Origin of the sequence: Prosthecobacter algae (assembly GCF_039542385.1) — a bacterium.
GTDB classification, from domain to species: domain Bacteria; phylum Verrucomicrobiota; class Verrucomicrobiia; order Verrucomicrobiales; family Verrucomicrobiaceae; genus Prosthecobacter; species Prosthecobacter algae.
In genome coordinates this window covers 1-115,343 of sequence record NZ_BAABIA010000004.1, presented here as the reverse complement: position 1 = coordinate 115,343, position 115,343 = coordinate 1, and the positions used below count along the sequence as shown (strand labels likewise).

The following is a 115,343-nucleotide window of genomic DNA, read 5'->3' as shown; positions in this document are numbered from 1 at the left end:
GCCAGCTCTCGCTGCTCAGCGGGGTGGATACAGATAACAAACCGGACCAGCAGGACCGCGAAGCCGTCACCCTTTCCACCGCCCACCAGGCCAAGGGTCTCGAGTGGCACAGCGTCTTCGCCGTCTGGATGGCCGATGGCATGTTCCCCCATGCCCGCGCCATTGAGGAAAGCGATGCTGGACTGGAGGAGGAACGCCGCCTCTTTTACGTCACCGTCACCCGCGCCAAGGATGAGCTGTATCTGACCTACCCGCTCATCAATCACCAGGCCCGCGACGGCGACATCCTCATGAAACCCAGCCGCTTCATCACCGAGCTGCCCATGGAACTCATGGAAAAATGGAATGTGCGAAGCGGGTGGTAAACACTAGAATCACTTCCCCGGCGTCTCATTCGTCACCGCGAAAGCCGAAGCCTTGATGGTCTCCAGAGGACGCACTTCAAACACCAGCCCGCAGGCCAGACAAGGATTGCCTGACATGTATTCCGCCGCCTCATCCAGGCTGTCCGCGAGGACGAACCAGTAGCCGCCGATGACCTCCTTGGCCTCGCCGTAAGGGCCGTCGGTAATGCCATGATTGCGCGACAACGTTTTGCCTCCTGTCGCCAGCCTCTGACCATGACGCATCTTACCGTCCTCAACCATCCGGTCTATCCAAGAGTAAAAATGGTCAATGGTCGTCTGGATGGTTTCCGGCGGCAGGTCTTTGTCCCATTGGCCGCGAGAGAGGACGAGATATTCGGAAGGAGAGGCATGCGAATCCATGGCCTCATTTTACCAATTCGTTCGCCCCTGTCTTGAGAATTGTTAAGCCCAGGTAAAGGGCATTGCCCGGCGGACTCGTTCATGAGAAACGAGGGGCCGCCTCATGAAAATTTCTCCCCTTTTTGTCCTCTGGACAACGTTTGCTTCCAGCCTGGCCTCCATCGCCAAAGCCGGAGACGGAGTCATTGACCTGACGAGTCTGGCCAATTACGCCAACCAGACGGTGCCAGCCTACGTCACCCGCAACAACACCCCGCAAGGCAATGCCATCACGGACAAGGGAGCCACGCTGGGGCGCGTGCTGTTTTATGACAAGCGACTGTCGCGAAATGACAGCGTCTCCTGCTCCACCTGCCATAAGCAGGCTCACGCCTTCAGCGACACAGCTACGGCCAGCACGGGCGTGAACGGTACGACGGGACGGCATTCCATGCGGCTCATCAATGCCCGCTTTGCCCAAGAGGTGCGGTTCTTTTGGGATGAGCGCGCCACCTCGCTGGAAAACCAGACCACCCAGCCGATCCGCGATCATGCTGAGATGGGATTCAGCGGGGCCAATGGAGATCCGGCTTTCTCTGAACTGCTGGTGAAGCTGGCCGCCATTGAAGAGTATCGGGTGCTTTTCACCATGACCTTTGGAGACAGCGCCATCACCGAAACTCGCGTGCAACTGGCCATCTCCCAGTTCATCCGCAGCATCCAGTCCTTTGACTCTCGTTTCGATGCAGGCCGTGTGCAGGTGGCCAACGCTAACAACGCCTTCCCAAACTACACCGCGCAGGAAAACGCGGGCAAACAGCTCTTCCTCGCCCCGCCTCCTGGAGGTGCTGGATGTGCAGGCTGCCATCGGCCCGGCGAGTTTGACATTGACCCTCTCAGCGGAAACAACGGAGTGATCACCAAGATTGGCGGTGGCACCGATTTGACGAACACCCGCTCCCCTTCCCTGCGAGACCTTGTAGGGCCAGGAGGCCAGTCCAACGGTGCCTTCATGCATGATGGCAGCCTGACATCGCTGGCCCAGGTGGTGAATCACTACAATGCCATTCCAGCCGACAATGCAGGCCTCGACAACCGTCTCCGCCGTCCTAATAATCAAACTCAAAACCTCAACCTCACCCAGCCTCAGAAAGAAAGTCTTGTGGCCTTTCTTCAAACGCTCACCGGCAGCGCCGTTTACACCGATGCCCGCTGGTCAGATCCCTTTGATGACCAAGGCAATCTCACACTCATCGTCTTCCCGCCCACCGAGATCGCCATTCAAAAAACGGGGAGCAGTACAGCAAACGTCATCTGCCAGGCCGTCCCAGGTTTGTCCTATCAGCTTCAGTCTTCGACGGATCTGGTGAATTGGAACAGCATCGTGGCCACTGTGACCGCCGACCTCAATGGCCTCTGCCAGCACAGCGTCAGCCTAACCAACTCCAAGTTCTATCGTTATGCCTATGTGGTCAATCCTTGAACGGCTTCCCGTTTCATGCGTTTGAGATCCTTTCCCATCCTGTCGAGTTCTCCGGCTTGAGCTCCGAAAAAGTGGATCTTGTGGCCGCCTTGAAAATGCAGCACGGCGGCACAACCACGGGAATTTCGCTTGGTTCTCTCATACTCATGGATGGGATAGTCGCTCACCACATAGCGGTTGAGAAAAACATGCTGCACCCGGCCACGGATCAGACGAATGCGAAAGAGAACCGTGGGTAGCACCCCCAGCGGCATGATAGTCAACAGAGCCAAAAACCCGCCAAGGGCCGTACCAGAGCGAAGATATTCCAGCCGCCCTTCAGACCACATACTGATCCCCGTGGCCACGACTACCAGCACCGTAATGATGACGCCGACGAAAGCCACCCGGTAGAGAACGTGCACCGGATTCCCGTATTCATGCACTTCATCTGTGTGAAGAGATCTCAGCCCAGTTAACTCATCAGCATCCATAAAACGAATCCTCCTGAAACCACCAGGAACATCAACCCTTATGGCGCAAGACAGAATCGTATAAACAACAAATGAAAAGGCTTTTTCATGATCAAAAGCCTCGTTAGCCGTGTTATCATGACACCTTTTTGAATCGTCACTCCCACCATGAATCCCCGCCTTCTCATCGCCCCTCTCCTGGTCATCACCTCCGCAGCTCTGGCTGCTGACCTGCCGACCATCCCTTCCAAGTCCATTGCCAATAAGAAGGAGCTGCTGTTCAGCGATGATTTCGAAGGCTCCACCCCTGACAAAGTCTGGCACAAGGTGGTTCCGACCTTTGTCGTCGAGAAAGGCACTCTGAAAGGCACCCAGACCCGCGATGTGACCATCCCGGCCGCCAATGGCAAACCTGAGATCCGAGCCCATGCCGCCGTTCACGGCCTGGAAATCCCCACCAAGGACAGTGTGGTGGAGGCCAAAATCCGTTTCGATGGGGCCACGATGATTGATGTCGAATTCGACGACCGCAAATACACCGGGGCTCACTATGGCCACCTCTGTCGTGCGCAGGTTCGGTTGAACGGCGTCACCCTCATTGACGAGCGCGACGGCGGCATGCGCAATGACATCCGCGAGATGCGCAACGACCCCAGCAAAAAAGCCGAAGTGGCCAAACTCTTGGCAGGACGTTCCGCCACCTTCCCCGCCAAACTGGAAACAGGCAAGTGGTACACCCTGGTCGTAGAAACCGTGGGAGATGAAATGCGCGTCACCCTGGATGGCAAACCCGCAGGTTTCCTCAAATCCTCCGGCATCGCCCACGCCACCAAGTCGAAGATCGAACTCGGTGTCGCAGGCAAAGACGGCTATTTCGACGACGTGAAAGTCTGGAATGCCGAAGCAGCCAAGTAGGATTTAAGCAGCCCGGCCTGCGTCGTTCACTCAGTCCACCAAAACGCGCAGGCTGGAGGCCGCCAATGCAGCCTTCACCTGTTTCAGCCCGGCCGCAGCCAAAGGCTTGAGCGAAGCCGGAGCCTTCTTTTGACCTAACATCAAGTGCTTCAAGGCAGCCAGGAAGAGCTCCCCCTGGTCCTCGATGGCGATGTCCAGGGACTCTGGGAACAGGGCATCCAGAATGGCGCAGCCATCATCGGAAGTATCCATCAACTCATCCGCCCAGCGCAGCACAGTATCCGTCGGCGTCACATTCGGGAAACGTTGGGCCACCAGGGCCAGCAGATCTGCCCGGTTGGTGACATTCATCAGCAGTGCCAGGAAGAAGCGATGCTCCGGCTCGCCAATGCTGCTGCGCATGCCTTTGATAGCATCGCGATGCACACACTCCTCCAGGGTGGCCGCCACGCCCTGGGCCAGTTCCCCATGCTTAGTTTCAAAAACTGATAGCGCAGTCCCCCACTCGCCAAGATTCGCCAAGGCCCCCATGCAATGCTGCAAGATGTAAAAGCCACGCTCGAAATCCAGGTCTGAGATCATTTCGATCACCAGGTCCGCATACTCAGGATCTTCCGTCTGCTCCAAGACATCCAGCAGTTGCTTGCGGCGCATGGTCAGGACATCGCTGAACATCGGGTCCAGGGCGACGTGAGGCGGCAGGTAGTTAAACTGGGGCCCCGTGCCCGGATCATTCTGCGTGCGCACCACCACGGTCACAGAGGGGGTATCCAGATGGAAAAGCGAATGGATGCACTGGCGACCGGAGATGATGGATACTGTGCGCCCAGTCTCCAGCAGTTCGATGTTTTTCATCCGCACCTGCCCCATCTGAAGATTCGGGGTGATGGCGTGCCTTTTTTCGAACTCATAATGCGCATGGATGCTGGAACCATGCATCACGTGAAAGGCCCCGGAAAACTCATGCTGATGAATGTCCGTCGTCCCATCCATCCAGAAAAGCAGTTGGATATAAAAGCGCGGATGCTCATACGCCACCAGCTCCGGCTGGCCAAAACCGGACTGAGTTTGCAAAGGCTGCTCGTCATCCAGCAGGAACTCCCGCATCAAGGCCGGGAGGTCCACATGTTGGGCTGGCGGCCGCTCGTCCAGGACCGCCTGCGCGATGCCAGGGAATTTCTCCAACGAGAAATTCTCCTGCTTCCAGCGCTTCAAAACCGTCTGGCCCATATCCTTGAAAAAGTCGTTCATTCCTGCACCCTTTCACCAGAGGAAAGGCCCCGACAAGAGCCATTCAAAGGCGGTAGGGCAAACATCCGCCTGCTTCGCCCTTGCACCCGCACCTCTGCGCGCTCCTTTGCACCTCCTGGAGGCGGCAGGTTGCGCACCCTTTTCCCAGCCTCATTCATGAAACCCTTCCTCACCCTCGCCCAAGCCCGCACGCCCGAGGGGGCCGAACTGACGCTGCATTCCCACGACACGGAGTTTTACATTCGCGTGAACCGCCAACCTTTGATGGGAACCAACGCTTCCGAGTCCGAGAAGGTCTTGGCCGAACTGGCCTGCAGCCGCTTGGGTCAGCACACGGCCCCCCGCGTTCTCATCGGGGGTTTGGGGCTCGGCTTCAGCCTGCGTCGCGTGCTGGAGTGCGTGGGTGCTGGTGCCCATGTGCAGGTGGCGGAGCTGCTGCCTGAAGTGGTCGCCTGGAACCGTGAATTCCTCACCACCGTCAATGGCCTGCTGCTGGATGATCCTCGTGTGGAAATCTCCGTCATGGATGTTTTCCAAATCCTCGCCCAGGCCCCCTCAGGCCATTATGATGCCATTTTGCTGGATGTGGACAATGGCCCCATCGCCATGGTCAAAGAAGGCAATGGCCGCCTCTATCAGGCCCAGGGACTGGCCACCATCTCACGGGCTTTAAAGCCTGGAGGCCGCGTCACCTTCTGGTCTGCCAGCCAGGACTCCGCCTTTGCCCGGAGGCTAGCCAAAGCAGGCTTCAAAGTCGAAATCGTGGGCTGCAAGGCTTACCCTCAAGCGAAGAAAAAGACGCACACCATTTTTGTGGGTGACCGAAGCTAGGAAACAGCCCGCCTAACCAAAAGATTCGTCATGGGCGACAAGTGACCATTGTGCATGATATTCGCGCAGCACCTTGCGTATCGCACGAATTCAAGAATTCAAGACATGACTTAATTCGTTCAATAACAACGAATTAGATCAGCGAGATACCTTGGCCAACTGCATGCAGAAGTGAGGGTGGTAATCAGCCCCAGAGGCTGCGGCAAGACCTGTCACTCATTCAGTTCGAATGAATGACCCGGCCACCGCATCCAACGAGGCTGATTCCCATGAACCCACCCTCACCATGAAACACTTTTATCTCCTCTTATGCGCCACGCTTCTAGCGGTGGCAGCGCCGGTCTCCACGGCGCGCGCTGATGTGGATGTCTCCATCGACTTCTTCTTTGATAACCTGAGTCCGCACGGCGACTGGATCTATGCCGATGATTACGGATACGTATTTCAGCCTGCTGTTTCCCAAGATCCCGGCTGGGCACCTTACTCGGATGGCTATTGGGCCTACACGGATGCCGGCTGGACCTGGATCTCGAACGAAGACTTCGGCTGGGCCACCTACCACTATGGACGCTGGATCCGCATGAGCGGGAACTGGGTCTGGGTGCCTGGTTATGAGTGGGCCCCCGCCTGGGTTTCCTGGCGCCAGGCCGATGACCACATCGGCTGGGCCCCCTTGCCCCCCGAGGCTCGCTGGTCTGTCAGCGTCGGCTTCAATCAGTGGACGGACAGCTACTACGATGTCGGCCCCTCCTATTATAACTTCGTGCCGTTCAATCTCTTTGCCCGCCGCACTTCCCTGCGTCCGGTCATCATTGATCGCGGCCGCAACTACACCTACATTGACCGCTCCGTAAACATCACCAACATCTCCTATAGGCAGAATGTGGTGAACAACATCTTTGTGGGCGGCCCGGATCCTTCCCGGTTCGACCGGGGTGAAAACCGCATCCGTCGCCTAAGCCTGCGCCGCGACGATGACCGCTTCCGCAATGATTGGCAGAACACACGCGGCGAACGGCCCCGGGGTTACGACAGCCTCTCACGCATTGAGCGGGATGAACTCATCGTCGCTGCCCCATCCATTCGCAGAGATGAGTCCCTCCGCCTCCCTTCCCGGGTGAAAGAACGCCTCGAGCGCCCTGAAATTGACCGCGGCTGGCGTGGCAGCGATACACAGGCCGTCGAGCGCCTGCGTGAGCGTCAACGCGAAGATTTTTCCAAAAACAAACCTGCCAATCTGCCTGACAAAGCGCTCGATCTGGTGACCAGCAAAGTGCCACCACCCGCCGTTGGCCGTCTGCTGAAGCCCGAAGAACGCCGTGGCCCCGGCCAGCGCCCAGCCCCAGGCAGCATCGAGGAAGATGTGCGCAAGGCCATGCCCGCCGATAAGGATGGCCAACCAGGCGACCCTCGGAAAAAGAATGGCAGGCCCGATGTGAAAGACACCCCTCCCACCGGTGCGCCAGATCGCCCCGGCATGCCTGACCGTGAAACACGTCCAGGTGAACGCCCGAGAGATGGCCGGATGCCGGGTGACCGCACCCCGGATGGCCGTGGTGAAGAAGGCCGCATGCCAGGTGCCAACCCACGCGACCTCCCTGGCCGTGGACAGCCCGAAAAACCTGAGCGTCCAGGTGCAGACAAAGATGACCGCCCAGATCGTCGCCCAGGCGTGAAGCCAGGCGAGGCCCCCCGTCCTCGGCTAGCTCCAGGTGTGGTTCCCAGCGATGAAATTCCACGTCGTGGCGGCACCCCGATGACCCCGCCAAAAACCGAAGATGCGCCCCCAGCCCCCAAGGCTGTCCCTAATGTGCCCGAACCCCGTAAAACCAGACCCGAGCTGCCGAAGGTCCGCCCTGAGTCCCCAGGAAATCGGCCTGAACGCCTCCCGGATATGCGTCCCAATATTCCCAATGCCCCTTCGGATGCCCGCCCAGTCCCCATGCCGGAGCCACGCCGCGTTCCTGAAGCCAAGCCGAAGCGCATGCCAGAACCCAGCACCCCAAAGGTGAAACCTGCGCCGATGCCCAAGCCCGAAGCCCGCCCCACCCCAGCCGTGAAACGGCCCGATGAAGCTGCGCTGCGGACAGCCCGGCCAGAACCACGGGTCACCCCCCAGGTCAAAAAGCCTGCAGCCCAGCCACGTCCTCAGGTCAAACAGGCTCCCCCAGCCCCACGCCCTGAGGTAAAAAAGGCCGCTCCAGCGCCTCGCCCCCAAGTGAAGAAAGCCCCAGCTCCGACTAAAAAGCCAGCCGCAGCGGATGCTGAAAAGAAGCGCCGTGAACGCTAATCTCTGATCGCTTCGAAGCATCCCCCAAATGCGTGCGCCCTCAACGGCGCACGCATTTTTCTTTTACGGCCTAGCAGGACGCTGCTTCCAGGCCCAGCGAAAGAGATTCCGCATATCGGCATAACGTCCATCGGCGGAGGAACTCCCTAGAACCACCCCATAAAGATGATCACCGCCACGATGCGCACTGGCCACCAGGCAGTGCCCCGCCTGGTTGGTGAGACCCGTTTTGATACCATCGTAACCCATGTCCAAGGCCAGCAAGGCATTGCTATTTTCCCAGGTCACCTGCCGGGTGGACTTAGCCCCCGTCCTCACCACGGCTTCATGATGCTGAGTGCGGACACAGGTTCGGAAGGTTTCCGAGCTCATCACCTTTACCGCCAATCGGCAGAGATCGCTTGCCGTCGTCGTCAGGTCCTTGTCCGTCCCCCCATCCCCGTAGGCGGAGCGATAGACCGTCTTCGTCATCCCGATCTGGCGGGCTACACGGTTCATCTCGGCAATGAAATTCACCCGGCTTTTCAGAGTCGGATTATCCATGCCCGCTTTCAGCATTGCCTCATCGGGTCCGGCCAGTCGTGCATTCAGATGTTCAGCCAGGGCATTGCCCGCATCATTGCCGGAAGGGAGCAGCAGGCCATAGAGACAATCCCGCACCTTCACCTTCTCCCCGGCTTTGATCCCGGCCGTGGATCCGGGTGTGCTGCTGGCGACTTTGGAGAACGTCACCCATTCCTCGAAAATCGAGGTCTCCTTTTCCGCCATCTGCAAGACCACCAGGGCGCACATCATCTTTGCCGTGCTGGCCGCCTTGCGCGGTTCACCCGCCAAGTCTCCCCATAATAGGCTACCCGTCTTGGCGTCCACGATCGCCCAGGATTTCGCAGTGACCACCGGCGGCGCACTCAGATCTTCCTCGGCAGCCGAACTGACAAGACAGGTCTGTATCATCAGGGAAGCACACGTAGAACGGAGGAAGCATTTCATAACTGCCTTCACCAACGCGCCAGAACCTCATCGGCTTGCAATGAAGCAATGGGGGCTTGGCCTATGCCCCAATCGCAAACCAGTTGAAGCCGGCGGCGTAAACCCGCGTGTTGGCCCAGGTGGAAATGACGGCTGTGAATCCAGATTCAGTAATTTGAGTGGCCAGGACGGTCAGGCGGGCACTGTCGCGCTGATCAATGTCAAAACTGGAGATTCCGAGTTGGACGACCGGCGTGGCCAAGAAGGGAGAATCAAAGACGATCTCCACACTGAAGCTGCGGGTTTGCTCCTCACCAGCTTCAATTTCCGCCAGGTTCCAGCCCTCACTGAGGACATTGAAAGTGGCAGATGAGGAAAGAATCTTCCAAGGGACAGGAGTGGAGGTCATACTTGGGGAGAGAAGAAGCAGTATTCGGGCCGGATTCCCAGCAGGGCAGACTTAAATCGGTGGTGATAAGAAACCAACCGCATCGGGTCACTTTTCTGACACACCGGTCCAAGTCAAATCACCCTCCGAACTTCTCAATCCGCAATCAGGGACTCAAGATCGCTCTCCAAAAGCCCCGCCATGAGAGGCGACTGCTCATCCAGCGCCGCCTCCACCAGACCGCGTTTTTTCGCCTGGAGAGCCAGGATTCGCTCCTCCACCGTCCCCCGGATCGCCAGACGGTAGGCGGTGACCACCCGCTGCTGACCGATACGGTGGGCACGGTCAATGGCCTGCGATTCCACCGCCGGGTTCCACCAGGGGTCCAGCAGAATGACGTGGTCTGCGGCGGTAAGGTTCAGCCCGTAGCCACCGGCCTTGAGACTGATGAGGAAGACCCGGCAGGAAGGATCCGACTGGAAAGTCTTCACCTGGGCATCGCGATCCTGACTGCCACCATCCAGATAGGCATACGAGGTTTTTTGTTCGCCCAAATAATCACGAACCAAACGTAAATATTGAACGAACTGGCTGAATATAAGAACTTTTCCACCACCATCGATGATGGATTCCAGGCGCTCCTGCAGCATGGGCCATTTCCCAGACAGATCCTCCCGGTCCAGCTTGCCTATAGTATCCCCCTGCAAGCCGGTGAGACGTAAATCACAGCAAGCCTGGCGCAGACGGAGCAGCACGGTGAACATGGTCATCTTCGCCCCGCCTTGGCCGGAACGTTTGCGTGCAGCCTTGATCTCCTCGCGACCTTCCTCAAGCAGACGCCGATAGACCTCACCCTGCGCTGGTGAAGGATCGCACCACAGTACCTGTTCGATCTTATCCGGCAGGTCCTTCAGCACCTCCCGCTTGGTGCGCCGCAGAAAATACGGGCGAATGAGTTTCTTCAGACGCTCACTCGCCGCCTGCCCAGCCGGAGTTCCCAGGGCCGTCTGGATCGGCTGATCAAACCGCTCCTTGAAGTTTTCCCGGCTGCCCAGGTAACCAGGGAGAAGGAACTGGAAGATGGACCACAGATCCCGGGTGCTGTTTTCCACCGGGGTTCCCGTCAGGGCGACGCGAGCGTGGGCCTTCAGGCTACGCAGGCATTTGGCAGCATCCGTATCGGGATTCCGAATGTAGCTGGCTTCATCCAATAAAATGAAGCCAAATTTTTGAATCTTTAATTGATCAACATCTCTAACCACCAACTGATAAGTGGTTATTATCACGTTAAAATCGTTAATATTATTCAACACGCTTTCACGCTTGCTCCCTTGGGAGATGGTCACCTTTAAATGGGGGGCAAAGCGCTCAAACTCCGCCAGCCAGTTTCCGCACAGGGATTTCGGGCAGACAATCAAAACCGGCTCCTGACGCTGCCGCTGGGATAGAAAACTGGCTACCAGCGCGATGCTCTGGACCGTTTTGCCAAGCCCCATCTCGTCCCCCAGAAGGCCGCCACGGCCCGCCTGGACCAGGGAAGTCATCCAGCGAACCCCCAAGAGCTGATAAGGGCGCAGACGCCCCCCCAGATCACCGAGGAGACCCAGAGTCTCTTTTTCCCCCGGCAGCGAGGCCGCTGTGTCTGATTCCGGCAGGAAATACCCGGCGTGAAGGGAACTGATCTTGGCTCCATCCGGGGTAATCTGGAGCGGCACATCCTTCAGGGTATCCTCAAACTCCTCCACCTCCTGGAGGTCCAGAAGGTACTTTTTGCCATTTTTCCCCTGCACACTTCGCTGGCCCGAGCGGACCAACCGCAGCACCTCCGCCCTGGGAAGGCGGAACCCATCGGGAGATTCATAGCCAAACTCCACCGCCAACCAGTCTGAACCCGCCCCGCGCTCGCCATTGGCGGGCACCTCGCGGACCTGAGGCTGGATGCGCCCCACCCCACGGGTGGCCGCCCGCCATTTATCCCCCTCAACAACCAGCACTTCGTGACGCAGACGCGGCAGGTCTGAAGCAAAAAACCGCATCACATTTTCCTGCCCCATCAGGCGAAAAACCTCGGTATCCACGGTTCCCAGTTTCATCCCGGCTGACTTGAAGCCCATAAACTGAAGCCGGGCCAAAAGCCTGGATTCAGCCTGCCTGTTGAAAACGTAAAAAGTTCCCGTTGATTCTTGATCCTGAATGGGAAAAATGCTCTCAACGGATGTTGGTACCTTCCCGGAGGTAATGCCCCAACGTCGCCCCTGATACTCGGCGGAAAGGGTCACATCGGCAGCCTGGAACGAACCGTCCAAGTGCAATTCGAACGTACAGGGCACCGGGGCCACGTGGAATTTCTCCAGGGCAGCACCGCGCATTTCAATCTGGAACACGTCGGCCAGAGCCTCCCGGTGAGCGACCAACCAGGAAAGCGGACGCATCGCCGGCAACTCCGCCAAGACCCGACTCACTTCACTTTCGGACCGTGGCAACGAAAAGAGACTCGAAGTCTCACGACAGACCCACCACCCGCCTGGGTCGGATTTAAAAAGAGGCCCCTGGCCGCCTCCCTCCAGCCTGAGATCCACCTGCCCACCCTTGGCCTCGATCAGCAGGGGCAGCCGCATGGGTTCGGCAGCCACGGCCACCCCCTTGCCACCTCCCGAGGGTTTTCCAGCAATCACCCGTGGATGACCTGACAAAAGCGGAAACATCTCCGCCAGGACCTTTGCATTGAGAGACAGGGGGGCGCTTTGAGCCTGGATTCCCTGCTCCGCCAACCAAGCCGCCAGCAGGGATTCCTCAGCCTCGCCTCCCGCCTCAAATTTCACGTAGGCTCCCAGCGGTTCACGTGCCGTTCCCAGGAGCAGCGTTTCCGGCAAAAATAAGGAGTAGCGCCCAGGGACACGCCGGGGCACACGTGCCTTTGGAGCGGCAGGAACGGGACCCGCGCTCCTGGCAGGTGGTGGCACCGCCCCTCCCGATGGACGGCCTGAGACAGGGGCTGGGCGAGCGCTGGCTGGCCGAAGATGCACCAGTGCCACAGCCAGGGAATGCTCACAGATCATGCTCCGGCGGGCTGCGGGGCAGGTGCAAAGGTTGTCCACATCGCTGCGGCCTTTGATGCGAAGTCCACAGGAAAACTTCATTTTCCCACTGCCGGCCAGACCACGCACAAGGCCGGCCTCTGCGGTCTGCAGTTCCACAAGACCGGCTTCCACGAGGCCACGCGCGGCCTTCATGGCCTGCCAGCCACCGATTTCTCCCAACCATTTCTCCGTGAATTCCATTTCTTTCTGGCGCGGGGCATGGTTCCCGTTCAATGTCGCCCGTCAAGGCAACTTATGCGGATAGTCGCGATCACCAATCAAAAGGGCGGAGTGGGTAAAACCACCACCGCCGTCAACCTGTCTGCCTGTCTCGCCCAGCGAGGCGTGCGCTGCCTGCTTATTGACCTGGACTCCCAGGGCAATGCCACCAGCGGCCTGGGCCTGGCCAAGGAAGAGGGCGGCAGCATCTATTCGGCTCTGGTCGAAGGCTCCGACCCTCACGAAGTCATCCGCAGCACCCGGCTGCCCAATCTTTCCATCATCCGCAGCCACCAGGAACTGGCGGGCTGCGAGATCGAACTCGCCCAGCGAGGCAACCACCTCACCCGCCTCCGCGAGGTGCTGGACCAGCTCCGCCAGTCGAACCATTTTGACTACGCCTTTCTGGACTGCCCCCCTTCCCTGGGCGTCCTGATGACCTCAGCCCTGGCTGCGGCCGATGAAATGCTGGTGCCGATCCAGTGTGAGTACTTCGGTCTTGAAGGCCTTTCGAGCATTGTGCAGGTGGTGCAGCAGATCCGCGACTGTGGGGTCAATCCCAACCTCCTCCTGGAAGGCATCGTCATGACGATGTACGATCAGCGTGCCAATCTGGCCAACCAGGTCGTCAACGATGTGAAGAGCTACTTTGCCGAGGTCATTTATAATACCATCATCCCTCGCACCGTGCGCCTGGGTGAGGCCCCGAGCTACGGCAAGACCATCGTCGAGTATGAAGCCAATGGACGCGGGGCCCAGGCCTACCGGGCCCTGGCGGAAGAGTTCATGGCCCGGCGAGCCAACAAGTGACGAGGTGTGGCCAGGGCCGTCACTGCAACCGCAGTGAGCTAACTCGGGATAAGTGCATCTAGTTTAACACCAACTTAGTTGTTCTAAAGAACAGTAGTTAATAAAAATATTAACTTACCTAAATATTTAGTTGGCACATAGCGTATGGAGTCTATTATCCGCTCCAATTATTATGATCCGTCCTGCCACCCCGATCATGCACTTGGCAGAGCCCTCTGCCCGCCGAGTTTCCCGGACTTCAGTGTCTGGCTTTGATTTTGCCTTTGTTCTCACGGCTGCCCTCTTTGTTCTTGTGGGCTGCTTTTTCATGCTCGATCTCGCCTCAGCCCAGAGCTCTGGCAAAGAGAGTGGAGCTTTAAAATTCCTTTCCGAAACCTCCGTCTGGCTGCCTGCTTTGGCCAAGGTGGCGGGCAAGTATGTCCTGCTGCTTCTCGGCAGTGTGCTGAACTCCGCCCTGATTGTACTGCTCGTCCAGAGCCTGCGCACCATGGACAGCAAGATCAGCCGTCTGACTCCACGTTTCTCGATGAGCGGTTTCCAGACCTCGACCCGGGTGGAAAACATCCGTGGCAAAAAAGCTCATCTTGAAAGCCAACGCTCCGGCAAGCGCCGTGAAGCTTCGGCCATCCGTGAGTCCAGCCCGTTCCTGCTTTCGCCGGTGTTTCGTTAATGGACGGTCTCTTCTGCCGACTGTCGTTTCCTGCGCTCTTCAGAGTAAAGGATCACGAAAGCAGCGAGGTAAAAGACCATCCAATGGCCTGAAAAGGCACGAACCACGGCTGCACCCACACCCAAGGGGGAATCTTTTCCCGTGGGCATCCCCATGGGCACTGTGAAGGTAAAGGTCATAAAGTTGAGGAGGGCGTAAATACATACGCTCCAGAAAACCCGTCTCAACCAAGCGGGACTGTGGGCCAACATGACCTTCCAAACATCTTTTCGAGGGCTGCCTTTGGCGACTCGGCTCCCCACAATGGCCGCAGGAATAAAGACGATAAAAACTCCACCATGCAGCATCATGACTGAGGAAGGGAATGCCTCCACCGTTCCCGTGATGGCCAGAAAGTGAGAGGTCAGACTGACGCTGAACCCCGCCAACGTCAGGACCTGAAAAGGGCGTGTCCAATGCATGAGGTTATCTCACCTCAGAACTCCCCACGAAAAACACAGCGCGCCGTCGGGGTTTCGTAGATGACGATTTCGCACAGGCCGGGAAGCTGAGGGGCCAGCTTTTTCCACAGCCAGGCAGCCATGTTTTCGATGGTCGGATTCTCCAGGCCCTCGATCTCGTTGAGGTAGGCATGATCCATGCGATCCAGCAGAGGTTTCATGGCCTTGCTGATTTCTGCGTGGTCATACACCCAGCCGATGTGCGGATCCACCTCACCTTCGACAGCGATCTCCACTTTGAAGCTATGGCCATGCATCTGGGTGCACTTATGGTTCCCAGGGAGATTAGGCAGCGTTTGAGCGGCCTCGAAGCGGAAGTCTTTGATGATGCGGCAGCGCATGAGATTGGTAGGAAAGGCAATAACCCGCTTCTGCCCGCAGGTCAATTGCCCGGCTTCGCGACTGTCTCTTTAGGGGGCATCACGGTCACCCGCAGGCGATAGACCCTACCATCCCAAGGAGTGCTGTTGGGAAACTCGGCCACACTCAGCGGACCAAAGCTGATGCCAGCCCCCAGCCCCTGGGTGGGTTGAGTGGGGAAGCCGTTGGCAAAAGGTGTGACACCCAGCACTTCGCTGCGCCCGGGGACGGCCAGGGACATCAGACCATCGGCATCAATCATGGCCCGCACATTGCAGGTCCCTTCCACCAGCCCGTCTCCCGTGATGGAGGTGACCTTGCCATCCTGGAAAATGCTCAACGTCGGCTTGCCAGCCACCAGATGCAGAGCCCACCCCATCTGGCCATTTCCCTGCGAGACCAGAGAACTGTCCGCATCCACACGGGGACTGTAATCAAAGACCGCATCCACAAAAAGACCTCGCCCCTGGATGTTGGGGGATTCTTCCGCGCTCAGTTCATCGCCGATCTGCAATTTCAGATGCGCACTGCCGTCATCGCTGGGGGTGTTGCCCACTTCTTTGGCCGGGCGGGAGGCGGACTTGAATTCCTTGGGGAAGAAAGCCGCCAGTTCCTGCTTGAGGGAGGCATGGGCGGAGTCGCCAGCCACATTGGTCCACTCATGCGGGTCGGCCTGATGGTCATAAAGTTCCTCACTGCCATCGGCATAGCGGATGTAGCGCCAGCGGTCGCTACGGGCCGCATAGCTCGCCCGGTCCCCGCCGCCCATGGTAGTGATGGCAGGACCTTCGCTCTTGCCGGAGGGATCTTTCAAAAGAGGCAGCAGGCTGTGGCCGTCCAGGTGCTCCGGTTTGGCCACCTTCACGAGATCGCAAAGGGTCGGATACAGATCCACCAGCGACACGGGCTGATCACTCACCGTGTCTTCCTTCGTCAGACCGGGCGCGTAAATGGTCAGGGGCACACGGGTTGTCTCCTCCCACAGCTTGCCTTTGTGCCACAGGTTCTTTTCCCCCAGGTACCAGCCATGGTCGGAGGTGAAGACGACGATGGTGTTTTCCGCATTGGGTCCACTGGCTAGGCCATCCAGCACACGCCCCAGCATTGCATCGCAAAAGGCGACACTGGCCAGGTAGGCACGCACGGCTTCCTTCCACTGATTGCCCTTCAGGATCTTTTCATGATGGCTGCCCGGTTTGTTATGGGATCGAGCAAACTCAGGCACATCGTCCAGGTCCCCTTCCTTCACCTCCGGCAGTTGGATGCTGTCCAGAGGGAACAGGTCAAAATACTTCTGCGGCACATACCAGGGCGAATGCGGACGATAGAGACCGACCGAAAGGAAGAAGGGCTTCTTCGCCTTCTGCTTGAGAAAATCAGCCGCCCAGGTGGTGACCGCGCCGTCATCCGTCAGCTCATCCGGCAGATCGATCTGGCCCCAGTCCCAATGCCAGATGTTCATGCCGTTGAAGTTTTGTCCGGTATGCACAGGCAGGTCAGGGATCTGTACCCCCGGCTCAGGGAAACGGGTGTCCCAGGCAGCATCTTGTTCAAAGCCACGCCGACCACCATGCCAGCCTGCCAACCGCCCCTCTGGGCCACCGTGATTGGCATGGAAGATTTTCCCGCCCGCAGCCGTGGCAAATCCCATGGCCTTAAAATGCTCTGGCAGAGTGGCTTTGCCCGCCACCTGCAAACTGCGGCGCCAGTCCTGCTCATTGCCAAAGACTCCGCTGGAGGCAGGCTGCAGGCCAGTCAGCAGGCTTGTACGGGACGGGTTGCACAGGGCATAGTTGCAGTGGGCATTGGTGAAGCGCATGCCCATTTTCGCCAGGCGATCCATGTTAGGCGTCAGGGCCTGGGGATGCCCGCCCATCCAGCCCACGTAGTCCTTGAGGTCATCCGCGATGATGAAGAGCACATTCGGCTTGCCCGCCGCGCTGCGGGTTTTCACTTTGGGGGCGGCCTGGAGGACGAGTGGCCCCAGGCAAAGGATCGATAGGAAAAATCGGACGGGGAAAATCATCTGCCCCAATGGAGCATTTCCGGCACCGCTTGCAACCTGTGCGCACAATCCTCCCTTTCGATCACGTAGGTTTGGCATGCGCCTCGTTCCCCTGCTCTGTCTGTTGTTCACCGCTACCTTTGCCGCCGGCGCACCGCCCGTCACCGTGGATGCGGCCAAATTCCCCAGCCTGCAGGCCGCTTTTGATTCCGTTCCTGCCTCCGGTGGCCTGGTGATTCTGCCCGCCGGCAAATTTGAGATCACCGAGCCCCTGCGCATTCACACGGAGGACACGCGCATCGTCGGCGCTGGGGCCGCCACCTGCATTATCAATAAAAACGAAGAGGGTAAACCTTCACTGATCCTCCGCCCGCCGACTTTGGACCAGGACAAAAAGGCCAAGCTCTGGCGTGTGCAACTGGCAGACTTCCGCATCCAGGGCCAGGAGAAAAGCGGCGACGGCATCTTTGCCGAATCCATCCAGGAGATCTACCTCAGCGGCATGTCGGTGGATCATCATGGCGGCCACGGGGTGCAGTTGCTGGACTGTTTTGAAGATCCTCGCATCAGTGCCTGCATCTTTACGTATAACAAAAAGTGTGGCGTCGAAATCATCAACTGCCATGACATCGTGGTAAATGCCAACCACTTTGAAGAAAACCAGGATGCCCTGCACTGCACCGACTCCTTTAACCTGTGCATGAACGGCAACAACGTGGACGACCACCTGAGACATGGCGTGGTGATCGAAAACACCTATGGCTCCGTCGTCAGCGGCAACATGATCGAGGAGTGCAATGGCACTGCCGTCATCCTAGACCGTGACTGCTACGGCATCACCCTCAGCGCGAATGTGATCGCCCATCATCTGGAAGGTGGCATTGATCTGCGTGATGCCCACGGCTGCGCCATCAGTGCCAACACCTTCACCATTGCCCACAAGTTCTCCGTTCGTGTCAGCGCAGACTCCGGTCGGAACACCCTTTCCGCCAACAACTTTGGCAATACCTACATTGGGGCCGGTCAGGACAAACGGCCTGCGGAAGGCAAGACACTGATGAGCATTGATGAAGGCACAGGCATCCTGCTGGAAGGCACCGAATCCTGCACACTCAGCGGCAATACCTTTGCCGGCCTGTCCACTGCCGCCATCTGGAGCACCCGCCCCTGCAAAGGCATGCTCATCACCCAAAATCTAGCAACGGACTGCGGTCGCAAACTTGCTGCCAGCAGCGCCTGGTTCGCCATCGAATCGGACAAGGCCAGCCTTGTCAAAGACAACGTGGAATCACGCTGACAGAACCCCTGGAAGCTCGGCTTAGGCACCGTCTGCCGCTCCCCGGCTCCTATCCCTCTCCACAGTGCTCTTATTTTTTGCGAATTCAAAAACCAAGATTAAATCGTTAAGCAGCCGCCATACAGACGCTGATCTCCGGTCTTTTTGCACTTCTGTTCATCCTAATACAAAATGCAGGTTGACTGAAATGCTCAACTTTCTATCTTCCGTAAGCAATATGCTGGATGTTCAACGCAATCGTGCAGCGATATTACGGGATGAAGTTCACTTCACCCGGCGTATTTTGCTCGCCCATTTGCTGATCGGCATCTCTGTGGTGGCGCTTATTTTTGGCCATGGTCTTTTCCTCTGGGCGGTTGCGACTGCGCTATGGTACATTTTGACAATTCTTCCATTGGTTGGGATGATGTCTGCCAATGGTGCCTGCCGTCACATTCTTGGACTGATGTTTATTGGCTTCAGTGTCTGCGGCGTGTTCTTCCTCACCCAGGTGGCCCCTTCCCTCAGCACGGAGCAGGACCCCTGGCTGACACGTGACATTCTGCCGTTCTGGCTGGGAATGCTGAACCTGCTGTATGCGGTCGCCGGGGTCTGCCTGATCCTGCATAAGAAGGTGCGTCGGGCCGTGACCATCGGCTTTTCACTCTGGTAAAATCCGTTTGGCAAACCAAGCCAAAAACTCACGGTTGCCATCGGTCCCCTGAATGGAGGACTCCACCAGTCCCCGCCATTCCAGCTCTGAACGGCTTTCGACAAAGGTCTGAATGCGTGTGCAGGCCTTCACGTGCAGTTCCGGCTCTCGTACAATCCCACCTTTGCCAACTTCTTCGCGGCTGAGTTCGAACTGGGGCTTCACCAGCACCAGGGCCTGACCGCCCGGCTTCAAGACGGAAAGCGCACCAGGCAGCACGAGCGTGAGTGAAATGAAGGAGACATCGGCCACAATGAAATCCACACTTTCAGGAACATCGGCGGGCACCAGATGCCGGACATTGAAGTTCTCGCGGCAGACCACGCGCGGATCGCTGCGCAGCTTCCAGACCATCTGATTGGTCCCCACATCAAAGGCATAAACCTTCACCGCCCCACGCTGGAGCAGGCAATCGGTGAAGCCTCCGGTGGAGGCCCCGACGTCCATGGCGGTTAGACCCGTGACATCTATGCCGAAATGTTCCAGGGCCCCTTCCATTTTAAAGCCACCGCGGCTGACGTAGCGAGGAGGCTCCTTGACCCGCAAGGCCGCATCCTGCCGCACCAGCCATCCTGGCTTGGTGATCAGCTCTTCCCCAAGGAAAACTTCCCCGGCCATGATGAGGCGCTTGGCCTGTTCACGCGAGGGCACGAGGCCGCGCTGGACCAGGGCAAGATCAATACGGATTCTGGCCATTAGCGTGCCACAGGGGCGATGATTTCATCTCCGGGTTCGATTTCCACCCCGGTCGGGATGGAGGCAAAGTCCAGGTCGGCCACAGCTTCGGACTCTTCGATGGCATCGGTCAGGGTGATCTTGGCGAGGATCGCATTGCCGCGACGGATCTCATATTTCTGCCCTTTGGCCAGGCTCTGTTTGGACCCTGCGTCCAAAACAACAAAACCTTGGTCCTTCACCACCGTTTTCACCCGGGCCACGGCTGGCGAGGCGATCACCTGCTTTTGCAGGGAGGTCAGCGTATTGGTGGAGATGCCCTTCGATTCAGCCTCAATGACCGTTTTTGGCACCGTCAGTCCACCGCCGGGGAGAGTGCTGGTGCCTGCCATGAGTTCCGCAGGAGGAGGGGGAGCAGCGGCGATGGTGCCTGGAGCTGGAGGGGGAGTAATGCTGGCCGCAGGGGTGGAGGGCAGAGGCACCAGGGAACCCTGGTCAGGGCTAGCCGTCTTTTCGGCACGGAGCTGTTCCTTGTCGAATTCCCGCTCCCGCTTCAGGCCTTTGATCTCCTGTTGCCCCTCCCAGGCCAGGTAGCTGGTGATGGCAAGGAGGATCAAAGTGAGGGAAAGGGCAAAGTGAGTCAGTCGCATGCCTGCATGTAAACTCGGTTTGAGAAAACCGAAAAGCGAAATCCTCGCCCCTTGCACCACAGCACATGCGTTTCACTATAAGATGCACATGACGGATATCGCACTTTTCAGGTTGCCCGGAGGACGGGCGTGGATCGGCCAAGGCCCCTTCGAATCTTTTACAGAGGCCCCAGCCGGGGGCGGGGTGTTCTATGTCAACGATTTTGACCTCTCAGACCCCAAGCCCTGGAAGAAACCCGCCCACCTCGTGGAAGTGGGTCCTGAGAGCCTGGCACAAAATGTCGGCTGGAACGGAGCCCAGCCTCCTCACATTCAATGGGCCAAGCCCGCAACGGAGTGGTTCAAGATGGCCTTTCGCCGCATCCGGAGAGAGGTGCTGGCCCGCAGGCTCGAAAAAATGGTCCCGGTGCTGACCGAACAAGGCACGATCACCGAAGGCGACCCCGTGCGGCTGCTGGAACGGGTGATGTCCGCCCCGGCCAATACCTGGGGCTATGCCTGGCTCCAGGGCAGCCAGGGCTTTTTGGGCGCATCTCCGGAACTGCTGTTCCGACTCCAGGGCGGCACGGTGGAGACCATGGCCCTGGCTGGCACGGCCAAGCCTGGCGACCAAGCCGCCTTTTTGACCGATGTGAAGGAGATCGAGGAACATGAGATCGTGGTTCGGTATCTTTCCGAGCAACTGGGGCACCTGGGCACTGTGGAACGCGAACCACGCGGGCTCTGCCAGACCACCGGCCTCCTGCATTTTCAGAGCCATCTGCGGGTGAAGCTGGAACAACCAGCAGAAGCCGCTGCCTTGGTGAAGGCGCTGCATCCCACGCCCGCCGTCGGCTGTCTGCCCCGCGAAGAACCCTGGCTGGATCGCCTGCGCGAGTATCGCAGCCAACTCAATGTCCCCGGCTTTTTCGGGGCTCCCTTTGGATTCATCGAGCCCGGCGATGCGCCCACCTGCCACATGATCGTCGCCATCCGAGGCCTGAGCTGGGCGGGAAGCGAGGCGAAACTTCCTTCGGGTTGTGGCATTGTCGGTGGCAGCGCCTTTGATCATGAATGGCGTGAATTGCGATTAAAACGTGAATCCGTTGTGACCATGCTGGGGTTGTAAAGCCGGACACCCGACTCTGCATGAACACCCACATCATCCGCTCCCTCATCACCGCCCTGGCCCGCATGGGCGTGGCCGAGGTCTGTGTGGCCGCAGGCGCACGGAATGCACCCATCATTGCCGCCCTGACGGAAAGTGAGGGCGTGAAGCTCTGGAACTTTTTTGAAGAACGCAGCGCCGCCTTTTTTGCCATTGGTCGCATCCTGGCAGACCGCGCCCCGGTGGCCGTGCTGACGACCTCCGGCACCGCCGCCGCCGAACTGCTGCCCGCTGCCATCGAGGCCCACTACCAGGGCCTGCCCCTCGTGCTGATCACCGCAGACCGACCTCGGCGTTTTCGCGGTACGGGTGCCCCGCAGGCCATTGAACAAAAGGACCTCTTTGGCCCCTATGTTTCCGCCTGCCTGGATGTGGAAGTCGGGGCCAGTCTGTCCTGGCCTACCCGCATCGGCCCCCGGCCCCTGCACATCAACATCTGCCTGGATGAGCCGCTGGATACCAATCAAAACGGCGTGGACTTCCTGGCCCATCATGGCCCCGCAGCGCCCAAGCCCCCTGCCCCGCCTTTGTTCACCGTCACCATGGAGCCCACAGCGGTGCTGGTTTCCGGCCTCACCAAGGCCGAGGCCCACCAGGCGGCCCCCGTCCTCGCCAAGCTCGGTCTCCCGGTCATGGCCGAGGCGACTTCCAATCTCTGGGGCCAATGGCCTGACCGGCCTCGTCTGGATCACCTCCTTCATGTGGCTGCGGAGTCACATCTGCGCGCTCTGGATCTGCGGCAGATCATCCGCATCGGCGGCATCCCCACCGCACGCTGGTGGCGGGATCTGGAAAACCGTCCCGAAATCCACATCACCAACATTTCTCGGCAGCCGTTTCCAGGTTTGGCCAGGCAGGAAAAAGTGCAAACCTTGCCTTGGTCCTGCCTGCCTGGACTGGCCAGATTTCAGCTCCCACCAGCCGTCCTGGCCAGCAACGCACCCGATGTCCAGGCCCGCCTGAGCGACCACCCGCTATCTGAGCCCGCCTGGATTCGCGAGCTGGCCATGCACATCCCCACCCAGGCGCAGGTCTTTCTTGGCAACAGCCTGCCGATCCGCGAATTCAATCTCGGCGTCAGTTCCGTTCAGCCTGAAATCGAGTTCTTTGCCAACCGAGGGGCCAATGGCATTGACGGCGTGGTTTCCACCTGGCTGGGCACCAGCGCCATCGTCCGTGAAAGCTGGCTGATCATTGGCGACCTCAGCGCCATGTATGATCTCGCCGCCCCCTGGATCATGCCCCAGCTTCCCGCAGGCAACCGCAAGCTCGTCGTCATCAACAACGGCGGGGGCAAGATCTTCTCCCAGGTCTCCTCGCTCCGTTCCCTTTCACGGCAGGCCAGGCACATCATCGAAAACCGCCATCGGGTGACCTTTGCCCCCTGGGCACAGATGTGGGGGCTAAACTATGTGCAGATCACTCATCCAGATCAGCTCGAAGATTTGCCGGATGGTCCCGTACTCATCGAAATCCTGCCGGATGCGGACCAGACCGATGCCCTTTATGCGGCGATGAAATAGATCGCCGCCGCATCTGTCCATTACATCCAGCCGCGCCACTGATACAGGCGCGTGCCGATCCATTCGTGAAACCAGGAGTCAAAGAGCTCCAGTGAACCTGCATAGGGCATGTGCAGCCAGTCCACCTCACCCACCCGGTGAAAGCTGCTCATGTAGTGGCAAGGAATGGGCAAGACAGGCACTCCCGCTTTTTTAAAGGTGGCCCAGGCACGCGGCATGTGGTTGGCCGAGGTCACCAACAGCACCTTTTTCCAGCCTCGCTTTTCCACCAGATCAGCCACCTTCAGAGCCTCATCACGAGTATTCGCGCAGACGCCGAGGCTGATCTGCTCAAAGCTCAGCCGGGGGTAGTTCTGTAAGTTGGCAAAGACGGCATCTGCTTCGGATACGTACTGCCCTTCATGCTCGTACCCTGCACCGCCCAAAACAAGAACCGGCGCTACACCTGAGATCGCCATCGAAAGTGCAGTGGCCAGGCGATCCGCACCCCGCATCAGATGCATGCCCGTGGGTTCCTTGAATGAAGGCTCCACACCGCCACCCAGACAGATGATGGCATCCGCTCCCGCCATTTCCTCCATCGTCGGCAACTCATGCTGAGACTCCAGCCCCGCCATCAGCCAGGAAGGCAGCGCCGTGCAGGTGACGACTGTCAAAATGACCCACGCACAAACGGGCAGCAAAGACCAGCGCCACAACCTCTTCCACAGCATCCTCAGCAGCCACGCCGTCAGTAGCAGCCACACCAGACACAAAGGCTGGAGCAGAAACAGGATCTCGCGCAGCACCGTGTTCATCAGGCTTGAGTCTGCTTTTTCACGGTGTCCCAGGCCGCATCCATTTCCGCCAAGGTCGCCTCGCCCAGCTTCTTGCCTTCAGCGGTCAGGGCGGACTCCACCTGATGAAACCGGCGAACAAACTTTTCGTTAGCCGCAGCCAGCGCAGCCTCAGATTCCACACCCAGCTTGCGCGCCAGATTGACCACGCTGAAGAGCAGGTCCCCCAGCTCCTCTTCGATGGCCGCCGTCTGGCCGGCGGAGACAGCCTCTTCCAGTTCGGCAGCCTCCTCGCGGATCTTGCCAAACACGGGTGCAACATCCGGCCAGTCAAAGCCCACAAGGGCCGCCTTCTTTTGCAGTTTCTGCGCACGCATCAGGGCTGGCAGCCCCCCGCCCACTCCATGCAGGTGACCTTCCTTTTGCGTACCCTTTTCCTGCCGCTTGATGGCATCCCACTGCGTCAGCACTGCGGCCGAATCATTCGCACTGGCATCGCCAAACACATGCGGGTGGCGGCGGATCAGTTTCTCCGTCAAGCCCGTGGCCACGGCATCCAGGTCAAAGGTGCCCGCCCCGGCGGCGATTTCCGCATGGAGCACGGGCTGCAACAGCAGATCACCCAGTTCATCGCACATCTGCGCCGGATCCCGGCTGCGGATGGCATCCACCACTTCATAGGCCTCCTCCAGCACATGCGGGATAAGCGTTTCGTGCGTCTGTTCCTGGTCCCATGGGCAGCCACCAGGGGCGCGCAGACGGTGCACAACGTAACGCAGACGGGTCATGGGATCTGGGTGATCAAGGCTCATTCCTGCACGCGATAGCCGCAAAAGCGGCGGATGAAACGTGAAAATGATTGATTCACGGACGTGTGCGCCTACCTCATGCATCGTCAGAGCCACCCCTCCCGTAACCTTTTCAACCCCCTCCTACCTATGGCCTCCGAAGCAGTCCTCAATCTGAACGAATCCAACTTCCAGACGGAAATCTCCAGCAGCACGGTCCCTGTCATTGTGGACTTCTGGGCTGAATGGTGCGGTCCTTGCCGGATGCTGACCCCCATCCTGGAACAACTGGCCGCCGAAAAAGGCGCCGCCGTGAAGGTCACCAAAGTGAACGTGGATGAAAATCCAAATCTGGCCGCCCAGTATGGCGTGCGCTCCATCCCGATGCTGCTCTTCATCAAGAATGGCGAAGTGAAGGAGACCGTCGTCGGCGTGCAGTCCAAGGATGCTCTTTCACGCAAGCTGGACGCCCTGGCTTAATCCGTTTCCAAGGTCTTTCCCAAAAGCCAGTCGCCGCAAGGTGGCTGGCTTTTTTCATGCAACGAACCCGAATAAAAAAAAGAGCGCCCCGAATGGGACGCTCTCCTTTCTTTTAAAGACTAACTTTGAGTTAGGCCAACTTACTTCACTGGGCCAAGCTCAGCCTTCAGATTGCCGATTTCGGCATCGCCTTCGACAAGGCCCAGCGCCCACTTGATGCCGCCCAGGATGTGTTCCTGATAGGTCTTGGCAATCTCAGGGGAGTTCTTGCGGTCCTTCGTGCCTTCTTTCCAGGTCGGATCCCAGACGTCTTCACGATGTCCCAAGGAGGTGTAAAACACCTTGCCCTTGCCGAACTCTTTGCACCAGGACACTGGGTAATAACCAGGGGTGCCTTCATTCGGATGACTGTTCAGACCCATGAGGGCGTGCACCTTGGCCGGATCATAGTTCTTGAAGAGGTAGATCTCGTCAAACACGCGCCAGCCCGCAGGCACGGGCTTCGTGGCCGGGTGCGCAGGATCATGCAGCACAGGCTGCACTTCCACCTGGGCCTTGTGGGTTTGGAATTCACCGCCCAGCATGTCCACATAACCGCGGAAAGGATGGTAGGTGTCTCCACCGGAATGCATGGCCACAAAGGCTTTGCCGCCTTTGATCAGTTCCACAAAACCATCCCGGTCCGGGAACTGCAGGTCACCCGTCGTATTGGCAAAGATGAAACCGTCATAACCCTTGATCTTCTCAATCGCCATGTGCTCCGCCATGTAGGCTTTCACCTTGTCATTCCAGACCGCATTGGCGGTGTTGTAGTCAGCCAGTGCCTTGCTGTAGGCTTCCTGCTTGGCCTTGAAAGCCTCATCGGTTTCATTGGGCTTCTTTTCCGGGGCCTTGCCTGGATTCTTGGGCTGCCCCTCAGGCTGGTGGACATAGTCCACAGTGAAAGCTCCGGAGGACTTGCCCAGCTCTGCCAGCACCTTTTCGGCGGTCTCGATGGAGGAATGGCGGAAGCCCGTGGTCACAGTGACGACAAGCAGCTTTTTAGGGGCATCTGCCGCGTAAGAAGTGACGGCGGCCAGCACGGCCAGGAGGGTGAAAAACGAACGACGTATCATAGAGTTGGAGTTGGATTGACAAACACACAACGTGGGCTAAGTACCAAGCCTTACCACCACGGACGCGAGGACGACCTCGCAGTTCCATTTTTCACAGCAGGGACGACCCTGGCAACACTTGTTTAAAATGGCTTGGATCTATCTTTTGCTGGCGGGGCTCACTGAAATTGCTTGGGCCATTGGTTTAAAACATACGTACGGCTGGACGCGACTGTGGCCCAGTGTCTTCACGGCCACTCTCATGATCGTCAGCTTCGGCCTGCTCTCCCAGGCGCTGAAGACCCTGCCCATCGGCACCGCCTATGCCGTCTGGACCGGCATCGGCGCGGTGGGCACCGCGATCATCGGCATCGTCTTTTTTGATGAGCCTCGCACGGCTATCCGGCTCATCTGCATCGCCCTCATCCTGGCGGGCATCATCGGGCTAAAGATGAGCTCGCCAGCCTGAGGCCGCAGCCCGCATCACCCAAGCGGCAGGCCTTGAATAAGCCTGCGCAAAAGGTCCATCGCGGCCTGGGAAGTCAGCAGCTTGAAACGGTCGCGCGAGATGGGGTAAAAAAACTTCCGCACCACCGTCTCGCGCCCTTTTGAAGCCAGCCCGACATAAACCGTACCCGCTGGCTTTTCCTCCGTGCCTCCCGTCGGCCCTGCGATGCCTGTGATGGAAATCGCGTAATCCGCCCCGGATGTGCGCAGGCATCCCTCGGCCATGGCCCGGGCCACCGGCTCGCTCACGGCACCATGCACTTGCAAAAGATCAGCCGAGACGCCGAGATGTTTCTCCTTGGCCTCATTCGCATAGGTCACAAAGCCATGACCGTAAACCTTGGAGGAGCCGCTGACATCCGTGAGCCGGCTGGAAAGGTAACCTCCCGTGCAGGACTCCGCCGTGGCTAGCCACTCTTCGCGCTCCGTCAGCAACTGGATGATGACCTCTTCCAGCACGCGGCGGTCTTCGGACAAAATATATTCGCCCAATCGCTCGCGCACAATCTGGGCCCCGGCCGCCACCGGACCGGCCAGCCCCGCCAGACGCACATCCACATCTCCCTTGCCGATGCAGTAACCCAGCTCCAGCCCAGCCAGGGCCTCGAGGTCTTTTTCCACTTTTTCCACGATCTCCGACTCGCCAATGCCTGTCAGCTTCAGATAGATGACCCGGCGGTTTTCGCCATCTGGCAGAAGCGCACGCAAGCGCGGTTCCACACAGGATTCCACCATGGGCTTAATCTCACGCGGCGGCCCAGGCAGCAGAAAAATATGGCTGTGCCACCCACGGACAGCACTCAGCTCCGCCGGGAAATACAGCCCAGGGGCCGTGCCATAGGCGTTTTCCAGCACCGTAGCGCCTACAGGAACCATGGCCTGGCGGAGGTTGGAGACGGCAGGCACCTTGTTGCGCTTGGCAAAGTAGGCGTTCAGTTGCTCCGTCACTCCGGCATCCTGGACGAGCGGTAGTCCCAGGAGCTCCGCCGTGGATTCACGGGTCACATCGTCATTGGTCGGCCCAAGACCGCCGGAAACCAGCACCACATCCGCGCGAGCAGCCGCTTCCTCAATGGCTTCGCGCACAGCCCCTCCATCCGGCACGATGGTCTGCCGGGCCACCTCGATGCCCAGGGCGGCCATTCGCTGGCCGATCCAGGCCGCATTGGTGTTGATGGTGTCACCGAGGCAGAGTTCGGTGCCGGTATTGACGAGTTCGAGGCGCATGAAGGCAGCAGATAGAGGTGGGAAGGCGTGACATCAAGGGCCGGAAAAGGTCGGTCATTTCATCATGCTTTTGCATCTTCGGGTGATCTTCGGCCTTGGTTGCATGAAGATTCCTCCAATTACGTCCTTTACAAAGTTGCAAGCGTAGCAAAAGGGCTCATTCTGCCTGACCCCCAACGCCATGACTGCCACCGTGCCCTTCCGGGCAAACTCTGACCTCCTCGACTCCCAATACACAGACTGGAAAAAAGATCCACGTTCCGTCGATGCCACATGGGCATCCTTCTTCGAAGGATTTGAGCTCGGCCTCGCTGAACTGGCTAAACGCCAGGCCAAAGGGGACAAAGGCAGCACGGGCACCTGCGAGACCCTTTCTGAAAAGACGCTGAACTTTCGCATGCGCGTGACCAACGCCCTGCTGGTCTTCCGCTCCCTCGGCCACATTGCCGCCCATGTGGACCCGCTTTCCCCTTCGGCTCCCGATTCACCCACCCTTTCCGTTGAAGGCCTCGGCTTTACCCAGGAAGACTTGAACGAAGAGGTGCAGACGCACATGTTCCGCAATGGCCAGCCCATGAAACTGCAGGCCATGCTGGAAGAATTGCGCCGCATCTATTGCGGCACCGCTGGCTACGAGTTCATGCACATCCACACGCCGGAGATTCAAAACTGGCTGCTTGAGCGCATCGAGAACCGCCCCTTTGAACCCGCTCCGGCGGCTGAATCACAGATCGACGCCCTGCGCTGGCTTCTGGAGGCAGAAACCTTTGAGCGCTTCCTTCATCGGCGCTACGTCGGCCAGAAGCGCTTCTCTGTGGAAGGTGGCGAATCCCTTCTGGTCGCTCTGGAGACGATCCTGGAAAACCTGCCCCGCCTCGGTGCTAAGGAAATCGTCATGGGCATGGCGCACCGTGGCCGCCTCAGCGTGCTGGCCAATTTCCTGCGCAAGCCGCTGGAAACCCTGTTCTACGAATTCAGCGAAAACTATGTGCCAAACATGGTCGCCGGTGATGGCGATGTGAAATACCACCTCGGTTTCGAAACCGTGCGCAAGACCCGCGACGGTCATGACATTGCCGTCATGCTGGCTCCCAACCCGAGCCACCTCGAAGCAGTGGACCCCGTGGTGGAAGGCATGGCCCGCGCCCGCCAGCGCATCCTCGGCGATACCAATGACCGTAAACAGGTCATCCCGGTTCTCGTCCACGGTGACGCCGCTTTCGCCGGCCAAGGTATCGTGACGGAAGTGCTTAACTTGTCCCAGCTTCCCGGTTACCGCACAGGCGGCACCATCCATCTCGTCGTCAACAACCAGATCGGATTCACCACCCTGCCTGCCGATGCACGCTCTACCAAGTATTGCACCGACGTGGCCAAGATGATAGACGCGCCAATCATCCACGTGAATGGCGACTGCCCACTGGAAGTGGCCCATGCCGCCAAGTTGGCCATCGAATTCCGCCAAACCTTTGGCCGTGACATCGTCATCGACATTGTTTGCTATCGTCGTTACGGCCATAACGAGACCGACGAACCTGCATTCACCCAGCCAAACATGGCGCGCTCCATCGCCGCCCACCCTTCCACCGCCGCAATCTATAAAGGCGTTCTCGCCCAGAAAGGCGTGCTGGATGAAGCTGGTGCCGCCGCCCTGCAAAAGGAACTGGAAGACGAGCTTGAAGACGGCGTGAAAACGCTCGCCGAACGCGAAGAAAAACTCGGAGACAACCCTTATGAAGGTTCCACCGCTGAACCACAGCCACCGTTCAACTTCGACCCCGTTCTGACTGGAGTCCCTGAAGCCGAACTGAAGGCCCTGGGTGAAAAGCTGCTGCAAACGCCCGAAAGCTTCCGCCTGCATCCCACCATCTCCAAGCGCTTCCTCGCCGCCCGTAAAAAGGCCGTGGATTCTGGCGAAGGATTTGACTGGGCCTACGCCGAATCTTTGGCTTTTGGTTCCCTTCTTACCGAAGGTCTGGGTGTGCGCCTTTCCGGTCAGGACGTCCGTCGCGGAACCTTCAGCCAGCGCCACTGCGTGTTTTACGATACGGAAACCCGCGAGCGCCACATCCCGCTGAACAACCTCTCCGAGGACCAGGGCCGCTTCTGCGTTTACAACAGTCTTCTTTCCGAAGCTGCCGTGCTTGGTTTCGACTACGGTTACACCCTGCTCGCCCCCAACGTCCTCATCTGCTGGGAAGCCCAGTTTGGTGACTTCGTCAACGGTGCCCAGGTCATCATCGACCAATTCATCGCCAGCGCCGAGAGCAAGTGGCAGCGACCAAGCCAGCTCACCATGCTGCTGCCTCACGGCTATGAAGGCCAGGGGCCGGAGCACTCCAGCGCCCGCCTTGAGCGCTTCCTCCAGCTTTCCGCCGGCCGTAACTGGCAGGTCTGCAACTTCACCACCCCGGCCCAGTATTTCCACGCCCTGCGTCGCCAGATGAAGCGCGGTTTCCGCAAGCCGCTCATCGTCATGACGCCGAAGAGCCTCCTGCGCCATCCGAAGTGCGTCTCCAAAATCAGCGACATGAGCGAAGGCACCGCCTTCAAGGAGATCCTTGATGACGAAAATCTCTTGGGTCCTGCCGAGCGTGTCACCCGTCTCATCCTTTGCAGCGGTAAGGTTTATTACGACCTCCTCGAATTCCGCGAAGAGAACAAGATCAAGAACGCCGCCATCATCCGCATCGAGCAGCTTTATCCCCTGCACGAAGACATGCTCAAGGAGATCGTCGCCCGTTATCCGCGTGCGCAGAAGAAGTGGGTCTGGTGTCAGGAAGAACCCCGGAACATGGGTGCCTTCACCTACATCCGCAATCGCCTCTCCGACATCTCCGGCCACCGCATCCGCTATGCCGGCCGTGAGCGCAGCTCCAGCCCAGCCGCCGGCTCCAAAGCCATCCACGTGCTTGAGCAGGACAAACTCGTCGAAGACGCCTTCTCCGTTTAATCGCAGGCCTCTGCACCCCACTCCGAACGATCCCTTCCCTTTTTAAGCTTAGCCATGCCTGACATCAAAATCCCCGCACTCGGCGAATCTGTCGCCGGAGGTCAAATCGCCAAATGGCACTTCAACAACGGTGACGCCGTGAAAGCCGGTGACATTCTGCTGACCCTGGAAACCGACAAAGTGGCTGCCGAAGTCACGGCCGAAGCCTCGGGCATCCTCACCATTGGCAATAAGGCTGGCGATGACGTGGAAGTCGGTGCCGTCGTCGGTAGCATTGCCGAAGGCGCAGCTCCTGCAGCCGCCGCAGAAGCTCCTAAACCTGCCACCCCAGCAGCCGCCCCCAAGGCTGAAGAAGCGAAGCCTGCCGCTCCCGCACCGGAGGTCAAAGCAGCCCCTGCCCCAAAAGCCGAAGCCGCCCTTGCTCCCAAGCCAGCCCCGGCTCCGGCCCCCGCCAAACCGGAAGGCCGCACCACGCGCAAGAAGATGTCGCCTCTGCGCAAGAAGATCGCCGAGCAGCTCGTCAGCGCCCAGCAGACTGCCGCCATCCTGACGACCTTCAACGAGTGCGACATGACCAACATCATGGCCATGCGTTCCAAGCTGCAGGACAGCTTTGTCAAGACCCACGGCGTCAAGCTCGGCTTCATGTCCTTCTTCGTGAAAGCCGTGGTGGAAGCCCTCAAGGCGGTTCCCTCCATCAATGTCCGCGTAGATGGCGACGAAATCATCCAGAACCATTTTTATGACATCGGTGTCGCCGTCGGCACGGAAAAAGGCCTGATTGTCCCTGTCCTGCGTGACACGGACCAGAAGTCTTTTGCGGACATCGAGAAGGACATTCTCGGCTACGCGGCCAAGGCCAAGGAAGGCAAGATCTCCATCCCAGATCTCAGCGGTGGCGTCTTCACCATCTCCAATGGTGGGGTCTATGGCTCCCTGCTCAGCACCCCTATCATCAATCCGCCTCAGAGCGCCATCCTGGGCATGCACAGCATCCAGCAGCGCCCCGTGGCCGTGGACGGCCAAGTGGTGGTTCGCCCCATGATGTATCTGGCGCTCAGCTACGACCACCGCGTCGTGGATGGCAAAGAAGCTGTGACCTTCCTGATCCGCATCAAAGACTGCATCGAGAATCCGGCCCGGATGCTCGTCGGTGCATGAAATGACACGAACTTTCACGTTCGTTGAACGCGGATCGGTGTTAGGTTCTCTAAGGCAGGGAGAGTGTCTCTCTGCTGCATCAGGGCCTGCACCCATTCATGTCCTCACTCCCCCCCATTCCTCCGCCCAACCCGCGCAGCCCTTTCGTGTGGCTGCGCAATAAGTTCCTGGCGGGCCTAGCCGTGGCATTGCCACTGCTCATCACGTTCTGGATTCTCCAAAGCGCATATCATCTTCTTCATGGCTGGAGCGTGCCCCTGGTGGATTTTATCGCGCGGTTCATCAATGAGCTGACCGGGAAGGTCATCGTTGATCCGAACTCTCCGACCTACCAGCATGTGCTGACCTTCGTGGGATTCATGATCCCCCTCATGGTGTTTTTGGCGCTCGGCGTCATGGCTACCAACGTCCTCGGTGTCCGCGTCGTCACGGCCATGGACAAGCTACTCCTCAGCGTTCCCATCGTCTCCTTCATTTACAAGTCGCTCAAGCAAGTAATCGACGGTTTCAAAGGTCTGGGCGGTCGCCAGAATTTCAAGCGGGTGGTCTATGTGGACTATCCGTCAGGCGACATGAAAATGCTCGGCTTTGTCACTGGCCAGTACCTAGATCCGCAGCAGAACAAGGTCCTCGCTGCCGTCTTCATCCCAGGTGCCCTCAGCCCCATGACGGGTCTTCTCCTGGTAGTCCCCATCGAGCAGGTGACCGATGCCCCGCTGAGCGTGGAAGATGCCATGAAGCTAATCTTCTCTGGGGGTCTCATCGTGCCATCCAGCCTTTCCGCCCCAGCCTCCAAACCGGATATCAGCCCGGCCCCGCTGCCCGTGGCCGAAGAATCGCACCAGCCCGAGGCCGAACCTGAGCTACCTATCGGCCTGCCACGCGCGGAAGATTTTGACTCTGGGGATCCGGACATTCTCAGCGACAGCGAAGTCGAGGCGGCAGAATTGGCTGGCACACATTCTAAAGGTCGGCGTATCCTCAGTGCCCTTTCTTGGCGCAAAAAGTGAGTCTTTGATCACCTGTTTCTCTCTTCAAAGCGAGTGAGCTGACAGCCCGGCAGAAAAACCACCCCCGCCACCACCGCGTTTTCCCGGTTCGCAGATTCCGAAAAACTTTTGTTTTCATGTCATTCTCCCCTGTTTTCCTGAGAACACGCCCCGACTTGAGAAAAAGCTGCGGCCACGTCTTGCACTCCCAGCATTGTCTGCCAAGGATGAGTGCTCCCAACACATGAGCGACCCCATCCGACACGAGTGCGGCATTGCCGTAGTCCGGCTGAAAAAACCCTTGGCCTACTACCAGGACAAGTATGGCACAGCCCTGTATGGACTGGAGCGTCTTTTCGGCCTCATGGCCAAGCAGCGAAACCGTGGCCAGGACGGCATCGGCATCGGCTGCTGCAAGCTCGACATGCAACCAGGTGCCCCCTACATGTTTCGCGTGCGCTCCACCAAATCGGCCGAGGCCATTGGTGAAGTCCTCGCGGACGAGATGAAGGAGTTTGGCCGCATCGCCCGCCGCGTGAATGCTGAGCGGAAGGAACGCCGCGATGAAATGGGCATCGAATACACCAAGTTTGAAGACGATCCGGAAGCCATCAAACGCGAGTTTGAGCTGGCTGGTGAAGTCAACATGGGGCATCTGCGCTACGGCACCAGCGGCGCCTTTGGCAAAGGCAGCCTGCACCCTTACATCCGCCGCAGTACCTGGCCCACCCGCAGCCTCATGGTCATGGGGAACTTCAACCTCACCAACTCCGGTGAACTGAACAAAATCATGATGAAACGGGGCCAGCACCCCGTCTTCGATACCGATACCCAGACCGTCCTCGAAGAGATCGGCTTCCAGCTTGATGAAGCCCACACCGATCTTTACCACACCATGCGGGATTCCGGCATCCCTCTGGAAGACATCACCCGACACATCAGCGAGCAGCTCGACGTGGCCCAGATTATCCGCAAATCGGCTGAACTTTGGGACGGCGGCTACACCATCGCCGGCACCATCGGCAACGGGGATTTCTTCATCATGCGGGACCCCCTCGGCATCCGCCCCTGCCACATGTATGAGGATGATGAAGTCGTCGCTTTCGCTTCCGAGCGTGTCGCTCTCATGACCGTCTTTGAAGTCGGTGAAAACGACGTCCAGGAGCTGACTCCCGGCCATGTCTGTGTCATCAAGTCCTCCGGCACCATCACCACCACCGCCTTTGCGCCGCAGGCAGCCCACCTGCGCCCCTGCTCGTTTGAGCGCATCTACTTTTCACGCAGCAACGATTCCGTCATCTACCGCCAGCGCAAAGCCCTGGGCGAGCAGATGGTGCCGCAGCTCATCGAGTCCATTGGCAATGACTGGGAACACACCGTCACCAGCTTCATCCCGAACACCGCCGAGACCGCCTACCACGGCTTCCTGGACGGCCTGCGTTACAAGCGCCGTCAGGAGGTGAAGGACGCCATCGTGGAGATGGTAAACAGCGGCACCTTTGATGAAACCAAGCTGGACGACCTCATCCTGCGCAACTGGCCCCGGTCTGAAAAGATCGCCCACAAGGACATCAAGATGCGCACCTTCATCGCGCAGGAAAGCGGGCGCGACCAGCTCGTCTCCAGCGTCTATGACATCACCTACGGAGTCGTGACTCCGAATGACAACCTCGTCGTCATTGATGACTCCATCGTCCGCGGCACCACGCTGAAAAAGAGCCTGCTGCGCATCCTCGCCCGTACCAATCCCCGCCGCATCATCGTCTGCTCCACCGCTCCGCAGATCCGTTACCCGGACTGCTACGGCATTGACATGTCGGAGCTGGGCAAATTCATCGCCTTCCAGGCCGCCATCGCGCTGCTGGATGAAAATGGCATGCGCCATGTGGTGAAGGAAACTTACGACGCCTGCAAAGCGGAAGTGAACAAGCCCAAGTCTGAAATGTGCAATGCTGTGAAGGCCATCTATGCGCCCTTCACCGATGAGCAAATCTCCGCCAAAGTGAGCGAGCTTGTCTATCCACAGCACACGACCTGGAAGGGTGACATCCATGTGATTTTCCAGTCCATCGAGGGCCTGCACAAGGCACTTGGGCCTGACTATGGCGACTGGTATTTCAGCGGCGACTACCCGACTCCTGGCGGTTTCTACACCGTGAACCGTGCCTTCATGAACTTCTTTGAAGGCAAAGGCGGCCGCAGTTACGACACCCTGCTCTGATCTTAGCCTGGTTTCTTGCCCCTGCTTTGTGCCAGGGCAAGAAACCAAAAAAGGCTGGCCTAGGGATTCACAAAATGAATCCCATGTTCGGCACTGATCTCCATGATGCGCTGCATGTCCGGCGCACCCGGCTGATTCCAGACTTCAGCACAGCGGGCAAAGAAGGTCTCAAAGCCGGAAGGTGCCGTGGTGATCACCATCTTGGAAACCGTCTCGCCCGTGTTTTTAAAGGCATGTGGGACGTTTCGAGGCATGTAAACAGCCGTCCCCGGCCCGCCCTCCGTCCATTCACCATCCTTCAAAAAGCTCATCTGACCTTCCAGGACATAAAACCACTCGTCTTCCAGGGTATGGTAATGGGGCGGTGGCCCACCACCCGGCAGCGTGATTTCCACCCATTGGGTATAGGCCCCTCCAGTCTGTTCACCCGTGAGGTGAAAGTGCGATTCCTGACCAAAGGCACGGATGACGGAGCCTTGCCCCGCCGGAACAAAAACAGGTGATGTGGACATGATGAAAGGGATGACGGTTCTTAAACGAGCACTGCCGGGCCCCGTTGTCTGGCAGTTTTTCATCCTCCCGAATTCGCACAAGCTGGTTGCCTCTCCGCACCGCCAATGCTCCCCTGTAGCCCCCGCCAATGCCAGACCTTGCCCCCGCCGAACTCCAGCGCTATGCCCGGCATCTCGCCATGCCGGAGTTTGGTCTGGCAGCGCAGAAAAAGCTGAAGGCCGCCCGTGTCTTGTGCATCGGTGCCGGCGGGCTGGGCTCCCCCATCAGCATGTATCTGGCGGCGGCCGGTGTGGGCACCCTGGGGCTGGTGGATCCGGATGTGGTGGAAGTGTCCAATCTGCAACGTCAGCTCCTTTTTGGCCAAAGCGACATTGGTCGCCCCAAGCTGGAAGCGGCACGCGACCGGCTGCTGGACATCAATCCCCACCTCGAAGTGCGGATGCACCGCGAAATGTTCACCGCGGCCAATGCCCGGGAAATCGCCGCCGACTATGACTTGCTGATCGACGGCACCGACAACTTCCCCACGCGCTACCTTTCCAACGACACCGCCGTCTGGCTGGGCAAACCCAACGTCTATGGCAGCATTCTGCGCTTTGAAGGCCAGGTGGCCGTCTTCGCCCCGCATCTGGGCGCCCCCTGCTACCGCTGCATGTCCCCCACCCCGCCCAAGCCCGGCCTGGTCCCAAGCTGTGCCGAAGGCGGTGTTCTGGGAGTCCTCCCCGGCCTCGTTGGCACCATGCAGGCCCTGGAGGCCATCAAACTCATCACCGGCATTGGGCAACCTTTGTTAGGCAAGCTGCTGCATGTGGATGCCCTCAGCCTGCGTTTCCGTACCTTCACCCTTCGGCGGGATCCAGATTGCCCGGTCTGTGGCGAAAACCCCACCATCACCGAACCCATCGATTACCAAGGCTTCTGCGGCATGACACCTCCACCCAACGTCCCCACCATCACCGTTCAGGAACTTCAGGACAAACGCAGCAGGCAGGAGGACCACTTCCTGCTGGATGTGCGCGAGCCTGACGAATACGCGGCCGCCCAGATCGAAGGATCCACCCTCATTCCCCTGGCCCAGATCACCGCGCGTGCGGCGGAAATCCCCCGCGACAAACCCGTGCTGGTTCACTGCCGTTCCGGGGTGCGCAGTGCCAAGGCCGTGGCCGCCCTGCAGGATCTGGGCTACACTCAGGTCTGGAGCGTCGCAGGCGGCATCCTCGCCTGGGCCAAGGAGATTGACCCCACCCTTCCAGCCGCCTGATCACTCTTATGGACCTTTCTTGGATCAACGATTTTCTGCCCACTTTCCGCTGCCCTCACACGCACCAGCCGCTGCGCTGGGCCTTGCCGGAGGATCTGCTGCGCCATGGCCACCCCGCTGAGGAGAAAGCCCTCGTCTGCCAGGATGGCTCGCGGCTTTATCCCATTGACCAAGGCATCCCCGTGCTGCTGCCGCAGGAAGCCGCAAAGTAAAAACTACTCCCCCGCCTTCCAGCCCGGGCCGCGAAGGATGTAGCCCAGCCGTTTCCACCAGGGCAGCGCACTCTGGCGCACATCCCTCAGCATGTCTTTCCACTCATGCAGGACAATGTTTACCGGGCCGCGATCTTCGATCCTTTTCGTTAGGCCATAGCGCACCGGCTCTTCGGGAAGCTCGGCCTGGAAGGTGCCAAAAAGCTTATCCCAAAGGATGAGACACATACCCATGTTCTTGTCCAGATAGCGGCCGTTGGAGGCATGGTGAACGCGGTGATGGCTCGGCGTCACCAGCACATGCTCCAGCCATCCCATGCTCTGGATCCGCTCCGTATGGATGAGGCTGCCGTAGATCTGCGTGGCCGCATACATGAACAGGATGTCCAGCGGCTCAAACCCCAGCCAGGCGATGGGCATAAAGTAAGCCGTCCGGTACACCGGCTGGAATACAGATGAACGGAAACCCGTCGTGAGATTAAACTCCTCCGAGGAGTGATGCGTAACATGCACCGCCCAGAACAGGCGGCAGTGGTGGTCCACAAAGTGCAACACGTAGTAGGCCAGGTCCTGGAGGAGAAAGAGCCCCAGCCAGTAAACCCAGCCTTTTTCCAGATCCATCACCCGGTGGTTCCAGCACCACAAGAGGACTGGAAGAACCAGCACCGCACGCAGCAGCAGGTCCAGGCTGCCATTGAGCGCCGCCATGTAGAAATTCGTCAGCGTCTCCCGGCGGGTATAAGCCCGGATGCCATGGAAATGCGTGACGATGATTTCCAGGAGGATGGCCCCCAGAATCACCGGCACGGTCACCAGCAGCAGCAACTGTTCACGAAACAACTCCATGATGGATTAGGATCGCCCGCCCCTTCAGGCCTGGCGAGATTTGACGTAGGCGAGGATCTTCTGGTCATCCTCACCTGCCGCCCAGACCACACGCAGGAAGTCTGCCGGATGGATGTCATGTTTGGACAAAAAGGCCCGGTCACCGCCACAGCAGAACATCGTGTCCGGGTCCATCTCACCACGCAGCTTGGCGCGGGCCTTCACAATGATACGCGGCAGCCAGACAAAGCCCTCCAGCTCGGCTGTCTTGGCAGGCAGGTCCGCCGGAGTGATGATGTGGGTGCTGGCGACTCCCTTTTGTATCGTCAGGAAGTAATCCCGGCGCACCGCCGCCACCAGCAGGGCCGTGATGGCCGTCGGCTGCTCGCCACCGGAAGTGACGTTGTCTTCCACAAAGTCAAAAAACTCGCGCTCACGATAGCCGATCGCCTTCAGGAAGTCCTGGTCCTCATCGCTGAACCAGCTCTCAAAGTCGTGGTTGCCATCATCGTACTCGTCCACGCAGGCGTCGAAAAGTTCCACGAAATAAGAGTCCCAGATGTAATGCTTCATAAGACTGCACGGATAAACACAGGAGGCCGCATGGGCACGCGAAAGTTTCAAACAAAGCTGAAGAAATGACTTCTCTAGCGGGCACGCTGAAGCCGGAAACTGATGGCAGCCAGCACAAAGGTGGCTGCGATCATCAGGGTGCTCAGGGCATTGATCACCGGCAGGTTGCGGCTGGTCTTCATCATGCTGGCCACCCGCAGCGGCAAAGTTGTGCTGCCTGGACCTGAAACGAAAAAGGTGATCACATAATCATCCATCGAAAGGGTGAAGGCCAGCAGACCACCCGCCAGAATCCCGGGCAGCAGCAGCGGCAGCAAAACCCGCCGGGCCGTCTGCCACCGATTCGCCCCCAGATCCCGGGCAGCCTCCAGAAGCGTCAGGTCAAAATCCTGCAAACGCCCCAGCACCACCATGGTCACATAGCTGACGGAAAAGGTGACATGGGCAATCCAGATGGTCAAAAAACCCGTCTCCACACCCAAAGCCACAAAAAGGGCCAGCAGAGACATGCCCAAAAGCAGGTCCGGCAGGGCCAGGGGCAGCGTCACCAAAGTCTGGTGCGCCCTTTGCAACCGCGACTGGAAACGATGCAGCACCCAGGCAGCCAGCGTGCCCAGCAGCATCGCCGCCCCACTCGCACAGAAAGCGATCTTGAGAGTCAGCCACAGGGATTCCCACACCTCGTCCGCTTCCCACAGCTTTTCATACCATTTCCAGGTGAACCCCTCCCACTCACCGCCAAACCGCGATTCATTGAAGGAATTCACCATTAGCACGGCCAGCGGAGCGTGCAGAAAGAGGAGGATGAAAACGGTGAGCAGTCGCGGGACCATGAACGTGGAAAGATTCACGCGCTGATGCCGCAGCGCAATAGCGACGCAGGGCAGGACAGCACACGGTTCATTTCGTCATAATTCTGCATAATCGCCTGTCTTGGTTGCAAAGGTTCAAGCCCCCGCTAGCGTTCAGTCTGCGAGCGCGTCTCAATTGCACCTTAGCCATGCACGCCCCTTCCACACTTTCTCAGCTCCCTGTCGGCCAATCCGGCATCATCCAGTCCATGCCCACGGGGCGGGCAGGGCTCACACGGCTCCGCGAACTGGGCCTGACCCCTGGAGCGAAGGTCACCATGGTGCGTCGCTCCCCTCTAGGCGAACCGATTGAAATCACCGTACGCGGTTCCCACTTGGCCATGCGCAATCACGAGGCCGCCGACATCTGCATCTCCCTGGCATGAGCGCTGAATTGCCCCTGCTGGCCATCGTCGGCAACCCGAACTCGGGGAAGACCACCATTTTCAACCAGCTCACCGGCCTTCGGCAAAAGGTGGGCAACTACCCAGGGGTCACCGTCGAAAAAAAGATCGGCGAGTGCTACAGCCAGCATGGTAAAAAGCTGCGCCTCATTGACCTGCCCGGTGCCTACAGCCTGAACGCCCGCAGCCCGGATGAGGCCGTGCTGCGCGACGTGCTGCTGGGCCGCCAGGCTGACACTCCCCGGCCCGACCGGGTGGTCTTCATTGCCGATGCGGCCAACCTGGAGCGGAATCTTTACCTTCTCACCCAGGTGCTGGAACTGGGGCTGCCGACCATTCTTGTGCTGAACATGATGGACATCGCCACAGCCAAGCAGTGGCGCATTGACCTGAAAAAGCTGTCGGACGAACTCGGTGTGCCGGTCGTGCCCATGCAGGCGACCACCGGCAATGGCTTTCTGGAACTGAAGTCCGCCATCAGCCGCGAAGACATCCCCCTGCCCCGCTGGCAGTCTGCGCCCCTGCCAGACGACATCCGTGCCGCCCTGCATAGCACCCGTGCAGAGCTGCTGCTGACGGGAGCGGTCAATGACAAGACCACCCTGCTTGAGCCGCTCTACCTGCTGTCCGACCACGATCCCCTGCACGCCGGCATCCGCGATGCCCACCTGGGCCAGATCCAGCGCGGGCGCGACACCCTCAGCGCCACCCACCCGGGCTGGGAAGACCAACTGGTGGCCGACCGCTACGCCAAAATTGAAACCCTGACCGCCCAGGTCCTGCAGCGCCCCGGCCAGGAACTGCCCACCATCACGCAAAAGCTGGATGCCATCCTTCTGCATCCCTGGTTAGGCGGCCTCACCATGCTGGCCTTCCTGGCCTTCCTTTTCTACCTCATCTTCGCCTTTGCTGAGATTCCCATGGGGCTCATTGATGAGGCCTTCGGTGCCTTGGGCACCTGGGTCACGGGCATCATGCCTCCGGGAGACTTGCGCGATCTCATCGTCCAAGGTGCCATCGCCGGGGTCGGCGGGGTGGTCATTTTCCTGCCACAAATTCTCATCCTCTTCTTCTTCATCGGCATCATGGAGGACACGGGCTACATGGCGCGTGTGGCCTTTATTCTCGACCGTTTGATGAGCGTGGTGGGCCTCAATGGCAAGGCCTTCCTCCCCTTCCTCAGTTCCTATGCCTGCGCCATCCCCGGCGTGATGGCCACACGAACAATTGACAGTCCCAAGGACCGCCTCATCACCATCCTCATCGCCCCGCTGGCTAGCTGCACGGCGCGCATCCCCGTGTATGTGCTGCTCATCAGCGTCTTCATGCCAGACACCGTCTCCACCTGGGCCAAGGCGGGCATCATGGTCGGCCTTTATGCCTTGGGCACCCTCGGGGCCTTCTTCTTCGCCTGGGTTTTGAACAAGGGCATCATGCGCGGGCAAAACGCCCCGATGATCTTGGAAATGCCCACCTACAAGATGCCGGCGCTGAAGTCCATCCTCCTTCTTGTGTGGCAGCGGGCCAAGGCCTTCCTGGTGCGTGCAGGCACCATCATCTTCGGCATCTCCATCTTGATCTGGGCCGCCTCCACTTACCCTAAAAACCATGAGATCAGCGATCAGGTGGGCGTCGTCGAAGAGCGCATTGCCGGACTCGAAGCACAGGGAGAAAGCGAGACCGCAGCACCGCAGCTCGAAGCCGCCAAGGCCGAACTCGCCTCGCTCAATTCCCAACACCTGGCGCAGAGTTTTGCAGGTCGCGCCGGTCATCTCATCGAGCCTGCGATCAAGCCCCTGGGTTATGATTGGAAGATCGGCATCGGCCTCATCGGCAGCTTTGCCGCCCGCGAGGTGTTTGTGAACACCATGTCCGTCGTCTATGCCGTGCAGGCCCAGGATGACGAAGACCTCACGCCGGTGCGCGACCGCATCCGCGAGGAAAAACGGGCCAATGGCACAGCGGTGTACACCCCGCTTGTGTGCATCAGCCTGCTCGTCTTTTACGTCTTTGCCATGCAGTGCGTCAGCACCATGGCCATCGTCAAACGTGAAACAGGAAGCTGGGGCTGGATGTGGTTCCAGCTCGGTTTCATGACGGGAACCGCCTACATCCTCTCCCTGGCCATCTTCCAGATCGGCACCGCGCTGGGGTATTGACGAAAAATCAACACTTCCAGACTTGGCAAGGTCTAACCAATGATATGAACGACTGGCAATCTTGGGCAGCTCCCGCCGTGGTCCTGGTGACGGCCTTGTTCTTTCTCGTTTCAGCCCTCAAAGGCCGGAAAAAAGGCGGTTGTGGTGGTTCTTGCGGCTGCTCTCACAAACCCAAATAGACAGCCTGCTAAAGACTGCCCTGCCTGGAGCCTTTCCAATGAAAGCACGCTCCGAATAAGCTCACGACGGCTTCTTATCGCAACGTTCCATCTTTGTCCGTTCAGTTAACGGACTCAGGCGATTGCAGCAGCTTTCCGGCCTCCTGCTACTGACAGAGCCGTCCAAAAGGAAGCCACAAAATGCGGCTTTGCAGGCTTCTCCTGACGGGCAGAAGCCACAAAATCAGCCACGATCTCGGCGTTCATTGGGCGAGCGACGCTGGCATTAAAAGCCTCCATAGCATTCCAACCGAGTGCAAATTCGTTCGGAGTGGCTGACAGATGAGAAGCAGAGTCGAGAGAGGTGTTCATAAAATTGAGAGAGTTTTTTGCAAGGCTGCGATCTTATCAAGGTTGGAAGGTGGTATTCTCCACTATGCTTCGCTGCATTGATTCAAAATTGACAAACGAGTCACAAAAATGAGAATTAAAGACCAAAAGGATGACGAGGTGTGAAGCCTGCATAGCTGCGGCCCTTGGTGCGCCAGCGGGGACCCTCGCTCACCTTGCCACCTGACGTGTCCAGACGAAGGCCGCACACCGTCATGAAAACATGGTCACCAGGTTTCACCCAAATGGTGATGAAACGACCCTCTCCAGGCTGGCCGTATTGAGAAAATCCGACGGAAGTGAGGGGGCTTTTCAGCAAGCCAGCTTTGATCAAGGCGTAGGAGGTGGAGCTGGAGCAATCATAAGCACGATCTTCCACTCGTCCGTGGCCTCCACCGCGGACATAAGGGCTGTTCTGCAGGTGATTCGCAGCATTGATAAGGTATTGGACCTGGCCAGGCAGACTGGCAGAGCAAGAAGCATATTTTCCATCGAAACGGATGAGGGATCCCGCCGCAGGAGCCGTCCGGGCCACTGGCACAGCCCGTGCCACCATCATTTGTTGCTGCTGGTGTGCATGATAGGCTGCGGCTTGCTGCTGCGCATGATAGGCAGCCCAGGCTTGCTGCTGCTGCATTTGAGCGTGGTAGGCAGCCGCCTGTTGCTGCTGCGCGTACGCTGCCTGCTGGGCCGCATAGTGACTAGCAGCATAGCCATTTTGAGCAGAAACCAAGCCGGGGAAAATAAAGGCCGCAAGGAAGAGGGAGAGAGCGGCGAAGGTGGTGGAGGCTGTTTTCATAGCAGTTTTTGCTTTTGATATGGTAATTATATCAAAAACTAGAATCACTGCAATCTCATAATCGTCATTTTCTGGAATTTCTGTAAAATGAGAGGCTTTTTGAGGCCAGGGCGGAGTTTATTATGATTTCAAATAATGATATAAACCACATTAAGCGGTTCATTATCAATATACTAGAACTCAAAAGGTTGTTTTATCACCTTCTTTATCATTTATCATAACCAAAAGATTTTTGGCGCTTGTCATCCACATTTTGGATTCTTATGGCGACTGATTGAAAAGATGAAGGCTCTAAAAAAGACGCTTTTTACCGTTTTTTCCCATTTTGACCGGCTTCAATCCGTCTGCGCCAAGCTTCCCCAAGACTTGTTTCTCATCAGTGCGTGCTGGTGGTGGGGACAGTCTGAAAGACCAGCCCCTTCCACACTACGGCCCTACGTTTTTGCGCCTCTCGGCTCAGCCTGAAGGGGAAATACCCGAATTTGCCGATGTTTGACCCTCTGCGGCTAGGCACAAAAAAGCCCCGCCTCTTGCGTGGCGGGGCAAAGATCGCAGAAATGCGAGACGGAGTCAGATCAGCTCTTGGGCTTGGGGGCTGGCGCATTTTCCGTGAAGGAAGCAATAGCCAGCAGGATGGCCGCAACGACCACACAGGAATCCGCCACATTGAACGAAGGCCAGGGATTGAAGGGCCGGAAGCCGAAGTCAAAGCGGAGGAAATCCACCACGTAACCGTGGAGGAGGCGGTCGGTCAGGTTGCCAAAGATGCCAGCGACCAGGAGAGCCACAGCGGTGCGGCTCAGAATTCCTGGAAAAGCTCCCTTCTTATACATCCAAATGATGAAGGATAAGGCTGTGAGCGAAATGGCCCCGAAGGCGTAGTTGGCATACTCAGTGCCATTAAACATGCCAAAGGCCACGCCAGTATTCGCCGTGTGATGCAGCCAGAAGATACCGGGGATGACTTCCTGCTCGGTCTCATGAAGCACAAAATGCTTCACAATCCATAGCTTCGACCACTGATCGAGGATGTACAGCGGGACGGAAAGGAGAAGCAGGAGACGGATCATGGGAAGTAAAATCGCGGGGCGTGGCTAGGCCGGACCTCTCTCATAGGCAGGCTGGCGGACTTCTCAAGCACTCAGCCTGCCTGATGAGATGATCTTGCGGCCCCCTGTCCCCCGTCCTACTCATTGGCCAAGACGTGAGCAGCCCCAATCTCCAGGACATTGCCGACCAGCTAGGCATCTCGAAGATGACCGTGTCCCGTGCGCTGAGGGGAGAACCCCATGTGCAGCCTGCCCTGCGGACCCGGATTTTGGAGACTGCGGCCACCCTGGGTTATCGGCCAGACCCTGAAATCTCCAAGCTGATGACGCACATGCGGCAAAAGCGAAGGTCGCAGGCCCCTCGCACACTGGCTTTCATCTGGGCTGAAAAGGAGCCTTCAGATCTCGGTTTCTCCTCCTGGTCACAGCAGCTCATTCTCGGGGCACAGCAGCGGGCGGAACAGCTCGGCTTTCAACTGGACGAATTTCATCTCGCCGCCAAGGGGATGACCGGGCGGCGGCTCTCGGGCATCCTGGAGGCACGGGGCATTCCAGGTTTCATCCTGTCACCGCTCATCTCCCGTAGCCGGGGCCACGTCTCCATGCGCTGGGAGAAATTCAGCAGCGTGGTCATCGGCCTGGGCTATGCCCGCCCTGCCCTGCACCGTGTGCATCACCACCACTACCTGGGTATGATGACAGCGATGCGCCACCTGAAAAAACTGGGCTACAAACGCATCGGTTATTATGGGGGCAGCGTGATCAATGAACGGATGTTCAGCGCCTGGTCCGCCAGTTTTCTGGCCCACCATCCGCTACCGCTGAAACAGGCCGAAGCCCTGCTGTGCCTGCGCCGGGAACCCAGCCGCCAGGATTTTGAGCAATGGCTGGCCAAAGTGAAACCAGATGCCGTGATCGAGGGCGGCCACAGCCTGCCCGAATGGCTGGAGGGCATTCCCCTGCCTGAGCAGCCCGGAATCGTCACCCTGGGCTGGAGGGCCGACCGGCCCCAGGTCGCCGGGATTGACCAGCAAGCAGATGTACTGGGTGCGGCAGCCGTGGATTTGCTGGTGGCCCAGGAGCAGCAAAATGAGCGCGGCCTGCCCAAATACCCGAAGATTGTGATGACCGAGGGCACCTGGCGTCCCGGAGAGACGGTGCGCAATCAGCGCGAACATTGATCAAATTCCCAGGATTCGGTATCTTATATGGGGTGCCCGCCACGCGGGGCATACCGGCTGTGTCCTCCCCTTATGAAAAATGTCTTTTGGCTGCTGATTCCGATGGGGGCTGCCCTCGCCTATTTCAGTTCGGTACCGAAAGGCCAGACCTGCTCAGATTGTGGGCCTGTCATTTCTCTTCCCTTCCTGGCCAGCGTATGGTCCGGCCGTGTCTCGATGAAGCTCCCCTACCCAGCTCCCCCTGCCCCTGAAGACTGGCGCAAACTTTCCCCGCCAGACCGCCTTGCCCACGCCCGTGACCGAGTCCAGGCTCCGCTCAATGCGGAATTGAAAAAACAGGGGCTGCGGCTGGGGAATCCCGCTTTTATCCGGGTCTTCAAAGAAAGCCGAACCCTGGAACTCTGGCTGCGATCCAAGCAAGGGTGGAAGCTTTTTCGCACCTATCCCATCGCGGCCATGTCTGGCAACCTCGGCCCCAAGCTCATCGAAGGGGACGGTCAGGCCCCCGAAGGTTTTTACAGCGTGGACAAGGCCGCCCTGAATCCCGGAAGCAACTTTCATCTCTCGTTCAACATTGGCTACCCAAACGCCTATGACCAGCATCATGGCCGTACAGGCAGCTTCATCATGGTGCATGGCAATGAAGTCAGCATCGGGTGCTTTGCGATGACCGATCCGGTGATCGAAGAGATTTACCTTGTGGTCGAGGCCGCCTTGTCTGCCGGTCAGGACAGCACGCCAGTGCATGTCTTCCCCTTCCCCCTCACCCCCGAACGTCTGGCCCAGGCAGCCAGCCATTCATCCGCCGCCTTTTGGGAGGAACTGCGCCCAGGTTATGAGGCCTTCCAACCCACGCAGCCTCTGCCCCGCATCACCGTCCAGGCCGGACGCTACGTTTTGCAGAAGTGAACGGGATCTTGATTGCCGCGCGGGAATCGGCCTGCTAGCACAGTGGTATCATGCGCGCCCTGCAGCTCTCCCAGCCCCGCCAGTTTCAATGGATCGAACTTCCCGAAACCGCGTCTCCCAGCACTGGCGAGGCCTTAGTCGCGATTCGCGCCATCGGCATCTGCGGCACTGACATCAGCGGTTATCTGGGCAAGATGCCCTTCATTGAATTCCCGCGCATCCTTGGCCATGAACTGGGGGTCGAGGTGCTGGCTGTGGGACCGGATGTTACACACTTGCAGCCCGGGGATCGCTGTTCTGTGGAGCCTTACCTCCATTGCGGGAACTGCCATGCCTGCCTTCAGGGCCGAACCAATTGTTGCGAAACGCTGGCAGTTCTGGGTGTGCATTGCGATGGCGGCATGCGGGAGAGGCTCCTACTGCCCGCCTCCAAGCTCCACCCCTGCAATACTCTAGGTTATGAACAACTGGCCTTGGTGGAGACACTGGCCATCGGCTGCCATGCGGTGAATCGGGCAGAGATCCGGCCGACGGAGGATGTACTCATCATCGGTGCCGGCCCCATCGGGCTCACGGTCCTGGAGTTCGCCCGATTGGCCACGCAGCACATCACCGTCCTGGAACTCAGCGCCGCCCGCCGCGCCTTTGTGACGCAGCATTATCCAGGTGTAAATGTGGTGGAAATGCTTCCGGATGAACCCGCCGCCCAAGTGGTCTTTGATGCGACAGGCAATCCACAATCCATGGCCCGGGCATTGCGGCTGGCCCGGTTCACTGGCCGCATTGTTTACGTCGGCATCACCAAAGAACCCGTGCTCCTGGACGATCCCCTGCTGCATCGGCGGGAGCTCACCCTGCTGGCCAGCCGCAATGCCCAGGCAGCGGATTTCCCACGCATCCTTTCATTGATCCAAGAGGGGCGTATCAACACCCAGCCCTGGATCACCCACCACACCGGATGGGAGAATTTGCCGTCCTTGCTGGAAGACCTGATTCAGCCGGGCAGCCAAGCCATCAAAGGCGTCGCCCTACTTCCTTGATCCCAAAGATGGCATCGCCAGTTTCAACTTCTCAGAAAAGTTCCTGATCAAACCGTAAGCTTTAACCGTTCTTCTCGCATGAAAGCCTTCTGCCTATTGCTTTGCCTCCTGTTGACCGCCGCCTTCAGCCAACCGGCCCAGGCTGCCGACAAACCCGTGCGGGTGAAACCCTCGAAAGTCAGCTCCGCCAAATCGCGCGAGCGGGAAAAGCTCTTCACCGAGTGGATGAAGGCGGATGCGATGGCCAAGCTCTCCGATGCCAAGCGAGAAACTGGGGAGCAGATGATCTATTACGAGTATCACGAAGGCAAGGAGGCCTACCGGGCCATTTTCTCCAAGGCCATTCAGTTCAATGGCTGGTGGCGTAGCACCATCTACAGCGAGAAAGAAATGGAGGCCACGGTGAACGACTACAAGACCAAGGGCTATGCGCCTCTCTTTGTCGTTCTGGAAGGCAACTACTACAGCATGATCTTCGTGAAACCCGAGCAACTGGACGCTGCGCGAAAACTCACCCTGGAACTCGGGATCGAACCGCCCGTGGTGAAGTGAGTTTTTCTCCTCGCTTCCCACCACTTCCCGCCCATAAGCTCCCAGGTGGAAGACAAGGATTACAAGGTCAAACTGGAGATTTTCGAGGGCCCCCTCGATCTGTTGCTGTATCTCATCAAGAAGGATGAGATCGACATCTATGATGTGTCCATCGGGCGCATCACCAAACAGTACCTCGACTACATCAACACCTTCAAGATGCTGAATATCGAGGTGGCCAGCGAGTTCATCGTCATGGCCGCCAACCTGATGTACCTCAAAAGCCGCGAACTGCTGCCGCAGACCCAGCAGCCACCTGAAGAGGATGCCGATGAAGAAGACCCGCGCTGGGAACTGATCCGCCAGTTGGTCGAATACAAGAAGTTCAAGGACGTGGCCCAGTTTCTTGGAACCCAGGAAGTGAAAGCCGACGAATTTTTTGCCACAACGCCGGAGTTGCCAGACCTGACGGCCCCCGCACCCGACATCGTTGGGCAAGTGGGCATTTTCGATCTCATCCGCGCTTTTCAAAAGGTGCTGAAGCGCTTCGAAAACTCCACCGACATCCGCGAAATCGTCAGCGACCGCTACAGCGTCGCCGACAAGATTGAGCATCTGCTGGAGGCCATCCCTATGGGGGGACGAGTGCGGTTTGACTCCCTGTTCAGCACTGCCGCCAGCCGGGTGGAGGTCATCGTCACCTTCCTGGCCATGCTCGAACTCATGAAGCTGAATCACCTCATGGTGGAGCAGGAACAGATGCTGGGAGACATCGTCGTCATCAGGCCCAATCTCTAGGGGGCCTATGCTGCCAGATCACTTCTGGCAGGTCGGGCAGTAAAACGTGGAGCGGTTGCTCATCACCACCCGTTTGACGGTAGTAGCACAGGCATGGCAGGGCTGTCCCTCCCGGTCATAGACGCGGAGGGTCTGTTTGAAGTAGCCAGGCTCTCCCTTTTCATTGAGGAAATCACGCAAGGTGGTGCCCCCCATTTCAATGGAGGCCACCAGCACCTCGCGAATGGCCTGCACCAGCTTCGCCAGCCTCGGCCCGCTCACTTTGCCTGCCGCCTTCAGGGGTGAAATCCCCGCCATGAACAGTGCCTCGCAGGCATAGATATTGCCCACTCCAACAACGACATGGCTGTCCATGATGACCGCCTTCACCGGCGCACTGCGCCCACCACACTGCGTCTTCAACAGAGCGACTGTGAAATCGTCCGAAAGCGGCTCCGGCCCCAGCTCGGCTAACAAAGGATGCAACAACGGATCCCCATGAATAAACAGGGCCGCCCCGAAACGCCGTGGATCATGCAGACGAATCTGCATCCCACGGTCTGTCGTCAGCGCAAAGTGATCATGTTTCCGCCACGGAGTGTCAGGGTCCGTCACCCGCAGGCTTCCAGACATGCCCAGATGCAGCAGCAGAGTTCCTTTGGACGAGGTGAAAAGCAGGTACTTTCCCCGGCGCTGGCCAGCGGTGATGCGCTGCCCTTCCAGTTCATGCACCGTCTCCGGCACCGGCCAGCGCAGCCGGGAGTCCCGGACGATGACCTCCCGAATGCTGCGGCCAACGAGGTAAGGGGAGACGCCGCGGAGGGTGGTTTCGACTTCAGGAAGTTCGGGCATGGCAGATCTGGCGGGCAAGGTGCAAGCGATGACCGCAAATCTCAAGCAAGACCGGACAGCAGCCTCACGCCCTCAGCCATCACGGCTTGCCCAAATCCGCTGCGGTCTTGCGTGCAGCCGCTTCCCATTCAGCCTCAGGGGCAGCCCCAAAGGTGGTGACCATTTTCCACGTGCCCGTGAAACCCGCAGGCACCGTCTCATTGCTAAAGCTCTTCAGATAATACTTCCGGTAACTGCCCGGCACATTCCAGATCATGGAAATCGGCTTTCCCTGGGGCGGTGTCTCCAGCAGGCGCGACACCCCATACTGGCCGCTCTTCGGTTCATAGACGGACATCCAATCCACCGGCTCATTGATGTAAAACTTCCGCGCCAGGGCCGCATCGTCGTTCAGGACCCCAGTCATCACTTGACCCGGGTTCGCATCCCGCCCGGCGATGAAGGCCGAAACCGTCGGTGCCCAGGCATGCATGAAATGATACACCAGCTTGAGTGGCTGGGCCTCATCCGTGTGAACGGTGGTGGTCTCGTAAAGACGGTTGTCCCGGATCTCCAGAATGCAGGTGAGATCAAACTGGCGGACGCGCGACCTGCGCTCAAAACGGAACGTGCTGCCTTTCATCTCGGCGGTGGGATTGGCCACAGGCTGACCATCCAGAAAAAAGGCCAGTGACTGCAAGGGCTCCGGCTCATTTTCCAAATGCCCTGTGCCGATGAAACCGACATCTGGAAAGGAAAAGACCGTGCCATAGGCGCTGCGTTCCGTCGTCATGGCCGAGCCTCGAAAGTCAAGACGGCCAGGTGTCCACTGGGAGGCTTGACGCAGCATCACCGTCACCCCCCCGCAGGTCACTTGGATGCTGGGTAGGTCGGGGCCGAGATTGGGCTTGAAGGGCTCTTTGGCGAAAGAGCCGCCGACGATGAGTCCCAGGACGGCAGTGACAAGAAAACGCGGGGAATGAAACATGCCCCAAATGTACGTCACCGAGGGCCGCATCCCTTGCGTGCGGATGCTTTGTATTGACACCCTATTGTGACTTTCAGACGTCCTGCTTCTGCTGCTCGCCCATCGCCTGCTCCAGGGCACGCCAGCCGAGCATGGCGCATTTGACCCGCTGAGGGAACTTTTGCACCCCTTCCAGAAGGATGAGTTCGCCCAGAGCATCCTCGTCCTTCACAGGCGCATCACCCAGCACCACATGGCGGAAGTCTTCCAGCATGGAGCGGGCCTTGGCCCCTTCGGATCCTTTGATCTTCACCGTCATCATGGAGGCACTGGCCTGGCTGATGGCACAGCCCTGGCCGGTGAACTTGATGTCCTCCACCTGCCCTTCCGGGCCAAATTTCACCCACATGTCGATCTCGTCCCCGCAGGTCGGGTTGTCGCCATGGACATGCACACAGTCACCGGTGAGTTCACCGTGATTGCGGGGATTTTTGGAGTGGTCGAGGATAACCTGCTGGTACAGGTCGCGCAGTTCGTCAGAGAGGGCCATCAGGAGAAAAATTTAACCGCCTGGTGCAGGATGTCCATCATCCGGTCCACCTCGGCGCGGGTGTTGTAAAAATAGAAACTGGCACGGCTGGTGCCCGGCAGCTTGAAACGTTTCATCAGCGGCTGCGTGCAGTGATGCCCCCCACGCAGGGCCAGGCCGTACGTGTTGGCATACTCCACCAGATCATGAGGATGGGCGCAGGCCAGGGCAAAGGCGATGAGGGAAGCACGTGGCTGCTGCGGCCCCAGAATGCGGATGCCTGGCAGATCAGACATGCGCTGATAGGCATACTCGGTCAGCTCCATCCCATGTGCCTGGATGTTTTCCAGCCCCACGGCTTCCAGGTAATCAATCGCAGCGCCCAGTCCGATGACATCGGCAATGTTAGGCGTGCCTGCTTCGAACTTGGCCGGCGGGGCCTTGTAGGCAGAGGTTTCGAGCGTCACCGTCGTGATCATTTCGCCCCCCCCTTGCCAGGGCTCCATTTGCTCCAGCAATTCATACCGCCCATACAAGGCACCGATGCCCGTGGGAGCGCACATCTTGTGGCCGGAAAAAGCGTAAAAATCGCAACCGATGGCCTGCACATCCACCGGGATGTGCCCCACAGCCTGGGCTCCGTCCACCAGAGTCATCGCGCCCAGGGCACGGGCCTTGGCGCAGAGTTCGCGCACTGGATTCACCGTGCCCAGAGAATTTGAAATATGGACGCAGGCAAAGACCTTGACCTGCTCATCGAACAACGGCTCCGCCGCAACGAGATCCAGCGTGCCATCTTCCTGAACAGGGATGTGCCTTAAAACCGCACCGCTGCGCTTAGCAGCCAACTGCCAGGGCACAAGGTTGCTGTGATGCTCCATGCCTGTGAGCAGGATGACATCTCCGGGTTTCAGAAACTGCGCAGCCCAGACCTGGGCCACCAGATTGATGCCCTCCGTGGTCCCACGGGTATAAATGATTTCCTCCTCGCGGGCAGCACCGATGAAGCGGGCGATCTTTTTCCGCGTGGCTTCAAAGGCATCCGTCGCCCGCATGCTGAGTTCATGCAGCCCGCGATGGACGTTGGCATTGTCCTGCTGGTAATAGCGGACCAGGGTCTCGATGACCTGACGTGGCTTTTGGCTGCTGGCCGCATTGTCAAAGTACACCAGCGGATGCCCATGCACCTCCTGATCGAGGATGGGGAAATCTGCGCGCAAGTGAAGCAAGTCCATGGGTATGATGTGCCGTATCACCACTGATTACGTCGCGCAAGCCCGCTCAACCGCCCCTGAATCAAAGCGAGGCCTTTTCACTGCGCCGGAATGAAGTCATCAAATACGTCGCCACCCAGCCTTTGTCTTTTGCATCTCACGCTCTTTCCTTTAAGACTGGGGCGGCTTTTCCCATTCATGCGCTACCGTCTGCACGATCATCCGGCTTTTCCGGGATTGTTGTCCAAGGAAGATTTGTTTCTTCTTGTGGAACGGGGATCCCTGGCACGCGGGGATCTGTGTGAAGACACCGTGTCTGGGCGAGATCACACGGTGGGAGATGTGATCGGTGGCATGCGGGCCCCCAGGGCCAGTGCCGGGGCACGGATCGACCGCCCCATGTTTCGGGAATTCCGCGCCGATGCACCCGTTGATGAGGAAGAATTCACTGATGAAGATGACGTCACCGCCCCAGAAGAGGAGACTGAAGTCGTCACAAATGACCGCTACACCCCCGCAGGTGAACTGATCCTGCACGAGTCTCACCCATCATGGCTGGGGGCGGGCAAGGCCCTGTTTCTGGCCCTGCTACTGCTCATCACCACAGCCATGCTGATGAAGATCGAGCCCATTTATGCCCCCATCACCGGCATGGCGGCCCTGACTCTGCTGCTGGTGGTCGGCATCGCACGGGGGACCCGCACCTACCTGGTGACGGAGGAGCGCGTGGAGGTGGTCTGGGGCCTGCTGGGGCGCAGCTCCAGAGAGGTGCGTATCTGCGACATACGCAGCATTGATGTCTATGAAAGCGGCCTCAAAGGACTGCTGGGGCTGGGCACAGTGGACTTCTCCTCAGCGGCCAATGCCGGCATTGAGGTGAAGTTTAGCGACATCCGTGGGGCGCACGAGGTCAAAGAACTGGTGCGCCAACTGCAGCGGCTGACGGATACCGGAATGGACTGAGGTCCAGCCTGGACTCCCTTTTACTTGGAGCCCTGGATGCAATACAGAGCCTTCTCACTCCGCAACAGCAGGCGATCTCCGACAACCGCCGGGCTGCCGTGAAACTGCGATTCATCCCCCGTCAGCGTGTTATGGGCCAGGCGCTCAAACACAGGTTTTGCCGCCAGGACATAGGTGCCGCCCCGGCGTGAAACACAGTAGAGACGATCGCCGATGAGCACGGGAGAGGCATAAAAGGGCTTGCCCCGGCCACGACCGCCGCCGGTATCAATGACCCGTTCGCGGTAGATGTCCTGGCCCGTCTTGGCATCCATGCAGATGGCAAAACCCTGATCATTGACGACATAAAGATGGCCCTTGTGCAGCACCGGAGTCGGCACATAGGAGCTGGTCTTGCTGGTCCACAGGATGTGGGTGGCGGTGACATCCCCCTGCCCGCCCAGCTTAATGGCCGCACTGCCCTGGGTGGGATAACCGCCAAAAAGATAGGCCTTGTCGCCATCCTGGATCAGGCACGGAGAGATGTTCCCAGGCAGGCCATGGGTGGCAAACCAACGCATCTTGCCAGTGTCCGGATTCAAACCCCAGACTTCATCGGCAATCGCAAAGACGAGATCCGTCCGGCCTCCAGATTCCATGATGGAAGGGGTGCCATAGGCCAGATCAATCTTGTCTCCCTTGGCTTTCCAAAGCTGTTTGCCAGTCTTTTTGTCCAGAGCGTAGAGGGCCTGGCTCTCATCCGTGGCATTCACGATGAGCATGTCCTTGTACAAAATGGGACTGCCACCGGAACCCCAACGACGGCTTCCCGAACCAGTGCCTAGAGAGGCTTTCCAGAGCTGCTGGCCTTCCAGATCAAAGGCATAGGCCCCGCTTTTGCCAAAGAAGACATACACGTGCTCACCATCACTGACGGGGGTGTGGGTGGCATAACCATGCTCCGTGATGAACCCCTCATAGGGGTCCTCTTCCGCCGAAGAGGCGACGATGGTTTCCCAGCGTTTGCTGCCATCCGCAAGATTCAGACAAAGAAGATGCCGCTGAAGCTTTTTGGGGTCCTTGGCCTCCGGTTTGTCCCCATAGCCGCTCCAGAAAGTGACAAACACCTTGTCCCCCACCACAATGGGGCTGGATGAACCCGGACCCGGCAGGTCCTTCTTCCAGGCCAGGTTTTCCGTCTGCGACCAGGTCGTGGGCACCGCAACCTCTTCCACCACGGCCGCCCCGTTAGGACCAAGAAAACGAGGCCAATCAGCGGCTTGAAGGCTGGCGAAGGACAGGGCGGTGAGCAAAAGGGGGAGCTTCATGGGGGAGGTGAAACCGATTACGAGGGGAGAAGTTGCACAGCTCCTCTTTCTTCCACGATGCACACCCTTCGACCCCAATGCCTACAACACGGGCCTTGCCACGGACGTTGGTTTGGATAGGGTCGTTGCCATGCCTGATTTTCGATCAAATCGGCATAGTTTTTGCCCTAATCTCTCTTCTGTGAACCTCGCGCTTGTATCCGGCTTTTGCCTGTGGCTTGGCGGACTGGCGCTGCTGGCCGCCCCCACGGTCGTGCCCGGTGCCGAGCCTGACCCGAAGCGCACCATGGATCTGGCGAGGCTGAGCTTTCAGCGTAACATCCTGGAAACCAGCCTGACCCCTCTCAAAAAGCACCTTTCAGAGCTGATCCTGCTGGAAAAAAGCCGCGCAGAAACCCGCGACTACACAGGAGCGATTGAGGCACGCGATCTCCGCAAACGGCTGGAGACCGAACTTGAACGGCTCGACAAAGAACTGCTGCTTTTGCAAACCCGCGAGCAATCCATCCGCTCCAGCATGTTGCCGGACCGCATTCGCCTGTCGCTGGAGTCTGCCAAACTCTCCGGCGTGAGGCGGGATGGAGGAGCCATCACCGGCTGGGCAAAACCCGGTGCTACGGCCGAATGGAAACTGAACAACCTTCCACCTGGGGGTTACGAGGTGGTGCTGCGCTACCGTTGCACCCCCCTCGAAGGCGGCGCCCTGGCTGTGCAAGAGACCCGCTTCAGTCTGATGGCCGATGTGGAAACCACGCTGAAGGGGCCTCAGGAAAAGAATCTCGGCACGCTGAAAATCACCGATGGCACAGGCCCCCTGAAGATCACGGCACGTACCGTCCTGAAAGACAATTTGATGCAACTGCTGGCCGTCGATTTGGTGCCAGCCAGCAAGTGATGAACGCCCGGCCTTCCAGTTTTCTCTTTGGCATCCGCCTCCTGGTGGTCGTTGGCTTGTGCCTGGGAACGGCGATGGCCCAGAAACCGGACCCTGCCCCGCTGGCGGTGACACGTGCAGGTTTCCTGCGGCAGGTCATGGCAGATTCGCAGACGCTGACCGACCAGTATGAGCGTGCGCTTGCCAAAGTGGAACAGGAACTGGCCGAAGCAGCCGACTATGAAGAGGCCAGGCTGGTGCAACAGCGCCGGGCCGAACTGAAGGCCCTGTATCCCTCCAATGATGAACCTCTGGCACAGTCCCTGGCCTTTCCTTTGCTGCCAGCCCAGGCCCGTTTCATCGGCTCCGCCGAATCTCGTGGGGACCTGATCACCGGCTGGCGCACGGGTGGCAGCGGGGCAGAATGGTCGAACTTGCGGCTCTCCCCCGGCAAATACTATCTGGAACTCGAGGCAAACCTTGTCGAACTGCCATCCCTTCCCGGGACTTTCGTTCCTGGTCGTTCTCAGCCACAGGAAACGGCGGCTTTCGAATTTCTGGAGGTTTCCCTTCTCGCAGGTGCCGCCGAAAATCGGCGCTCCTTTGAGATCAAACTCAGCCACGATGACACGACGTTCGAGGCGGTGAAAATCGGCCCTGTCAACTTCACACGCAGTCCGGTGACCCTACGGCTGACCTCGGCGACGGGCTATCCGGGCAATCTGCTCCGCCTGCGCAATCTGCGGCTGTTGCCCGCTACTGTGGAAGCCCCCACCATCACCAGCCCAGCCCCGGAAGGCCCTACCCTCGATTCGTTGAAAAAATCACTCAACGAAGCTCTCACCAGCGCACAAAAGCCCATCGTGGACAGCTACTTGGAAAACATCCGGGCGCTGGCCACCAGCAATCCGGCGCTGGCAGATTCTGCGGATGCGGAAATCAAACGGCTGCTGAAGCTGATGGAGAACAGCCGAGGCCAGACAGCCGGGCCTTTGCGCATGCTGGGCAACAATGGCGGCCTCAACGGCTTTGAGGATCTGGACGGTGCCCGCTTCGTCGAGGATGCAGGCAATCAGGGGGATCGTTTCATGATTGAGCACGAAGGCCGCCGCCTCACCATTCGTCTGCTGTGGTTGCAGTGTGCTCCGCTCGACGATTCAGACAAGGAGGCGTCCAAGACCTTTGCACAGCATTTCCGGCTCGGCAGCAGCGATGTCACCCCGCTGGGACGGGCCGCCCAGGAGTTCACCGCCGGGTATCTGGAGGGCAAGGATCTGCGCGTGCTGGTGCGTCCTGGAAAAAGCAAAGACGGCACCTCCAACGCCCTCGTATTTTTGCCCGAAATCGGCCTTTATCAAAATGTACTGGTGGACCAGGGGCTCGCCGCCGTCATGCCGCCAAAGGACAGGCGAGGGATGATGGAAAACGGCTTGTTCGATTCCTTGTTAGACCGGGAAAAGACGGCACGCCGCCAAAAGCCCGCCCCAGGTGCGTGGTCACTTTCGGAGGACTCCCCCCCATGAACCTGAGGCACCTTCTTTTCAGCAGCCTTCTGGCGATCCCTGCTGCCGGGCTGGCCCAGGTGTCCCTGCCTGTCAACTCAGCCCCCGTGGCGGCGAGCAGCGAGAGCTCGCGCCTCCGGCAGATGGAAACCATCTACCAGCTTCAGTTGCGCACCAAGCACATCCCGCTGCTGAGCAAGTACATCACCGACCTGCAAAAACTCGCGGCCCAGGCGGATGATCCCAAGCCTTACCAGAGTGAGATCGAACGCATCCAGGGCATCATCACCAGCGGTGGCGTGGTGGACCTAGCCGCCGCCGTGCAGTCACTCAAGACCCCGTCTGAAATGCCCGTCACCCAGCCCATGCCAGCGCTGGTGAAAAACACGCGTGCTTTCATTGCCCTCACACCGGCCCTGGCCCGCAGCATCACGCCCACTCCCAGCGGCAGCGCCAGCCCAGATGCCGCCGCCGTCGGCGAGATCGACTGGCGCATCGAATCCCTGCCCGCAGGCACCTATGACATTGTGCTGAACTACGCCTGCCCCGTTCTCACCCAGCCCATGACCATCCAGGTCTCCCTGGCGAGTCAAAAGGCAGAGGCATCCGTAGATGCCAGCAAAATGACGGCCAGCGCCACCACCTATGGGGTGATGCGCCTGGGCCAGATCACCCTCACCACCGAGGCCAAAGGAGAGATCCTGCGCCTCAGCGCGGGAATCCGGGGCAGCAGCGAGCTGCTGGTACGACAACTGGTCATCGCCCGTGCGCGTGCGGCTGCGGTGAACTGAATCACAGATCCACCAACTGGCGCAGTCGGGTGAACAGCAGGCTGCATCGCACCGCGCTTTCCGGCACGCCGGTCAGCCTGGAGATGGCATTGCGGTAAAGCGCGATCTGGGGTCCATACCCGGCCAGCTTTTCCTGCAAGGAAGTTTCGCCGGAGACCTCATCCGTCTTGAAGTCCACCACCCAGGCCGAAACGTAACGCCCCTCAGCATCACGGTTCAAGACCACGCGGTCAAAGGTTCCGGAAATCCATTCCCCCTTCAGCACCAGGTCAAAGGAACGTTCACGCCAGACCTGAGCCAGCGGGCTTGGACGGGCAAAGGCCGCCGCACAGGCTTCCGCCTGGAGGACTCCGCGCACCATCGCCAGGGCAGCGGCCACAGGCCCTTCTGTGGCCTGAAGATCCTCAGCCGTGATCAGACCTTTCGCCAGCCAGTGTGGCTCCAATTCATCCATGGCAGGCGTCCATTCCACCTCCGCAAACAATTCATGGACAAGGGTGCCGAGACGGCGGCCCGGCTCCCGGCCTTCCCCAAAGAGAATCCTGCCTTTGACCTTGAAGCTTTCCTCACCGGAAGGAGTACGGCGACGCGGCAGAGGCTGCGTCTCCCGCAGAAGTTCCCCCAGCGGAGCATGCAGCAGCACCGGCACTGGCACGGGCTCCGGCACATAAGGATGCGCCTTGAACCAGTCCGCCTGCCCCGTTTCCCACTCGATGATTCCCGTGTTGTCTTCCTCCGCCAGAGGTCGGCTTCCATCCCGCCCCAGGGTCATGCGCAGGAGCCGGGATTCCTTGATCGCCTTGCCTGTGGCAGGCTCGGTTTCCGTGACAAAATAGAGACCGCGTTTGGCACGCGTCATCGCCACATAGAGGCGGCACAGAGACTCAAAGGCGGTGCGACGACGGCTCTCCTTCAGTTCCGCACTGAGGGTCGCATCCAATTGGCAGAACACCTTTTGCGGAGTTTCCAAGACCCAGCGCACGCCGCCCTCTTGACGGCTGACCAGCAGTTCCTCCCACATCGCCTGATCCATCGCCTTGCCGCTCAGACTAGGCAGGATGACCACATCAAACTCCAGCCCTTTGGAAGCATGCACGGTCATCACCTGGACCGCCGCCGCAGCACCGCGCGTGCGCAACAGGTACTCACGGGCAAACTCGATGAAAGCATCCAGGTCACGGCTGCCCGAGGCATCGAACTCAGCCGCAATATCCGCCATCTGCCCCAGGCGTTTGATGTGGAAGGCATCCATCTGCGGCAGCACCTGCCAGAGATGAGGCGTCCAGGCTTCCAAAAAGGCCGCAAAGCCCCTTTCAAAAACCAGGCTCTGCACCTTGGCCACCGTGAGGTGCCAGGAGTCTTCAGTCGTTTCAATCCGCGCCCACAAAGGGGTCATGCGCAGATGCTCCAGAGCCTGCTTGTCACCCGGATGGGCCGCCAGAGTCAACAGCGACAGCAAGGCCAAGTTTGGGGCATTGTCCGTGCAAGGATGCTGATCCGATTCACACACAATCTCCATGCCGGTGGTCGCGCGGAGTTCTTCCGTCATTTCGCGAGCCTCCTTGTTTGACCGCACTAAAATGGCACAGGTGAGTCCACGCTGCAGCGGCTGCACCTGTTTCAAAAGCTCTGCCGTGAGATGTGTGGTGGGGTTTTCCACATCCAGCTCAGGCGTGGGCGAAATCAGCGCTGCATGTCCCGTGAGCCGCGTCTGGGCCGCCGTGTGCGGTTCAAAGGCGAATCCTTTCAGGGCTCCATCAGGCAGCAGCTCCTCCAAAGTGACACGGTTCCCAAACACCGCATTCACCGTATCCAGCACCGGCTGGGCACTGCGGAAGGACTGGCTGAGGCGGTCCGTGTGCAGACCACGCGCACCGCTGGCCGGATAGGCCCGTAGAATGTCGTCAAAGAGGTCCGGCTCCGCCTGCCTCCAGAGATAAATCGACTGCTTGGGATCTCCCACCGAGAAAAAGCTGCGCTCCCCGCTGTCATCCTGGATCACTTCATCCACGAGGCCGCCGATGACCCTCCACTGCACACGGCTGGTGTCCTGAAACTCATCCAGCAGCCAGTGCTGGTGCCGGCCGTCCAGACGGAACCAAAGGTCCCCTTCCCCAGTGCCCCAGGGGGACTCCTGCTCGGCAGCCTTGGAGAGCAGCCGCTGCACATCGGCAAAGGAAAGACGGCCCCGGGAGCGCACCTTCTGCGCATACTCTTCAGCCAGCAGCACAATCACGGAGGCCAGCCCGCGCGTGCGTTCCGCCCGCACCAAAAATTCGCGAGCCAAAAGGGTGCGCACCAGTTTCACCAAGGCCTTGGCCGCAGCCCCTTTGACCGGAGTTTTTTTGCGCATCCACATCAGTTCCGCATCTCCCGCCAGCAGGTCCGCCCATTTTTCCTGGGCTTTCTCCAGCAGCTCTTTGGTCCGCTTGGGCAATGACATACCTGGGACCGTTTCCAAAACCGCCGCCAGCGTTTCCTCCAGCAAATCCACACCTGCATCCGATAGAGGCACAAAGGTCGAACGAACCTCGGCGATGGCATCGGCCAGCGGGGCGGCCTCAGGACGCTCCGTCCAGATCGCCCGCATGTTTCCCCAGCCACGGTAGTCAGGCGCACCGGGCACGGCTCCAGCAGACTGGCTCATGCGGCTGTCCTCCCACAGGCTCAGCCCATCGGCCAGCCAGTCTTGCAGCGTGCTGTCCACCGTCTTTTCCTCCGCTCCAAAGGTGGCCTGCTTGTACGCCTCCATCAGCACCTGCTGGGCGGCCCCATTGTCCTCTTGATAAAGCCGTTCCAGCAGTCCGTCCAGAGCCTCGCGGCGGGCTTGACGCGTCTCATCCTCATCCATCACCCTGGCCCCGGCAGGCAGGCCGAGCTCCATCGGGAAACAGGCCGCCACATTGGCAAAAAAGCTGTCCATGGTGCCCAGACGCAGACGGTGCATGCGGCGGATCACCCGGCGCAGCAGTTGGCCATAGTCCTGGGAGGCATCCACCGCTGGCTGGCTGCCTTCAAAAAAGGCGGCCGCCCGTTCTGGATGCTCGGCCATCTCCGCCAGCCTTTGCAGGATGCGGTTGAAAAACTCCCCCGCCGCCTTGCGGGTGAAGGTCATCGCTGCGATGCCCTCCGCCTCCTGCCCCAGACCTAGCAGATGCAGGTATCGGCGCACCAATTGGTACGTCTTGCCCGAGCCTGCCGAGGCACTGATGAGCAGGTGGTTCAGAGAGCTGGATTCTGCGGGCATAGGTGGCGGGATGGGCGTGGCGGACCACACGCTCCATATATGCCCCATTCTGTCAAAAACGGAAACCTTTAAGGCCGGACAAATCGGATCTCTCCCGAGACCATCTCATTCGAAGCCGCCCCTGGCAGGGCCGGAAGAAGGAAATGCCCTGCACCCACAATTCCACCCAGCTCCGCACTGGGTGCCTGCCGAAGCACCCCGCTAAATTTCACCGGACGTGGGGCCGGTTTCCCAGCCACTTCATCCTTCAGCAGAAAGCTTCCTGTAAAGGCCCCCGTCGAAGGCACCAGCGTCACCTTCCAGCCCGTGGCATTCAGCGGCGATGTCACCGGCAGCAGAATCGTCACGGCATTGTTGCTGCCCAAAGAAACCGAAGTCGGCAGGCCGATGGCACTAGTGCTGTCAATCGTGCCATGCACCACCCCCAGCGCGCTGCCAGCCAGGCCCAGGCGCTGTGCCAGGGTGACCGCAGGCGCAGCGCCTTTGGCCGCCACCGGAGGCAGCCAGGGATCTATCGTCAACTGTGTCTCCAAAGGACCGCCAACTGTGCCAAAACCGTCCCGGTAGGATGTATCCGTGGCTTTGCCTGCCTTGGCCCAGAGCAGCAGCGTGCCCGATGCCTGGGAAACATGACGACGCCCCGGCAGATCCGGCTGCGGCAGGAGATTAAATTTACCGGCCAAGTAGCTACCCGGACGCACCTTGTAAGGCAGTGCAAACAGTCGGTACCCGGCCTCCCGGTCACTTGCCAGCGTTGCCGTCAGGGTCGTACCATCGGCCAGTTTTCCAACGATCGCCAGACTGCCATTGGCATTGACCTTGGCCGTCGCATGGCCAGACCCGGCAGGCATCACCGCCCCACCCGTCGCAGGGGCCAGCCGCAGCGTATGCGCCCCCGTGTATGAAAGCGTGGCCGGCTTCACCAGCACCAGCAGTTTTTTGCCGTCGAGGGCCGAGCCCAGCGCCGCACCATCGCGGGTGGCTGAAACCGTCAGGTCCCCTTCCAGAGGCACATTCACCGTCACCTGATACATCGTGCTGCCGGACTTGCCGCTGCCCATGCCCGCCGCCGATTCCGAAGCGAAAGAAGTGGTTAGGCCACCGGTGACAGGCACCGTCTTCGCATCCACCGCAGATGTGATTTTACCCGTGAACGTCGAGTTCGAGGCCGCAATGGTCATCTCCAGCTTCGCCTTTGCATCTCCCAGTTCGTCCGTCAGCAAGGCTTCATACTGCCCGGCAAAACCCTCCACAAACAAGGTGCCTTTGACATAGATGAAACTGTAATTCGCCGATACCCCACCGCCAGGAGTGATGGGGTAGCTGCCTGCCGGGCTGGTGCCTTTGGCAGTGGTTTTGCCCACAGGGGCGACAGACATTGCGGCTTCGACTGTGTCCGCCCCCAGCAAGCCTTGATAGGCGAGTGTCAGCACCGGATTGGGCTGCGACACCAGCTTACGCTGAAAGTCAGGAATCACCGTCAGCGGAGCTTTCGTGATGATCAGCATGCCTGTTCGCGTGACACCTCCTGCAACCGCCTTGACCGGATACTTGCCCGCCTGCGTGGGGGGCGTGGCCAAAGGATCGTTGTTATACGTGACCACCGCACCCGCTGCGCCAAGCGTGGTGATGGCACGAGGCGTGCCCGTGTAAGTCTGCACCAGATTGGCCAGGGTCAGGGTGGTCGGATCCTCCTGGATGGTGATGATCCGGTCCACCGGTTTGGCCGCTTTGAAAAAGACATTGCCTTCCTGGCTCGCACGGATCTTGACCGGGCCCACGCCCCCCGTGAAAGTCAGCGTGTTGTCTCCTAACGTCGCAGGCCCCGAGAGAACTGTCAAAGTGACGGGTAGCCCCGAAGTGGAAGTGGCTTGCACAGGGATTTCCACTTGTCCCTTGAAAGCCTCAGAAGGCGAAATGAAACTAATCATCTGTGGCTGCGCCACCGGTTTAAGATCGGAAGAATGTCCTTCAATTTCAAATATATAGGTACTCTCGTCTGAATCGCTGTTGAAAATTTCCACCCTGGCTTTGCGCAAACCTGTGCCTGAAGGATTAAACCGAATCCCGAATTGACTCAAACCAGAAGGATTCACGGTCATAGAAGGTGACGATTCAATAGAAAAATCCGCTGCATGAATGCCCGAAATTTTTACTTGCTCTATATAAAGATCACCATCTCCACTGTTATTGATCGTGAAATGACGATGCAAGGGAAACCCAAGAATAGTTTCACCGAAATAAGTATGATTGATTTCATCAGGATCACTGATTCCATCCGGAATTTCATTGGCATTTCCCGTTAAATAAATTTCAGGCGCAACAGCTTGTCCCTCGATAGTAAAAAAGTACGGATTTTCATTGGCATCATCATTAGCAATATGGACTTCAGCCCTGCGCAAGCCTATCCCTGTCGGATGAAAACTGATATTGAAGGGGCAGGATGAAAAGGCCTCAATATTGTTTACAGGCTGGGTTGACACCGAAAAGTCTGCTGCGTGTAAACCAGTAATTGTAACCTTGTTTTCCCCGATAAGAGCCAAGTCTGCGTTGGCTAAATTCAAAATCGTAAACGTGCGCCCAACAGGCGCACCACCCACATTGCCCGTTTCGAATACTGTATGATCCTCCATCTTCGGTATCATGTCTTCGCTTAGGATTTCCAGAGCATTCCCCCTGACGCTAATTTCAGGTTCCGGGGGAAGCACCGCATGAGCAATTCGACCGACAGCTTTATTACCTATGCGAGTAAAGTTACCCCCCGCATATAGATCAGTATCGGTAGCTTCCAAACATAAAACTGGGTTATTAGCAGAAGTGCCGAGAGGTTGCCATTCCCTACCATTCCATCTGACAATCCTAGAGGAATTCATAGAGGAAAATTTAAAAACCCCAGCCGCATATATGTAGGGTCCTGAAGCGACTATAGAGGAAACCCCAGCTACATCAACACTGCTTTGAAGGGGATGCCATGTGTCACCATCCCATCGCGCAATACCTTTGGCTCTAACATCCCCTGCATAAACAAAAGAGCCGCACACAAAAACATCAGAAGCAGACACAGCAATATCCTGAACTGTATCATCGGTACCTACTCCTAAACTACTCCAGGAAAATCCATCCCAGCGTGCGATGTGATTGGTGGACAAAGACCCGACCTGAGTGAAAAGACCACCAACATATAAGTAATCCCCTGAAACTCCAAGGCAAGTAACTACCTCGTTAGGACTGGCTGCCAGGGCCGTCCAAGAGTTGCCATTCCATTTTGCAAGCCGAGGCACTGTCTGTTGACCTGATGCGAGAAACCCTCCACCCGCATAAATATCGCCCTTAAACTTCGCCAAACATCTCACTGCACCCCCGAGTCCTTCCCCCATGGCATGCCAACGACTGCCATCCCAACGTGCAATATTCACCGCAACAGCCCCCCCTAAAGTGGCATGCATCAAACCTCCCGCAATTACGGTATCCTCAAATGCCAGCAAGGAGTAAATGGGTCCCAGAGGTTCAGAGCCCAGCCTATTCCAAGAGCTGCCATTCCAATGAGCTACCCCGCTCACATACAGCCCACCAGCGGCTCCAAATTCCCCACCCACATACACATCTTCACCAGCAATAGCAATTGCATGTACTGATCCATTAATACCGGGCGCTAAAGCGCGCCAGACAGCCCCATCCCAGTGACCAATTCGATTCGCGATTAAATTCCCCGCAATCGTAAAATCACCAACAGCATAAACATTCCCGGAATAAACTGCCACAGCATTCACAGCTCCATCCACCCCCTCTCCCAATGGACTGAATTCCGCCCCATCCCAACGCACGATATGATTCGCTGTGATCCCTCCAGCTTGAGAGAAAATCCCTCCAATATATAAATCAGAACCGGAACTAGCCAAGCTAGTGACAGCATTATTCATTCCCTGTCCTACCCCAGCCCAGGAACCACCACTCCAGCAAGCAATATGCTTCACACTCAAGGAAGAGGAAGCTTCAAATTCACCCCCTGCAAAAACCAGGGTGCCCATCACCGCCACCGCATGAACTGCAGCATTGAATCCCTGTCCCATGGATGCCCATTCAACTCCGTTCCAGCGGGCTATATGATTGACAACATTTCCGCCTGCTAAAGTGAAATTGCCTCCAGCATACAACATCCCCCCAGAGGTGGCTAACGTCTTCACATCACCATTTGTACCACTTCCCAGCGAACTCCAGATTTCGCCGTCCCATCTGGCAATACCATTCGCATTTACGCCTCCTGCTACACTAAAGCTTCCCCCAGCATAAACATTCGAACCTGACACTACGATCGCCTGAACTATACCGTTTGTTCCTGATCCTAAACTTTTCCAAGTATTACCATCCCAGCAAGCGATACAAGAAACAGGTAAAGACCCAACTTGAGAAAAGGCACCACCTACATAAAGATTATTACCCGAAAAAGCGAGTGATCTAACTTCACCATTAAAACCAGATCCAAACGGGTACCATGAGCTCCCTCTCCAAACAGCAATATAATTGACAGCCAACTGGCCCATGTGAGTAAACGATCCACCCACATAAAGATCGCCATTTGGACCTACTGCCGTCGCAAAAACGCTTTTATCGGTACCTGGAGTTCCGTACATACCAAACCAATCTGCATCACTAAAAGTCGGATCAATCCTAACCGGATAAACGGCATCGTCATCATCCACGCTGATAATCATTTCAGAAGGTTCATTGATAGAAAAAAATGCCGACAATTCACGTCCTTCTGCATCCGTCACCTTCAATCTGCTGTAGGCTATTTCCCTTCCGCTATCCTTCACAGTCAAAACCACCCCGTCATCTATCGGCGTCAGGCGTGCACCATCCACGTTTAATGTTACAATTAGTTCACCTGCTCCTGACGGGGCCTCTGAAACAACAAAATCCTGTCTCACACCATCCACACTGACTCGATACTCTTCTGTTAATCCTGGGCGAGTGAAGGAAACCAGCTCCGCACTTACTTCAACTTTCCCATTTTGCGCCATTTTTTTTGAATTGGTTCCTCCCTTTCGACCAATGGCTGTGGCAATTACACGAAAAGGCTGACCTTTTGGATTTTCTTCATCGGTAGATTCCAGCCAAAGCCCTTCCATTGAAACTTTTCCGGCGAGTTGTTGAAACTGCGCGCTTAACTGCGCCCCGCCATCCATTCCTACAATTCTAGGGCCGTCAACTTTGTGTTGTTTTTCCACCTCTTCCCCTAATCGATTAATCGGAAACGATTTCGCATCACTCAGCCGTGGAGTATCCTTCGTCAAGCTCACATCCCTATCTGCATATACAACAGATTGTGTAAAAAAGAATACACCACACAGCATTGCAAGCAGAGGAACACCATGAATCGCTAAAATCATAAAACCGCTAATATTTTAATATAATTTCATCTTAATAAACGAAAGAAAACGACACAATTTATAAAATAATTTTAACGTAATTTACCACCAAGTTTCAGACGGGCCCAGATGTGCTCACCAGGGCTGCACCTGACAACTTCAAGACTTTTGCTTGGCGCAGGCATGCATTTCCGCTAAATCCCAGAAGGTTCCAGTTCGTTAAAATTGGACGACTACTCCTCACCTCCAACCTACCTTCCCTCAATCCCATGCCTCACGTCAGCACCAACGGAATCCAGATGTACTATGAAGAACGCGGCAGCGGCGAGCCACTGGTCTGCATCATGGGTGTCACCGCTCCCGGCGGTGTCTGGGAGGCGCACGCGGCCGAATGGTCCAAGCACTTCCGCTGCATTCTCGGCGACAATCGCGGCGTCGGCCAGACCGACAAGCCCGAGGGCCCCTACACCAGCGCCATGATGGCTGATGACTATGCAGGCCTGATGGACCAACTGGGCATCAAGCAGGCCCGCGTCGTCGGCTGCTCTCTGGGTTCCGTCATCGCCCAGCAACTGGCCCTGCGCCATCCGGAGAAAGTGAAGAGCATGATCCTCATGTGTACCTGGGCACGGCAGGACCGCTTCGGCCTCTACACCTGGCAGCACATGATGAAGTGCAAGGCCACCATGCGCCCGGAAGACTTCATGCACTACGTGCAAATGCTCATCTTCACCAAGCCGTGGTTTGATAACGACGACTGCTGGAACAACATGCAGCAGGGCCTGAAAGACGCCGCGACCAATCCGGCCCCTCAGCCCGTCCATGCCATGGAGGCCCAGGCCGCAGCCGCCATCACTCACAACACCATCGGCGAGCTGAAAAACGTCCAGTGCCCCACCCTCGTCATCGGTGGTAAGGACGATGTCTTCACGCCAAAATGGATGGGCGAAGAAGTCGCCGCCACCATCCCAGGTGCCGACCTTCATCTCTATGACAATGCCGGCCACGCCTTCCATTGGGAGTGCCTGTCCGACTTTAACCCACGCACCACCGAGTGGCTGTTGAAGCACTGAAGATGATAAATTGAGCGCGGAATCGTAACAGACAGTCTTTTAAACGTGCTATGATTCCGCTGTCAGCCGCCAGTCTCAAACGCTAGGACATCACAACTCTCTACCTCACACGATTATGGGCCTCATGGATTACCTCAAAGGACAGTTCCTGGAAATCATCCAGTGGACAGATGACTCACGCGACACGCTCTCCTGGCGTTTCCCGGACGAGGACAAGGAAATCAAACGCGGTGCCCAACTCATCGTGCGGGAGTCGCAGGTGGCCCAGTTCGTTTACCTGGGTCAGTTTGGCGATACGTTTGAGCCTGGCAAACACAGCCTCACCACGGATAACATCCCCATCCTTTCCACGCTGAAAGGCTGGAAATATGGTTTTGAGTCCCCCTTCAAGGCGGACATCTATTACGTCACTACCCGCCTTTTCACGGGTAACAAATGGGGCACCAGCAACCCCATCATGATGCGTGACCAGGACTTCGGCATCGTCCGCGTCCGCGCCTTCGGCACCTTTGACTTCAAGATTGTGGACCCCAAGGTCTTCCTCAAGGAAGTCGCCGGCTCCGACCACCATTTCCGCCTGGATGAATTCGCCGACACCATGCGCAGCCGCATCGTCAGCGTCTTCACCGATGCCCTGGCCAGCGCCAAGGTTCCCGTGCTGGACCTCGCCACCCGTTACAGCGAGCTGGGCGATGCCCTGCTGCCGATCATCAATCCGGCGACCGTCAGCAAATACGGCATCGAGATCACCACCTTCCTTCTGGAAAACGCCAGCGTGCCGCCAGAAGTCGAAGCCGCGATCGACAAGCGCAGCAGCATGAGCGCCATCGGCAACCTGAACGACTACGTGAAGTTCCAGATGGCCGAAGGCATGGCCAAAGGCGAAGGCGGAGGCCCTGCCGGGGCAGCCGCAGAAATCGCCATGGGCTTTGGCATGGCTAACCAAATGTTTGCTCAGGGTGTTTTCAATCCTAACCAGCCTCAGGCCACCCCCGCAGCCGGTGCTCCGGCCGGTGCCCCTGCTGCTGCACCGGTAGCTGATATCCTCACTCCGGCCCAGGTGGCCCAGACCCTCGGCGTGACTGAAGGCGATGTCCTCGCCAGCATCGAAGCCGGGGATCTCAAAGGCAAAAAGATCGGCACCCAGTACCGCATCACCAAGGCGGCGCTGGATGAGTTCCTTTCTCACTGATCCTGCTAGCATCCTTCCACAGGCCCGCATCTGGAAACAGGTGCGGGCCTTTTTATTGGAGCTGCTTCAGCACCTTTTCAGAGATTGCTTCCACCACTTCAGACTCCCCTGGCGGAGCCGGGAAAGGCGGCGGCTCAGGGTAGCCGGAAGTAGATGCCCTTTCAGACGTTCGACAAAGAACGTGCTCGCCATACGTGCGCCAGACGTTGCGTCCGCTGGCCACATCATACAGATGATGGCAGGCCACCAGCCTACGGAAGCTCATAGCCTGGATGGTGTAAGTTGTCGTAGAGTCACAGGTCTCCACGTTTCCCTTCTCGTCATAGGTGGTGTTGGTGTGAGTCAAAGCATCACGGTCAATCTCCTCATGGGTGTTGTTTACCGGCAGGGTGACCACCAGGAAGTAATGAATGCCCAGGGACTGGACCCTGGCCTTTTGCGCCGGGGTCAGGGCCAGTTTCAAGCTGCCAGATTTCTGCCACAGGGCACGATCCCAGACCTTCCCCACCTTCTGCTCAAAAACCTTTCCTCCGATGACGGTGCCCAGTGCGGGCGAAGCCTTGAGCAAAACCTCCAGATCTTCACCGATCATGGCTTCCTGCACTCGGTTGGGCAGATTGATGTGGCGACCCACCAGCACACCCGTGACGGCCACCGTTTTTCCTTTCAGGGCCCCCTGGACAAACGCCGGATCCCTAAAGGTGACCTCCGACTTCACCCCTGCCCCCACGCAGCTCCCCAGGCAAAGGGGCAGCAGGACAACCAGGGCATGTAGGCCGTGACAGGCACGCAGAAACAAAGGGAGGAAGTTCATAACCAAAAGTTTATCAGCCAGGACAACAACGGCATGCCTGCGCTTTCATTAGACTTAGGCAGAGGTAAAGGATCAGCCCGTCACCACCGATCAAAATGCCGGACAAAAAGGATTGTTTCCCCCCCGGGCTTTCGTTCAACTTCCCTTCATCCGTCTTATCCCATGAACACCCGCCGCCATTTCCTCACCACCCTCCTCGGCAGCAGCGCCACCGGCTTTCTCGCCGCTCAGGAGGCCAAGCTCAGTTACAAGGGTGAAAACATCCAGTGTGGCCTGGTGACCTACATGTGGGGTGCGGACTGGGATCTTCCCACCCTCATCGCCAACTGCGAACAGGCCCAGGTGCTAGGCGTGGAACTGCGCATCGAACACGCCCACAAGGTGGAACCTACCCTGACCGCACCTCAGCGAGCCGAAGTTCGCAAACGTTTCGAAGACTCTCCAGTCGAGGTGCTGGGCATGGGCACCAATGCCGAGTTTCACAGTGCCGATGCAGCCCAGGTGCAGAAGCACCTCGCCACGGCCAAAGACTACATCAAGCTCAGCCACGACATCGGCGGCAGCGGCGTGAAGGTGAAACCAAACGCCCTCCCCAAAGAGGTGCCCGTGGAAAAGACCCTGGAACAGATCGGTAAGTCCCTGGCCGAACTCGGCGATTACGCCCTGGGTTTCGGCCAGGAAATCCGCCTGGAAGTACACGGAGGTGTCTGCGACCTCGGCCATATCAAAACCATCATGGAAGTAGCCGCGCGCGACAACGTCCGCGTCTGCTGGAACTCCAATGACGAAGACCTGAAAGGCGAAGGCATCGCCGCCAACTTTGCCAAAGTACAATCCTTCCTGGGTAAGACCACCCACATCCGCGAAGTCAATGAAGGCAAGTATCCCTATGACCAACTGGCCAAACTCCTCGTTGAGGCCGACTACGAAGGCTGGATATTGCTAGAAGCCAGGACCAAGCCAGCCGATCGCGTCGCCGCCCTCGCTGAACAGAAAAAGCTGTTCATGGATCTCGTCACCGCAGCCCGGAAAGCCGCAGCCTAGCCTTTACACCCCGTCCCTCCCAGGATAAAAGCCCAGCCCATCATGTTCCTGAAATTCCTAGCCCCCCTGGCCTGTCTTGGCCTCGCCCTCAGTCTCGTCTTTGCCGCACCCGAGGCCAAGAAGCCCCGCATCCTGTTCTTCTCCAAGTCCAGCGGCTTTGAGCACAGCGTCATCTCCTGGAAAAACGGCCAGCCCAGTTACGCTGAAAAAGTGCTGCTGGAACTCGGCACCAAGCAGGGCTGGGACTTCGAGTTTTCCAAGGACGGCTCAAAGTTTGGCAAAGACTATCTGGCCCAGTTTGACGCCGTCTTTTTCTACACCACTGGCAATCTTCTCGAAGAAGGCACCGACAAGCAGCCCCCGATGACCGCCGAAGGCAAGCAGGCCCTCTTTGACTTCGTCAAATCCGGCAAAGGTTTCATCGGCACCCACTCGGCCAGCGACACCTTCCACACCAACAACGAGTCCAAAAAAGGCCCGGACCGTTACCTCAATCACGGGGAGCAGGCCGACTCCTACGTGCGCTTCCTCGGCGGCGAATTCATCAAGCACGGCGCCCAGCAGGCGGTGAAAAACACAGTGGTGAATCCCAAGTTCCCCGGCTTTGAAAAGGTAGGCCCCGAATACTCCTTCCATGAGGAGTGGTACTCTCTCAAAGACTTCTCCCCTGACATCCACGTACTCAGTGTGATGGATGCCCCGGCGATGAAAGGTGACGAATACAAACGTCCTGCCTTCCCCAGTACCTGGGCACGCAAGGAAGGCGAAGGCCGCGTGTGGTACACCGCCATGGGCCACCGTGAGGACATCTGGACCAATCCTGTCTTCCAGGACATCCTCATCGGCGGCGTGCGCTGGGCCCTCGGCCAGGTGCAGGCCGAGGTGCCGGCCAACATCAAGGAAGTGGCCCCTGGAGCCTACACAAACCCTCCTTACGTGGAGCCAAAGCCACCCGCTCCCGCCAAGCCCAAGAAGTAAGGCCGCACAGCCTTACTTGGCCCCGATCGCAATCGGCGTGGTTTCGATCTTGGATTCGATGCCGCGCAGATGAAGGTCAAAGAACTGCTTCAGCCGCTGGTCCAGCACCTCGCTGCGAAAGCCATGACCGCCATCCGTCATCTCCTGCAGGATGGAGGGCACACCGGCCTTCGTCAGCGCCGCATGAATCTCCTCCCCCTGGGCATAGGGCACTAGGGGGTCCTTCGTTCCATGGGCGGTAAAAAAGGCCGCGTCTCCTGCCGAGACATGCGTCACTGGAGAGGCCTCCTTCGCCACAGCTTCACGCTCCGGCACAGGGCCGCCCAGCAGCAGAGCCTCCGGGTAATCTTTGCCCTGGGTACGATCAATCGTGCTGGGCTGACGGACCATGGTCAGAAAATTCTCCGGCCCGAAAAAGTTAACCACGCAGGTGACCTTGCTGTCCTGGTCCAAATGCTTGCCCAGGGTCCCTTCCAGCTCCTTCACATCGCCACTGGTGCCCAGCATGGAGACCAGATGACCACCGGCAGAGGTTCCCCAAACGGCGATCTTCGTCGCATCCAGACCATGCTCAGCCGCATGCGCCTTCACCCAGCGGATGGCGGCCTTGCAATCATGAATCTGCGCAGGCCATTGAGCTTCGTTGGTTAGGCGGTAGCCCACCGAGACCCCGGCATACTCTCCTGAGGCGACATAACGCCCCACATTGCCGATGCCGCCAGCCTTGTCCCCTCCCCTCCAGCCGCCGCCGTGAATGAAAACAATGACCGGCAGCGGCTTCTCCGTTTTGCGCAGCTTGGGCAGATAAAGGTCCAGTTTCTGGCGCGGATTGTCCGTCTCGGCATAAGCGAGGTCCAGTTTCGCCTCGACTCCCGCAGGCACGGGCCGCTTGCCGGGTGCTGGCCGTGCCTGTTTTGACCGGCCCACAACGGCCTGATGCTCAGTGCGCGAGATAAATCCGTCCTTGTCCGTATCCACCCGCTCAAAATTCGGCCGCAGCCGTTCCGGCAACTCTTCCTTTCCCAGCTTGCCATCCTTGTTGGCATCGATCTGGTCAAACAACCGCTGGGTCCGGTCCGCCGTGGCGGGCGTCTCCTGAGCCAGGGCGCTGAAGGAAAGGGATGAGAGCAGCAAAAGGGTGAAGGAAGGCTTCATGGTCCTCCTTTAACCCGCCTAGCCTGCAAAAAGTTTCAAACTTACTCCGCCGGCTCCATGGAGGCCTTCATGGGCCCGGGTTCATTGGCGGCAGGAAGTTCGTCCACATACTTATGGATCTGGTCCACCCGAAATTCGGCCAGTTCCTTGTGGCAGGTCACCACGATGGCTCGACCACTTTCGTTCACCTCACAGGCGATCTGAAAGCCCTTCGAGGCATCGTATCCAAAGATCTGCATCATCATGTTCACCACATAACGATGAGTGTGTTCATCGTCGTCATGCAGGATCACATGGTACGGCGGTTCCAGATCTGGCTGGAGACTCGGCTCCGCAGGGGCCGTACGCGGCCTGCCCGGCAGAACGGGAGTCGCCGAGGCTGGGGGTGGGCCATGGAACGAACCTGTCACAACATCATCATGCACTAAATGGGCCGCTTCTCAAGCCCTGGTGGACGAAAAAGCCCGTGCCTTTGGGTCAAGGCACGGGCTGCATCTTGTTTCCTACGGATCAGTTCTTATTCACCATGAAGAGCATGGTGTCGCCACCACGATAGACTTTCAGCGTGACAACCTTGTCCGAGGTCTTGGCCATTTCATGCGCTTCGCCCACGGCGCGCACCGGGTTTCGGTTCACGCTCATGATGACATCACCTTCCTCCATGCCCATGGCCGCAGCACGGCTTTCGGCCTCCAGCTTGGTGATGATCACCCCCGTGATATTGGCGGGGATGTCATAACGTTCGCGGGTGGCTGGCGTCAGGTTTTGCACCGTCACGCCGGGGATGATCTCGGCAATGCTGGTGCCGGTGCCGCCACCGCGTAGCGAGTTGCCATTGGCCTGGGCGACGGTGTTGTCCGTCATCTCATCCAGCGTGGCCGTCACTGGCAGGCTCTTGCCATCGCGCATCACGGTCAGGTTCACGGCCGTACCCGGTTTGCGACCACTGATCACCAGACGCAGCTTGGCGCTGCTGTCCACGCGCTGGCCGTCCACATGGGTCACCACGTCTCCGGGCTCCATGCCGGCTTTCTCCGCAGGTGTGTCATTAAACACAGCGCGCACCACGGCCCCGCCCTGGTCCTTCAGGCCCAGGATCTCCGCCTTCTCACTGTCCAGATCCATCAGCTCAATGCCCAGGCGACCACGGCGGACGGAGCCATTGTCAATCAGGTCCTCCACAATGCGCATGGCCATGTTCACCGGAATCGCAAAGCCGATGCCGGCATTCATCCCTGAACGGGAAAGGATGGCCGTATTGATGCCCACCACGCGGCCCAGCGCATCCACCAGCGGACCGCCAGAGTTGCCTGGGTTAATGGAGGCATCGGTCTGGATGAAATCCTCATAACCCGCCATGCGGCCGTTGTTCACGATGTTCATGCCGCTGCGGCCCAGGGCGCTGACGATGCCCTGCGTGACGGAACGGTTCAGTTCCATCGGCGCACCTGCGGCCAGAACGATGTCGCCCACGCGCAGTTTGTCACTGTCGCCCAGCGTTGCCTGCGGCAGGTCTGTGGCGTCAATTTTGATCAGTGCCACATCGGTCAGCGGATCCGTACCCACCACCTTGGCCAGATAAGTGCGGCTGAGGCCATTGACCTCCACCACGGCTTCGATCTTGTCCGCCTCGCCCACCACATGGTTGTTCGTCATGATGTAGCCGTCGCTGGAGACGATGAAGCCTGAGCCCACGCCATTCGGGCGGAGGCGCTCATTGTCCTGCTGCTGCGGGCCACCACGGCGGCCACGCGGATTGCGCGGTTGCTGGGGTTGTTGCTCCGGATTGCCCTCCTCATCAAAGAAGCGATCAAAGAAGGGACGCAACTGCGGCGGAATGTCCTCCAGCTTGTGAGTTTCGGATTCCGCCTTGCCACCATAGGCAAAGATGGTGACCACGCTGGGGAGGATTTTCTCCACCACGTTGGCGTAGCTCATCTGCAACTGCCCGCCGGCGGGCAGCGCCGTGTCGTCTTTCAAAAGACGGGCATGGAACTCGCTGGCGGCCAGCTTGGTAGGACTTTTGAGATCGGCGACAAGGGGGCTGATGGAGAGAGTCAACAGTCCCGCAGCGGCCAGGATTTGAGTCAATCGGATGGGTGTTTTCATGGGTGGGTAAGTTTTCAAAACGCGTATCTGCGCAGTGGCTATGACGGAAACGTTGAGCGATTGTTGAAAACTATTCTACACACAAAAACGCTTGGCGGCGACGTTTAGCCGCCCCTCAGGCACCTAAATCAACCCCTCTTAGAACGCCTTGCCACGGAAGGCGATCTAAGAGGCCCTTGTGAAACAACCTCCACCTTCTGATCACCGCGCCCGCAAAATGGCCTCCGCAATCCGCATGCCATCCGCCGCAGCCGAGATGATGCCACCGGCATACCCTGCACCTTCACCTGCCGGGTAAAAATTCTTCAGCGACACACACTCATAGGTGGCCGGATCACGCGGGATGCGCACCGGCGCAGAACTGCGGGTTTCAGCCGCCGTTAAAACCGCATCTTCGAGATCAAAACCAGGCAGGCTTTTGTTGATGCGCGGCACCGCTTCTTTCAGCGTAGCGATGACGGATTCCGGCAGCACCTCGCGCAGATCTGTCCACACCACACCCGGCTCATAGGAAGGCTTCACTGTCCCCTGGCTGGTGGAGGCACGGCCTGCGAGGAAATCCCCCAGAAGCTGCGCCGGGGCATGGTAGTTGCTGCCCCCCACCTCATAGGCCCGGCGTTCGATCTGCCGCTGAAACTCGATGCCTGCCAGCGGATGCGCCTGCCCATAGTCCTGGGGCCCCACCTCCACCATGAAGCCCGCATTCGCATTCGCCTCCGCACGCGCATAGCTGCTCATGCCATTGGTCACCACCATCCCCGGCTCAGAGGTCGCCGCCACCACGAGCCCCCCGGGGCACATGCAAAAGCTGTACGCGCTCCGCTCCGTATCGCAATGCGCCACAAATTTGTAAGGGGCCGAACCCAGCCGATCATGCCCGGCCCATTTGCCAAACAGCATCTTGTCCACCAGCTTCTGCGGGTGCTCGATTCGCACGCCCACCGAGAAGGGTTTGGGGTCAAAGGGAATGCCACGCGCGTGCAGCATCGAAAAGGTGTCCCGACTGCTGTGGCCGATGGCAAAGACGATCGGGCTGCCCTCGATCACCGCCCCATCCGCCAGCACCACGGCACGCATCGCCCCTTTTTCCACCACCACATCGCTGACACGGGAGCTGAACCTCACCTCGCCTCCGAGGGAGATGATCTCCTCCCGCACATGCCGCACCACCTTGATCAGACGATCCGTGCCGATGTGCGGTCGCGCTTTGATCAAAATGTCTTCCGGCGCACCCGCAGCCACCATTTCCCTCAGCAGCCACGGAATGCGGTGCTCACGGTCGCGGATCTGCGTGTAAAGTTTGCCATCGGAAAAGGTGCCTGCGCCCCCTTCCCCATACTGCACATTGGACTCGGGATTGAAATCCCAACCACGCCGCCAAAAGCCGGTCACATCTCGCGCCCGGTCGCCTGCGGCCTTACCACGCTCCAACAGGATCGGCTTCAAACCCGCCCGTGCCAACAACAGCCCCGCAAACAGCCCACAAGGCCCCGTCCCCACAATCACTGGCCGCCCTTGACCTCCTTGACCTCCTTGACCTCCTTGACCTCCTTGACCGCCTTGACCGCCTTGACCGCCTTGACCTCCTTGACCGCCTTGACCTCCTTGACCTCCTTGACCCGCTTTGACCTCCACATACGTCTCATCCGGTGCCACGATCACCTTCGTGTCATCCTTCAGGGCTTTCAGCACCCGGGCTTCATCCGCCACCTCCACCAGCAGCGTGTAGCTGAAGTTCACATGGCCGCGCCGGGCATCAATGGCGCGCTGTTTGAGGGTAAAGGTCGCATCCTTCACCCCCAGCCGTTTCAGCAATGCCGTACGCAGGTCGGCATCGGTGTGGTCCACAGGGAGATTGAGTTGAGAAACTTGCAGCATGAGAGGCGGGAAACCCGTTCGTTCATCCTGGCCGTTGTTGCAACCAGATGACTGCCGCCCTTGCCATCCCGCCCCATCCCTTCCACACTGCCCGCCCTTGTTGACCTCACCGCCATCCTTTTTGCGTTCATTCCTCCTGCTAGCCAGCCTGGCAGCGGTCGGCATGGGTGCAGAGCCAGCCCCAAACCCTGGCGTACCGCCTCACGTGGTTCTCAAGCCCACTTTCATGAGCGGGCAAGACTCCTTTTCAGGCGGCACCGCCTTTCTCTGCCGTGTGCCCGGGGAGGAAAAGGCACTTCTTCTCACCGCTCACCATCTTTTTGGTCCCGCCTGTGGTCTGGAACGTGACTTCACTTGGCAGGAAGTGCCCCAGATTTTCGTCGCCGTGACCGGGCTGTCCATCACGGACCCCACCAAGGCCATCACCTCCACCCGCCCGGTGACCATTCCAGGCGCCCGTGGCTCCGACGACCAGGGCTATGCACAGGATGTGGCCGCCTACCGGGTGGATCTGCCCACCGTTCGCGCCACCCTGCATCTGGCCAAAACTCCGCCCGCAGTCGGAGACACCGTGTTTCTCCACGGACGGCAGCGCGGCAAGGAAACCCTCGACATGCTCCCCGCCATCGTTCAGGTCTCCACCGAGACGGAATTGGTCTATGAATTCGCGGCCAAAGATGTCGCCCTGGCCGGGACCAGCGGTGCCCCGGTGCTAAACACATCCGGCCAAGTGGTGGCCATCAATGTCGGCGGCGGAGAGCGCGATGGATCCATCCTCGGCATGGGAAATCCTGCCACTTCCATCCTCAAACTGCTGGCCAATGCCAAGTAGTCCGTGCAAGCCACCCATTTCCTGATCTATCTCCTCTCCTGAATTTTCATGCCTGACACCCCACCGACCAAAAAGATCTGGGACCGCGCCGCCTGGCGGGATGCCGCTTTTTTCCTGCGCTATCTGCGGCCGCATTTTAATGTCTTCATCCCCGCGCTCATCGCCCTGGCGACCACCGCCGTACTCTCCGTCACCTTTTTCAAGCTGACGGCTGAAGTGGTGGGCAAGGGACTCGGCGGTGCCACAGGGCCTGAATGGATGGCTGAGCTGCAGCACTCCATCTTCATTCTGGCCGCCATCGTCACAGCTCAGGCCTTTATCGCCTTCTGGCGCATCATGCTCTTTGCCAAGGCCAGTGAACGCGCCCTGGCCACCCTGCGCCGGGAAACCTTCAGCCGCATCATTCGCCTGCCCATGGGCACGCTGAATGCCCGCCGTGTCGGCGAGCTGGCCTCCCGTCTCGCCAATGACGTGGAATCCATGCGCGAGACCCTGGTGGTCGCCATCCCCATGTTCATCCGCCACAGCGTCATGCTGCTGGGCTCCCTCATCCTGGTGCTTCAGATCAGCGTCAAGCTCGCCCTGGTGATGATCGCCACCATCCCCGTGGTCATCATCATGATCGCCATCTTCGGTGCCCGCATCCGCAAGCTCACCCGCAAGGCCCAGGACGACCTCGCCAGCACCCAGGTCGTGGTAGAGGAAAGCCTGCAGAGCATCATCAGCGTCAAGGCCTTTGCCAATGAGGCGCATGAGATGGCCCGGTATAACCAAAACCTTGGCAATTTCCTCACCACCGCCATCCGCGCCGCCGCCCCCCGCGCCGCCTTTGTCGCCTTCATCATCTTTGCCTTCAGCCTCGCGCTCATCGTCGTCACCTGGGTTGCCCTGCGCATGCTCAGTGAAGGCCAGATCAGCTCCAAAGACCTCACCCAGTTCGCCGCCTTCAGCGCCGTCATCGCCTCCTCCGTCGGCCAGTTTTCGGAGCTCATCACCCAGATCCAGCGCACCCTCGGTGCCACCGACCGCGTGCGTGAGATCCTGCTGGAACCCACCGAGCCGGAAGCCCCCGATGCCCCCAAGGTCCGCTTCAAAGGCGAGATCGAGATGCAGGACATCTGCTTTGCCTACCCCACCCGGCCAGAGGCCCCCGTGCTGCGCGAGTTCTCCCTCCAGGCCAAGGCCGGCCAGCGCATCGCCCTCGTCGGCCCCAGCGGCAGCGGCAAGACCACCTCCATCTCCCTGCTCTACCGCTTTTATGAGCCCACCAGTGGCCGCATCCTTGTGGATGGCCAGCCCATCTCCGGCATGGCTTTGCCTACCTTGCGAAAAAACCTCGCCCTGGTGCCGCAGGAGGTCCTCCTCTTCGGCGGCAGCATCCGGGAAAACATCGCCTACGGCAAGCCGGACGCGACCGAGGCCGAGATCATCGAGGCCGCCAAAAAAGCCAATGCCCACCTCTTCGTCGAAAAACTCCCCGAAGGTTACGACACCCTCGTAGGTGAGCGCGGCACCCAGCTCTCCGGCGGTCAGCGCCAGCGCATCGCCATCGCCCGCGCCATCCTCGCAGACCCCGCCATTCTCATCCTGGATGAAGCCACCAGCAGCCTCGATGCCGAAAGCGAACGTCTCGTGCAGGACGCCTTGGACAAGCTCATGGAAAACCGCACCTCCATCATCATCGCCCACCGCCTTTCCACCGTGCGCCGTTGTGATCAGATCCTCGTCCTCAGTGCCGGCACCATCGTCGAGCGCGGCACGCACGAAGAGCTCGTGGCCAAAGAAGGCAGCCTTTATGGCACCCTCGCGCGTTTACAGTTGGAATAAAAACCCGATCACGCACGTCCTATCCACGTGCCGTGAACCACGCACCCCGACTTATGAAAAAGCTCATTACCCTCCTCGCTGCCGTTTTTACCCTGCCCCTGCTCGCCGCTGATTTTCCAGATGGCAGTCCGAAATTCGGCACCGACTACAAAGCCGCCCTGGAGATGGCCAAGAAGGAAAACAAACCGGTCATCCTCGTCTTCTCTGCCGCCTGGTGCGGTCCATGCCAGTCCATGAAGAAGGCCGTCTATCCCAGCAAGGAAGTCACCCCCCTGCATGACAAATTCGTCTGGGCCTATCTCGACGTGGACCAGGAAGCCAATGCCGCCCCTTCCTCCAAGTATAAGGTCGAAGGCATCCCCCACATCCAGTTCCTGAGCGCCAATGGCAAAGACCTCGGCAACCAGATCGGCGGCACCACCCCCGGCGATTTCGCCGGCACTCTGGAAAAGGTGCTCGTGAAAGCCAAGTGATCTGAACCTGCTTTAAAATTCATTCGCCCGCCTGCGTCACTCGCAGGCGGGCTTTTTTGTGCCGTTCAGCCTTCGCAATGAATGGCTACATACAGAAAGAAAGATCAAACTCGGATTCCACGATCCAGTGTGAAAACTGACTCGACCTTCGGGGGCAGCTCAGCACCACACCACCACCAGCGGGAACCGACTGACCATTATGAGAAAACACTCTCAATCCACACTTCATGCTCTCGCGGCACTCATCGCTGTCTGCTCCGCTTCTTGTGACCAGCAGACAGAGCAAACGGCAGCGGCGGCTTCATCGAAGAAGACTCCGACAATAACCAGCACGCCAGCCAACCTAAAGCCTACGGATGGCGGAGCCAAATTGCCAGAGGTCAGGACTGCCTGGAAACAAGCTGCCAGCGTGAGCATCATGTGGACCGATGGGAACCCAGAGGCGGCCAAACGTCAATTGTCCGAGTTGGTTGAACTGCATAAAGCGGTGTCCGAAACTCCCGCCTACGAGAACGCTCTCGTCTCTGCTGACTGTGAGTTGAAACTGTACAACAGCATTGTGCCCGGCCTGATCAGCGGCCATTTGTCGCCAGACGAAGCGCGATCCCTGTTGGCTTCAATCGCATCAAATCGATTTAGCAAGTCTTCACTGATCACCATGCTAAATACGAGTGCTCCTGATTCCAAACAAGCACGCGCCTTGGTCGCAGAGTTGCAGAGCGGAAAACCAGTGAATCTGATTGAGGCAAGCAATGCTCTTTTGCTAGAACAGGACGCTAACCTGCTATTGGGGCCTACTCCAGATAGACTTGGCGAATTTTTAGACAATCCCAATGCTGCCCGTGCTTTCCAATACCATGCACTGACGGCCGTATTTCTCGATGTGGCCGGTGTGATTGCTGCCTATGCTTCCGCCGGAGGTAATCTGCATGCAGACGATGCGGCGGTAGCAGCCGGTCTTCTGGAGAAAGTGCCGAAACTGATCAACGCCCCAGGATTGCTATCGAACCGCTCGATAAGCGTGAGTATCGTCGTCGATTATTTGAGTAAATGGCGCAATGGCAGCTTCGTGAAGTAATCGGCCTGCAACGTCAGGGGAGCCAACAGGCGATCGCGGATGAGGGCGATGGAGTCTTTGTAGGTGTGGCCGGGGTCCACCTGGAAGGGGCAATCGCTGGCCCACATGAGACGGTCGGTGCCGAACTAGTCGCAGAAGACCCGACCAAGCAAACACACTTTCTGGAGCCCCTAATCGACGAGTGTGAAATTTCATGATTGCCTCTTTGCGCTGGATTCCAGAGCACAGGCAACCCGCCATCATTTATTCACAGTCGAGCCCGCTATTCACAGAAAGCGCGCACCGAAAAATCCCACATCTTGTTTTAAAGATATTAAACGACCACAAGATATGGTAAAATAACCCCTTCTCACTTGCTCAAGGGTCCCCTTGTCAGGCACCTTCTCAGGTTCCATCCCTTCACCATCATGTACCTCAAAAGCCTCACCCTTCACGGCTTCAAGTCTTTCGCCGATAAGACGCACTTTGAGTTTCACAAAGGTGTCACCGGCATCGTCGGCCCTAACGGTTGCGGCAAGTCCAATGTCGTGGACGCCATCCGCTGGGTCTTGGGCGAGACTTCGGCCAAGGCCCTTCGTGGTGAGGAAATGGCGGATGTCATTTTCAATGGCACCGACAAACGCAAGCCCGTAGGCCTTGCCGAAGTGGTGCTGACCATGGCCGACTGCGAGCAGGCCCTTGGCGTGGAATACAACGAGGTGGCCATCTGCCGCCGAGTCTTCCGCGATGGCCGCAGCGAGTACCGCCTGAACAACACCGTCTGCCGTCTGAAGGACATCAACGATCTCTTCTCCGGCACCGGCATTGGCCGGCAGGCCTACTCCATCATGGCCCAGGGCCAGATTGACATGCTGCTCAGTTCGAAGCCTGAAGACCGCCGCATGGTCTTCGAAGAAGCCGCCGGCATCACCAAATTCAAAGGCCAGAAAAAGGAGGCCCTGCGCAAACTCGAATACACCGAAGCTAACTTGCTGCGCGTGGCCGATGTCATTGCCGAGGTGAAACGCCAGATGGGCACCCTCCAGCGTCAGGCCGCCAAAGCCCGCCGTTATCAGACCCTGCTGGATGACGTGCGCATGTTTGACACCCATCTCGCCCACCGGCAGTACAGCGATTACAGCGCGGAAAAAGCCGAGTCCGAAAATCATGTGCGCATGATGACCGAGCAGCTCGAGCATCTGCAAAGTCGCCTGCAGACCACCGAACTGGAAGCCACCGAAACCCGCGAGGCCTATCACTCCGTCGAGTCCCAGATCAACCAGCTCCGCCAGCAGTCGCAGGAGCTCCGCAGCCAGGTGCAGAGCGCCGAAGGCCGCATCGGGTTTAACAATGAGCGTAACGAAGAGCTGCATGGCCGCATCCGCCAGAATGAGGAGCAGATCCAGCAGGGCCAGCAGCACCTGGAACAGCAGCGCGCCGAGATGATCAGCGCCGATGAGCAGCTCATCAGCATCCGGGAAAACATCGAGACCCGGCAGATGTCGCTCAATGAGCACCTCTCCGTCCACAACTCCATCCTGCCAGACCGCAGCCGCCTGGACAGCGACCGCCGCGCCGTGCGCGAATCCATCCGCCAGTTTGAAGGCCAGATCGCCGCCGCCGATGCCCGCGCCCAGTCGCTGACCAATCAGATCTCCGCTGACCGCCAGCGCCACGAAACCCTGGCCCATGACCGCCAGGCCTCCTCGCAGGCCAAGGAGGCCAGCCAGATCGAGTTCGACAACCTGCAGAGCGAAATTCAGGACCTCGAACAAACTCGCGATGAGCTGGATGAAAAGGCCAAGAACTGCGCCCGCGACATCATCGAAAAACGCTCCCAGCGGGATGCCCTCAACGAAGAACTCACCGAGCTACAGCGCGCCGTCACCCAGCGCCGTTCCCGCATCGAAATCATCGAGCAGCTTCTGCAAAAAGGCGAAGGCCTTGCCGAAGGCACCCAGCAGGTCCTGAAGGGTCTCGACAATCCCGAAGTCTTCTCCGTGGGCGTGCGTGGCCTGCTGGCCTCCGCCATCGAGGTCGAGCCCCAGTTCATCGCCGCCATCGAGGCCGCGCTTCGCGACCACCTCCAGGCCGTGCTTCTGACTGACAGCGAGCTCGCCTCCCAGATCCTCGATCGCCTGTCTAACAAACAGCTTGGCAAGGCCGCCCTGCTGCCGCACGACTTCGCCACCATGCGGGCCGTGCCGGACCGCCAGCTCGTGCCCGAGGGCGGCATCGCCTGGGCGGTGGACAAGGTGAAGGCACGCCAGGGCGTGCAGGAGCTCACCGACCGCCTGCTCAACAACGTCCTCATCGTCGAAGACCTGCACACCGCCCTGCGCCTGAAAAAGCAGCTCCGCGATGTCGCCATCGCCACCATGAAGGGCGAATTCATCGCCGCCGATGGCATCATCCACGGCGGTGCGACCAAGGAAGAGGCCGCCTCCATGCTGCGCCGTGAAGCGGAAGTCCGCACCCTCAAGGTCGAGCTCGAAGGTTATGAATACCAGGTCCTGGAAAAGGAAGATGCCGTGGCCACGCTCCGCGCCCAGGTGGAAGACATGCAGCGTGAGGAAGTGACCCTGCGTGAGCAAAGCCAGCGCGCCCGCGAAGGCTTCTCCACGCTCACCGGCAAGCTCTCCGTCGTCCAGCGCGCCCTCCAGCAGGCCACCACCAAGCTGGAAAGCGTGGAGTGGGATCAAAACCAGATCACCAGCCGCATTCAAGCCGCCGAGGCCCAGATCGCTTGGCAGAGGGAGGAATCCTCCGTCGCACAGGAGCAGCTCGAAGGAGCCCGCATTCACGAAGGCGAACTCGAAATCGAGATGGAAGCCTTCCTTCGCCGCGAACTCGAATCCAGCGAACGCCTCAATGAACTCCGCACCGCCCTCGCTCTCGAGCAGAGCGCCCTTCAGTCCATCGAGCGCCAGAAGGCCCCCATGGCCACTCGTTTGCATGAACTGGAAGCTGCCATTCAGCGCTTCGATCTCGAGATCAACACCTGGCGCAACCGCATCGAACAAAGCCTCGCCGAAAACGCCCGCTTCGCCGAACAGGTCGAATCACAGCGCGGAGCCATTGAGGCCATTGACGAACATTTGCAGAACAAGACCGAAGAACGCGCCGCCGCTTTCGAACGTGTCACCGAGCTCGAAAACCAGCTCGTTCAACTGCGTCTGCAGACCACCGGTCTCAGCGATTCCCGCAACCGCATCGAGGTGCAGCTCACCCGCGTGGACCTGCGGCTCGAGAACCTCATCCACCAGGTGCAGGAGCGCTACTCCTTCCACATCTCCGCCTTTGAGCCCGACTACCACGCCCTGATGTACAGCATCAGCGAACAGAAAAAATCCCGTGGCCGTGGTGGTGACAAACGCAAAGGCATCTCTTTCGTGGCCAATCAGGCAGACGATGACATGCCGCCAAAAGCTGTCGCCTCCGAGGCTCCCGTGGAGGATGAAATCACGCCTCCCGAAGATGCTGAAGAAACCGTCGCCATCCCTGTTGTGGATGCCGATGAAGTGGACCTCGATGCCATTGAGATCCCTGGCGAAGAAGGCCATCCTGACTGGGACTTCGTCAACGAGGTCGTCGGTGAGCTTCGGCAGAAGCTTGAAAGCATCGGCCCGGTGAACCTGGATGCCATCCAGGAATTCGAAGAGCTGGAGGAGCGTCACAACTTCCTCGACACCCAGCACAACGACCTTGTCAATTCCAAGGAGGAACTGCTCCAGGTCATCGCCAAGATCAACGAGACCACCAAGATCATGTTCTCGGAGACTTTCGATCTCGTGCGCGGCTTCTTCCACAACAACTTCCGCGAGCTCTTCGGCCCCACGGCCAAGGCCGACCTCATGCTCACCGACGACACCGATCCGCTGGAGTCCGGCATCGAGATTATTGCCAAGCCGCCTGGCAAGAAGCTGCAGACCATCTCCCTGCTCTCGGGCGGCGAACGCAGCATGACCGCCGTGGCCCTGCTCTTCTCCATCTATCAGGTCAAACCAAGCCCCTTCTGCGTGCTGGACGAGCTTGATGCCCCGCTGGACGAATCGAACATCTCCCGCTTCCTCAAGATGCTGGACAACTTCATTGATAACTCCCAGTTCATCATCGTGACGCATAACAAGCGCACCATGAGCCGGGCCGATGTCATCTATGGCGTGTCCATGCAGGAGTTCGGCATCAGCAAGCCGATCGGCGTGCGCATGACCACCGAGGACACGCGGCCCAGCAAGCAGGAGGAACTGCGCCTGGAGGCCGAAGTCGCCGCCGACGAGGGACATCATGAGGAGCTTGTTTTAGAAGCGCCGCAAGAACGCGCTGAGACTGAATCGACTGATGAACCCACGCTAGCCTCCTAATCACCACTTCGCCGATGATTCATCCATCAAGTGAGACTGCGAATAGGCTTTGGATGAATGGTGAATGGATTAATGCAGACTTCAGCTTGATCCACGACTTCTGTCACGACACTCCAACACCTCTCCCCGAACCGTTCGATGAACAGACAAGGGAGGAGTGGCTGGCTTTGCTGAGCTTCAGTGACGAAGGAGGCAGCGCATGGTCTCACAGTTTCATCCGTTCCTTGCTTCAAATCAGGACCTGCGTTTGCCTGTCTTTTGAAGCAATGCTCGGTGTAAAACGTTTGGATTCTCCTGATCTCCCACCCTTCAGCATCCAAGACTTCCAAAGCATTCTCAAATGTCTGGATCAGATGATATCGCTGGCCAGGAGATCATATCTCTGCTGCTGGGCGTTCCAACCTAGTGGGATCGAATTGGTCTATAGCCAGTTTCTGGATTTACCCTTTTCGGACTTGCCTCATCTCAGCCGAGAAAAAAGCCTGATGGACGACGACTCCCGCCGCCTAACCAAAATTGCTAACAGGTCCGAAGCTGGCTTCAACAAGTGGCTCAAGAGCAAGGTATCTTAGATCACTGCTTGTAAATCACCACCACGCTGGTTGTCGGGCCGGAGGGGGCGGAGTCGTGGCCGAAGCCGACGGTCTGCAGGTTGGCCGCCTCCACGCCTGCCTCGATGAGCACCTGCCGCACGGCCTGGGCACGCCGTTCAGACAAAGCACGGGCATAGTCCTCAGGCAGATCGGGCGGGGTATAACCAACGATGAGGTAACGTGGCTTCTCCTGTTTCCAGTCAGCCGCCATCTTCAGCAGCAGCTTTTTGTGGGCACCATTGAGAGCATAGCTCGTTCCGTTGAATTCCAGGGCCGGGCAGGCCGGCTTCAGGGAAGCCGCCAGGGGACTGACGAAGCCTTCACGCGATCCCAGGGCGAAAACGATGTCCGTCTCCTTCTCGTTGAAGGGTGAGGTCACCGTGCCACAACTGCACAGCATCACAGACAGAAGAAAACTGGGCAGGAAAACTCTCATCGCATCCAGCGGGGTTCGGAAATGGTTCCGTATTGGGTCAGCACAGCGCGGCGTTGGGAGGTGCGCAGATCATGCACGTAAAGCGTCCCATGCTGGGAGTAGCAGAGATAGCGTCCGTTCGGACTCCATGAGGGATGCTGCGCTCCCTCGGCCTGGATGACCTTGGCCGTCCCCTGCGGATATTCCTTCACCACCACGGCGGTGTCTTTGCCGATCCGAGTGGTGAACGCTACCATCCGGCCATTCGGTGAAAACTCGGGGTCGGCACAGAAAGAGTAGCCTGCACGCCACAGGAACAGACGCGCCTCGGCGTTGTCCTTTTCAGGCACCTCGGCCACATACAGCTTCGGCCCCTTGCCCCGGTCATCGGCAAAGATCACCTGCCGCCCATCGGGATGCCAGGAGGGGCTGCTGGGAGCGCCCACGGTATCGCTGATGCAGCCCGCCGTGTTGGTGCCCAGGTCCGTGACAAAGATCTCGGGGTTGCCCAGAAAGCTCATCACCAGGGCCAGCTTTTGCCCATCGGGAGAGAAAGCTGCGCCAAAGCTGCTGCCCGGCGTATCGGTCACCGTGCGTTCCCAGCCCAGCCCCAGATCCATGATCAGGACCACGGGAAATCCGGACTTGTAGGAAGTGTAGGCGATGCCGCCGCCATCCGGCGACAGCGATGGCGAGACCGCCCCATGCGCATGATGGGTGACCTGCTGCACTTCCTTCCCCTGCACATCGCAGATGTAGATTTGTTTAGTCCCTGTGCGGTCGCTTACGAAGACCAGCCGACTCGTCGCCAGCCCCGGTCTGCCCGTCGCGGCCAGGATCACATCATCGGCCAGAGCGCGCAGGTTTTCATCCAGCCCAGGGGCCGCATAGGTGCGCTCAAACATCAGCTTCCCGTCTGCACGGGTCAGCTTGCCGGAAACCCGCCCGCCTACCGAGGACCCCGAAAGGGTGAACTCCGCTTCCATCTCGGTGATTTGGAATTCCCGCGACTGGGTCAGTTCATCCACCAGGGACTTCTTCGCGCTGGCACCTGTGCCGCCGGAAAACTCGCCCACGCTCAGCTTCCTTTGCGGCAGCTTGGCCTGTGCCTTTTTGTGGGCGGAAGGGAGCTTGAGCCATGCGGGCAACGTCACAGCCTGCGCCGCCGGCTGAAGCAGCAGGAGCGTGACAACAAGGAGGTTTCGCAGGCCGGTCATTTACTCAATATGGAAATTAACTTCCACAGTGTAGCGGTCTTTTGGGAAACTTGAAGGAAGAGACTCCGAAATCTTTTTCAGCTTCCGCCCGGCGTCCTTGACTGAATCATCCAGAACTCCAGACCCCGATTTTTTGGTCATGTGGGCTTCCAGAACGGATCCATCCTTGCCGATCACAAACCTCAGTCGCGCATCGCGCTGGAGCAGGGGCACCTGCTGCACGGATGGGGGCGTCCAGCCTTGGCTCAGGGCCTGTTCCAGGGCTTTCAGCACCGGGTCCATGTTCGCTCCGCCTGTCGCTTCCTTTTCAGCTTCCGCCTGCTTGGCCTGGGTCAGGATCTCCATCATCGTGATGGGCGGGCGGCTGGGCTTCACCTGGGGCACCGCGTTGGCATCCACCTCCAGCACCGGAGAAAGGGTGATGATCTTGCTGGTCGGCCGCACCGCCGCCGTTTCCGGGCGAGGGACGGATGGCAGAGGCGTCTCCGCCAGGGTGCCGGGGATGTTTTTGGCAGGCAGCGGGGCCGCTGCTGTTTTCACGGGCTTAGTGGCCGGGGCTTTCGCTGGCTCCGGGGGGGCCGCAGGCAGGCCAGGGGCGGTCACCCGCTGATAATCTGAGGGGGCAAACCAGTAACGTCCGTCATTGGCCGTCGCGCCTTGGTTAGGATCAAACCGCGCTGGCTTCCACAAGGGCAGCAAAGCCCAGGCCGCCAGGCCGATCACCCCATGCCCTAGCACCACGGCGATCATCACCGCCCAAACAGGTTCCAGAGGCGCATGGGAGGTCTTCTCAGGCATGGGCTCAGATCAGGGTTTGCCTCCATCCACCACTTCCACCGCCGTCTGCTTCACTCCCGCACGGTGCATTTCCTCCATCAGCCGCGCCAGGGGCCCAGCGGCAAAATTCGCCGGCATCCGCACCAGCACCCCGCTCTCGGGTTTCGATTCCAAAAGCTTCTTCAGCGAAGGCAGCAATTGCGCTCCGGTCACCACCTGACCATCCAGGCGGATGCTTTGATCCGGCTGGATACGCAGCTCGATCTTCGCCGCAGGCGTGGGGTTGGGCAGCACTTGCGTGGTCTCCACCACCACCTTCTCCGGCGCTTTCACACGGCGCAGGAAAGGCACCGCTACGACAAAGGCCAGCAGCAAGATCAGGACAAGATCCAGCAGCGCCGCCAGGCTCACCTGGCTGACATGCACGGGCAGATCACGCTGAGAGGCACGTTTCATGCAGTGGCCAATTTGCCGTCAGGGGCCAGGGACTGGTTGGGGGGATTGCTAAAGCCGGGCATCGTCGGGGTGCCCATCGAGCCCAGGCTGGGAAGCGATTCATCGGGGCTGCGATGGTCAACAAACTGCCGGTCCAGCACGCCGCTCAGTTCATTGGCAAAGTTGTCCAGGCGCACGATCAGGTGACGGATTTTGGAAACGAGAAAGTTGTACGAGATCAGGCTAGGCACCGTGACAAAGAGCGCCAGCAGCGTGGTCAGCAGCGCCGAACACACGCCTGGGGCCAGCTCGGCCATGCCCGCCTCCCCTTCCGTCTGCGCCAGCACGGCAAACACATCCAGCATGCCCCAGACTGTCCCGAACAGTCCCAGAAAAGGTGCTGCTGCCAGCACGGTGGCGATCAGGCCCAGCTTCGCCTCCACATGTGTGGCCGAGGTGACGACCGCGCGCTCCATCGCATTCTGCACCGCCCCCATCTGGGAGGAGGTGATGCGACCAGCGCCCTGCAAGCGGCTGTTAAAGGTGCGGCCTGGCTCCTCCTCACCCACCAAGTAAAAGGCCAGCTCCCGGCACGCCTCATGATAGACATGGTACATGGGGGACAGGGCGATGCGCTCGCGGATCAGGTAAAGCGCCAGCGGATGCGCGCTTTCGCGGAACTTGCCCATGAACACATTGTTCGCCGCCGTGGCCCGGCTGAGGAGATGCCACTTGGCCACCAGCACCGTCCAACTGATCATGGACATCACGGCCAAAAGCCCGGCAATGACCAGGCTGGGGAGAGAGAGGTTTTCCAGCCCGAACTGAAGGCCGGACACCGCAGCGAGAGGGGGCAAATGCATCGGGAACAAAGTTGTGTAGTTAAACGATCTTGAAAGTCTGGCGTCAACATAAGATTCAAGCCTGATGAAGACCGCCAGGGTCGGGGACTGAGAAGGTGACCGGACTCCCTTTCATCGGGGCAGCGACTCGTCTCGGACTTGGGGCGCGACACTTCTTTAACCGCTCACCCCCGTGATCACCTTCGAGAATGGACCTCCGCGAGACGCCTCAGTCCGCCCATAAGATCTCATCCGTCGCGAGACTTGTGCCTGCGTTCCAGGATGCAGGGCTGCCGAAAAGCGCATCATGGTTTTTATGGCGATGCGAGAGACTCTAACAATGGAAGCTCAGTAGCCGGATGGGGATGAATTTCATTTTCTCCCCATTTGGGGATTTTAAGGCGTTATCCGTTGATATTCAGTGATTTAGGATGGGGATTTCTTGGGGATGCATTTCCCCATGTGGGGAAGATTGGGGATTTGTGGGGATGACTGATTGATAGAAACCATCATGGATAAAGGGGCCTTGGAAGGGGTGTTTTTGGACGGCAGGCATCGAAGTGCGATGTTGTGTTTGATATTATCTAATGATATTCTCAAATGTGGGATTTGCAATGGATTCATGGATGGAGGCTGACCGCGACAGGCTGGGTTTCGGCTCGCCCACCCTTTGTCCTCAAACTTTTTCCCTACCTCGTCGGTGCGGCCACAGGCACGGGAGCGGGTGCGCCGGAGGCAGGGAGCGGGGTCGGGCTCATGTTCGTCGTCGTTCCCATGGAGGTAGACGGGCGCGCATCCATCGCCTGGGCCGCTTTGCCAAATCGCAGCACGTAGCCCAGCAGTGCTTTCATGCGCCCGGTCTGCGTGAAGCGACCCGTCACCCGCCACTTTTCCGAGAGATCGTAGGTCGCCTGCACACTGTCGCTGCTGCGATCTGCCCCGGAGGGATTGAAGGTCATGTTCAGGCGCGGTGGCTCCTCGCGCACCACCTTCTTCTTATTGAAGGTCTTGCGATAAAACTCGCTCAGAAACAAGAAGGCCGCCCGGGTGGCCGCTTCGGAGGCCAGCTCGCTGGCCGATCCGTTCAGCGTTGTCCCCGTGGCCAGCAGCGTCACAATGTCCGGCTCACTCATCGGCGGGGTGCTGGTGAACCGTGTCTTCGGATTCGTCGAGTCCCCGTAGATGTAGAGGGTGATTTCGCTGCTGCCGATTCGCGACTCGCCCCGGATGTCCAAATCCGGATCAAAAGGATGCGCAGGGCGCAGCGTGATCACCCCCTTGGTGATCTTCACCATGCTGAAGGGCAGCTTCAGCAGCAGGCGATCAATCGTCGCGCCCCCCGTCAGTTGCGGTGCATCGCCACGACCGCTCAGCAGCACATCGGCGGAGACGGCACCATTGGCTAGGTTGCCTGAAACCAGCAGCGGATCCCGCGTGCGCACCTTCAGGTCAAAGGTCCAGTCCTTCAACATGGGCGGCAATGTCAGCTTCGCCTCACTGCGACCGGTATCGGGCGGTACTGGCGGCACATCGGCGGGCAGCTTCAGCACCGGCAGCAGGTCGATCTCTTTGAAAACACGCCCGCGCACCGCCTCCACCACGCCCGCCACCCGGGCCTGCTGCAAAGTGCCCTGGCAGGTGATGTCCGCATTCGCCCGGACAGAGGTCGTGGGATCGCGAAAGGCCAGGGCCTCGCGCGCCTGGATGTTCAGGTCCAGCGCCGGGTTTGCCCCGTCGGTTACATCCACCGTTCCGTTCAGCTTCACGCGCCCTCCCGCCAGCACCGCAGAGATGTCCTCCAGCGTGATCTTGCGGTCATTCGCCACGATGCGCACCTTCACATCGCGCACGGAGGGCAGGTCTGGCTTCGCCCACACCACCTCCTTCACATCCACATCCACCTCGCCCTTCACCACAGGTTTGCCCACCGTGCCCGTCACCTGGACATCAATCTTGGCCCGCGCTGGGATGCTGCGGATCATGTCCGGTGCATACTCCCGCAGAAAGCTCAGGTCCGTCTCCGGCAGCTTCACGTTGAACTTCAGCGGCGTCTCATTCAGCAGCTTCGGGGACTTCGCCAGCGCCGCCACATCCAGCGGCAGGTCGCCCTCCACCGTCAGCGGTTGCAGGGGGGGCTGGGTCACCGTCGTCAGCGTCTTTACGCGCTTGTTTTCCAGCACCGTTTCAGAGCGCAGCGTCGCCGGGCGAAAAGCCTTCGGTCCCTTCGGCACGCTTACATCCTTCAACTCAAAAAAGATGCGCCCCTGCGCAGACTCCGGCCGACCATTCACCTGGATGTCCGCATTCAGAATACCCGCCGGGATGTCCTGGATGCCTGCCGCCGCCAGGATCTCGTGAAAGCGCAGGTCCTTAGCCGTGATCGCCACCTTCACCGGCTGCCCGTTCACCACCTCCGGCTTCATCACGTCAAAGGGCGCGCTCACGGTGCCATCCAGCAGCAGCGTCTTGTTTTGCCACACTTTTAGTTCGGCCAGTTGCGCCTGCTTCTCATCCACCGTGCCTTTCACCATCAGCCGCCAGGGGCCCAGCGTTGCCTCCAGCTTTTGCAGGTTGGCCTTCGTGCCTTCAAAGGTCGTCTCCAGGGCAGCGGTCACTGCCTGCGGCATCGTTGCCGTGCGCACCGTTGTGGCATCCATCTTCACCGTTCCCTGGCACAGCCACGGCTTGATCTGCCCCGTCGCCTGAAGTTTGCCCGCGATGGCACCGCTCTCCATCGCTGGTGCGCCAAAGCTCTTTAGCAGAGCGTTCAGCGCCGTCAGTTCCGGCATCGCCACGTCTCCCTGCGCAGTGAAGGCAAACGGAGGCTGGATGTCCATGCCGCCCGTCAGGCTCACCGCATTTTTCGCGTCCAACTGCACCTTCGCCAACTCCACCAGGGCACGGCCCTTTTCCACCCGCGTCTGCAGCGCCACCTGCTGCACCTGGCCCTCGCCATAGGCCGCCTCATCCAGCTTCAGCGACAGGTCCGCCACCAGCCCGTTGTAATTCTTAGCGCTCAGATCCTGCACATTAAAGTTTGCCTGGCCCACGCTTTCCACCCGGCCCTTCACCGCCTTCTCCGGCGGCGGCAGCCCCGTGGTCTTCATCAGCCCGGCGGGATCGGCCACCTTCACCGTCCAGTTCGCCTGCACCGGCATCGCATCTTGCATCAGCATGGTCGCCGTCAGCGCCACCGTGTTGCCCACGCCCAATTCCAGCGGCGGTAGTTCAAATCGGGCCTGCTTACCATCTAGAGAAAACAGGCTGCGCAGCTTGGGCAGCTTGTAGGTTTCAAACGACAGCGTTTCGCCGGTCAGTTCGCCATTCGCCTTCAGCGGAGTCGCCCCCTTTCCCTCCGCCGTGACATTCAGCGCCAGCGCCCCCTTCAGCGGCGGTGGCTGGTCCAGAAAGGCCGTCACCTGCGGCAGCACGCCCTTCACCTGCGCCGTCCAGGGCGTCGCCATCAGATCCTTCAGGTCCTGCGGCAGCAGCGCCTGCGCCGTGACATCCAGTTGGTTAGACCCACGTGTCACCTTCACGCCCTGCACTTCCGCACGGCCATCCTTCACCGTCGCTGCCACCGAGATCGCATCCACCGTGGCCCCGGCGGTACGTAGATTCGCGAGGGCCAGTCCCACATCGACCTTCAGCTCTGACGGCGTGGCCGGATCTCCCGCCACTGTCAGGTCCAGCGTGCCCTTTTCGAAAAACACCTCCTTCGGTAGGCCCAGCGTCTGCAACTCCTCAGACCTCAGGTCCCGGCCCAGCACCTTCGCCTGCACCTGCATCGGCGCCTTCAGTAGACCCGCCGCCTTGGCATTCACCTCAAACCGGGCCGCGCCCAGTTTTGCCAGCAGCACCACCAGGGCGGAGTTGTCCGCCTCCCACAGGCCATGCACATCCAGTTCCAGCCGCTCCAGGACCACCTGCTTGGGCAGCGTCAGGTTCTTCACCATCAGCTTGCGCGTTTCCCACTCCACATCGGCCCGCAGGTTTTCCAGATGCACATTCCCCGGCTCCTGGCGGAATTCGTGGCACTCAAACACGCCCGGCATCCCCTCCCCCATTTGCAGCGTCAGTCCGCGCAGGATCAGCTTACGCCCATCCGCCAGCGTCACTGTCGCATTGATGTTCTTGATGTCCACCGTGCGCGGCCAGACTATGGGTGGCATCTCGCCAGACTTCTGGTTAGGCGGCGGCGTTTCCTTCGGCTTGCTGGCGGGCAGGCGGCGCAGGTCCGCCTCGGCCTCCACGTCATGCAGGGTGATCCGCTTCACCGAGTTCTCATAGTCGCCCCGGGCCAGCGCGCGCCAGTCATACTCTGCCGCCAGCTCCCCCACCATCGCTTTGGGCAGCCAGTGCTCCGGGCCACCGCCGGTCTCCACATCCGTAATCCTCAGGTCACCCCACAGCGATCCGTCCACCGCCCAGCTCAGCGGCAAGTCCAGCTTTTGCGCTGCCTTCGGTCCCACCCAGCGGATGGCCGTCAGCAGCAGGGGACGATGAAACACTGCCAGCCCGACGAGCAGCAGCAGGAAAACGAGCAAGAGGCGACGGCACCATTTCCAAAAACGGCGGCGTGGAGGCGGTGACGGGGGCGACTGCGACACCCCTAGTCATCGCCGTTGAAACGCCCGCCTGCAATCAGCATCCGCCTCAAAAAATCGGCATGCATCCTCCCAGGCGCAGGTCCAAAAACCCCGCCTCATCCGATGCCGCATCCTGGATGGCCACCGCCACCTGGAGTGCGCGCCTTCACATCCCGGCAGCCGCCTTGGCCTGCGCCTGGCTCTCTGCTGAAAGGCGGCTCAAGGGAAAGGTAAAGTCCTGCTGGGTCGCCGCCATCCGCAGCGTGATTTGATCCCCCACCAACTTCACAAAGCTGGCCTGGATGGCTTTGCCATCGCTGCTCGTCCACGCCAATGGCGCAGCCGCCGGAGCTGCCGGGGCCGCACTCGTGAGATTCGCCCCTTCCTTGATCCAGGTTTCCAGCAACGCCACCTCAGCAGCGGTCAGGCGGTTTTTGCCTTTTGGCGGCATCACATCCTCATCATCGTTGGGCAGCTTGCAAATACGCAGCATGTCACTCGCGGCTGGATTTCCGGGGATGATGTACTGGCCTGGGCCGATGGTGGCCTTCAGCTTCGCTTCTGTATCCAGGGCCACATCGCCCTTCTCCTTCCCCTTCTCTTCACTGTGACACTCGTAGCATTTCGCGGCCAAGATCGGCTTGATCTGGCGGACATAGTCTACACTCAGGGCAGAGACTGTGGAGGCGACGAGGGCAACGGCGGTTGGGAGAGCTTTGTTCATGGATGAAGACTCCGGAACAACGGGCTCCGTCATCGCATTGTTAGAGGCCATGTCGGAAGAATTTTCAGCCACCATTGACTGCAATGGCGCGGGCATTTTCACAGGTTCCTGGGTCGGTGCAGGCTCCACAGGCGGCGTGGCCATCGCAGGCTCCGCCATCATCGGCGCGGGCACCGCTTCCGCTGCCGCCACCTCTGCCGTAGGTTCACCCATCGGCTTTTGATAGTGATCTTTCCACACCAGCCAGCCCAGACCACCCAGGGCCACCAGGCAGGCCAGTCCCCAGCCCAGCGTGCCCAGCCAGGCCGGACTGCTATTGTTTGCCGTCACTGGTGGGCTCACCGGGGTGGGATAGCGGCGCGGACCTGCCGTGGGTGGGTTCACCGGGGCCACCGCCTTTTTCTGAGCAGATGCCGTCGCCGCGGCCAGCAGCGCCGCCCGCACATCGCTGGCTTTTTGGTAGCGCCGTGCCGGGTCATGCATCAGGCATTTGGAAAGCACGCCCGCAAACCCTTCCGGCAGCCCCAGCCCGGCGGAGGTCCCCGCAGCACGCGGCGTCTTGCCCGTGAGAATCTCATGGATCACCACGCCCAGCGAATAAATGTCCGCCCGATGATCCACGGGCGCTCCCGCGATGAACCGCTCCGGCGCGGTGTAATCCGGCGTGCCGTATTCCGAAACATCTGCCGGGGCCTGCGCCAGCAGATCCCGCGCCAGGCCAAAGTCCACTACCTTCACCAGCCAGTCCGGCGTGATGAGGATGTTCGCCGGCTTGATGTCGCGGTGGATCACCCCATGCTCATGCGCATACTGCAGCGCCTCGCATAGCTGCGCGATGACCGCCCGCGCGCGCTCCGGGGTGATCTCCCCCGCCCGCGTCCGCCAGTGCAGATCCGCTCCATCCACATACTCCATCGCCAGGTACAGGTGCCCCTCCGTCGTCTGGCCAAAGTCAAACACCGCCACAATGTGCGGATGCGACATCCGCGCCATCGCCCGGGCCTCGGTATTGAACCGCTCCGAATCTTCCGCATTCAGTGCCGCCGAGGCGGGCAGTACCTTCAGCGCTACCCATCGGTCTAGGTGCGGCTGCCGCGCGAGATACACCGCGCCCATGCCGCCGATGCCGATGACCTGATGCATCTCATACTGGGGCAGCAGCGCCGCCAGTTCCTCCAGCGTCGGAAAGCCCGGCTCTGCGCCCGCAGCCTCCTCAGGGGAGAGTTCGGGAAAGTCATCGGGGGAGGAGTCGGACATGGCTACGGCTTTAACGATTTCTAAAAGCTAACTTTATGCCCAATCACGCATAAAAAATGAAACTATTCAGCAAATTGCACGACTGAAAAAAGTCATCATCTCACTGGTCACCCCTTCGCCCTTCCCCTATCATGCTCACCGCATGGACGAACAGGCCGCTCGACTCACCCACTGGCAGCAGTTGGCAAAACGCACCGCCCGCAAGGTGAACCTCGGCTGGTGGCTGGCCAGCCTCACCCCGCTGCTCATCGCCGCCGGGGTGCTCGCCTTCATCGCCATCCTCACCCTGCGCAGCCAGGGGCAGGATCTCGCCCGCACTGCCCCCTGGCTGGCTCTGCTGCTGCCCCTCGCCCTCCTGGTCGCCTATTTCCAGGCCCGCCCCCGCTTCCTCACCCCTGCCCAGGCTCTCGTGCGGCTAGAGTCCCGCCTGCACCTGCACACCGCCCTCAGCGTCGCCCAGGCCGGGCACGGCCCGTGGCCCGCGATTCCCGCCACCCAGGCCGATGGCTGGCAGTGGCGCTGGTCTCACGTCGCCGCCCCCTGGCTCAGCAGCTTCGCCTGCATCGCCCTCGCCCTCTGGCTGCCCCTCTCCTCGGAAGTCACCGCCACCCCACCTACTGTGCAGCCCCAGGCCTGGCAGCAGATGGACGAATGGCTGCAAAAGCTGGAGGAGGAGAAGCTCATCACCCCTGAGGAAAAGGATGAGCAAGCCGCCAAGATCGCCGCCCTGCGGGAGCAGCCGCCCGAAAAATGGTTCAGCCACGACAGCCTGCATGCCAGCGACACCCTGAAGGAGCAACTCCAGCATGACATGGCCCAGATGGCCCAAAACCTGAAGACTGCCGAACGCAGCCTCAACGCCCTGCAAAACTACGCCGACAAGCTCTCCCAGGCAGGCAAAGACCAACTCCTCAAAGACCTCGACGAAGCCCTGAAAGGTCTGCAATCCAGCCCCCTGGAACTGAACCCCGACCTCCTCAAGGAGCTGGCCCAGATTGATCCGAAAAGCATCCCTTCGATGTCCAAGGACCAGCTCGACCAACTCCGCGAAGCCTTGAAAAAAGGTGCCGGTGAATGCCAGGGCATGTGCAAAAACCCCGGCTTCCTCGGCGATGGTGAAGGCGAAGACGACCAGCTCGCCGACATGCTGAGCCGCCAGGGCCAGACACCCGGCGACAACCCTGGCGAAGGCGACATCAGTCGTGGCCCTGGCACTGCCCCGCTGACCCTCTCCGACGAAGAAAACAACTTCGGCACCGACAAGAATGAAGCTGTCTCCAACAGCGATCTCTCCCGTGCCCAGCTCAGCACCATGCTCAGCCTGCAAGACGGCAAGCACGAGGTGGATAAAACCTACCAGGGCCCCACTGCCGCCGGCAGCGCCAAAAGCCCCGGCCAGGGTGGCGAACAAGTCTGGCGGGAGACCCTCACCCCCGAAGAAAAAGCCGTGCTCAAGCGCGTCTTCAAATAAGCCGCTTCAGACTGCGCCAGTCCTCTGGCGCTCTCGAAAACTAACCCGCCTCCGAGCGGCCCAGACCTAGGCCCCATACGACCTCTAGGTCCGATCTCTTCCGAGCGTCCCAAAAGCCCCCAAGGAGCGGGACTTCGCAAGTCCCGTTTCTTGGGAGTCTTCCGGCCTACCACTCCGCTCCCGCTAGCTCTGCTGGTGTCTAGCCTTCAGGCGATCTTGGAAAAGGTCCGGCAGGTCATTGGATCGCCTAAAGGCTAAACACCAACAGACCGAACAAACCCGCCCCCTTGCCACACATCTTGTTAATCCTGCCATCTTGTTAATCCTGTCAAAATCGGGGACCCGCTGCTCCTGCGCCCCCACCCATTAAACCAGAGTCGCCAGGTGCCCGACGCAGATCTGCGACCAGCTTTCCAGGCTGTCCTTCTGCTCGATCAGTTCCGCCAGCGAAACAAAGCGCAGGTCCTGGATCGCCTCCTCATTCGAGCGCACATCGTCGCTGCTGAGCTCAAACACATGCACCACGCCCAGGTGCACGCTGCCCACCTCGCTCGAGTCATCATTGATCAGCCCGATCACCCGCTGCGTGTGCGTGCCGCCCATTTGCAGTTCTTCGGCGATCTCGCGCTCGATGCTGTTGAAATACATTGCCTCACCCATCTGGTCCTGCGCCTGGTCCACCGGATTGATGTGGCCGCCGATGCCGATGCTGCGCTTGGCCACCAGACGCTTTTCGCCGGAGCTGCCGCCACGGGTGTAGCTCAGGTAGCGGTCACCATGCTTGAAGACGGAGTAAGGGATGAGCTGCTTGTGGGTCGGGTCCGCCTCTGCCGCCGGGCGCTCCATGAAAAAATTCGCGCCCGGGGCCAGCATCGCGTTCAGGTAACGCTCCACCTCCGGCTGGAAACCTTGAAAGCTGCCGAGGGAATCAAAAAGAGCGCGGGGGATGACGAGGACGTGTTCCATGAGAGCGGCGAGTGTGCCGCTGCCGCGCGCCGGGTCAATCATCAATCCACCTCCCGGCTTTTTCTCCTTGAGGCCTGCGGCCCGGCCTGAAATAAACAGGCATGCGCCTTCCACGCTTCGTTTATTTCCTCCCCGCCCTCATCGCTGCTGCCTGGCTGGGCTGGTGGCTCTTTGGCACTCCGGAGGAAAAGCAGATGCTCGCCGCCCAGGCACAGTTTCTTTCCGCCGTGGAGGACCGCGACTGGAAGGAGGTGAAGTCCATGCTGGCCACCACCTACACCGATGCCATGGGCCACACACGCGATACTGCGGTGGAAAATGGGGAGCAGGTGCTCAGCCAGTTCATCAGCCTCACCCTCCAGACCCGCATCCTCCAAAGTCAGGCACAGGATAGCCAGGGGCAGGCCTCCGTCTCCATCCGCTTGGATGGCCAGGGTCTTGGCTTTGGTCCCGCGATCATGGCCCACGTGAATGAAATGAAGGAGCCCTGGCACTTTCAGTGGCACAAGGAAGGCCTCTGGCCCTGGACCTGGAAGATCCTCCGTATCCATAACGCGGATATCCACCCCATCTCCCTCCCCTGAGACCGCGCGACAAAAAAGCCCGGAGGCGCAGGGCCGTCCGGGCTTTTCAAAGAAACGTCGACGTTACAGGCTTCAGTCCCCGGCCAGCAGGCGCTCCCACAGCAGGTCGTTCATCAGCACCTTCGTCACAAAGTCGCGGCTGCTGGTGGCCACTGCGGGCGGGTTATCAGCCAGCAGCGGGATGTCGATTTTAAACTGCGCCCCGCGCTCCCCATTGTTCTCGGCCTGGATGTTGCCGCCGTGGTGATACACCAGGAAGAACACAGCCATGAGATTCAGGCCGAAGTCGGGTGCATCCTCCAGACGGATGGCGAAGGGATCAAACACAGAGCGCAGCGCCCCCTGGGGCAGGCCCGGGCCGTCATCCTGAAGGGTGAACTGGATGGAGACTGGACGGTCGGCAAAGCGTTGAGCCTTGGCCGACAGCGCGATGCGGGACCCCGCAGGCAGCACGTCGATCTCGTCCTGAATCAGAAGCTGGAACATGCGCTCAAAACGCGCGCGCTCGGTCGAGATCGCTGGCAGTCCATCGGCGATTTCCAGATCCAGCCGGATGTTTTTGGCCTGGAGTCCGGCCTGAAGCCCAGCCACCACCGTCTGGATGCTTTCCGCCACATTCAGCGGGGCCTCGGCCTTGATTGTGTCCGCCAGGCTCGCGCCATCCAGTTCCCCGATCAGTTCCGAAATGCGGCCCGCCTGCTTCAGCACCTGCGAGTGAAAGTCACGCCAGAAGGAAGGGTCCTGCAACCGGTCCATGTCCACGCTTTCCTGGCGCAGCTTCAGCGGCGTCAGGTTCAGGAAAGTCTGCACCGCCTCCAGCGGGTTGCGCAGGTTCTGGCACAGTCCACTGGCCAGCACTCCCAGGCTGATCACGCGGTCTGTGATGACCATGTTTTGCAGCACGCTCAGCTTCTCGCGCAGCAGGTCGTCCCGCTCCCGCTGCAGCAGGAAAAATTCCATCGCCCGGCGCAGTGTGTTGCGCATGTCTTCCACCTGCAAAGGCTTGGACACATAGCGGAAGACATTGCCCAGGTTCACCGCATCCACCGTCACGCCAAAGTCGGCAAAGGCAGTGATCATCATGCGGACGATCTTCGGACGGATCTGCCGGGCACGCTCCAAAAGCTGCACGCCTTTCTGCCCGGGCATGCGCTGGTCCGTCAACAGAACGCCGATTTCATCCCCGCGCGACTCGATCAGCTTGAGGCCTTCATTGGCATTCGTGGCGGTCAAGATTCGGAACTCGCCACCGAAGGTTTTCTCAAAGTACTTCAGCGCCATTTCTTCATCGTCCACGTAAAGGACTGCGTAGCGTTTATAATCGTAGAGGTTTTGCATGAGGGAGTCTATTAGACGCGGCTGCGTCAGGCTTCGAGTATGGGAGCGGTCACGGGAAATTCCAAAACAAATTCACAGAACTCACCAAGGACGCTTTCAAGGAGGATCCGCCCCCCGTGTTCAGCCATAATCTGGTGGCAAATGGACAGGCCCAGGCCCATACCCGCGCCAACATCCTTAGTCGTAAAGAAAGGATCAAAGATATTATTCCGGTTTTCCTCCGGGATGCCGGGGCCGTTATCACGGATGTGCAGCGCCGCCATCGTGCCATTTTGGGTGGCCCAGATGGACAGGCAGCGCTCCTGCCCTTCCGGGTAGGTCTTCTCTGACATCGCATCCATGGAGTTCTGAATGAGATTGATGAGCACCTGGATGAACTGGTTCTGGTCTCCCACCGCTTCCACATACTGCGGCAGGTCCAGCTTCACCTCCACGCCGTCCTTGATCGCGTGGGAGAAGAATCGCAGCGTCGTTTCCACGGCTTGGCTCAGGTTAAAATTACCGGCCACTTGATGCGTCGTCCTGGAGAAGCCGCGCAGATCGCTGATGATGCGGGCCACTCGGTCCACCCCGTTTTCGATGTCGCCCAGCGTCTCCACAAAGTCAGGCCGATCCGCCTCCGTCAGCTTGCCCGCCGTGTCACGCAGCACAAAGAGCGCCTGCTTCGCATAGTTGAGCGGATTGTTGATCTCATGGATCAGGCCCGCGCTCAACCTGCCCAGGGAGGCAAGCTTCTCATTGCGCACCAGCATCGCCTCCGTCTCCTTCACCTGCTCCAGTGCTGCCTCCAGCCGCTGCTTCTGCACCTGTAGCTCACGCTGGAAGAGGTGCGAATCCGTCAGGTTCTTCAGCCGCACGGAAAGCTCCGTGAGGGAAAACGGCTTGCCCAGAAAGTCACTCGCCCCCGCCATCAGGCAGTCGATCTTCGTCTTCTCATCCGCACGCGCCGTCAGCAGCACTACCGGGATGCCTCGGGTGGAGGTGCGCTCGCGCAGCTCCCGGCACACCTGCAGGCCGTCCTTCTCCGGCATCATCATGTCAGAAAGAATGATGTCCGGCAGGAACTGTGCCGCCTTTTCCACTGCCTGGTGCCCATCCACCGCCTCAATGACCTCAAACGTCTCCGAAAGCTGCGAGCGAAGGAAGCGCAGCATGTCAGGCTCATCGTCCGCGATCAACAGCTTCGGCTTCTTGCTCCGCCGCCCTACCCCCAGCTCCATCGGCCGCAGCGTCGCCTGCAGCGAGGTCATCGCCGGGAACATTTCCGCACGCCGGTACAGCTCGCTGATCCACTCCTTCTGCGCCACAGGCTCCATGTCTGGGATCTCGTCCTCAGCCGTCGTCTCTGCCACTTCCTCCGCCTGCTGGAATGGCAGGATCACCGACATGGAGGTGCCCTTCCCGCGCTCGCTCTGCACGGCCACGCTGCCACCATGCGCCTCGGCGATTTCCTTCACCAGCGAAAGGCCGATGCCCATGCCCTGGAATTTGCGCTGCGAGGAGGTGTCCGCCTGCCAGAAGCGGTTGAAAATGTTCGGCACATCGGCCGCCGCGATGCCCACCCCGGAGTCCTTCACCTCCAGCCGGAACCAGGAGCCTGCCCGCGTGGCGTTCAACTGCACCGTGCCGCCTGCCGGGGTGAACTTCAAGGCGTTGAACAGCAAGTTCAGGCAGATGCGCTCCAGCTTCTCCGCATCCGCCATCACCCGGCCCATGCCACTCTCGCAGTCCACCTGGAGATTGATGCGCTTGTCCTTAGCCACACCCGCCACCGCCTTGCCCAGCCCGCGCACAAAATCCTCCAGCGCCACCGGGGCGCTGCGGATCTGGATCGTGCCTGACTCCAGCCGCACCAGGTCCAGCAAGTCATTGATCAGCTTCAGCAGGCGCATCGCATTGCTCTGCATGGTCGCCAGCAGATCGGACTTCTGCTCCTCGCTCAGGTGGTTTCGCTGGTTGATCAGGGACTCGATGGGCGCGATGAGCAGCGTCAGCGGCGTACGCAGCTCATGGCTCACGTTGGCAAAGAAGCGGCTCTTCGCATCATCCAGCTCGCGCAGCTTCGTATTGCTTTCCTCCAGCATCGCATTGGCATCCAGCAGCTCCGTGCTCTTTTCATTGAGGCGGCGGCGCAGGATGAATTCGTTAAAACGGATGCCCGTGTAAAGCCAGGTGCCCACCACCACCATCACCGCCGTCAAAAACAGGAAAAAGCCGTTGTTGTACAGGATCTTTTCATGCCCCGCTAGGTTGTTGTTCAGGCACACCACACCGTAGGAAATCAGCGTCAGCGTCACCACAATGATGCTGTCCCGGGTCGTCCACCTCATCATCAGCGCCGCACCGACCATGATCAGGTTCATCCCCGCGTAATAAGGAGAGTTCGCCCCGCCCAACTGATAAATCATCCAGGCGATGGAAAGGATGGGCGGCATCGCCACCAGCAGCCCCAGCACCCGCACCGACTTCACCGTTTGGGCAAAGCCCAGCGCCACCCACAGCCCCAGCAGGCACACACTGCTGAGCAGACGCGCAGGCAGAAACTGCAGCATGTGCTCAAAGTCATAGACCAGCAGGTCCAGGCTGGCCCCTGACGGCATGAAAATGGCCGTCAGCACGCAGCAGACACGAAAATTTCGCCGCCGGATCTGCACCTCATCCGCCTCAAAGGCCTCCCAGAGCTGGGGCTGGTCGATGGAGGTCTTGTCAGGCATTCTTCGGCTTGCGTACCTCCATGAAAATATTTACCCCCGTCTCATCTTCGCGGATGACGGTCGCCCCCGCCGGCGCACGGCTGGGTGCCAGACTCAGGAACTGCTCATCATTGCGATAGACCAAGTGCCAGTCCATCACACACTCCATCCAGTAGCGCGAGGGATTTCGCGAGTGCACGTTCGTGGCGATCAGCAGCCCGCCCGGAGCCACCATGTCATAAAAGATCTCCAGCAGGCGACGACAGACGCGGTCTGAAAGGTAGTCGAAAAGGCCCGCGCAATAAACCACGTCATATCCGGCGCCACCGCCCTGCGGCCTCCCGGCCTCCTTCATCATCTGGTGCACGGATTTCTTCACAAACTGCAGGGCCATCCGCCGGTCATAGTCCTGGCACAGGTGCTGTAGGGTACCCTGCGTGTGTTCCAGCGTCTCATCATTGAAGTCCACCAGGGTAAAGTCCGCTTCATGGCTCAGCTCATCGGTCGAGATAAAGCGCTGCACCTCCTGCGCCGGGCCACAGCCGAGGTTAAAGAAACGAGCCTTTCTCCCTTCAGGCAGCACCCGTTCCGTCTCATCATGCAGTTGCTTCGTCAGGTAGGTGATCCGGTTCCGGTGCGCCACCACCGTGGGAGATTCCAGAAAGACGCGGTTGATCAACTTCGCAAAGACTGAGCTGCCCTCATACGGTGACCGCAGCATCATGCTCACCATTTCATAGTCCCCCGCATAACCCAGGGGTTTTTGATACGTGCGGTAGGTGAAGGGGGAGCACAGCACGATGGGGTGCAACTGCCTCTTGATGTAGCCACGGTGCACGGGCAGCAGCTCCTGAGGCACCTCCGCCGCCGCTTCCTCGAACTTCAAAAACAGCGGCCACAGCGCTGGCAGCACCAGCTTTTCCACCTCTTGAATGGCATACAACTCGGACTCCAGGCGGTCCCCGGTCGGCAGGGAACGCACACACAGCTCCACCTGCTCCAGCCAGCGACGCAGATCCGTGAGCACCGTCAGAATATCAATCACGACGATCTTGAAATTCGGGCTCACCTGGAAAATCCGGCTCGTATCCCGCAGCAGGGTCGCCAGCTCCTCCCCCAGGCCCAGCCGCTGCTGCAGCGGGGCGAAGATATCTGGGTCCATCCACCCTTCCTCATCCAGCGAGGCCTCCAGGATGAGCATGATGCCGGTGTTCACCAGATTCGTCACCACCGCGCGGCCCGAATACAGCATCCGGTCATTCACCGTCACCCGAAAATCCATCAGCACCTCCGAGAGCTGCAAAATGCTATAGGGATTGTAAACTTCAAACACCGCCAGGTGGCGGGTCAGCCTGTGCACCGTCCCCCTTACCTCCGCCCCCTGGCTGTTCCGGCACACAATGATGCTGAGATTTTCAGCGTTCAGCCCTGGGGAGCCAGGAATCAGGTCTGCGGAGTCTGCGGGCATCTTTCAGAAGAAGAAGGGGATTGGACTCCGAGATCAAAAATACCTCAAAGCACAGCCCCCTGTTTGCAGACAACCTTCACGGCGGTCAACAAGATAATTCAAGATCTGAAATGCAGTATATAGAGTCCTAATTTATCGACTTACTACACATTGTAAACACATGTGATTCACGAGCGACACCGACCAGCTCGTGACTCGAAAAAATCATCTGACTGACATTTCAAGATTTTTCATATGAAAGCCCTGCCAAAAATCATCAAAAATTCGAAAAAACACCCTGTTAGGCTGACCTCCTTTTCCAGCTTCATTCCTAGCTATCAGGCCAGTTGCCGCCCGCGAAATCAAGAATTCACCCTGCACTTCAAGCTTCATTTTATCTCCGCTTACTTCCTCCAATCTAAGTCACCAGTTACTCGCTTCACCCTCAGCTACTAACTTGAAAAAGTCCTCTCTCCGAAAGCAAGCTAGTGAGTTCAAACGGAGAAAAAACGCTACCAAAAATACCACCGCCAAGGCTCCCCCATGGGAAAAAAAGTTTTTGTCTGACAGGGCATCCATAAATCACCGCCACGCATTTCCGAAAATGTAAGATGTCTGGCATTCATATCATGGAAGGGGTTTAAAATTCCAGACCGAACTGGCTTTCTAGCCAGGTTTCGGGCCACTCCAAAAAAGCGAAATTCGGCCTCTTCATGCAAATGCCTGATGCCCGCCTTGAAGAGCGGGCGTAAAATGGCATGATGTCTGTGATGATGGAGAATTCCCCGGAAGTCGTGATTGTAGGTGCCGGACCTGCTGGCTGCACCCTCGCCGCCCTGCTGGCCCAGCGCGGCATTGCCTGCGTTGTCTTCGATGATGACAAACGCCCCAGCCTCCTCGTCGGCGAATCCCTCATACCCGGTGTCGTCCCCGTTTTTCGTCAGCTCGGCATTGAGGAGCGCGTGGCCGCTATGTCCACCCGCAAGCCCGGAGCCTCCTTCTTCGTCACCGATGACGGCCCGCGCATCCACTTCAGCTTCAAAAATGTGGAGGGCCACCTGCCCCCCTACTCCTACAACACCCCGCGCCCCGAACTGGACAACCTCCTGCGCGTGCGGGCTGAGGAACTCGGTGCCCGTTTTGTCCATGCCCGGGCCACCCTGGAACCCAGCGTGGAAAACGGCCAGCCCACCCTGCGCCTGAGTGCAGACAGCCTGGCAAAAGCGGGCCTGCCGCCCGATGCCAAACCCCTGCTGGTAGATGCCTCCGGCCGCGCCCGCACCTTCGCCCGCAGCATGAACATCCCCGCCGTCCGAGGCGAGCGGGACGACATCGCCTACTTCGCCCACTTTGAAGACTTCGACCATGACGAAGTGGAGCCCGGCCAGGTCATCATCTCCGTCCTCCGCGCTGGGTGGAGCTGGCGCATCCCCCTGCCCGGCCGCCTTTCCGTGGGTATCGTGGTGAATAAAGCCCACGCCCCCACCCTGGGAGCCACCGCCGAAGAACGCCTGGAAAACGCCATCCGGCAGGAGCCCATCCTCGCCGCCAAAGGCAGCCGTGCCCGCCGGGTCTCCCCGGTGATGACTTACACCAACTACCAGCTCCTCTCCCAACAGGGCCACGGCCCCGGCTGGGTGCTGCTGGGGGATGCCTACGGCTTTGTGGATCCCATGCTCTCCCCCGGCCTCTTCATGTCGCTAGAGGGCGCGCGCCAACTCGACGAATGCGTCTTTTCCAAAGGCACGCAAATCCTCCACAATCCCGCCGCCCTCGCCCGCGCCCTGGATCGTTACAGCCGCCGCATTGTGGAGTGGCACCAGGCGTGGACGGACCTCGTGCGCTACTTTTACGATGGCCGCATTTTCCAGATCCATCTTGCGGGCAAGAACCTGGCCATGAAGCCATCCCCCTTTAACATCGCTAGCGTCATGGAGCGGCACTCCACCTTCCACATCGCCAGCATGGCCTCAGGGGGCTACACCCGCAGCGGCTACAGTCGCAGCCTTATGAAGATGCTGTCCAAATACCTCGTCTGGCAGGTGCCCGCAGCAGAAAACTTTGCCGTGCGCAACGCCTGGCACCCACCCCTCCGCGCCGCGGCCTGAGGGAGGCCGAACACAACTAATGCGCGTGTGATTGATCCCTTGAAGTCAGATCTCATGGGCCTCTTGGAGAAAGCGACATGAGAGGAGCGCGGAGACTCTTCTCCGCTTTTAAAACCCTTGCGGCGCAGCCGCCAAACCGAATCTCTTTGGAGATAGGATGTCTATTAGATTTTGTCCTTTCGTTGAGAATCTTGGCGGCTGCGCCGCTGAATCATGAAGGCGGAGAAGAGTCTCCGCGCTCCACTTTATCCACTTCCAGCCCGCCAACAAAAAACGGATCTTCCTCGCGGAAGATCCGTCCATAAATTGACTGTCTTTTCGGCGCTTACTTCTCCGTGATTTTGAGGCCGCGCATCCACACCTTGTCGTGGTGGTCGGTCAGCATGATGCGGCCCTTGCCGGGGGCAAAGCCTTCTTTGGACTTGAACTTGCTGCCTGCGATCATCGTCTTCCACGCATCCGTGGTGGTATCTGCCGCGCAGACCAGCTTGCCATTCAGCCAATGCTCGATCTTGCCGTCCTGCACCACCACGCGGCTGCTGTTCCACTGGCCGGGGGGATTCAGCGGCTTGTCCGCCGCCGGGGCCTTGATGTCATAGATGGAGGCCGTGGTGTGGCTGCCACCTTTAAGGCCATCGGGATGCTTCGCATCGTCGATCATCTGATACTCAATGCCCAGCCACTCTTTACCACCGACCTTCGTCACCCAATATTTGATGCCGTTGTTGCCGCCTTCTTCCACCTTCCATTCCCACTCCAGCGCAAAGTTCGTGTATTCCTTTTCGGACAACAGATTGCCTCCCTTTTCACCATTCAGGTGCAGTTCTCCATCCACCACCACCCAGCCAGCACCTGGCTTGGCACCATCAGGTCCGGTCCATCCGGCGAGGGACTTTCCATCGAATAAAGAAACAGCATCTGCTGCGATGACGCGGCAGGCACCCAGAACCAGAAACACAAAGAGAGAAGCTTTCATGAAGAGTCAGAATAAACAGTCCGCAGCCGCTGGCAAGCATTGTGCAAGCCGTAGCTACCTGCCCTCAAACGTAAAATTTCACCTGCTCTGTTCAAGAGTCTGGCTTACATAGAAAAAACATGGCTAACGAGGAGCAGTCAGGCAAATCCCCCACCCCACCGTGGGAAGCGAAAAAAGTTCCGTCCAAGCGTGGCTTGTTCCGCAAGATCGTTCTTTGGTCTGTGGGCTTCGGCGTGCTCGGACTCGTCATCTACGGCCTACGCCCCCGCCCCACGCCGGTAGAGCTGGCCGAGGTGAAGCGCGGCCCCCTCACCGTGCATGTGATGGAGGAGGGCAAGACCCGCATCCGCAACCGCTACATCGTGGCCGCCCCCGTCACCGGCAGCATGCGCCGTGTGCCCCTGAAAGCTGGCGATGAAGTCAAGGCCGGCGAAACCGTGCTCACCCTCATCGAGCCCGGCATCGCACCGCTCATTGATGCCCGCACCAAGGCCCAGGCCGATGCCCGCATCGCCTCCACCCAGGCGGCGCTCCAGCAGGCCTCCGAAGGCCTGGAAATGACTCGCACCGCTGCGCGCTTTGCCCAGGCCAACTGGGACCGCGTGAAGTCCAATGCCACCGAAGGCAGCATCTCCATCACCGACCGCGACAACATCCAGCGCGAGGCCGAGATGCGCAGCCGCGAGGTCCGCTCCCAAGAGTTCGCCCTGAAGGTGGCCGAGTATGAGCTCACCCAGGCCAAGGCCGCCCTGCTACAGATGACCAGCCCCGGCGGCGACAGCACGCCCGTGGAATTGCGCGCCCCCGTCAGCGGTCGTGTGCTGCGAGTGGAGCAAGAGAGCGCCATGATCATCGCCGCCGGTGCCCCGATCCTGGAGATCGGCGACGTGGCCGACCTGGAAGTCGAGGCCGAAATCCTCTCCCGCGATGCCGTGCTCATACGCCCAGGTGCCCCGGCCAGCATCGAACAGTGGGGTGGTGACGCCCCGCTGAAGGCCACCGTCCGCCGCGTTGAGCCAGCAGCCTTCACCAAAGTCTCCGCCCTGGGCGTAGAGGAGCAGCGCGTCATCGTCCTCTGCGACCTCGATCCCGCCGGGCTCAAAGGCACCCCGCTGGGCGACCGCTTCCGCGTGGAAGTACGCGTGGCCGTCTGGCATGAGGACGACGTCCTGCAGGTGCCTAGCGGGGCCCTCTTCCGCGAAGGCTCCGTGTGGCGCACTTTTGTTTTTGATCAGGACAAGGCCCGCGTCACCACGGTGGAAACCGGTCGCAGCGATGGCAAATGGACCCAGGTGATCCAGGGCCTCAAAGCTGGTGACCGTGTGCTGATGCACCCGCCTGATTCCGTGAAGGACGGCACTGAAGTGGTGGCCCGCCACTAGGCTGATTTTCAGGCAGTCTCGTAGCCGCCTGGGCACCTGCCGGAAAGTCCTCCCGAGCTTCAGCTCGTACACGTCACGTTCGGTCATTGGCTCTTGCAGAACTCTCCGCCCACCCGCGTGCTAAAGCACGAGAGTACTTTGGCTGCCGCCTGCCGGAAAGTACTCCAGAGCTTCAGCTCGCACCCGTCTTGTTCAGTCATTCGACCTCGCAGAACCCTCGGCCCACACGCGTGCTAAAGCACTAGAGTACTTTGGATGCGCACGAACTTCCCGCCCCCCCTCCCCTGACTCACCCCAGCCCATACTGGCGGGCAAAGGCCTGCTGCACGGCCAGTGTCACCGGTCCAGGGGCCTTGAGGCTGCGGCCATTCAGTCCCGCGATCGGATGCACATCCCGCGTGGATGAGGTGAGAAAGGCCTCCTCGCACTCCTCCAGCACCACAGCAGGCAGGTCCTCCTCCAGGCACACGATGCCCTCCTTCACACAGGCCTCCAGGACAAGCTGGCGGGTAATGCCCGCGAGGCAGCCGGAGGACAGCGGCGGCGTCAGCAGCCGCCCCTCCAGCACCACAAACACATTGGACCCCGTCCCTTCGCAAAGTTGGTTAGACTCGTTCACCACCAGCGCCTCCCCGCAGCCACGTTCCTTCGCATACATGAGGGCGCGCACGTTCTCACCATAGGAGACACTTTTCACCCCAGCCAGCGCCCCGCGTGAATTCCGCGTCCAGGGGGCCAGTTGCACGTTCTCCGTGGGCGGCCAGGGTTTCAGCGGCGTGGCCACTACCAGCACCGTGCCGCGCCCGGCTCCGCGATCAGAGCCCAGCGGCCCGTCCCCACTGGTCAGCGTCACCCGCACCCGCGCATCCACCAGCCCGTTCGCAGCCATCACTTCCCGCATGCTTTCTTCGAAGACTTCTTCCGAGATACAATGAAGTCCGGTGACGTCGCAGGACCGCTGTAACCGCGCATAGTGCTCCCGTGCGGCAAAGGGCCTGCCCCCGCGTGCCACCAGGGTTTCAAACACACCATCTCCCACCAGCAGACCGTGATCCAGCGGTGAGAGCCGGGCTTCTTCAAGAGACTGAAGGCGGCCATTGAGCCAGATAAACTGAGAGGGATTCATGTGCTGAACTTTAGCAGCAAAACCAGGCATTCAAGCCTTGAACGCAGACTTGTTCGCGCGGATGAAAAGAATGATTTCACAGGTCTTGTGAGTCTTTTGTGCATTCATTTGCACCCTCGATCTAACTTTCTACCTCCCCCCACCGTTACTGATTCAACATGCTGCGCCTCATCACCGTACAGGGAAAGCAGATCGAGCCCTACCTGGATGCTCTTGGGGCCCTTCGCATCACCGTCTTCAGGGACTACCCGTACCTTTATGATGGCAGCCTGGATTATGAACGCGACTACCTGAAGGTGTATCTGGAGGCAGAGCGCAGCCTCGCCGTGCTCGCCATTCATGGCGATGCCGTGGTGGGCGCAACCACCTGCATGCCCATGGCCGATGAAGGCCCCGAATTTCAGGAGGCCTTTGTCAAAGCAGGACATGACATCTCACGCATCTGCTACCTTGGGGAATCTATCCTTCTCCCCCAATATCGTGGACGCGGACTGGGTAGGCAGTTCTTCAAGCATCGTGAAAACCACGCCCGGTCACTTAGCCTGGGGCTCACCACGTTCTGTGCGGTGGATCGCCCGCAAGACCATCCTTTGCGCCCTCAAGACTACCGCCCGCTGGATGATTTCTGGATCTCCCAGGGTTACCAAAAGCAGCCCGGCATGCAGGCCACCTTTCATTGGAAGGAAGTGCATGAGGCTGCCGAGTCCGCTAAAACATTGACCTTCTGGACCAAAGAACTGAAGTAGCGCAGCCCAGCCTTTGGCGTTTCATTGGCGGCTCACTCCTTCATCGGCCTCATGATCCTCGACCTCCTCACCTTTGACCCCGGTCATCCCTGCGACAGCCCCGCCGCCTTTGCCGATGAAGTGGTGCGTGTGGTGCGGCAGTCCTGGGACAGCGGGGCCGATCTGGTACTGCTCCCCGAGTTCACCTGGATGGGGCTGGAGGCCTTGATGCCGCAGCAACCTGGAGACCCCAGCCACTACCACACCCTGTCGCGGCTTTTTTGGCACACGCTTGTGCCCAGCCTCCGCCAGCGGCTGGATGTGCCAGGCAAGGCCGCCGTGCTGGGCACCGCCCCCTTTGCCGATCCGGATACCCATCGCATCTTCAATCGCGCCCCCATCCTCTGCCAGGGTCAGCTCAGCCATCAGGACAAGCTGCACCTCACCCCTTGGGAGAGCGTCTTCAGCCCCGGTGGCATCCTTTACCTGTGGGAGTTTCAGGGCTTCCGCATCGCCGTCGTCATCTGCCTGGACATCGAGATTCCCGAGATCTCCGCCCGCCTGCGGGGCGATGGCGTGGACCTCATCCTCTGCCCCAGCGCCACTGAAAGCATCCTCGGCGTGGAGCGCGTGGACCGCTGTGCCTCCGCCCGCGCCATCGAGCTGGGCTGCCATGTCGCCGTCTGCCATCTCACCGGCAAGGCCCAGTCCGAACTGATCGATGAAAACATCGGTCGTCTCGCCCTTTACTCCCCTTCCCAGGCCGTCTTTCGCCACGCACCCCGCTGGACAGAGACCGAGGTGTTCACGCAAGGTCAGCATCAGCTCCGCGTGACTTTGGAAAAAAGACCGCTGGAAATCATGCGCCGAATGCACATGGAGACAAATCCTTCACATCTTGGCAAAGATTTGGCTGGTCATTTCACCATCCATCAGGTCGAATCCTGAATCACCCAACCAACACATTACTATTATGAGCATCGTCAGTGAGTTCAAAGAGTTCGTCATGCGCGGCAGCATCGTGGATCTCGCCGTCGGCGTGGTCATCGGCGGCGCCTTCGGCAAGCTGGTGGATGGCGTCGTCAAAGGCGTCATCGGCCCCGTCGTTGAAATGGTCAAAGGCAATGACGCCTTGCCATCCTTTATTCAGGGGGTGTGGGACCTGGGCAATGGCATCCTGAACTTTTTGCTCTTGGCCGCCGTCGTTTTCTTTATCTTTGTGAAGCCGATCAACAAGATCCGCGCCCTACGCGCCAAGCCTGCCGAACCCGCCGCCCCGCCGCCAGTCCCGGAAGATGTGCAGTTGCTCAAGGAGATCCGCGATCTCCTCAAGGCGCGCTGATGCTGCGGCTTTGTTTCGTTGTTTAGGACTCGCCACATCCTCACCCACCGGTGCGGCTGGGGCCTGTGTTTATTCTTAATTGCACGCCGCGTGCCTATCCACATTTACTCAGAGGACACCTCTGTCGGCAAAATTGACCAGATCTGTGGCGATATTTGGAACCTTCCTGAACAGCTACATACCTTGGAGAAGTGGCTCGCCGCGTCCCAGCCCAAACTTCAGCCCGGCAAGTATGTGGCCGACATTGGATTCATGATTCGCCGTGGTGCGACTGGAGGAGGTGCTACCATCGCGCCCGAAATGATGCGGTCCATGGCTGACTTGGGCATGTCTTTGTATTTATCTGAATATCCAGGTGAGGCCGAGGTCGCCTGCGAGGATTAAACAGGTCGGCGATTCAGCCCACGGCGGTAGCCCTGGCTAGAGGATAGACGGCTCCAAGGAGGAGCGCTGCGGGCTGCAAAATCATGGGAGAAGTACAAGGACCTGCGGGAGACACGACTTGGTCCCGCGTTTCTCCCAAGCGCGTCCCTGGAGGAAGTGAAGAAGGCTTCCTCCCCAGAGATTGTGCCCTGGTTCATTCATTGGGCTTCCTTATTTTTAGATTTTCACCTAAGCTAAAAACTTGTTCAACAATGGGACTGACCGCTCGCCTTCGCCATTTTATGCAGCTCAAATACCATTATTCTGAGCATCGTTAAAAAAGCCGCTTGCCAGGGCACCCACGAATTTGTCACACTTGGGATCTTCAGATGACCACCACATCTGCCACCACCCTTTGCAGCGGCGTCTTTTTCGTCGTGCTGGGCTGGCTCGTCTGCTTGCAGGCAGTCCAGCCAGGGGGGAGCATCGGCAGCACTCAAGGACCCGTGCCGCCCAGCAAGCCCGCCGCTGAAACCAGCCCCACAAACGCGGCGGCGCCCGGCCAAATCCCGGCCACACCCGGTCTCACCGCGCCCTCAGCCCAGTCGAACCCCAGCCCGGCCACCGCCCTCAAAAACACGGCCCCGCTTTACCGCAGCCAGGCCCCCGCCGTCGTCACTCGTCCCTCGGCCAACCCAGCAGATGCCCCCACTGCCACCCCCACCGCAGCGCTGGCTCCCACCGCGAAGCCGCCCCTCCCCCAAAGCCCGCCTGCCGCCCAGACCAGCCCGCCCCGCGCCAGCAGCCTGCCCCTCATCACCATCGCCGAAGCCAAGGCCCGCATGTTTCGCCGCGATGTCACAGACCCCGTGCGGGTGCGCGGCACCGTCACCTTTACCAATCACCGCCTCGGCATCGCCTACGTGCAGGACAGCTCCGGCGGCATCGGGTACGATCCCCGCAGCCGACCCGCCATCCATCTGCCTGCGCCGGGGGATACCGTGGAGGTGGAAGGCTACCTCACCCGCCGCCAGGGCCTGGCCATGATCTTGGGCAGCCGCGCCACCTTTGGCCCGCCTAGGATTACCCTCATCCCGGAGGAAAAGAGCACCTTCCCCGCCCTGCCCTTTGACCTGGACGATGCCGCCCAGCTCCGGCTGGATGGCCACCTCGCCCGCGTCTCCGGCGTCATCCGCCGCATCTCCGTACCCCCGCTGGATGGCGCGCCCATGCTGGTGGAAATCAGCACGCCCAGCGGCTACGCCATCGCCCGCCTGCCCTGGCGGGAGCCGCAGGCCGTGTTGGATAAATGGTTAGACTGCCCCGTCACTCTCACCGCCGTGCTCGTCTGCCGGGCAGATCCGCCCCTGCTGCCGGAGGATGCCAGCGCCCTCCTCCTTGTCGCTCATCGGAATCGCTGGTCACCCCAGCCGCGTGCGCTGGAGGAGGCCTTCAACAGCCCGCCCATCACCGCCCTCAGCGCCATCCAGGCCACCCCACGCACGAATGCCCGCCAGCGCATCCACCTCCACGGCACCGTCACCGCCGCCCGGCCCCGTTCCTGGGTCTGCCTGCGCACGGAGGATGGCAGCATCGAGGTCACCACCCGCCAGCTCGCCACCTTCCTCCCCGGCCAGCGTCTGGCCATCGCCGGGTGGCCGCAGAATGTGGAGGGCCGCCTCACCCTGCAGGATGGCATCTGCCGCCCGCTGGGCCATGCCGGCCCGCCCGCCCCCATCCATCTGGAGCAGGGCTTCTTCCACCCCCGCATGCAGCGGGAGCTCGTCTCCCTCACCGGCATCCTCCACACCCACACCCTGCCCGGCGGCCTGCCCCGCTACACCCTCGCCCTGCCCAGCGGCGTGCACTGCCACCTCATCTGGCAGACTTTTCTGAGCCCCCCCCAGATGCACCACCTGCAGGAAGGCAGCACCGTGCAGCTCACCGGCATCTGCCACATCGACAGTCCCAGCGGCGATACCGCCACCGGCGCAGACGATGCCGCCCCCACCCTCTCCGTCATCCCCCGCAGCCTCACCGATCTCGCCCTCATCCAGGGCCCCTCCTGGTGGACGCCCGCCCGCCTCACCCTCGCCGTCTGGGTCCTCACCGCCCTCGCCGGACTCGCCCTCCCCGGTGCCCTCATCTTCCGCTGGCAGCTCTGGCGCCAGGCCCGCCACATCCGCGAGATCGAAAGCCACGCCGCCGCCGAGGAAGAGCGCCTGCGCATCGCCCGCGAATTTCACGACAGCCTCCAGCAGCAGCTCAGCAGCGCCGCCCTGCATCTGGAGACCCTCAAAGGTGCCGTCCATGCCGCCCCAGACATGCTCCCCCGGCTCATCGACGACACCACCGCCATGCTCCGTCACTGCCAGGTGGAGGCCCGCCACACCATCTGGGACCTCCGCAGCGAGACCACCCTCGCCACCGGCCTGCCCGCCGCATTGCAAAATTGGTTAGAAAACCGTGTCCAGCCCGGCACCTCCACCCGAATTCACTTCACCCAGGAAGGGCCCGATGCCCCCCTGCCCGAAGGCGTCTCCCTCCAGCTCATGCGCATCGTTCAGGAGGCCGTGCACAATTCCCTCACCCACGCCTCCGCCCGCACCATCCGCGTCCACCTCAGCACCATCGCCACCCCGCCCCAGGTCAGGCCCGCCCGCCTCACCAGCCGCCTCCGTCTCAGCCGGGCCACCTCCCAGATCCCCGTCCGCAGCGCCACCGGCCCCGTCTCCCTCACCCTCCATCCCTCGTCCGCCTCCCCCCCACCCTCAGCCCACCCCCCAGGCCCTACCGCCGCCCC

Annotated in this window: 98 protein-coding genes (1 of these 98 running past the window's edge); 49 read left to right on the top strand and 49 right to left on the bottom strand. The window is 59.4% G+C overall.

From position 1 onward, the window contains the following. A protein-coding gene (locus tag ABEB25_RS10445) for an ATP-dependent helicase (RefSeq protein ID WP_345736349.1) crosses the window boundary here: on the top strand, positions 1-365 show its final stretch. 1,642 nt of this gene lie to the left of the window's left edge; only the last 365 of its 2,007 coding nucleotides appear in the window; its start codon lies off the left edge, out of view; the stop codon is at positions 363-365. A 9-nt stretch (positions 366-374) separates the two neighbouring features. Here the strand turns inward: ABEB25_RS10445 and ABEB25_RS10440 are convergent, their stop codons facing one another. After that, positions 375-767, bottom strand: a complete 393-nt coding sequence (locus ABEB25_RS10440; protein ID WP_345736348.1) for a YciI family protein — start codon at positions 765-767, stop codon at positions 375-377. 103 nt (positions 768-870) lie between these two features. Between ABEB25_RS10440 and ABEB25_RS10435 the strand changes: the two genes are divergently transcribed. Further along, positions 871-2,229 carry a cytochrome-c peroxidase gene (locus tag ABEB25_RS10435; protein WP_345736347.1) on the top strand — a complete coding sequence of 453 codons (1,359 nt, stop codon included), beginning with the start codon at positions 871-873 and terminating at the stop codon, positions 2,227-2,229. On the opposite strand, the gene ABEB25_RS10430 is transcribed toward ABEB25_RS10435, so the two are convergent. Continuing rightward, positions 2,211-2,702: a hypothetical protein gene (locus ABEB25_RS10430; protein ID WP_345736346.1), complete on the bottom strand. Its 492-nt coding sequence runs from the start codon at positions 2,700-2,702 to the stop codon at positions 2,211-2,213. The genes ABEB25_RS10435 and ABEB25_RS10430 overlap by 19 nt on opposite strands. Positions 2,703-2,849: 147 nt before the next feature. Here ABEB25_RS10430 and ABEB25_RS10425 point away from each other — a divergent pair, with 147 nt between their 5' ends. Beyond that, entirely contained in the window at positions 2,850-3,596 is a 747-nt protein-coding gene (locus ABEB25_RS10425) for a hypothetical protein (protein WP_345736345.1), read from the top strand. A gap of 30 nt (positions 3,597-3,626) precedes the next feature. Here ABEB25_RS10425 and ABEB25_RS10420 read toward each other — a convergent pair whose 3' ends face one another. Beyond that, a complete protein-coding gene (locus tag ABEB25_RS10420) occupies positions 3,627-4,847 on the bottom strand; it encodes a hypothetical protein (protein WP_345736344.1) in 1,221 nt (406 codons plus the stop codon). 156 nt (positions 4,848-5,003) lie between these two features. Here ABEB25_RS10420 and ABEB25_RS10415 point away from each other — a divergent pair, with 156 nt between their 5' ends. Beyond that, positions 5,004-5,678 carry a spermine/spermidine synthase domain-containing protein gene (locus ABEB25_RS10415; protein ID WP_345736343.1) on the top strand — a complete coding sequence of 225 codons (675 nt, stop codon included), beginning with the start codon at positions 5,004-5,006 and terminating at the stop codon, positions 5,676-5,678. Positions 5,679-5,907: 229 nt separating this feature from the next. Beyond that, positions 5,908-7,968 carry a DUF6600 domain-containing protein gene (locus tag ABEB25_RS10410; RefSeq protein ID WP_345736342.1) on the top strand — a complete coding sequence of 687 codons (2,061 nt, stop codon included), beginning with the start codon at positions 5,908-5,910 and terminating at the stop codon, positions 7,966-7,968. Between the two features lie 63 nt (positions 7,969-8,031). Here ABEB25_RS10410 and ABEB25_RS10405 read toward each other — a convergent pair whose 3' ends face one another. The 3 genes from ABEB25_RS10405 to ABEB25_RS10395 all read right to left on the bottom strand — a co-directional run bounded on the left by ABEB25_RS10405 (position 8,032) and on the right by ABEB25_RS10395 (position 12,606). Further along, positions 8,032-8,922, bottom strand: a complete 891-nt coding sequence (locus ABEB25_RS10405) for a D-alanyl-D-alanine carboxypeptidase family protein (protein WP_345736341.1) — start codon at positions 8,920-8,922, stop codon at positions 8,032-8,034. A 97-nt stretch (positions 8,923-9,019) separates the two neighbouring features. Further along, positions 9,020-9,346, bottom strand: a complete 327-nt coding sequence (locus ABEB25_RS10400; RefSeq protein WP_345736340.1) for an H-type lectin domain-containing protein — start codon at positions 9,344-9,346, stop codon at positions 9,020-9,022. Positions 9,347-9,480: 134 nt separating this feature from the next. Next, complete coding sequence (locus tag ABEB25_RS10395) at positions 9,481-12,606, bottom strand: DEAD/DEAH box helicase (protein WP_345736339.1); 3,126 nt, start codon at positions 12,604-12,606, stop codon at positions 9,481-9,483. 54 nt (positions 12,607-12,660) lie between these two features. On the opposite strand from ABEB25_RS10395, the gene ABEB25_RS10390 reads away from it, so the two are divergent. Beyond that, entirely contained in the window at positions 12,661-13,434 is a 774-nt protein-coding gene (locus ABEB25_RS10390; protein ID WP_345736338.1) for a ParA family protein, read from the top strand. Between the two features lie 172 nt (positions 13,435-13,606). Next, positions 13,607-14,104: a hypothetical protein gene (locus tag ABEB25_RS10385; RefSeq protein WP_345736337.1), complete on the top strand. Its 498-nt coding sequence runs from the start codon at positions 13,607-13,609 to the stop codon at positions 14,102-14,104. Here ABEB25_RS10385 and ABEB25_RS10380 read toward each other — a convergent pair. The 3 genes from ABEB25_RS10380 to ABEB25_RS10370 form a co-directional block, all read right to left on the bottom strand. After that, entirely contained in the window at positions 14,101-14,454 is a 354-nt protein-coding gene (locus tag ABEB25_RS10380) for a hypothetical protein (RefSeq protein ID WP_345736335.1), read from the bottom strand. The two genes, ABEB25_RS10385 and ABEB25_RS10380, sit on opposite strands and share 4 nt — an antisense overlap. A 125-nt stretch (positions 14,455-14,579) precedes the next feature. Next, positions 14,580-14,945 (bottom strand): 6-carboxytetrahydropterin synthase QueD, encoded by a 366-nt coding sequence (queD, locus tag ABEB25_RS10375; protein ID WP_345736334.1) that lies wholly within the window; start codon positions 14,943-14,945, stop codon positions 14,580-14,582. Between the two features lie 41 nt (positions 14,946-14,986). Next, on the bottom strand, positions 14,987-16,990 hold the full coding sequence (locus ABEB25_RS10370) for a sulfatase (protein ID WP_345736333.1): 2,004 nt from the start codon (positions 16,988-16,990) through the stop codon (positions 14,987-14,989). 76 nt (positions 16,991-17,066) lie between these two features. Between ABEB25_RS10370 and ABEB25_RS10365 the strand changes: the two genes are divergently transcribed. Beyond that, entirely contained in the window at positions 17,067-18,266 is a 1,200-nt protein-coding gene (locus ABEB25_RS10365; protein WP_345736332.1) for a right-handed parallel beta-helix repeat-containing protein, read from the top strand. A gap of 178 nt (positions 18,267-18,444) precedes the next feature. Further along, the gene (locus ABEB25_RS10360) at positions 18,445-18,918 is read left to right on the top strand and encodes a hypothetical protein (RefSeq protein WP_345736331.1); all 474 of its coding nucleotides are present in this window, start codon (positions 18,445-18,447) and stop codon (positions 18,916-18,918) included. On the opposite strand, the gene ABEB25_RS10355 is transcribed toward ABEB25_RS10360, so the two are convergent. Beyond that, positions 18,907-19,653: a TlyA family RNA methyltransferase gene (locus tag ABEB25_RS10355; protein ID WP_345736330.1), complete on the bottom strand. Its 747-nt coding sequence runs from the start codon at positions 19,651-19,653 to the stop codon at positions 18,907-18,909. The two genes, ABEB25_RS10360 and ABEB25_RS10355, sit on opposite strands and share 12 nt — an antisense overlap. After that, positions 19,653-20,282, bottom strand: a complete 630-nt coding sequence (locus ABEB25_RS10350; RefSeq protein WP_345736329.1) for a hypothetical protein — start codon at positions 20,280-20,282, stop codon at positions 19,653-19,655. The genes ABEB25_RS10355 and ABEB25_RS10350 overlap by 1 nt, the downstream gene beginning before the upstream one ends. An 88-nt stretch (positions 20,283-20,370) precedes the next feature. Here ABEB25_RS10350 and ABEB25_RS10345 point away from each other — a divergent pair, with 88 nt between their 5' ends. Then, on the top strand, positions 20,371-21,390 hold the full coding sequence (locus ABEB25_RS10345) for a chorismate-binding protein (protein WP_345736328.1): 1,020 nt from the start codon (positions 20,371-20,373) through the stop codon (positions 21,388-21,390). A 20-nt stretch (positions 21,391-21,410) separates the two neighbouring features. After that, entirely contained in the window at positions 21,411-22,952 is a 1,542-nt protein-coding gene (menD, locus tag ABEB25_RS10340) for a 2-succinyl-5-enolpyruvyl-6-hydroxy-3-cyclohexene-1-carboxylic-acid synthase (RefSeq protein ID WP_345736327.1), read from the top strand. Between the two features lie 20 nt (positions 22,953-22,972). Here the strand turns inward: menD and ABEB25_RS10335 are convergent, their stop codons facing one another. Further along, complete coding sequence (locus tag ABEB25_RS10335) at positions 22,973-23,749, bottom strand: YdcF family protein (RefSeq protein WP_345736326.1); 777 nt, start codon at positions 23,747-23,749, stop codon at positions 22,973-22,975. Next, positions 23,749-24,516, bottom strand: coding sequence for a nucleoside triphosphate pyrophosphohydrolase (gene mazG, locus ABEB25_RS10330; protein WP_345736325.1), 768 nt, complete (start codon positions 24,514-24,516; stop codon positions 23,749-23,751). Before mazG ends, ABEB25_RS10335 begins: the two co-directional genes overlap by 1 nt. A gap of 150 nt (positions 24,517-24,666) precedes the next feature. Between mazG and trxA the strand changes: the two genes are divergently transcribed. Next, complete coding sequence (gene trxA, locus ABEB25_RS10325; RefSeq protein WP_345736324.1) at positions 24,667-24,996, top strand: thioredoxin; 330 nt, start codon at positions 24,667-24,669, stop codon at positions 24,994-24,996. Between the two features lie 140 nt (positions 24,997-25,136). Here trxA and ABEB25_RS10320 read toward each other — a convergent pair whose 3' ends face one another. Further along, positions 25,137-26,111: a ThuA domain-containing protein gene (locus ABEB25_RS10320; RefSeq protein WP_345736323.1), complete on the bottom strand. Its 975-nt coding sequence runs from the start codon at positions 26,109-26,111 to the stop codon at positions 25,137-25,139. Between the two features lie 127 nt (positions 26,112-26,238). Between ABEB25_RS10320 and sugE the strand changes: the two genes are divergently transcribed. Next, on the top strand, positions 26,239-26,559 hold the full coding sequence (gene sugE / locus ABEB25_RS10315) for a quaternary ammonium compound efflux SMR transporter SugE (protein ID WP_345736322.1): 321 nt from the start codon (positions 26,239-26,241) through the stop codon (positions 26,557-26,559). 14 nt (positions 26,560-26,573) lie between these two features. Here sugE and ABEB25_RS10310 read toward each other — a convergent pair whose 3' ends face one another. Beyond that, complete coding sequence (locus ABEB25_RS10310) at positions 26,574-27,824, bottom strand: competence/damage-inducible protein A (RefSeq protein WP_345736321.1); 1,251 nt, start codon at positions 27,822-27,824, stop codon at positions 26,574-26,576. 181 nt (positions 27,825-28,005) lie between these two features. On the opposite strand from ABEB25_RS10310, the gene ABEB25_RS10305 reads away from it, so the two are divergent. The 4 genes from ABEB25_RS10305 (at position 28,006) to ABEB25_RS10290 (ending at position 35,148) form a co-directional block, all read left to right on the top strand. Continuing rightward, positions 28,006-30,777, top strand: a complete 2,772-nt coding sequence (locus ABEB25_RS10305) for a 2-oxoglutarate dehydrogenase E1 component (protein ID WP_345736320.1) — start codon at positions 28,006-28,008, stop codon at positions 30,775-30,777. A gap of 54 nt (positions 30,778-30,831) precedes the next feature. Beyond that, entirely contained in the window at positions 30,832-31,938 is a 1,107-nt protein-coding gene (sucB, locus tag ABEB25_RS10300) for a dihydrolipoyllysine-residue succinyltransferase (protein WP_345736319.1), read from the top strand. A gap of 98 nt (positions 31,939-32,036) precedes the next feature. After that, positions 32,037-32,948 carry a DUF502 domain-containing protein gene (locus ABEB25_RS10295; RefSeq protein WP_345736318.1) on the top strand — a complete coding sequence of 304 codons (912 nt, stop codon included), beginning with the start codon at positions 32,037-32,039 and terminating at the stop codon, positions 32,946-32,948. A 223-nt stretch (positions 32,949-33,171) separates the two neighbouring features. Next, positions 33,172-35,148 carry an amidophosphoribosyltransferase gene (locus tag ABEB25_RS10290; protein WP_345736317.1) on the top strand — a complete coding sequence of 659 codons (1,977 nt, stop codon included), beginning with the start codon at positions 33,172-33,174 and terminating at the stop codon, positions 35,146-35,148. Between the two features lie 59 nt (positions 35,149-35,207). On the opposite strand, the gene ABEB25_RS10285 is transcribed toward ABEB25_RS10290, so the two are convergent. After that, the gene (locus ABEB25_RS10285) at positions 35,208-35,660 is read right to left on the bottom strand and encodes a cupin domain-containing protein (RefSeq protein ID WP_345736316.1); all 453 of its coding nucleotides are present in this window, start codon (positions 35,658-35,660) and stop codon (positions 35,208-35,210) included. Between the two features lie 128 nt (positions 35,661-35,788). Between ABEB25_RS10285 and moeB the strand changes: the two genes are divergently transcribed. Together moeB and ABEB25_RS10275 are read left to right on the top strand one after the other, a co-directional pair. Continuing rightward, positions 35,789-36,922, top strand: coding sequence for a molybdopterin-synthase adenylyltransferase MoeB (moeB, locus tag ABEB25_RS10280; protein ID WP_345736315.1), 1,134 nt, complete (start codon positions 35,789-35,791; stop codon positions 36,920-36,922). A gap of 8 nt (positions 36,923-36,930) precedes the next feature. Then, positions 36,931-37,134, top strand: a complete 204-nt coding sequence (locus tag ABEB25_RS10275; protein ID WP_345736314.1) for a Trm112 family protein — start codon at positions 36,931-36,933, stop codon at positions 37,132-37,134. A gap of 3 nt (positions 37,135-37,137) precedes the next feature. Here the strand turns inward: ABEB25_RS10275 and ABEB25_RS10270 are convergent, their stop codons facing one another. From ABEB25_RS10270 to ABEB25_RS10260, 3 genes are all read right to left on the bottom strand, one after another. Continuing rightward, positions 37,138-37,980, bottom strand: coding sequence for a sterol desaturase family protein (locus ABEB25_RS10270; RefSeq protein ID WP_345736313.1), 843 nt, complete (start codon positions 37,978-37,980; stop codon positions 37,138-37,140). Between the two features lie 24 nt (positions 37,981-38,004). After that, on the bottom strand, positions 38,005-38,532 hold the full coding sequence (locus ABEB25_RS10265) for a DUF5069 domain-containing protein (protein ID WP_345736312.1): 528 nt from the start codon (positions 38,530-38,532) through the stop codon (positions 38,005-38,007). A 74-nt stretch (positions 38,533-38,606) separates the two neighbouring features. Beyond that, positions 38,607-39,365 (bottom strand): ABC transporter permease, encoded by a 759-nt coding sequence (locus tag ABEB25_RS10260; protein ID WP_345736311.1) that lies wholly within the window; start codon positions 39,363-39,365, stop codon positions 38,607-38,609. 167 nt (positions 39,366-39,532) lie between these two features. On the opposite strand from ABEB25_RS10260, the gene ABEB25_RS10255 reads away from it, so the two are divergent. Together ABEB25_RS10255 and feoB are read left to right on the top strand one after the other, a co-directional pair. Beyond that, positions 39,533-39,769, top strand: coding sequence for a FeoA family protein (locus tag ABEB25_RS10255; RefSeq protein ID WP_345736310.1), 237 nt, complete (start codon positions 39,533-39,535; stop codon positions 39,767-39,769). Continuing rightward, positions 39,766-41,946: a ferrous iron transport protein B gene (gene feoB, locus ABEB25_RS10250; RefSeq protein ID WP_345736309.1), complete on the top strand. Its 2,181-nt coding sequence runs from the start codon at positions 39,766-39,768 to the stop codon at positions 41,944-41,946. Before ABEB25_RS10255 ends, feoB begins: the two co-directional genes overlap by 4 nt. Before the next feature lie 293 nt (positions 41,947-42,239). Here the strand turns inward: feoB and ABEB25_RS10245 are convergent, their stop codons facing one another. The 3 genes from ABEB25_RS10245 to lspA all read right to left on the bottom strand — a co-directional run bounded on the left by ABEB25_RS10245 (position 42,240) and on the right by lspA (position 44,363). Further along, positions 42,240-42,476, bottom strand: a complete 237-nt coding sequence (locus ABEB25_RS10245) for a hypothetical protein (protein WP_345736308.1) — start codon at positions 42,474-42,476, stop codon at positions 42,240-42,242. Positions 42,477-42,591: 115 nt separating this feature from the next. After that, positions 42,592-43,293, bottom strand: a complete 702-nt coding sequence (locus tag ABEB25_RS10240; RefSeq protein ID WP_345736307.1) for a hypothetical protein — start codon at positions 43,291-43,293, stop codon at positions 42,592-42,594. Positions 43,294-43,868: 575 nt separating this feature from the next. Beyond that, the gene (gene lspA / locus ABEB25_RS10235) at positions 43,869-44,363 is read right to left on the bottom strand and encodes a signal peptidase II (protein ID WP_345736306.1); all 495 of its coding nucleotides are present in this window, start codon (positions 44,361-44,363) and stop codon (positions 43,869-43,871) included. Positions 44,364-44,497: 134 nt separating this feature from the next. On the opposite strand from lspA, the gene ABEB25_RS10230 reads away from it, so the two are divergent. The 5 genes from ABEB25_RS10230 (at position 44,498) to ABEB25_RS10210 (ending at position 48,801) form a co-directional block, all read left to right on the top strand. Beyond that, positions 44,498-45,523 (top strand): LacI family DNA-binding transcriptional regulator, encoded by a 1,026-nt coding sequence (locus tag ABEB25_RS10230; protein WP_345736305.1) that lies wholly within the window; start codon positions 44,498-44,500, stop codon positions 45,521-45,523. Between the two features lie 72 nt (positions 45,524-45,595). Next, a complete protein-coding gene (locus ABEB25_RS10225) occupies positions 45,596-46,432 on the top strand; it encodes a L,D-transpeptidase family protein (protein WP_345736304.1) in 837 nt (278 codons plus the stop codon). 50 nt (positions 46,433-46,482) lie between these two features. Further along, the gene (locus ABEB25_RS10220; protein WP_345736303.1) at positions 46,483-47,472 is read left to right on the top strand and encodes a zinc-binding alcohol dehydrogenase family protein; all 990 of its coding nucleotides are present in this window, start codon (positions 46,483-46,485) and stop codon (positions 47,470-47,472) included. A 78-nt stretch (positions 47,473-47,550) separates the two neighbouring features. Further along, the gene (locus tag ABEB25_RS10215; protein WP_345736302.1) at positions 47,551-48,024 is read left to right on the top strand and encodes a hypothetical protein; all 474 of its coding nucleotides are present in this window, start codon (positions 47,551-47,553) and stop codon (positions 48,022-48,024) included. A gap of 45 nt (positions 48,025-48,069) precedes the next feature. Further along, the gene (locus ABEB25_RS10210) at positions 48,070-48,801 is read left to right on the top strand and encodes a segregation and condensation protein A (RefSeq protein WP_345736301.1); all 732 of its coding nucleotides are present in this window, start codon (positions 48,070-48,072) and stop codon (positions 48,799-48,801) included. Between the two features lie 18 nt (positions 48,802-48,819). Here the strand turns inward: ABEB25_RS10210 and mutM are convergent, their stop codons facing one another. From mutM to ABEB25_RS10190, 4 genes are all read right to left on the bottom strand, one after another. Next, complete coding sequence (mutM, locus tag ABEB25_RS10205; protein WP_345736300.1) at positions 48,820-49,632, bottom strand: bifunctional DNA-formamidopyrimidine glycosylase/DNA-(apurinic or apyrimidinic site) lyase; 813 nt, start codon at positions 49,630-49,632, stop codon at positions 48,820-48,822. A 79-nt stretch (positions 49,633-49,711) separates the two neighbouring features. After that, entirely contained in the window at positions 49,712-50,599 is an 888-nt protein-coding gene (locus ABEB25_RS10200; protein WP_345736299.1) for a hypothetical protein, read from the bottom strand. A 73-nt stretch (positions 50,600-50,672) separates the two neighbouring features. Next, positions 50,673-51,128 (bottom strand): Fe-S cluster assembly sulfur transfer protein SufU, encoded by a 456-nt coding sequence (gene sufU / locus ABEB25_RS10195; RefSeq protein WP_345736298.1) that lies wholly within the window; start codon positions 51,126-51,128, stop codon positions 50,673-50,675. Then, on the bottom strand, positions 51,128-52,342 hold the full coding sequence (locus tag ABEB25_RS10190; RefSeq protein ID WP_345736297.1) for a cysteine desulfurase: 1,215 nt from the start codon (positions 52,340-52,342) through the stop codon (positions 51,128-51,130). The genes sufU and ABEB25_RS10190 overlap by 1 nt, the downstream gene beginning before the upstream one ends. A gap of 177 nt (positions 52,343-52,519) precedes the next feature. On the opposite strand from ABEB25_RS10190, the gene ABEB25_RS10185 reads away from it, so the two are divergent. Then, positions 52,520-53,284, top strand: a complete 765-nt coding sequence (locus ABEB25_RS10185) for a PH domain-containing protein (protein ID WP_345736296.1) — start codon at positions 52,520-52,522, stop codon at positions 53,282-53,284. 20 nt (positions 53,285-53,304) lie between these two features. Here ABEB25_RS10185 and ABEB25_RS10180 read toward each other — a convergent pair whose 3' ends face one another. Then, a complete protein-coding gene (locus ABEB25_RS10180; protein ID WP_345736295.1) occupies positions 53,305-54,591 on the bottom strand; it encodes an outer membrane protein assembly factor BamB family protein in 1,287 nt (428 codons plus the stop codon). 181 nt (positions 54,592-54,772) lie between these two features. Between ABEB25_RS10180 and ABEB25_RS10175 the strand changes: the two genes are divergently transcribed. From ABEB25_RS10175 to ABEB25_RS10165, 3 genes are read left to right on the top strand one after another with little or no spacing between them, the layout of a single operon-like run. Beyond that, entirely contained in the window at positions 54,773-55,486 is a 714-nt protein-coding gene (locus tag ABEB25_RS10175) for a hypothetical protein (RefSeq protein WP_345736294.1), read from the top strand. Then, positions 55,486-56,988, top strand: a complete 1,503-nt coding sequence (locus ABEB25_RS10170; protein ID WP_345736293.1) for a thermonuclease family protein — start codon at positions 55,486-55,488, stop codon at positions 56,986-56,988. The genes ABEB25_RS10175 and ABEB25_RS10170 overlap by 1 nt, the downstream gene beginning before the upstream one ends. Beyond that, a complete protein-coding gene (locus ABEB25_RS10165; RefSeq protein WP_345736292.1) occupies positions 56,985-57,758 on the top strand; it encodes a hypothetical protein in 774 nt (257 codons plus the stop codon). The genes ABEB25_RS10170 and ABEB25_RS10165 overlap by 4 nt, the downstream gene beginning before the upstream one ends. A gap of 1 nt (position 57,759) precedes the next feature. Here the strand turns inward: ABEB25_RS10165 and ABEB25_RS10160 are convergent, their stop codons facing one another. Further along, positions 57,760-61,005, bottom strand: a complete 3,246-nt coding sequence (locus ABEB25_RS10160) for a UvrD-helicase domain-containing protein (protein ID WP_345736291.1) — start codon at positions 61,003-61,005, stop codon at positions 57,760-57,762. A 68-nt stretch (positions 61,006-61,073) separates the two neighbouring features. Further along, the gene (locus ABEB25_RS10155; protein ID WP_345736290.1) at positions 61,074-66,395 is read right to left on the bottom strand and encodes a choice-of-anchor D domain-containing protein; all 5,322 of its coding nucleotides are present in this window, start codon (positions 66,393-66,395) and stop codon (positions 61,074-61,076) included. A gap of 248 nt (positions 66,396-66,643) precedes the next feature. Here ABEB25_RS10155 and ABEB25_RS10150 point away from each other — a divergent pair, with 248 nt between their 5' ends. Together ABEB25_RS10150 and ABEB25_RS10145 are read left to right on the top strand one after the other, a co-directional pair. Further along, on the top strand, positions 66,644-67,447 hold the full coding sequence (locus ABEB25_RS10150; protein WP_345736289.1) for an alpha/beta fold hydrolase: 804 nt from the start codon (positions 66,644-66,646) through the stop codon (positions 67,445-67,447). A gap of 115 nt (positions 67,448-67,562) precedes the next feature. Then, positions 67,563-68,639, top strand: a complete 1,077-nt coding sequence (locus ABEB25_RS10145; RefSeq protein ID WP_345736288.1) for an SPFH domain-containing protein — start codon at positions 67,563-67,565, stop codon at positions 68,637-68,639. 52 nt (positions 68,640-68,691) lie between these two features. Here the strand turns inward: ABEB25_RS10145 and ABEB25_RS10140 are convergent, their stop codons facing one another. Next, the gene (locus ABEB25_RS10140) at positions 68,692-69,453 is read right to left on the bottom strand and encodes a hypothetical protein (RefSeq protein ID WP_345736287.1); all 762 of its coding nucleotides are present in this window, start codon (positions 69,451-69,453) and stop codon (positions 68,692-68,694) included. Between the two features lie 162 nt (positions 69,454-69,615). Here ABEB25_RS10140 and ABEB25_RS10135 point away from each other — a divergent pair, with 162 nt between their 5' ends. Together ABEB25_RS10135 and ABEB25_RS10130 are read left to right on the top strand one after the other, a co-directional pair. After that, positions 69,616-70,497 carry a sugar phosphate isomerase/epimerase family protein gene (locus ABEB25_RS10135; RefSeq protein WP_345736286.1) on the top strand — a complete coding sequence of 294 codons (882 nt, stop codon included), beginning with the start codon at positions 69,616-69,618 and terminating at the stop codon, positions 70,495-70,497. A 42-nt stretch (positions 70,498-70,539) separates the two neighbouring features. Next, entirely contained in the window at positions 70,540-71,475 is a 936-nt protein-coding gene (locus tag ABEB25_RS10130; RefSeq protein ID WP_345736285.1) for a ThuA domain-containing protein, read from the top strand. Positions 71,476-71,487: 12 nt separating this feature from the next. Here ABEB25_RS10130 and ABEB25_RS10125 read toward each other — a convergent pair whose 3' ends face one another. From ABEB25_RS10125 to ABEB25_RS10110, 4 genes are all read right to left on the bottom strand, one after another. After that, on the bottom strand, positions 71,488-72,630 hold the full coding sequence (locus tag ABEB25_RS10125) for an alpha/beta hydrolase fold domain-containing protein (RefSeq protein WP_345736284.1): 1,143 nt from the start codon (positions 72,628-72,630) through the stop codon (positions 71,488-71,490). A 41-nt stretch (positions 72,631-72,671) separates the two neighbouring features. Then, positions 72,672-73,040, bottom strand: a complete 369-nt coding sequence (locus tag ABEB25_RS10120) for an ATP-dependent Clp protease adaptor ClpS (RefSeq protein WP_345736283.1) — start codon at positions 73,038-73,040, stop codon at positions 72,672-72,674. Between the two features lie 100 nt (positions 73,041-73,140). Next, entirely contained in the window at positions 73,141-74,739 is a 1,599-nt protein-coding gene (locus ABEB25_RS10115) for a Do family serine endopeptidase (RefSeq protein WP_345736282.1), read from the bottom strand. A gap of 201 nt (positions 74,740-74,940) precedes the next feature. Beyond that, entirely contained in the window at positions 74,941-76,617 is a 1,677-nt protein-coding gene (locus ABEB25_RS10110) for an NAD(P)/FAD-dependent oxidoreductase (protein WP_345736281.1), read from the bottom strand. A gap of 121 nt (positions 76,618-76,738) precedes the next feature. Between ABEB25_RS10110 and ABEB25_RS10105 the strand changes: the two genes are divergently transcribed. From ABEB25_RS10105 to ABEB25_RS10090, 4 genes are all read left to right on the top strand, one after another. Continuing rightward, positions 76,739-77,449 carry a trypsin-like peptidase domain-containing protein gene (locus ABEB25_RS10105; RefSeq protein ID WP_345736280.1) on the top strand — a complete coding sequence of 237 codons (711 nt, stop codon included), beginning with the start codon at positions 76,739-76,741 and terminating at the stop codon, positions 77,447-77,449. Positions 77,450-77,497: 48 nt separating this feature from the next. Then, positions 77,498-79,276: an ABC transporter ATP-binding protein gene (locus ABEB25_RS10100; RefSeq protein WP_345736279.1), complete on the top strand. Its 1,779-nt coding sequence runs from the start codon at positions 77,498-77,500 to the stop codon at positions 79,274-79,276. Positions 79,277-79,329: 53 nt separating this feature from the next. Then, positions 79,330-79,749 carry a thioredoxin family protein gene (locus ABEB25_RS10095; protein WP_345736278.1) on the top strand — a complete coding sequence of 140 codons (420 nt, stop codon included), beginning with the start codon at positions 79,330-79,332 and terminating at the stop codon, positions 79,747-79,749. A 199-nt stretch (positions 79,750-79,948) separates the two neighbouring features. Beyond that, a complete protein-coding gene (locus ABEB25_RS10090; protein WP_345736277.1) occupies positions 79,949-80,827 on the top strand; it encodes a hypothetical protein in 879 nt (292 codons plus the stop codon). Here ABEB25_RS10090 and ABEB25_RS10085 read toward each other — a convergent pair. Then, positions 80,788-80,934, bottom strand: coding sequence for a hypothetical protein (locus ABEB25_RS10085; protein ID WP_345736276.1), 147 nt, complete (start codon positions 80,932-80,934; stop codon positions 80,788-80,790). The genes ABEB25_RS10090 and ABEB25_RS10085 overlap by 40 nt on opposite strands. A gap of 300 nt (positions 80,935-81,234) precedes the next feature. On the opposite strand from ABEB25_RS10085, the gene smc reads away from it, so the two are divergent. Both smc and ABEB25_RS10075 read left to right on the top strand, forming a co-directional pair. Further along, entirely contained in the window at positions 81,235-85,170 is a 3,936-nt protein-coding gene (gene smc, locus ABEB25_RS10080) for a chromosome segregation protein SMC (RefSeq protein WP_345736275.1), read from the top strand. A 53-nt stretch (positions 85,171-85,223) separates the two neighbouring features. Next, the gene (locus ABEB25_RS10075) at positions 85,224-85,742 is read left to right on the top strand and encodes a hypothetical protein (RefSeq protein WP_345736274.1); all 519 of its coding nucleotides are present in this window, start codon (positions 85,224-85,226) and stop codon (positions 85,740-85,742) included. 1 nt (position 85,743) lies between these two features. Here ABEB25_RS10075 and ABEB25_RS10070 read toward each other — a convergent pair whose 3' ends face one another. The 7 genes from ABEB25_RS10070 to ABEB25_RS10040 form a co-directional block, all read right to left on the bottom strand. After that, positions 85,744-86,199: an OmpA family protein gene (locus tag ABEB25_RS10070; RefSeq protein ID WP_345736273.1), complete on the bottom strand. Its 456-nt coding sequence runs from the start codon at positions 86,197-86,199 to the stop codon at positions 85,744-85,746. Further along, positions 86,196-87,395 carry a hypothetical protein gene (locus ABEB25_RS10065; protein ID WP_345736272.1) on the bottom strand — a complete coding sequence of 400 codons (1,200 nt, stop codon included), beginning with the start codon at positions 87,393-87,395 and terminating at the stop codon, positions 86,196-86,198. The genes ABEB25_RS10070 and ABEB25_RS10065 overlap by 4 nt, the downstream gene beginning before the upstream one ends. Continuing rightward, complete coding sequence (locus ABEB25_RS10060) at positions 87,396-88,193, bottom strand: energy transducer TonB (RefSeq protein ID WP_345736271.1); 798 nt, start codon at positions 88,191-88,193, stop codon at positions 87,396-87,398. Between the two features lie 9 nt (positions 88,194-88,202). Further along, positions 88,203-88,628: an ExbD/TolR family protein gene (locus tag ABEB25_RS10055; RefSeq protein ID WP_345736270.1), complete on the bottom strand. Its 426-nt coding sequence runs from the start codon at positions 88,626-88,628 to the stop codon at positions 88,203-88,205. Then, complete coding sequence (locus tag ABEB25_RS10050) at positions 88,625-89,470, bottom strand: MotA/TolQ/ExbB proton channel family protein (protein ID WP_345736269.1); 846 nt, start codon at positions 89,468-89,470, stop codon at positions 88,625-88,627. The genes ABEB25_RS10055 and ABEB25_RS10050 overlap by 4 nt, the downstream gene beginning before the upstream one ends. 668 nt (positions 89,471-90,138) lie before the next feature. Further along, on the bottom strand, positions 90,139-93,996 hold the full coding sequence (locus ABEB25_RS10045) for a translocation/assembly module TamB domain-containing protein (RefSeq protein WP_345736268.1): 3,858 nt from the start codon (positions 93,994-93,996) through the stop codon (positions 90,139-90,141). 208 nt (positions 93,997-94,204) lie between these two features. Continuing rightward, a complete protein-coding gene (locus tag ABEB25_RS10040) occupies positions 94,205-96,019 on the bottom strand; it encodes a protein kinase domain-containing protein (RefSeq protein ID WP_345736267.1) in 1,815 nt (604 codons plus the stop codon). A 142-nt stretch (positions 96,020-96,161) separates the two neighbouring features. Here ABEB25_RS10040 and ABEB25_RS10035 point away from each other — a divergent pair, with 142 nt between their 5' ends. Beyond that, complete coding sequence (locus ABEB25_RS10035; RefSeq protein ID WP_345736266.1) at positions 96,162-97,490, top strand: hypothetical protein; 1,329 nt, start codon at positions 96,162-96,164, stop codon at positions 97,488-97,490. A gap of 366 nt (positions 97,491-97,856) precedes the next feature. Here ABEB25_RS10035 and ABEB25_RS10030 read toward each other — a convergent pair whose 3' ends face one another. Next, the gene (locus tag ABEB25_RS10030; RefSeq protein WP_345736265.1) at positions 97,857-98,498 is read right to left on the bottom strand and encodes a hypothetical protein; all 642 of its coding nucleotides are present in this window, start codon (positions 98,496-98,498) and stop codon (positions 97,857-97,859) included. A gap of 59 nt (positions 98,499-98,557) precedes the next feature. Here ABEB25_RS10030 and ABEB25_RS10025 point away from each other — a divergent pair, with 59 nt between their 5' ends. Next, positions 98,558-99,040 (top strand): hypothetical protein, encoded by a 483-nt coding sequence (locus ABEB25_RS10025; protein ID WP_345736264.1) that lies wholly within the window; start codon positions 98,558-98,560, stop codon positions 99,038-99,040. A 72-nt stretch (positions 99,041-99,112) separates the two neighbouring features. Here the strand turns inward: ABEB25_RS10025 and ABEB25_RS10020 are convergent, their stop codons facing one another. From ABEB25_RS10020 to ABEB25_RS10005, 4 genes are all read right to left on the bottom strand, one after another. Continuing rightward, positions 99,113-100,378, bottom strand: coding sequence for a hybrid sensor histidine kinase/response regulator (locus tag ABEB25_RS10020; RefSeq protein WP_345736263.1), 1,266 nt, complete (start codon positions 100,376-100,378; stop codon positions 99,113-99,115). 26 nt (positions 100,379-100,404) lie between these two features. Beyond that, positions 100,405-103,092 (bottom strand): ATP-binding protein, encoded by a 2,688-nt coding sequence (locus tag ABEB25_RS10015; protein WP_345736262.1) that lies wholly within the window; start codon positions 103,090-103,092, stop codon positions 100,405-100,407. Beyond that, positions 103,085-104,539, bottom strand: a complete 1,455-nt coding sequence (locus tag ABEB25_RS10010) for a class I SAM-dependent methyltransferase (RefSeq protein ID WP_345736261.1) — start codon at positions 104,537-104,539, stop codon at positions 103,085-103,087. The genes ABEB25_RS10015 and ABEB25_RS10010 overlap by 8 nt, the downstream gene beginning before the upstream one ends. Before the next feature lie 204 nt (positions 104,540-104,743). Further along, positions 104,744-104,911, bottom strand: coding sequence for a hypothetical protein (locus ABEB25_RS10005; protein WP_345736260.1), 168 nt, complete (start codon positions 104,909-104,911; stop codon positions 104,744-104,746). Between the two features lie 377 nt (positions 104,912-105,288). Between ABEB25_RS10005 and ABEB25_RS10000 the strand changes: the two genes are divergently transcribed. After that, positions 105,289-106,626 carry an NAD(P)/FAD-dependent oxidoreductase gene (locus ABEB25_RS10000; protein WP_345736259.1) on the top strand — a complete coding sequence of 446 codons (1,338 nt, stop codon included), beginning with the start codon at positions 105,289-105,291 and terminating at the stop codon, positions 106,624-106,626. Between the two features lie 325 nt (positions 106,627-106,951). On the opposite strand, the gene ABEB25_RS09995 is transcribed toward ABEB25_RS10000, so the two are convergent. Further along, on the bottom strand, positions 106,952-107,602 hold the full coding sequence (locus tag ABEB25_RS09995) for a 3-keto-disaccharide hydrolase (protein ID WP_345736257.1): 651 nt from the start codon (positions 107,600-107,602) through the stop codon (positions 106,952-106,954). A gap of 119 nt (positions 107,603-107,721) precedes the next feature. On the opposite strand from ABEB25_RS09995, the gene ABEB25_RS09990 reads away from it, so the two are divergent. Then, the gene (locus ABEB25_RS09990) at positions 107,722-108,984 is read left to right on the top strand and encodes an efflux RND transporter periplasmic adaptor subunit (RefSeq protein WP_345736256.1); all 1,263 of its coding nucleotides are present in this window, start codon (positions 107,722-107,724) and stop codon (positions 108,982-108,984) included. A 289-nt stretch (positions 108,985-109,273) separates the two neighbouring features. Here the strand turns inward: ABEB25_RS09990 and ABEB25_RS09985 are convergent, their stop codons facing one another. Further along, positions 109,274-110,110 (bottom strand): aminotransferase class IV, encoded by an 837-nt coding sequence (locus tag ABEB25_RS09985; RefSeq protein ID WP_345736255.1) that lies wholly within the window; start codon positions 110,108-110,110, stop codon positions 109,274-109,276. 158 nt (positions 110,111-110,268) lie between these two features. On the opposite strand from ABEB25_RS09985, the gene ABEB25_RS09980 reads away from it, so the two are divergent. From ABEB25_RS09980 to ABEB25_RS09960, 5 genes are all read left to right on the top strand, one after another. Then, positions 110,269-110,856, top strand: a complete 588-nt coding sequence (locus ABEB25_RS09980) for a GNAT family N-acetyltransferase (RefSeq protein WP_345736254.1) — start codon at positions 110,269-110,271, stop codon at positions 110,854-110,856. Between the two features lie 51 nt (positions 110,857-110,907). Further along, positions 110,908-111,783, top strand: a complete 876-nt coding sequence (locus tag ABEB25_RS09975; RefSeq protein WP_345736253.1) for a nitrilase-related carbon-nitrogen hydrolase — start codon at positions 110,908-110,910, stop codon at positions 111,781-111,783. 25 nt (positions 111,784-111,808) lie between these two features. Beyond that, positions 111,809-112,177, top strand: coding sequence for a large conductance mechanosensitive channel protein MscL (gene mscL / locus ABEB25_RS09970; protein WP_345736252.1), 369 nt, complete (start codon positions 111,809-111,811; stop codon positions 112,175-112,177). A 90-nt stretch (positions 112,178-112,267) separates the two neighbouring features. After that, the gene (locus ABEB25_RS09965) at positions 112,268-112,561 is read left to right on the top strand and encodes a hypothetical protein (protein WP_345736251.1); all 294 of its coding nucleotides are present in this window, start codon (positions 112,268-112,270) and stop codon (positions 112,559-112,561) included. 368 nt (positions 112,562-112,929) lie between these two features. Next, the coding region (locus tag ABEB25_RS09960; RefSeq protein ID WP_345736250.1) for a sensor histidine kinase at positions 112,930-115,343 on the top strand (2,414 nt) is incomplete at its 3' end.

Excerpts from the sequence above, each read along its gene's own strand:
- ABEB25_RS09995 (WP_345736257.1), bottom strand. The coding sequence starts at position 107,602 with ATGAAAGCTTCTCTCTTTGTGTTTCTGGTTCTGGGTGCCTGCCGCGTC.
- mscL (WP_345736252.1), top strand. The coding sequence starts at position 111,809 with ATGAGCATCGTCAGTGAGTTCAAAGAGTTCGTCATGCGCGGCAGCATC.
- ABEB25_RS10150 (WP_345736289.1), top strand. The coding sequence starts at position 66,644 with ATGCCTCACGTCAGCACCAACGGAATCCAGATGTACTATGAAGAACGC.
- ABEB25_RS10050 (WP_345736269.1), bottom strand. The coding sequence starts at position 89,470 with ATGCATTTGCCCCCTCTCGCTGCGGTGTCCGGCCTTCAGTTCGGGCTG.
- ABEB25_RS10055 (WP_345736270.1), bottom strand. The coding sequence starts at position 88,628 with ATGAAACGTGCCTCTCAGCGTGATCTGCCCGTGCATGTCAGCCAGGTG.
- moeB (WP_345736315.1), top strand. The coding sequence starts at position 35,789 with ATGCCAGACCTTGCCCCCGCCGAACTCCAGCGCTATGCCCGGCATCTC.
- lspA (WP_345736306.1), bottom strand. The coding sequence starts at position 44,363 with ATGATCCGTCTCCTGCTTCTCCTTTCCGTCCCGCTGTACATCCTCGAT.
- ABEB25_RS10115 (WP_345736282.1), bottom strand. The coding sequence starts at position 74,739 with ATGAAAACACCCATCCGATTGACTCAAATCCTGGCCGCTGCGGGACTG.
- smc (WP_345736275.1), top strand. The coding sequence starts at position 81,235 with ATGTACCTCAAAAGCCTCACCCTTCACGGCTTCAAGTCTTTCGCCGAT.
- ABEB25_RS10390 (WP_345736338.1), top strand. The coding sequence starts at position 12,661 with ATGCGGATAGTCGCGATCACCAATCAAAAGGGCGGAGTGGGTAAAACC.
- ABEB25_RS10085 (WP_345736276.1), bottom strand. The coding sequence starts at position 80,934 with ATGTGGGCCAGCGATTGCCCCTTCCAGGTGGACCCCGGCCACACCTAC.
- ABEB25_RS10350 (WP_345736329.1), bottom strand. The coding sequence starts at position 20,282 with ATGCGACTGACTCACTTTGCCCTTTCCCTCACTTTGATCCTCCTTGCC.
- queD (WP_345736334.1), bottom strand. The coding sequence starts at position 14,945 with ATGCGCTGCCGCATCATCAAAGACTTCCGCTTCGAGGCCGCTCAAACG.
- feoB (WP_345736309.1), top strand. The coding sequence starts at position 39,766 with ATGAGCGCTGAATTGCCCCTGCTGGCCATCGTCGGCAACCCGAACTCG.
- ABEB25_RS10400 (WP_345736340.1), bottom strand. The coding sequence starts at position 9,346 with ATGACCTCCACTCCTGTCCCTTGGAAGATTCTTTCCTCATCTGCCACT.
- ABEB25_RS10405 (WP_345736341.1), bottom strand. The coding sequence starts at position 8,922 with ATGATACAGACCTGTCTTGTCAGTTCGGCTGCCGAGGAAGATCTGAGT.
- ABEB25_RS10255 (WP_345736310.1), top strand. The coding sequence starts at position 39,533 with ATGCACGCCCCTTCCACACTTTCTCAGCTCCCTGTCGGCCAATCCGGC.
- ABEB25_RS10395 (WP_345736339.1), bottom strand. The coding sequence starts at position 12,606 with ATGGAATTCACGGAGAAATGGTTGGGAGAAATCGGTGGCTGGCAGGCC.
- ABEB25_RS09985 (WP_345736255.1), bottom strand. The coding sequence starts at position 110,110 with ATGAATCCCTCTCAGTTTATCTGGCTCAATGGCCGCCTTCAGTCTCTT.
- mutM (WP_345736300.1), bottom strand. The coding sequence starts at position 49,632 with ATGCCCGAACTTCCTGAAGTCGAAACCACCCTCCGCGGCGTCTCCCCT.
- ABEB25_RS10030 (WP_345736265.1), bottom strand. The coding sequence starts at position 98,498 with ATGATTGACCCGGCGCGCGGCAGCGGCACACTCGCCGCTCTCATGGAA.
- ABEB25_RS09990 (WP_345736256.1), top strand. The coding sequence starts at position 107,722 with ATGGCTAACGAGGAGCAGTCAGGCAAATCCCCCACCCCACCGTGGGAA.
- ABEB25_RS10015 (WP_345736262.1), bottom strand. The coding sequence starts at position 103,092 with ATGCCTGACAAGACCTCCATCGACCAGCCCCAGCTCTGGGAGGCCTTT.
- ABEB25_RS10410 (WP_345736342.1), top strand. The coding sequence starts at position 5,908 with ATGAATGACCCGGCCACCGCATCCAACGAGGCTGATTCCCATGAACCC.
- ABEB25_RS10415 (WP_345736343.1), top strand. The coding sequence starts at position 5,004 with ATGAAACCCTTCCTCACCCTCGCCCAAGCCCGCACGCCCGAGGGGGCC.
- ABEB25_RS10125 (WP_345736284.1), bottom strand. The coding sequence starts at position 72,630 with ATGAAGCCTTCCTTCACCCTTTTGCTGCTCTCATCCCTTTCCTTCAGC.
- ABEB25_RS10090 (WP_345736277.1), top strand. The coding sequence starts at position 79,949 with ATGAGAAAACACTCTCAATCCACACTTCATGCTCTCGCGGCACTCATC.
- ABEB25_RS10435 (WP_345736347.1), top strand. The coding sequence starts at position 871 with ATGAAAATTTCTCCCCTTTTTGTCCTCTGGACAACGTTTGCTTCCAGC.
- ABEB25_RS10025 (WP_345736264.1), top strand. The coding sequence starts at position 98,558 with ATGCGCCTTCCACGCTTCGTTTATTTCCTCCCCGCCCTCATCGCTGCT.
- ABEB25_RS10265 (WP_345736312.1), bottom strand. The coding sequence starts at position 38,532 with ATGAAGCATTACATCTGGGACTCTTATTTCGTGGAACTTTTCGACGCC.
- ABEB25_RS10100 (WP_345736279.1), top strand. The coding sequence starts at position 77,498 with ATGCCTGACACCCCACCGACCAAAAAGATCTGGGACCGCGCCGCCTGG.
- ABEB25_RS10220 (WP_345736303.1), top strand. The coding sequence starts at position 46,483 with ATGCGCGCCCTGCAGCTCTCCCAGCCCCGCCAGTTTCAATGGATCGAA.
- ABEB25_RS10260 (WP_345736311.1), bottom strand. The coding sequence starts at position 39,365 with ATGGTCCCGCGACTGCTCACCGTTTTCATCCTCCTCTTTCTGCACGCT.
- ABEB25_RS10275 (WP_345736314.1), top strand. The coding sequence starts at position 36,931 with ATGGACCTTTCTTGGATCAACGATTTTCTGCCCACTTTCCGCTGCCCT.
- ABEB25_RS10420 (WP_345736344.1), bottom strand. The coding sequence starts at position 4,847 with ATGAACGACTTTTTCAAGGATATGGGCCAGACGGTTTTGAAGCGCTGG.
- trxA (WP_345736324.1), top strand. The coding sequence starts at position 24,667 with ATGGCCTCCGAAGCAGTCCTCAATCTGAACGAATCCAACTTCCAGACG.
- ABEB25_RS10225 (WP_345736304.1), top strand. The coding sequence starts at position 45,596 with ATGAAAAATGTCTTTTGGCTGCTGATTCCGATGGGGGCTGCCCTCGCC.
- ABEB25_RS10130 (WP_345736285.1), top strand. The coding sequence starts at position 70,540 with ATGTTCCTGAAATTCCTAGCCCCCCTGGCCTGTCTTGGCCTCGCCCTC.
- ABEB25_RS09975 (WP_345736253.1), top strand. The coding sequence starts at position 110,908 with ATGATCCTCGACCTCCTCACCTTTGACCCCGGTCATCCCTGCGACAGC.
- ABEB25_RS10385 (WP_345736337.1), top strand. The coding sequence starts at position 13,607 with ATGATCCGTCCTGCCACCCCGATCATGCACTTGGCAGAGCCCTCTGCC.
- ABEB25_RS10335 (WP_345736326.1), bottom strand. The coding sequence starts at position 23,749 with ATGAACACGGTGCTGCGCGAGATCCTGTTTCTGCTCCAGCCTTTGTGT.
- ABEB25_RS10070 (WP_345736273.1), bottom strand. The coding sequence starts at position 86,199 with ATGAGAGTTTTCCTGCCCAGTTTTCTTCTGTCTGTGATGCTGTGCAGT.
- ABEB25_RS10065 (WP_345736272.1), bottom strand. The coding sequence starts at position 87,395 with ATGACCGGCCTGCGAAACCTCCTTGTTGTCACGCTCCTGCTGCTTCAG.
- ABEB25_RS10060 (WP_345736271.1), bottom strand. The coding sequence starts at position 88,193 with ATGCCTGAGAAGACCTCCCATGCGCCTCTGGAACCTGTTTGGGCGGTG.
- ABEB25_RS10310 (WP_345736321.1), bottom strand. The coding sequence starts at position 27,824 with ATGCGCCTCGAACTCGTCAATACCGGCACCGAACTCTGCCTCGGTGAC.
- ABEB25_RS10075 (WP_345736274.1), top strand. The coding sequence starts at position 85,224 with ATGAATGGTGAATGGATTAATGCAGACTTCAGCTTGATCCACGACTTC.
- ABEB25_RS10005 (WP_345736260.1), bottom strand. The coding sequence starts at position 104,911 with ATGAAGCTTGAAGTGCAGGGTGAATTCTTGATTTCGCGGGCGGCAACT.
- ABEB25_RS10020 (WP_345736263.1), bottom strand. The coding sequence starts at position 100,378 with ATGCAAAACCTCTACGATTATAAACGCTACGCAGTCCTTTACGTGGAC.
- ABEB25_RS10365 (WP_345736332.1), top strand. The coding sequence starts at position 17,067 with ATGCGCCTCGTTCCCCTGCTCTGTCTGTTGTTCACCGCTACCTTTGCC.
- ABEB25_RS10200 (WP_345736299.1), bottom strand. The coding sequence starts at position 50,599 with ATGTTTCATTCCCCGCGTTTTCTTGTCACTGCCGTCCTGGGACTCATC.
- ABEB25_RS10140 (WP_345736287.1), bottom strand. The coding sequence starts at position 69,453 with ATGAACTTCCTCCCTTTGTTTCTGCGTGCCTGTCACGGCCTACATGCC.
- ABEB25_RS10095 (WP_345736278.1), top strand. The coding sequence starts at position 79,330 with ATGAAAAAGCTCATTACCCTCCTCGCTGCCGTTTTTACCCTGCCCCTG.
- ABEB25_RS10380 (WP_345736335.1), bottom strand. The coding sequence starts at position 14,454 with ATGATGCTGCATGGTGGAGTTTTTATCGTCTTTATTCCTGCGGCCATT.
- ABEB25_RS10040 (WP_345736267.1), bottom strand. The coding sequence starts at position 96,019 with ATGTCCGACTCCTCCCCCGATGACTTTCCCGAACTCTCCCCTGAGGAG.
- ABEB25_RS10355 (WP_345736330.1), bottom strand. The coding sequence starts at position 19,653 with ATGGCCAGAATCCGTATTGATCTTGCCCTGGTCCAGCGCGGCCTCGTG.
- ABEB25_RS10240 (WP_345736307.1), bottom strand. The coding sequence starts at position 43,293 with ATGAAAACAGCCTCCACCACCTTCGCCGCTCTCTCCCTCTTCCTTGCG.
- mazG (WP_345736325.1), bottom strand. The coding sequence starts at position 24,516 with ATGACCCGTCTGCGTTACGTTGTGCACCGTCTGCGCGCCCCTGGTGGC.
- ABEB25_RS10010 (WP_345736261.1), bottom strand. The coding sequence starts at position 104,539 with ATGCCCGCAGACTCCGCAGACCTGATTCCTGGCTCCCCAGGGCTGAAC.
- ABEB25_RS10320 (WP_345736323.1), bottom strand. The coding sequence starts at position 26,111 with ATGATACGTCGTTCGTTTTTCACCCTCCTGGCCGTGCTGGCCGCCGTC.
- ABEB25_RS10035 (WP_345736266.1), top strand. The coding sequence starts at position 96,162 with ATGGACGAACAGGCCGCTCGACTCACCCACTGGCAGCAGTTGGCAAAA.
- sufU (WP_345736298.1), bottom strand. The coding sequence starts at position 51,128 with ATGGCCCTCTCTGACGAACTGCGCGACCTGTACCAGCAGGTTATCCTC.
- ABEB25_RS10170 (WP_345736293.1), top strand. The coding sequence starts at position 55,486 with ATGAACGCCCGGCCTTCCAGTTTTCTCTTTGGCATCCGCCTCCTGGTG.
- sugE (WP_345736322.1), top strand. The coding sequence starts at position 26,239 with ATGGCTTGGATCTATCTTTTGCTGGCGGGGCTCACTGAAATTGCTTGG.
- ABEB25_RS10345 (WP_345736328.1), top strand. The coding sequence starts at position 20,371 with ATGACGGATATCGCACTTTTCAGGTTGCCCGGAGGACGGGCGTGGATC.
- ABEB25_RS10145 (WP_345736288.1), top strand. The coding sequence starts at position 67,563 with ATGGGCCTCATGGATTACCTCAAAGGACAGTTCCTGGAAATCATCCAG.
- ABEB25_RS10000 (WP_345736259.1), top strand. The coding sequence starts at position 105,289 with ATGATGGAGAATTCCCCGGAAGTCGTGATTGTAGGTGCCGGACCTGCT.
- ABEB25_RS10190 (WP_345736297.1), bottom strand. The coding sequence starts at position 52,342 with ATGGACTTGCTTCACTTGCGCGCAGATTTCCCCATCCTCGATCAGGAG.
- ABEB25_RS10285 (WP_345736316.1), bottom strand. The coding sequence starts at position 35,660 with ATGTCCACATCACCTGTTTTTGTTCCGGCGGGGCAAGGCTCCGTCATC.
- ABEB25_RS10440 (WP_345736348.1), bottom strand. The coding sequence starts at position 767 with ATGGATTCGCATGCCTCTCCTTCCGAATATCTCGTCCTCTCTCGCGGC.
- ABEB25_RS10290 (WP_345736317.1), top strand. The coding sequence starts at position 33,172 with ATGAGCGACCCCATCCGACACGAGTGCGGCATTGCCGTAGTCCGGCTG.
- ABEB25_RS10185 (WP_345736296.1), top strand. The coding sequence starts at position 52,520 with ATGCGCTACCGTCTGCACGATCATCCGGCTTTTCCGGGATTGTTGTCC.
- ABEB25_RS10430 (WP_345736346.1), bottom strand. The coding sequence starts at position 2,702 with ATGGATGCTGATGAGTTAACTGGGCTGAGATCTCTTCACACAGATGAA.
- ABEB25_RS10295 (WP_345736318.1), top strand. The coding sequence starts at position 32,037 with ATGTCCTCACTCCCCCCCATTCCTCCGCCCAACCCGCGCAGCCCTTTC.
- ABEB25_RS10425 (WP_345736345.1), top strand. The coding sequence starts at position 2,850 with ATGAATCCCCGCCTTCTCATCGCCCCTCTCCTGGTCATCACCTCCGCA.
- ABEB25_RS10245 (WP_345736308.1), bottom strand. The coding sequence starts at position 42,476 with ATGAACACCTCTCTCGACTCTGCTTCTCATCTGTCAGCCACTCCGAAC.
- sucB (WP_345736319.1), top strand. The coding sequence starts at position 30,832 with ATGCCTGACATCAAAATCCCCGCACTCGGCGAATCTGTCGCCGGAGGT.
- ABEB25_RS09980 (WP_345736254.1), top strand. The coding sequence starts at position 110,269 with ATGCTGCGCCTCATCACCGTACAGGGAAAGCAGATCGAGCCCTACCTG.
- ABEB25_RS10370 (WP_345736333.1), bottom strand. The coding sequence starts at position 16,990 with ATGATTTTCCCCGTCCGATTTTTCCTATCGATCCTTTGCCTGGGGCCA.
- ABEB25_RS10180 (WP_345736295.1), bottom strand. The coding sequence starts at position 54,591 with ATGAAGCTCCCCCTTTTGCTCACCGCCCTGTCCTTCGCCAGCCTTCAA.
- ABEB25_RS10215 (WP_345736302.1), top strand. The coding sequence starts at position 47,551 with ATGAAAGCCTTCTGCCTATTGCTTTGCCTCCTGTTGACCGCCGCCTTC.
- ABEB25_RS10110 (WP_345736281.1), bottom strand. The coding sequence starts at position 76,617 with ATGCTGCAAGTTTCTCAACTCAATCTCCCTGTGGACCACACCGATGCC.
- ABEB25_RS10135 (WP_345736286.1), top strand. The coding sequence starts at position 69,616 with ATGAACACCCGCCGCCATTTCCTCACCACCCTCCTCGGCAGCAGCGCC.
- ABEB25_RS10270 (WP_345736313.1), bottom strand. The coding sequence starts at position 37,980 with ATGGAGTTGTTTCGTGAACAGTTGCTGCTGCTGGTGACCGTGCCGGTG.
- ABEB25_RS10160 (WP_345736291.1), bottom strand. The coding sequence starts at position 61,005 with ATGCCCGCAGAATCCAGCTCTCTGAACCACCTGCTCATCAGTGCCTCG.
- ABEB25_RS10305 (WP_345736320.1), top strand. The coding sequence starts at position 28,006 with ATGACTGCCACCGTGCCCTTCCGGGCAAACTCTGACCTCCTCGACTCC.
- menD (WP_345736327.1), top strand. The coding sequence starts at position 21,411 with ATGAACACCCACATCATCCGCTCCCTCATCACCGCCCTGGCCCGCATG.
- ABEB25_RS10165 (WP_345736292.1), top strand. The coding sequence starts at position 56,985 with ATGAACCTGAGGCACCTTCTTTTCAGCAGCCTTCTGGCGATCCCTGCT.
- ABEB25_RS10155 (WP_345736290.1), bottom strand. The coding sequence starts at position 66,395 with ATGATTTTAGCGATTCATGGTGTTCCTCTGCTTGCAATGCTGTGTGGT.